94 protein-coding genes, 6 tRNA genes, 4 rRNA genes and 2 pseudogenes (2 of these 106 cut by a window edge) are annotated in these 115343 nt (G+C 36.9%); 68 read left to right on the top strand and 38 right to left on the bottom strand.

The genetic code is table 11. The annotated features are described in order from the left end of the window. Both glmM and ispC read left to right on the top strand, forming a co-directional pair. Positions 1 to 1067, top strand: the 3' portion of a protein-coding gene (glmM, locus tag RHO14_11245; GenBank protein ID WVD70920.1) for a phosphoglucosamine mutase. 268 nt of this gene lie to the left of the window's left edge; 1067 of the gene's 1335 nt are visible here — the last part of the coding sequence; the start codon falls outside the window, past its left edge; the stop codon is at positions 1065 to 1067. 218 nt (positions 1068 to 1285) lie between these two features. Beyond that, entirely contained in the window at positions 1286 to 2473 is a 1188-nt protein-coding gene (gene ispC / locus RHO14_11240; GenBank protein WVD70919.1) for a 1-deoxy-D-xylulose-5-phosphate reductoisomerase, read from the top strand. A gap of 72 nt (positions 2474 to 2545) precedes the next feature. Here ispC and tusB read toward each other — a convergent pair whose 3' ends face one another. Then, positions 2546 to 2815, bottom strand: a complete 270-nt coding sequence (gene tusB, locus RHO14_11235; protein WVD70918.1) for a sulfurtransferase complex subunit TusB — start codon at positions 2813 to 2815, stop codon at positions 2546 to 2548. Positions 2816 to 2901: 86 nt separating this feature from the next. Between tusB and tsaE the strand changes: the two genes are divergently transcribed. The 15 genes from tsaE to rrf (RHO14_11160) all read left to right on the top strand — a co-directional run bounded on the left by tsaE (position 2902) and on the right by rrf (RHO14_11160) (position 18498). Next, the gene (gene tsaE, locus RHO14_11230) at positions 2902 to 3381 is read left to right on the top strand and encodes a tRNA (adenosine(37)-N6)-threonylcarbamoyltransferase complex ATPase subunit type 1 TsaE (GenBank protein WVD70917.1); all 480 of its coding nucleotides are present in this window, start codon (positions 2902 to 2904) and stop codon (positions 3379 to 3381) included. Positions 3382 to 3413: 32 nt separating this feature from the next. After that, complete coding sequence (locus RHO14_11225) at positions 3414 to 4190, top strand: N-acetylmuramoyl-L-alanine amidase (protein ID WVD70916.1); 777 nt, start codon at positions 3414 to 3416, stop codon at positions 4188 to 4190. Further along, positions 4190 to 6118: a DNA mismatch repair endonuclease MutL gene (gene mutL, locus RHO14_11220; GenBank protein WVD70915.1), complete on the top strand. Its 1929-nt coding sequence runs from the start codon at positions 4190 to 4192 to the stop codon at positions 6116 to 6118. Before RHO14_11225 ends, mutL begins: the two co-directional genes overlap by 1 nt. Before the next feature lie 8 nt (positions 6119 to 6126). Next, on the top strand, positions 6127 to 7053 hold the full coding sequence (gene miaA, locus RHO14_11215; GenBank protein WVD70914.1) for a tRNA (adenosine(37)-N6)-dimethylallyltransferase MiaA: 927 nt from the start codon (positions 6127 to 6129) through the stop codon (positions 7051 to 7053). Between the two features lie 259 nt (positions 7054 to 7312). Beyond that, positions 7313 to 7564, top strand: a complete 252-nt coding sequence (gene hfq, locus RHO14_11210; GenBank protein WVD70913.1) for an RNA chaperone Hfq — start codon at positions 7313 to 7315, stop codon at positions 7562 to 7564. 29 nt (positions 7565 to 7593) lie between these two features. Next, positions 7594 to 8889, top strand: coding sequence for a ribosome rescue GTPase HflX (gene hflX / locus RHO14_11205; GenBank protein WVD70912.1), 1296 nt, complete (start codon positions 7594 to 7596; stop codon positions 8887 to 8889). A gap of 31 nt (positions 8890 to 8920) precedes the next feature. Next, entirely contained in the window at positions 8921 to 10108 is a 1188-nt protein-coding gene (gene hflK, locus RHO14_11200; GenBank protein ID WVD70911.1) for an FtsH protease activity modulator HflK, read from the top strand. A gap of 12 nt (positions 10109 to 10120) precedes the next feature. Further along, positions 10121 to 11104 (top strand): protease modulator HflC, encoded by a 984-nt coding sequence (hflC, locus tag RHO14_11195; GenBank protein ID WVD70910.1) that lies wholly within the window; start codon positions 10121 to 10123, stop codon positions 11102 to 11104. A 68-nt stretch (positions 11105 to 11172) separates the two neighbouring features. After that, complete coding sequence (locus RHO14_11190) at positions 11173 to 12471, top strand: adenylosuccinate synthase (protein ID WVD70909.1); 1299 nt, start codon at positions 11173 to 11175, stop codon at positions 12469 to 12471. A gap of 530 nt (positions 12472 to 13001) precedes the next feature. Continuing rightward, positions 13002 to 14540: ribosomal RNA gene (locus tag RHO14_11185) — 16S ribosomal RNA — on the top strand. 58 nt (positions 14541 to 14598) lie between these two features. Further along, positions 14599 to 14675 (top strand) — tRNA-Ile (locus tag RHO14_11180). Between the two features lie 115 nt (positions 14676 to 14790). Beyond that, a tRNA-Ala gene (locus RHO14_11175) sits at positions 14791 to 14866 on the top strand. A 206-nt stretch (positions 14867 to 15072) separates the two neighbouring features. Continuing rightward, positions 15073 to 17975, top strand: a 23S ribosomal RNA gene (locus tag RHO14_11170). 155 nt (positions 17976 to 18130) lie between these two features. Continuing rightward, positions 18131 to 18246, top strand: a 5S ribosomal RNA gene (gene rrf / locus RHO14_11165). Between the two features lie 136 nt (positions 18247 to 18382). Continuing rightward, a 5S ribosomal RNA gene (gene rrf, locus RHO14_11160) occupies positions 18383 to 18498 on the top strand. The 16S, 23S and 5S rRNA genes sit together here with 2 tRNA genes alongside, the layout of an rRNA operon. Positions 18499 to 18821: 323 nt before the next feature. Here the strand turns inward: rrf (RHO14_11160) and ispB are convergent. Beyond that, positions 18822 to 19793: an octaprenyl diphosphate synthase gene (gene ispB / locus RHO14_11155; protein WVD70908.1), complete on the bottom strand. Its 972-nt coding sequence runs from the start codon at positions 19791 to 19793 to the stop codon at positions 18822 to 18824. Positions 19794 to 19988: 195 nt separating this feature from the next. Here ispB and RHO14_11150 point away from each other — a divergent pair, with 195 nt between their 5' ends. Further along, positions 19989 to 20780, top strand: coding sequence for a TonB family protein (locus RHO14_11150; protein WVD70907.1), 792 nt, complete (start codon positions 19989 to 19991; stop codon positions 20778 to 20780). 31 nt (positions 20781 to 20811) lie between these two features. Here the strand turns inward: RHO14_11150 and pepP are convergent, their stop codons facing one another. From pepP to cycA, 5 genes are all read right to left on the bottom strand, one after another. Further along, a complete protein-coding gene (gene pepP / locus RHO14_11145; GenBank protein ID WVD70906.1) occupies positions 20812 to 22116 on the bottom strand; it encodes a Xaa-Pro aminopeptidase in 1305 nt (434 codons plus the stop codon). A gap of 23 nt (positions 22117 to 22139) precedes the next feature. Then, the gene (locus tag RHO14_11140; GenBank protein ID WVD70905.1) at positions 22140 to 22682 is read right to left on the bottom strand and encodes a YecA family protein; all 543 of its coding nucleotides are present in this window, start codon (positions 22680 to 22682) and stop codon (positions 22140 to 22142) included. A gap of 122 nt (positions 22683 to 22804) precedes the next feature. Further along, positions 22805 to 24187 carry a DNA repair protein RadA gene (gene radA, locus RHO14_11135; protein ID WVD70904.1) on the bottom strand — a complete coding sequence of 461 codons (1383 nt, stop codon included), beginning with the start codon at positions 24185 to 24187 and terminating at the stop codon, positions 22805 to 22807. A 29-nt stretch (positions 24188 to 24216) separates the two neighbouring features. Continuing rightward, entirely contained in the window at positions 24217 to 25194 is a 978-nt protein-coding gene (serB, locus tag RHO14_11130; protein WVD70903.1) for a phosphoserine phosphatase, read from the bottom strand. Between the two features lie 129 nt (positions 25195 to 25323). Next, positions 25324 to 26718: a D-serine/D-alanine/glycine transporter gene (cycA, locus tag RHO14_11125; protein WVD70902.1), complete on the bottom strand. Its 1395-nt coding sequence runs from the start codon at positions 26716 to 26718 to the stop codon at positions 25324 to 25326. Between the two features lie 184 nt (positions 26719 to 26902). Here cycA and mltA point away from each other — a divergent pair, with 184 nt between their 5' ends. Beyond that, entirely contained in the window at positions 26903 to 28027 is a 1125-nt protein-coding gene (mltA, locus tag RHO14_11120) for a murein transglycosylase A (protein ID WVD70901.1), read from the top strand. Positions 28028 to 28147: 120 nt separating this feature from the next. Then, positions 28148 to 29872, top strand: a complete 1725-nt coding sequence (locus tag RHO14_11115) for a thiamine pyrophosphate-binding protein (GenBank protein ID WVD70900.1) — start codon at positions 28148 to 28150, stop codon at positions 29870 to 29872. A gap of 94 nt (positions 29873 to 29966) precedes the next feature. On the opposite strand, the gene metG is transcribed toward RHO14_11115, so the two are convergent. Continuing rightward, on the bottom strand, positions 29967 to 31994 hold the full coding sequence (gene metG, locus RHO14_11110) for a methionine--tRNA ligase (GenBank protein ID WVD70899.1): 2028 nt from the start codon (positions 31992 to 31994) through the stop codon (positions 29967 to 29969). 180 nt (positions 31995 to 32174) lie between these two features. Between metG and apbC the strand changes: the two genes are divergently transcribed. Next, on the top strand, positions 32175 to 33260 hold the full coding sequence (gene apbC, locus RHO14_11105; GenBank protein WVD70898.1) for an iron-sulfur cluster carrier protein ApbC: 1086 nt from the start codon (positions 32175 to 32177) through the stop codon (positions 33258 to 33260). A gap of 133 nt (positions 33261 to 33393) precedes the next feature. Here apbC and aroB read toward each other — a convergent pair whose 3' ends face one another. Continuing rightward, entirely contained in the window at positions 33394 to 34473 is a 1080-nt protein-coding gene (gene aroB / locus RHO14_11100; GenBank protein WVD70897.1) for a 3-dehydroquinate synthase, read from the bottom strand. A gap of 131 nt (positions 34474 to 34604) precedes the next feature. On the opposite strand from aroB, the gene RHO14_11095 reads away from it, so the two are divergent. From RHO14_11095 to tadA, 11 genes are all read left to right on the top strand, one after another. Beyond that, positions 34605 to 36209, top strand: coding sequence for an NAD+ synthase (locus tag RHO14_11095; GenBank protein ID WVD70896.1), 1605 nt, complete (start codon positions 34605 to 34607; stop codon positions 36207 to 36209). 31 nt (positions 36210 to 36240) lie between these two features. Next, positions 36241 to 36579: a nitrogen regulatory protein P-II gene (glnB, locus tag RHO14_11090; GenBank protein WVD70895.1), complete on the top strand. Its 339-nt coding sequence runs from the start codon at positions 36241 to 36243 to the stop codon at positions 36577 to 36579. A gap of 381 nt (positions 36580 to 36960) precedes the next feature. Then, positions 36961 to 37581, top strand: a complete 621-nt coding sequence (locus RHO14_11085) for a TfoX/Sxy family DNA transformation protein (GenBank protein ID WVD70894.1) — start codon at positions 36961 to 36963, stop codon at positions 37579 to 37581. Between the two features lie 195 nt (positions 37582 to 37776). Beyond that, positions 37777 to 38178: a 30S ribosomal protein S6 gene (gene rpsF / locus RHO14_11080; protein WVD70893.1), complete on the top strand. Its 402-nt coding sequence runs from the start codon at positions 37777 to 37779 to the stop codon at positions 38176 to 38178. A 3-nt stretch (positions 38179 to 38181) separates the two neighbouring features. Next, a complete protein-coding gene (gene priB, locus RHO14_11075; GenBank protein WVD70892.1) occupies positions 38182 to 38481 on the top strand; it encodes a primosomal replication protein N in 300 nt (99 codons plus the stop codon). Positions 38482 to 38497: 16 nt separating this feature from the next. Then, positions 38498 to 38725, top strand: a complete 228-nt coding sequence (gene rpsR, locus RHO14_11070) for a 30S ribosomal protein S18 (GenBank protein WVD70891.1) — start codon at positions 38498 to 38500, stop codon at positions 38723 to 38725. Between the two features lie 21 nt (positions 38726 to 38746). Continuing rightward, positions 38747 to 39199 carry a 50S ribosomal protein L9 gene (rplI, locus tag RHO14_11065; protein WVD70890.1) on the top strand — a complete coding sequence of 151 codons (453 nt, stop codon included), beginning with the start codon at positions 38747 to 38749 and terminating at the stop codon, positions 39197 to 39199. Positions 39200 to 39391: 192 nt separating this feature from the next. Continuing rightward, complete coding sequence (locus tag RHO14_11060) at positions 39392 to 40003, top strand: FKBP-type peptidyl-prolyl cis-trans isomerase (GenBank protein ID WVD70889.1); 612 nt, start codon at positions 39392 to 39394, stop codon at positions 40001 to 40003. A gap of 409 nt (positions 40004 to 40412) precedes the next feature. Further along, positions 40413 to 41804 (top strand): hypothetical protein, encoded by a 1392-nt coding sequence (locus RHO14_11055; GenBank protein ID WVD70888.1) that lies wholly within the window; start codon positions 40413 to 40415, stop codon positions 41802 to 41804. Positions 41805 to 42023: 219 nt separating this feature from the next. Beyond that, the gene (dapB, locus tag RHO14_11050; protein WVD70887.1) at positions 42024 to 42845 is read left to right on the top strand and encodes a 4-hydroxy-tetrahydrodipicolinate reductase; all 822 of its coding nucleotides are present in this window, start codon (positions 42024 to 42026) and stop codon (positions 42843 to 42845) included. A gap of 7 nt (positions 42846 to 42852) precedes the next feature. Then, positions 42853 to 43350, top strand: a complete 498-nt coding sequence (gene tadA / locus RHO14_11045) for a tRNA adenosine(34) deaminase TadA (GenBank protein ID WVD70886.1) — start codon at positions 42853 to 42855, stop codon at positions 43348 to 43350. A 5-nt stretch (positions 43351 to 43355) separates the two neighbouring features. Here the strand turns inward: tadA and mltF are convergent, their stop codons facing one another. The 3 genes from mltF to RHO14_11030 form a co-directional block, all read right to left on the bottom strand. Continuing rightward, positions 43356 to 44780 (bottom strand): membrane-bound lytic murein transglycosylase MltF, encoded by a 1425-nt coding sequence (gene mltF / locus RHO14_11040; protein WVD70885.1) that lies wholly within the window; start codon positions 44778 to 44780, stop codon positions 43356 to 43358. A 250-nt stretch (positions 44781 to 45030) separates the two neighbouring features. Further along, positions 45031 to 45357 (bottom strand): YnfA family protein, encoded by a 327-nt coding sequence (locus RHO14_11035; GenBank protein ID WVD70884.1) that lies wholly within the window; start codon positions 45355 to 45357, stop codon positions 45031 to 45033. Between the two features lie 58 nt (positions 45358 to 45415). Beyond that, positions 45416 to 46399, bottom strand: a complete 984-nt coding sequence (locus RHO14_11030) for an MDR family oxidoreductase (GenBank protein ID WVD70883.1) — start codon at positions 46397 to 46399, stop codon at positions 45416 to 45418. 326 nt (positions 46400 to 46725) lie between these two features. Here RHO14_11030 and RHO14_11025 point away from each other — a divergent pair, with 326 nt between their 5' ends. After that, complete coding sequence (locus RHO14_11025) at positions 46726 to 47943, top strand: MFS transporter (protein WVD70882.1); 1218 nt, start codon at positions 46726 to 46728, stop codon at positions 47941 to 47943. Between the two features lie 22 nt (positions 47944 to 47965). Next, positions 47966 to 48913, top strand: coding sequence for a LysR family transcriptional regulator (locus RHO14_11020; GenBank protein ID WVD70881.1), 948 nt, complete (start codon positions 47966 to 47968; stop codon positions 48911 to 48913). Positions 48914 to 48994: 81 nt separating this feature from the next. Here RHO14_11020 and RHO14_11015 read toward each other — a convergent pair whose 3' ends face one another. From RHO14_11015 to glyQ, 6 genes are all read right to left on the bottom strand, one after another. Continuing rightward, on the bottom strand, positions 48995 to 50221 hold the full coding sequence (locus tag RHO14_11015) for an MFS transporter (protein ID WVD70880.1): 1227 nt from the start codon (positions 50219 to 50221) through the stop codon (positions 48995 to 48997). Positions 50222 to 50248: 27 nt separating this feature from the next. Then, entirely contained in the window at positions 50249 to 51442 is a 1194-nt protein-coding gene (locus RHO14_11010; protein ID WVD70879.1) for a M20/M25/M40 family metallo-hydrolase, read from the bottom strand. Between the two features lie 305 nt (positions 51443 to 51747). Next, the gene (gene ybaK, locus RHO14_11005) at positions 51748 to 52233 is read right to left on the bottom strand and encodes a Cys-tRNA(Pro) deacylase (protein WVD70878.1); all 486 of its coding nucleotides are present in this window, start codon (positions 52231 to 52233) and stop codon (positions 51748 to 51750) included. 4 nt (positions 52234 to 52237) lie between these two features. After that, positions 52238 to 53047: a YciC family protein gene (locus tag RHO14_11000; protein ID WVD70877.1), complete on the bottom strand. Its 810-nt coding sequence runs from the start codon at positions 53045 to 53047 to the stop codon at positions 52238 to 52240. A gap of 54 nt (positions 53048 to 53101) precedes the next feature. Beyond that, positions 53102 to 55168: a glycine--tRNA ligase subunit beta gene (gene glyS / locus RHO14_10995; protein ID WVD70876.1), complete on the bottom strand. Its 2067-nt coding sequence runs from the start codon at positions 55166 to 55168 to the stop codon at positions 53102 to 53104. Positions 55169 to 55178: 10 nt separating this feature from the next. After that, entirely contained in the window at positions 55179 to 56099 is a 921-nt protein-coding gene (glyQ, locus tag RHO14_10990; GenBank protein ID WVD70875.1) for a glycine--tRNA ligase subunit alpha, read from the bottom strand. Between the two features lie 138 nt (positions 56100 to 56237). On the opposite strand from glyQ, the gene RHO14_10985 reads away from it, so the two are divergent. Continuing rightward, complete coding sequence (locus tag RHO14_10985; GenBank protein ID WVD70874.1) at positions 56238 to 56810, top strand: DNA-3-methyladenine glycosylase I; 573 nt, start codon at positions 56238 to 56240, stop codon at positions 56808 to 56810. After that, positions 56807 to 57229 carry a MerR family transcriptional regulator gene (locus tag RHO14_10980; GenBank protein ID WVD70873.1) on the top strand — a complete coding sequence of 141 codons (423 nt, stop codon included), beginning with the start codon at positions 56807 to 56809 and terminating at the stop codon, positions 57227 to 57229. The genes RHO14_10985 and RHO14_10980 overlap by 4 nt, the downstream gene beginning before the upstream one ends. Before the next feature lie 130 nt (positions 57230 to 57359). On the opposite strand, the gene RHO14_10975 is transcribed toward RHO14_10980, so the two are convergent. After that, positions 57360 to 58715 carry an MFS transporter gene (locus RHO14_10975; GenBank protein WVD70872.1) on the bottom strand — a complete coding sequence of 452 codons (1356 nt, stop codon included), beginning with the start codon at positions 58713 to 58715 and terminating at the stop codon, positions 57360 to 57362. A 490-nt stretch (positions 58716 to 59205) separates the two neighbouring features. On the opposite strand from RHO14_10975, the gene mnmE reads away from it, so the two are divergent. From mnmE to RHO14_10955, 4 genes are all read left to right on the top strand, one after another. Next, on the top strand, positions 59206 to 60567 hold the full coding sequence (gene mnmE / locus RHO14_10970) for a tRNA uridine-5-carboxymethylaminomethyl(34) synthesis GTPase MnmE (protein ID WVD70871.1): 1362 nt from the start codon (positions 59206 to 59208) through the stop codon (positions 60565 to 60567). Positions 60568 to 60710: 143 nt separating this feature from the next. After that, positions 60711 to 61532, top strand: coding sequence for an EcsC family protein (locus tag RHO14_10965; GenBank protein ID WVD70870.1), 822 nt, complete (start codon positions 60711 to 60713; stop codon positions 61530 to 61532). 279 nt (positions 61533 to 61811) lie between these two features. Further along, complete coding sequence (locus RHO14_10960) at positions 61812 to 62747, top strand: ABC transporter ATP-binding protein (protein WVD70869.1); 936 nt, start codon at positions 61812 to 61814, stop codon at positions 62745 to 62747. After that, positions 62740 to 63510: an ABC transporter permease gene (locus tag RHO14_10955; GenBank protein ID WVD70868.1), complete on the top strand. Its 771-nt coding sequence runs from the start codon at positions 62740 to 62742 to the stop codon at positions 63508 to 63510. Before RHO14_10960 ends, RHO14_10955 begins: the two co-directional genes overlap by 8 nt. 59 nt (positions 63511 to 63569) lie before the next feature. On the opposite strand, the gene RHO14_10950 is transcribed toward RHO14_10955, so the two are convergent. After that, a complete protein-coding gene (locus tag RHO14_10950) occupies positions 63570 to 64208 on the bottom strand; it encodes a bifunctional 4-hydroxy-2-oxoglutarate aldolase/2-dehydro-3-deoxy-phosphogluconate aldolase (protein ID WVD70867.1) in 639 nt (212 codons plus the stop codon). Positions 64209 to 64595: 387 nt separating this feature from the next. Beyond that, on the bottom strand, positions 64596 to 65159 hold the full coding sequence (locus RHO14_10945) for a MarR family transcriptional regulator (protein ID WVD70866.1): 564 nt from the start codon (positions 65157 to 65159) through the stop codon (positions 64596 to 64598). A 436-nt stretch (positions 65160 to 65595) separates the two neighbouring features. Between RHO14_10945 and RHO14_10940 the strand changes: the two genes are divergently transcribed. From RHO14_10940 to RHO14_10915, 6 genes are all read left to right on the top strand, one after another. After that, positions 65596 to 67296 (top strand): ShlB/FhaC/HecB family hemolysin secretion/activation protein, encoded by a 1701-nt coding sequence (locus RHO14_10940; GenBank protein WVD70865.1) that lies wholly within the window; start codon positions 65596 to 65598, stop codon positions 67294 to 67296. Positions 67297 to 67461: 165 nt separating this feature from the next. Continuing rightward, positions 67462 to 71607, top strand: coding sequence for a filamentous hemagglutinin N-terminal domain-containing protein (locus tag RHO14_10935; protein ID WVD70864.1), 4146 nt, complete (start codon positions 67462 to 67464; stop codon positions 71605 to 71607). A gap of 271 nt (positions 71608 to 71878) precedes the next feature. Then, a complete protein-coding gene (locus RHO14_10930) occupies positions 71879 to 73579 on the top strand; it encodes a ShlB/FhaC/HecB family hemolysin secretion/activation protein (GenBank protein WVD70863.1) in 1701 nt (566 codons plus the stop codon). A gap of 69 nt (positions 73580 to 73648) precedes the next feature. Next, positions 73649 to 76150 carry a filamentous hemagglutinin N-terminal domain-containing protein gene (locus tag RHO14_10925; GenBank protein WVD70862.1) on the top strand — a complete coding sequence of 834 codons (2502 nt, stop codon included), beginning with the start codon at positions 73649 to 73651 and terminating at the stop codon, positions 76148 to 76150. Between the two features lie 461 nt (positions 76151 to 76611). Further along, positions 76612 to 76782 (top strand): hypothetical protein, encoded by a 171-nt coding sequence (locus RHO14_10920; protein ID WVD70861.1) that lies wholly within the window; start codon positions 76612 to 76614, stop codon positions 76780 to 76782. A gap of 109 nt (positions 76783 to 76891) precedes the next feature. Then, positions 76892 to 79441, top strand: coding sequence for a filamentous hemagglutinin N-terminal domain-containing protein (locus RHO14_10915; GenBank protein WVD70860.1), 2550 nt, complete (start codon positions 76892 to 76894; stop codon positions 79439 to 79441). A gap of 112 nt (positions 79442 to 79553) precedes the next feature. On the opposite strand, the gene pth is transcribed toward RHO14_10915, so the two are convergent. From pth to mnmD, 3 genes are all read right to left on the bottom strand, one after another. Then, a complete protein-coding gene (gene pth / locus RHO14_10910; protein WVD70859.1) occupies positions 79554 to 80138 on the bottom strand; it encodes an aminoacyl-tRNA hydrolase in 585 nt (194 codons plus the stop codon). A 54-nt stretch (positions 80139 to 80192) separates the two neighbouring features. Next, the gene (locus RHO14_10905) at positions 80193 to 81140 is read right to left on the bottom strand and encodes a ribose-phosphate pyrophosphokinase (protein WVD70858.1); all 948 of its coding nucleotides are present in this window, start codon (positions 81138 to 81140) and stop codon (positions 80193 to 80195) included. 269 nt (positions 81141 to 81409) lie between these two features. After that, entirely contained in the window at positions 81410 to 82129 is a 720-nt protein-coding gene (gene mnmD, locus RHO14_10900; protein ID WVD70857.1) for a tRNA (5-methylaminomethyl-2-thiouridine)(34)-methyltransferase MnmD, read from the bottom strand. A gap of 63 nt (positions 82130 to 82192) precedes the next feature. Here mnmD and RHO14_10895 point away from each other — a divergent pair, with 63 nt between their 5' ends. From RHO14_10895 to RHO14_10870, 6 genes are all read left to right on the top strand, one after another. Continuing rightward, the gene (locus tag RHO14_10895; GenBank protein WVD70856.1) at positions 82193 to 82927 is read left to right on the top strand and encodes a 1-acylglycerol-3-phosphate O-acyltransferase; all 735 of its coding nucleotides are present in this window, start codon (positions 82193 to 82195) and stop codon (positions 82925 to 82927) included. Then, positions 82924 to 83697, top strand: a complete 774-nt coding sequence (gene cmoM, locus RHO14_10890) for a tRNA uridine 5-oxyacetic acid(34) methyltransferase CmoM (protein ID WVD70855.1) — start codon at positions 82924 to 82926, stop codon at positions 83695 to 83697. The genes RHO14_10895 and cmoM overlap by 4 nt, the downstream gene beginning before the upstream one ends. A gap of 107 nt (positions 83698 to 83804) precedes the next feature. Then, a complete protein-coding gene (gene rfaD, locus RHO14_10885; GenBank protein WVD70854.1) occupies positions 83805 to 84731 on the top strand; it encodes an ADP-glyceromanno-heptose 6-epimerase in 927 nt (308 codons plus the stop codon). A gap of 28 nt (positions 84732 to 84759) precedes the next feature. After that, complete coding sequence (gene rfaF, locus RHO14_10880) at positions 84760 to 85812, top strand: ADP-heptose--LPS heptosyltransferase RfaF (GenBank protein ID WVD70853.1); 1053 nt, start codon at positions 84760 to 84762, stop codon at positions 85810 to 85812. Continuing rightward, the gene (gene rfaC / locus RHO14_10875) at positions 85809 to 86777 is read left to right on the top strand and encodes a lipopolysaccharide heptosyltransferase RfaC (protein WVD70852.1); all 969 of its coding nucleotides are present in this window, start codon (positions 85809 to 85811) and stop codon (positions 86775 to 86777) included. Before rfaF ends, rfaC begins: the two co-directional genes overlap by 4 nt. Before the next feature lie 39 nt (positions 86778 to 86816). After that, positions 86817 to 87698 (top strand): arginase family protein, encoded by an 882-nt coding sequence (locus tag RHO14_10870; protein ID WVD70851.1) that lies wholly within the window; start codon positions 86817 to 86819, stop codon positions 87696 to 87698. Between the two features lie 314 nt (positions 87699 to 88012). On the opposite strand, the gene RHO14_10865 is transcribed toward RHO14_10870, so the two are convergent. The 7 genes from RHO14_10865 to RHO14_10835 all read right to left on the bottom strand — a co-directional run bounded on the left by RHO14_10865 (position 88013) and on the right by RHO14_10835 (position 92417). Beyond that, positions 88013 to 89368 (bottom strand): amidohydrolase family protein, encoded by a 1356-nt coding sequence (locus tag RHO14_10865; protein WVD70850.1) that lies wholly within the window; start codon positions 89366 to 89368, stop codon positions 88013 to 88015. Between the two features lie 536 nt (positions 89369 to 89904). Continuing rightward, positions 89905 to 89979 (bottom strand) — tRNA-Gln (locus RHO14_10860). Between the two features lie 177 nt (positions 89980 to 90156). Next, a tRNA-Gln gene (locus tag RHO14_10855) sits at positions 90157 to 90230 on the bottom strand. Between the two features lie 26 nt (positions 90231 to 90256). Next, positions 90257 to 90341 (bottom strand) — tRNA-Leu (locus RHO14_10850). A gap of 22 nt (positions 90342 to 90363) precedes the next feature. Next, positions 90364 to 90440 (bottom strand) — tRNA-Met (locus RHO14_10845). A 116-nt stretch (positions 90441 to 90556) separates the two neighbouring features. Beyond that, on the bottom strand, positions 90557 to 91783 hold the full coding sequence (locus RHO14_10840) for a multifunctional CCA addition/repair protein (protein ID WVD70849.1): 1227 nt from the start codon (positions 91781 to 91783) through the stop codon (positions 90557 to 90559). Positions 91784 to 91787: 4 nt separating this feature from the next. Beyond that, positions 91788 to 92417, bottom strand: a complete 630-nt coding sequence (locus RHO14_10835) for a TIGR04211 family SH3 domain-containing protein (GenBank protein WVD70848.1) — start codon at positions 92415 to 92417, stop codon at positions 91788 to 91790. A 157-nt stretch (positions 92418 to 92574) separates the two neighbouring features. On the opposite strand from RHO14_10835, the gene moaC reads away from it, so the two are divergent. From moaC to RHO14_10815, 4 genes are read left to right on the top strand one after another with little or no spacing between them, the layout of a single operon-like run. After that, positions 92575 to 93084, top strand: coding sequence for a cyclic pyranopterin monophosphate synthase MoaC (gene moaC / locus RHO14_10830; protein ID WVD70847.1), 510 nt, complete (start codon positions 92575 to 92577; stop codon positions 93082 to 93084). Continuing rightward, entirely contained in the window at positions 93077 to 93322 is a 246-nt protein-coding gene (gene moaD / locus RHO14_10825) for a molybdopterin synthase sulfur carrier subunit (GenBank protein WVD70846.1), read from the top strand. The genes moaC and moaD overlap by 8 nt, the downstream gene beginning before the upstream one ends. A 4-nt stretch (positions 93323 to 93326) precedes the next feature. Further along, the gene (gene moaE, locus RHO14_10820; protein ID WVD70845.1) at positions 93327 to 93782 is read left to right on the top strand and encodes a molybdopterin synthase catalytic subunit MoaE; all 456 of its coding nucleotides are present in this window, start codon (positions 93327 to 93329) and stop codon (positions 93780 to 93782) included. Between the two features lie 60 nt (positions 93783 to 93842). Then, a complete protein-coding gene (locus tag RHO14_10815) occupies positions 93843 to 94574 on the top strand; it encodes a Bax inhibitor-1/YccA family protein (protein WVD70844.1) in 732 nt (243 codons plus the stop codon). 79 nt (positions 94575 to 94653) lie between these two features. Here the strand turns inward: RHO14_10815 and gloA are convergent, their stop codons facing one another. After that, entirely contained in the window at positions 94654 to 95061 is a 408-nt protein-coding gene (gene gloA, locus RHO14_10810) for a lactoylglutathione lyase (GenBank protein WVD70843.1), read from the bottom strand. Between the two features lie 28 nt (positions 95062 to 95089). Then, positions 95090 to 95566 (bottom strand): glycine zipper 2TM domain-containing protein, encoded by a 477-nt coding sequence (locus RHO14_10805; GenBank protein ID WVD70842.1) that lies wholly within the window; start codon positions 95564 to 95566, stop codon positions 95090 to 95092. 462 nt (positions 95567 to 96028) lie between these two features. On the opposite strand from RHO14_10805, the gene RHO14_10800 reads away from it, so the two are divergent. From RHO14_10800 to RHO14_10790, 3 genes are all read left to right on the top strand, one after another. Further along, positions 96029 to 96529, top strand: coding sequence for a hypothetical protein (locus tag RHO14_10800; protein ID WVD70841.1), 501 nt, complete (start codon positions 96029 to 96031; stop codon positions 96527 to 96529). Positions 96530 to 96557: 28 nt separating this feature from the next. Continuing rightward, complete coding sequence (pgm, locus tag RHO14_10795) at positions 96558 to 98189, top strand: phosphoglucomutase (alpha-D-glucose-1,6-bisphosphate-dependent) (GenBank protein ID WVD70840.1); 1632 nt, start codon at positions 96558 to 96560, stop codon at positions 98187 to 98189. Positions 98190 to 98325: 136 nt separating this feature from the next. Then, entirely contained in the window at positions 98326 to 99150 is an 825-nt protein-coding gene (locus RHO14_10790; protein WVD70839.1) for a hypothetical protein, read from the top strand. A 50-nt stretch (positions 99151 to 99200) separates the two neighbouring features. On the opposite strand, the gene nsrR is transcribed toward RHO14_10790, so the two are convergent. The 4 genes from nsrR to RHO14_10770 form a co-directional block, all read right to left on the bottom strand. Continuing rightward, the gene (gene nsrR, locus RHO14_10785) at positions 99201 to 99617 is read right to left on the bottom strand and encodes a nitric oxide-sensing transcriptional repressor NsrR (protein WVD70838.1); all 417 of its coding nucleotides are present in this window, start codon (positions 99615 to 99617) and stop codon (positions 99201 to 99203) included. 83 nt (positions 99618 to 99700) lie between these two features. Beyond that, positions 99701 to 100726, bottom strand: coding sequence for an iron-sulfur cluster-binding domain-containing protein (locus RHO14_10780; GenBank protein WVD70837.1), 1026 nt, complete (start codon positions 100724 to 100726; stop codon positions 99701 to 99703). Positions 100727 to 100797: 71 nt separating this feature from the next. Beyond that, entirely contained in the window at positions 100798 to 102468 is a 1671-nt protein-coding gene (hcp, locus tag RHO14_10775; protein ID WVD70836.1) for a hydroxylamine reductase, read from the bottom strand. 451 nt (positions 102469 to 102919) lie between these two features. Continuing rightward, positions 102920 to 104098 (bottom strand): PLP-dependent aminotransferase family protein, encoded by a 1179-nt coding sequence (locus tag RHO14_10770; protein ID WVD70835.1) that lies wholly within the window; start codon positions 104096 to 104098, stop codon positions 102920 to 102922. Positions 104099 to 104387: 289 nt separating this feature from the next. Here RHO14_10770 and RHO14_10765 point away from each other — a divergent pair, with 289 nt between their 5' ends. The 6 genes and pseudogenes from RHO14_10765 to RHO14_10740 all read left to right on the top strand — a co-directional run bounded on the left by RHO14_10765 (position 104388) and on the right by RHO14_10740 (position 110793). Beyond that, entirely contained in the window at positions 104388 to 105023 is a 636-nt protein-coding gene (locus tag RHO14_10765; protein ID WVD70834.1) for an inner membrane CreD family protein, read from the top strand. A 94-nt stretch (positions 105024 to 105117) separates the two neighbouring features. Beyond that, the gene (alr, locus tag RHO14_10760; GenBank protein WVD70833.1) at positions 105118 to 106230 is read left to right on the top strand and encodes an alanine racemase; all 1113 of its coding nucleotides are present in this window, start codon (positions 105118 to 105120) and stop codon (positions 106228 to 106230) included. Between the two features lie 5 nt (positions 106231 to 106235). Next, positions 106236 to 107276: an endolytic transglycosylase MltG gene (gene mltG, locus RHO14_10755; GenBank protein ID WVD70832.1), complete on the top strand. Its 1041-nt coding sequence runs from the start codon at positions 106236 to 106238 to the stop codon at positions 107274 to 107276. After that, positions 107266 to 107709: an acetyltransferase gene (locus tag RHO14_10750; GenBank protein ID WVD70831.1), complete on the top strand. Its 444-nt coding sequence runs from the start codon at positions 107266 to 107268 to the stop codon at positions 107707 to 107709. Before mltG ends, RHO14_10750 begins: the two co-directional genes overlap by 11 nt. Positions 107710 to 108039: 330 nt before the next feature. After that, positions 108040 to 108603, top strand: a pseudogene (locus RHO14_10745) (DNA translocase FtsK 4TM domain-containing protein). A 642-nt stretch (positions 108604 to 109245) separates the two neighbouring features. After that, positions 109246 to 110793, top strand: a pseudogene (locus tag RHO14_10740) (DNA translocase FtsK). A 94-nt stretch (positions 110794 to 110887) separates the two neighbouring features. On the opposite strand, the gene RHO14_10735 reads toward RHO14_10740, so the two are convergent. Continuing rightward, positions 110888 to 111418: a DUF1440 domain-containing protein gene (locus tag RHO14_10735; protein ID WVD70830.1), complete on the bottom strand. Its 531-nt coding sequence runs from the start codon at positions 111416 to 111418 to the stop codon at positions 110888 to 110890. A gap of 397 nt (positions 111419 to 111815) precedes the next feature. Between RHO14_10735 and lolA the strand changes: the two genes are divergently transcribed. The 3 genes from lolA to RHO14_10720 form a co-directional block, all read left to right on the top strand. Next, positions 111816 to 112409, top strand: a complete 594-nt coding sequence (gene lolA, locus RHO14_10730; GenBank protein ID WVD70829.1) for an outer membrane lipoprotein chaperone LolA — start codon at positions 111816 to 111818, stop codon at positions 112407 to 112409. A gap of 13 nt (positions 112410 to 112422) precedes the next feature. After that, positions 112423 to 113760 (top strand): replication-associated recombination protein A, encoded by a 1338-nt coding sequence (locus RHO14_10725; protein ID WVD70828.1) that lies wholly within the window; start codon positions 112423 to 112425, stop codon positions 113758 to 113760. Between the two features lie 178 nt (positions 113761 to 113938). Further along, positions 113939 to 115343: the 5' portion of a heavy metal translocating P-type ATPase gene (locus RHO14_10720; protein WVD70827.1), read on the top strand. Its footprint extends 857 nt past the window's final position; 1405 of the gene's 2262 nt are visible here — the first part of the coding sequence; it begins with the start codon at positions 113939 to 113941; its stop codon lies beyond the right edge, outside the window.

Here is a 115343-nt window from a genome sequence, read left to right as displayed (position 1 = left end):
CATTTAGGGCTGATGCTGGCGTTGTTATCTCTGCTTCACATAATCCATTTTATGATAATGGGATTAAGTTTTTTTCAATGGAAGGTAAAAAGCTACCTGATGACGTCGAATTATTAATTGAGCAAGAACTAGAAAAGCCACTTAGCTGCGTTGAATCTGATAAGTTAGGTCGTGCTAGCCGTATTACTGATGCTGCTGGGCGTTATATTGAATTTTGTAAAGGCACATTTGATCATGAACTTAGCTTGTCAGGGTTAAAAATTGTTGTCGACTGTGCTAATGGCGCTACTTATCATATTGCTCCTAATGTGCTAAAGGAATTAGGCGCTAAGGTGATTAAAATAGGCTGTGAGCCTGACGGGATGAATATCAATAAAGATTGTGGCGCAACTGATGTTAACGCGTTAATTAAAAAAGTTATTGATGAAAAAGCAGATGTCGGTTTTGCCTTAGATGGTGATGGTGATCGAATTATTATGGTTGACCACCTTGGTAATGTATTAGATGGTGATCAAATTATTTATATTATTGCTCGCGAGGCACTACGTAAAGGATTATTGCAAGGTGGTGTTGTTGGCACTTTAATGAGTAATATGGGACTTGAAATAGGTTTAAAAGAGCTCGGTATTCCGTTTGTTCGGGCAAAAGTAGGCGACCGCTACGTGTTAGAAAAATTACAAGAAAAAGGCTGGAAATTTGGTGCGGAAAATTCAGGTCATGTTTTATTACTTGATAAAACAACAACTGGCGATGGCATTGTTGCCGGCTTACAAGTACTATCTGCGATGATCCGTAATAAGATGACACTTGCTGATTTAAGTCGTGGTGTTAAGTTACTTCCTCAAATTTTAGTTAATGTCCGTTTTGCTGGTGAAAGTGATCCATTAAATCATCCTGAAGTTATTAACGTGATTAAAGAAGTTGAATCATTGTTAGAACATAAAGGCAGAGTGCTTATCCGTAAATCTGGCACCGAGCCACTAATTCGAGTCATGGTTGAAGGTCAAGATGCACAATTGGTAAGCGAATATGCTCAGAAAATAGCCGATGTAGTTAAAAAATATTAATAACATTATTAGTGCCGTATTTTTAGTTTGAAATACGGCTTTATTGCCTTTCATCGACTATCTTGACGTTTGTTTATTTCTTAATCGCTAAAAAATACGTTCCTTACTACTTATTACTTATTACTATGCCCAACATCGGTACACTTCTTCATGTTAATTGCTTATTTATAGGCTTTGCGCTATTGTAATGCCAATTCAAACTTTCCCTCGTTTTTATCATGCAAAAAAATATCGCAATTTTAGGTTCAACGGGATCAATTGGCTGTAGCACATTATCGGTTATTCGTCATAATCCTACGTTATATAAAGCTTATGTGCTAACAGGTGGCTCAAACGTCGCCAAAATGGTTGAGCAGTGCGTTGAATTCAAACCTAAATATGTCGCAATGGCCGATTTTACTTCGGCAACATTGTTACGGCAGCATTTAAGCAATCTGCATTTAAACATTGAGGTATTTAGCGGCGAACAAGCTATTTGTGATTTAGCCCAATTAGTTGAAGTTGAACAAGTTATGGCGGCTATTGTTGGTGCCGCTGGTTTACGATCGACTTTAGCTGCAATAAAAAAAGGTAAACGGATTTTATTGGCGAACAAAGAATCATTAGTGACATGTGGTCATTTATTTATGCAAGCACTTAGAGAACATCATGCTGAGTTACTACCAGTTGATAGCGAGCATAATGCTATTTTTCAAAGTTTACCAACGCCGGTTCAGCATGATTTAGGCTTCGCATCATTAACCGAGCATGGCATTAATAAGATTATATTAACCGGATCTGGTGGTCCATTTCGTGATACAGATATTTCAAAATTAAAAGACGTCACGCCTGAACAAGCTATTGCTCATCCAAATTGGTCAATGGGTAAAAAAATCTCGGTTGATTCGGCAACAATGATGAATAAAGGACTTGAGTATATTGAAGCGCGTTGGCTATTTAACGCAAGTCAAGATCAGATGGAAATTATTATTCACCCGCAATCAATTATCCATTCGATGGTGAGTTATAGTGATGGCAGTGTGATTGCTCAGCTAGGTAATCCCGATATGTGCACACCAATTGCTTATTCTATGTCTTATCCCGATAGGATCTATTCAGGTGTTGCTCCTCTTGATTTTACTCAATTATCGTCGCTTACCTTTAAACAGCCTGATTTTAATCGTTATCCTTGCTTAAAATTAGCCACAGATGCTTACCAAAGTGGACAAGCGGCAACAACGACATTAAACGCTGCTAATGAAATTGCCGTAGAGGCATTTTTAAATCGTAAGATTGGTTTTATGGATATTGCCAAAACTGTTGAAACGGTCTTAAATAAATTAACCTTAGCTGAGCCCAGCTCAATCGATGAAGTGTTTGATATTGATAGCTGGGCAAGGGAAGTCGCGCAGAAAATGGTTAAATAATGATAATATGCAGCTCGAATAAATGCTTATTTTTACACTATAATGATACCTTGCAACAAAAAAATAACGAAACTACCATTTCATTTGAGGGTAATAACGCTCTGTTAATGCTATCACTTCATCCATATTAATTATGGTGATACGCTCATCAATTAAGGGCGTTAATCCTCTCGCGATAATATCATTATCTAGTACATAACAGTGTGATGTTTTAGCTAAAATCGTGATTAGTTGCTGATTATTTTTGATCGCAAGAATAACGCCAGTTTGCCAAAATAGGACAGCATCATCAGCATTAATTAACTCAATATCAATATTTGAATTTGATACAGTATGTAGCATAATTTCATCTAATTTGTTAAATATTTCCTTAATATCCGTTATTCTTCTATAATAATCATATTGAGTCCAGAAAAGAATTTTTTAAAATGTTAGATAAACGCCAACTTAAATCTGAATCAGCTACTATTGAATTAGGAAAAAAGCTTGCTTTACAATGTTTATGCTATTTAAATAACCATGATGACACCATTATCATTTATCTTGAGGGTGAATTAGGTGCAGGTAAGACAACATTTAGCCGTGGGTTTATACAAGCACTAGGACATAACGGAAATGTAAAAAGTCCAACTTATACTTTAGTTGAGCCTTATGACTTTGATAATTTTTCGGTTTATCATTTTGATTTATACCGATTAGCAGATCCACAAGAGCTAGAATTTATGGGAATACGTGATTATTTATCAAAGCGTTGTATCTGTTTAGTAGAATGGCCACAGCAAGCAGGTAAAATTCTACCTCAAGCTGATATTAAAATTGAGTTACTTTATAACCAATTAGAGAGAGACACCATTATTTATGCTCTATCTGAAAAAGGGGTCAATATAATGTCGTATAGTAATCAATAACACTATAATTGAAACGAGTGATATTAAAGTATATGAAAAAAATGATTAGAATAGTTTCACTGTTTTTAGTGACATTACTCATGTTTAGCCAAGCAGAGGGTAAAGTAGTTATTGCTATCGATGCTGGACATGGTGGTAAAGATTCGGGCGCGGTTGGTCAACAAAAGTTGTATGAAAAAACTGTTACGTTATCTATTGCTAAAAAATTAATGACTTTAATTAATAAAGACCGTGATTTAAAAGCGGTTTTAACTCGTTCAAGTGATAGTTATATTTCTGTTTCTCAGCGCTCTGAAATTGCACGAAAACATAAAGCCGATTTATTAATTTCTATTCACGCCGATGCTGCGCCAAATCGTAATGCAAAAGGTGCCTCTATATGGGTTTTATCAACCAAACGAGCCGATACTGAGCTTGGGAGATGGATTGAAAAGCATGAAAAACAATCTGAATTACTTGGGGGAGCGGGTGATGTTTTATCTGATGGTGATAACCCATTTTTGAGCCAAGCAATACTCGATTTGCAGTTCTCTAATTCTCAGCGCGTGGGCTACGGGCTTGCAACGAATGTTTTAAACGAAATGGCAAAAGTTGCAACGTTACATAAACGAATTCCTGAGCATGCAAGTCTTGGGGTATTGCGTTCTCCTGATATTCCGTCAATTTTAATTGAAGTTGGCTTTATTTCTAATTTAAGTGAAGAAAAATTACTTCGTAGTGAGGCTCATCAAAATAAAATAGCTCAAGCGATTTATAAAGGTTTAAAAAGCTATATCGTAGCTAATCCAATTAACAAGGAAAACCGCTAATGGCCATCTTAATCCTTCCCCCTCAGCTAGCTAATCAAATTGCGGCTGGAGAAGTGGTTGAAAGACCTGCGTCAATAATTAAAGAACTCGTTGAAAATAGTATTGATGCAGGTGCAAGCCGAATTGATATTGAGATCGAGCAAGGTGGTTGCAAGTTAATTCGTATTCGAGACAATGGCTGTGGCATCGCAAAAGATGAACTTGGCCTTGCGCTTGCTCGTCATGCAACAAGTAAAATAAGCAGTTTAGATGACTTAGAGGCGATTGTTAGCCTTGGATTTAGGGGCGAAGCTTTAGCAAGTATTAGCTCAGTATCAAGGTTAACATTGACGTCTAAACCAGAAAATCAAGTTGAGGGGTGGCAAGTCTATGCTGAAGGGCGAGATATGCTACCTACAATAAAACCGGCATCCCACCCGATAGGAACGACGGTTGAAGTTTTAGATATTTTTTATAATACACCCGCTAGGCGGCGGTTTTTAAAAACTGAAAAAACAGAATTTTCACATATTGATGAAATTATTCGTCGTATTGCGTTAGCTTATTTAAATGTTTCATTCAACTTACAACATAACGGCAAACTAATTAAGCAATATCGCGCGGCAGAATCTGAACAACAAATTGAAAAGCGTGTCGCAGCTATTTGTGGTATATCCTTTATACAAAAAAGTATTAAATTATCTTGGCAACATGATGACTTAACCATTAAAGGCTGGATATCACCAAATATTGGCCAAGAGCAATTGCAATACTTTTATGTCAATGGGCGCGTTGTTAAAGATCGATTGCTTAATCATGCGCTAAAACAAGCTTTTTTAGAAGCTTGTAAATCCTCTGTGTATTCAACTGATGAGGGATTAAGTTATGTCATTTATTTAGAGCTCGATCCTCGTCAAGTTGATGTCAACGTTCATCCAGCAAAACATGAAGTTCGTTTCCATGAGGCAAGGCTTGTTCATGATTTTGTTTATCAAGCGATGAGTATGGCGCTAAGCGCAGAAAATGGATATGTATTAGATCCTTCATCAAATGATCAACGAGAACAAAATACTAATGAGTTGACTTTAAAACCTAATCGGGCAGCCGCAGGGGAAAATATTTTTAATCGCCAAACGACTATTGAGCCCATTTTAAAAAGCTCAAATCAATATCATCATGATTATCAACGTCATGAGCCGAAGAAAACAACACATCAGTTAGAAAATAAAATATATAGCCAATTAGTTCAGCCAATTACTGATAATAAACAATGCCAGGAGAACTCTGTATCACAACAACAGGCTGTCATTACGTCTTTATTTCCAAAGCGTAGCGAACCATTAGTGATAAAAGAGAGTGAGCTTGAATTATCATCAGCAGTTAAATTAGGTAAAGTATTAACAATTATTGATAATAGTTATGCTTTACTCGAAAAATATGATTTTCAGCAACAAAATATAAGCCTGTTATCATTAAAAGAAGCGCAATTAGCACTGTTTAAAAGCAAAATGTTTAATCACAATGGTCATTGTGATATAGAGCGGTTGTTGATTCCATTGTCTATTTTATTAAGCAAGCAGGAGCAACAAGTACTTAATCAAACAAAATCAACACTTGAAGAGTTTAGCTTTGAATTTGATATTGATAAGTCTAAACTACAACTAAATGCTGTACCGAAGTTGATGCGAAAAGCTAACTGGCAGAATTTATTACCTAAGCTCCTCTCGTTGTTGTTATTACATATTACTCATGTAGATTTAAAAGTTTTGATTTATCAATGGTTAGCTGAACAATATATTTTGCTAAATCATGAGCAAGAAACAATTTGGAATATACCAAAAACGATTGCGATATTAACCGAGCTAGAACAACTTGATGAACATGCGATTGTTTTCTCAGATATTATTAAACCCATTGACCTATCGGTTATTACCTCATTATTTAAGTAAGATATATTATGAATAATTCATCCATTTATACCCTAATGGGGCCAACTGCATCAGGTAAAACTGCACTTGCAATGGCATTAAGTGATCACTATCCTATTGATATTATTAGTGTCGATTCTGCGTTGATTTATCGCGGTATGGATATTGGTAGTGCAAAACCATCAAAACAAGAGCTTACCAACTATCCCCATAAGCTAATTGATATTAAAGATCCTTGTGATAGTTACTCAGCTGCAGATTTTCGCCAAGATGCAATTTTTGAAATAGAAACATCATTGAGTCATGGGCGAATCCCTTTATTAGTCGGTGGGACAATGCTCTATTTTAAAGCATTACTAGACGGATTATCGCCTTTGCCAGCGGCAGATGAAACTATTCGTAAATCTATTGAAAAAAAGGCTTTACGAGGTGGGTGGCAAGCAGTTCATGCCGAACTAGCTAAAGTCGACCCTGTCTCTGCTGCGAGAATTCATCCTAATGATCCTCAGCGTTTAAATCGCGCGTTAGAAGTCTATTTAGTTTCAGGTAAGTCTTTGACTGATCTAACCCAAGATAAAGGAAGTGCGTTAAATTATAATGTTGTACAGTTTGCTGTTGAATGTGATGATCGCGCATTACTTCATCATCGTATCGAACAACGTTTTACTAGTATGTTAGAACAAGGTTTTGAAAATGAAGTAAAAGGATTGATGCAAAGGGGCGATCTTCATCTAAATTTACCGTCAATGCGCTGCGTTGGTTACCGACAAATGTGGGAGTATTTATCAGGTGATATAAGTTATGATGAGATGGCTTTTAAAGGTATTTGCGCAACAAGGCAACTAGCAAAAAGACAAATCACTTGGCTGCGTGGTTGGAAGCATCCTATAAAGTGGATTAACAGTGATGATCCAAACACTTTTATTGAAATATTTTCTAAGCACCTTACTACTTAAACAAAATATTACATTTTATTGGTGATTTTTTTCATGAACGATATTGACATTAGTCAATATGCATAAAAAATATACTTAATAATTTTTTTTTACTACTTTAAATCAATTAAATTTGAATTATTTTTGTTATAATTGCTTATAACCTGTTTAAGATTATTCAATTTTGTGATAATTTGGAGTTGGTTTAGCTTATTATTGTGAGAATAAGGAGCTTTATTTTATTTATTTTTGGTTTTTCTCGTTATAAAAGGATAATTACATGTCAAAAGGGCAATCACTACAAGATCCTTACTTAAATATATTGCGCCGCGAGCATATCCCGGTTTCAATTTATTTAGTTAATGGAATTAAGTTACAAGGGCAAATAGAATCATTCGATCAATTTGTTATTTTGCTGAAAAATACTGTAAGTCAAATGGTATATAAGCATGCAATTTCGACTGTTGTTCCAGCCAGAGCTATTTCTGGTTCATTTTCACAAACTGATGAAGAAAGTGAAGATTCAAACTAATTTATCTTCTTCTTTTTGGAGAATAGTGATTGTTTGACCGATATAAGGGTGGAGAAAAAGCTTTACTGGTACATGTCTTTTTACCACAAGAAAGCGATGTCGAGGATTTAAACGAGTTTGAAGTATTGGTGTCTTCAGCTCAGATTAAAATTCTCGATATTATTACTACCTCCAGAAAAGTTGTGAGTGCAAAATATTTTATCGGTGAAGGAAAGGCATTAGAGCTCGCAGCATTGGTAAAAGAACTCGATGCCTCTGTTATTCTTGTTAATCATTCGCTTACTCCAACTCAAGAACGGAATCTTGAAAAATTATGTGAATGTCGCGTTGTTGATAGAACTGGCGTCATTCTTGATATATTTGCCCAGCGAGCTCGTACCCATGAAGGGAAATTACAAGTTGAGCTTGCACAATTACAATATATTTCAACCCGATTAGTTAGAGGTTGGACCCATCTAGAACGTCAAAAAGGTGGTATTGGTTTAAGGGGGCCTGGTGAAACTCAGTTAGAGACAGATCGCCGTTTAATTCGCCACCGAATACAGCTTATTTTATCTCGACTTAATAAAGTTGAGAAAAAGCGAGAACAAAATCGTCGCTCAAGGTTAAAAGCTGATTTATCTTCTGTTTCTCTAGTCGGTTATACCAACGCAGGTAAATCAACGCTATTTAATGCTATCACAAATGCTAATGTATATGCTGCCGATCAACTCTTTGCAACCCTTGACCCGACTCTTAGACGAATTTTAGTCAAAGATGTGGGGGACGTTGTGCTAGCAGATACGGTTGGCTTTATTCGCCATTTACCACATGATTTAATTGCTGCTTTTAAAGCGACGCTGCTTGAAACAAAAGAGGCAACGCTATTGTTACATGTCATCGATGCTTCTGACCCGAATTTACTTGATAATATTGAGGCGGTAAATGAGGTATTGTTTGAGATAGAAGCAAGTGATATCCCTATTTTATTAGTCATGAATAAAATTGATTTGTTAGATGATAAAGCCCCAACAATTGATTATGATCAAGATGGTGTCCCATTTCGTGTTTGGCTTTCGGCCGAAAATAAGGTAGGATTAGATCTTTTGTTCATCGCACTAAAAGAGCGATTGAGTCGGCAAATTCAAGCTTGTGAATTGAAAATACCTGCTTATTTGAGCCGGTTGCGTAGTCGTTTTTATGAGCTAAGAGCCGTTGAGCAAGAAATAATTAATGAAGATGGTAGTTTTAGTTTATGTATTAGACTACCATTAGTCGAATGGAATCGGCTATGTAAACAAGAACCTGATTTATTATATTTAATCAGTAATTATTCAACTAGTTAAAATAATAAACCTAAAATGGAGCATATTAAATATGGCGTGGAATCAGCCCGGAAATAACGGTCAAGATAATGATCCATGGGGAAATGGTAAGAACAAAAAGCCCAGTGATTTTTTTAGTAAAGTGAATGGTTTTTTAAAGAAAAATACCTCAACAGGTGGCGGTGGGATCGGGAAAGCTAAATTACCGATTAATCTTCCTATTATTATTGGTGGTATTTTATTTATTATCATCGTAATTTGGGCTATAAGTGGATTTTACACCATTAACCAAAGCCAAAGAGGTGTTATTACCCGTTTTGGGCAAGTCCAACAAGAGATTATTCAACCTGGTTTAAATTGGAACCCACCTTTAATTGATAGTGTTTATACTGTCGATACACAAGGAACTAAAAACTTTAATGTTAAGGGTTCAATGATAACCGCGGGTGAGAATCTAGTTTTTGTTGAAATGAATGTTCAGTATCGAATTAGTAATCCAATTAAATATCTCTTTAATGTAACTAATGTTGAAGACAGTTTACGTCAAGCAGCAGATAGTGCATTAAGAACTGAAATTGGTAGTTCTAATATGGATGCTATTTTAACCGATGGACGCTCATTACTTGAAGCGCATACTAAAGATGAATTAGTTAATATTATATCAAACTATGATATGGGAATTAGTATTGTCGATTTAAACTTCCAATCAGTTAGGCCTCCAGAACAAGTTCAAGATGCTTTCAACGATGCTATTAAGGCTCGAGAAGATCGTGAGCGAGAAATTAATAAAGCTGAAGCGGATAAAGTGCAGTTAGTTCAACAAGCCGAAGGGCGCTCGGCGAGAATTCTTGCTGATGCAAATGCTTATCGTGTTCGCGTTGAATTTGAAGCAGAAGGTGATATATCTCGTTTTGAAAAATTATTACCATTATATAATTCTGCTCCAGAGATAACGAAAGAGCGTTTATATATTGATACAATGGAACGAATACTTGCAAAAACTAACAAAGTAATGGTTAATGAGCAAGGTGGTAATCTATTAGTTCTTCCATTAGAGCAGTTACTAAAAAGTAAAGATATTAGTAATACTCCTCTTACAGAGCAATTTAAATTAAATAGTTCGAATGGTTATCAGATGAATTTTTCTACGCCTGAGGCAAAATCGCCAAGTAATAGTTCATCAACAGATAACTCATCTGGACGCAGTAATAGTTCAAATACAACACGCACTGGACGATAAGGAGACATCAATATGCGTAAATTATTAATCCCTATCGTTGTAATCTTAATTGGTATATTTTTCTCCTCTGTTTATATTATAGAGGAAGGAAATCGTGGTGTTGTTTTACGGTTTAATAAAATTATTGGCTTATCTGAACCTGGACTGCATTTTAAAATCCCAGGTGTTGACAATATTCGCCTAATCGATGCTAAAATTCAGACAACTGATAGTTCTAACAATAGTGGAAGAGAACAAAAGTTCATCACTAGAGAAAAGAAAGATTTAATCGTTGATTATTACGTTCAATGGAAAATTATCGACTTTGATCGTTATTATGAAACTATTGCTGGTGGTAATAGTGTAGAAAATTTACTATTAGCTAGATTAAATGGGCGTTTACGAGCTGAAATTGGTAAATTAGATATTAAAGATATTATTAACGATACTAATGCTGAAACCAAATCAAGAAACTCATTGATGCTTAAAGTAAAAGATGCGTTAAATGGTACAAAGCAAAGTACAGTTAAAGTTAAAGAAATGCCAGTAGAAGACCTTGTTGCGGTTGCTGAAATAGATCCTGAAAATATAACCAGCATGCGCGCATTTGGTGTCGAAGTTATTGATGTGCGAATTAAACAAATAAACTTCCCACCGGAAGTTTCAGAATCAATTTATGATCGAATGAGTGCTGAACGTGAGGTTGTTGCAAGGGATCAGCGTTTCCAAGGTATAAGAGAAGCTGAGGAAACACGTGCAGATGCAACGTTAACGGCGACCAAAATTTTATCTGAAGCTGAAAAACAAGCGAGAACAATTCGCGGCGAAGGGGATGCTTATGTTGCTAAGTTATATGCAGATGCCTTTAGCAAAGACCTAGAATTTTTTAGTTTTGTTCGTAGTTTAAAAGCATATGAACATAGCTTTAATGGAAGCGATGTTATGGTCATCAGTCCTGACAGCGATTTTTTCCGTTATATGAAACTAAACACTAATATAAAATCTAATAAAAAGTAACTATCGTTAATTCGTTTTTAATTTAACGCGTAGTCGGACATTAATTTCAATAAGATGAGTATGTAAAGATGAGTAATAATGTTGTTGTGCTAGGAACCCAGTGGGGTGATGAAGGTAAAGGTAAGGTCGTTGACCTATTAACGGAAAAAGCAAAATATGTTGTTCGTTACCAAGGCGGGCATAATGCTGGGCATACATTGGTGATCAATGGTGAAAAAACCGTATTACATTTAATACCGTCAGGGATTCTAAGAAATAATGTTATTAGTATTATCGCTAATGGAGTGGTACTTAGCCCATCAGCTTTAATGAAAGAAATGCACGAGCTTGAAGGTAAAGGCATTCCAGTAAGAGATCGATTACTTATTTCAGAAGCATGCCCATTAATTCTGCCTTATCATGTTGCTTTAGATCAAGCTAGAGAGAAAGCAAGAGGTAATAAAGCAATCGGTACGACGGGGCGAGGGATCGGCCCTGCTTATGAAGATAAGGTTGCGCGTAGAGGATTACGGGTTGGTGATTTAAGAGATCGAGAAGCATTTGCTGAAAAACTGAAAAATGTAATGGAGTATCATAATTCTCAATTAGTTAATTACTATAAAACAGACGCAATTGACTATCAAACTACATTAGATGAAATTTTTGCTATTGCTGATACATTAATTGCAATGATCGCCGATATTCCTACACTATTAGCATCGGCTCATAAAAAAAGCGAAAAAATCATGTTTGAAGGTGCTCAAGGTACATTACTTGATATTGATCATGGTACTTATCCTTATGTTACATCTTCAAATACAACGGCAGGTGGTGTGGCGCCAGGTACTGGTTTTGGACCAAGATATATTGGTTATGTCCTTGGAATTGTAAAAGCATATTCTACTCGCGTAGGAGCGGGACCTTTCCCAACAGAATTATTCGATGATATTGGCGAATATTTATGTAAGCAAGGTAACGAATTTGGTGCAACAACTGGTCGTCGTCGTCGTACAGGTTGGCTTGATGTCGTTGCAATTCGTAAAGCAGTTCAGCTTAACTCTGTATCTGGATTTTGTTTAACAAAGCTAGATGTCCTTGATGGATTAAAAGAAGTTAAAATTTGTATTGGCTATAAACTACCAAATGGTGATATAACCGATATAGCCCCTTCTTCCGCTGAAGAATGGAGTATTGTAAAGCCTATTTATGAAACGATGCCAGGTTGGAGTGAGATAACATTTGGTGTTAAATCATTTGATGCCTTACCGCAAGCAGCAAAAAATTATATTAAACGCATTGAAGTATTAACAGAAACGCCAATCGATATTATTTCAACGGGGCCAGATCGTTTAGAAACAATGATTTTACGAGATCCTTTTGAAGTTTAATACCGTTTACTTATTTATATAGTAATTAAAGGCGCGATGAAAATCGCGCCTTTTTCATTTTTCGGCTATATAAGTTCCAAATTAATTGGAACGCTCCAAAGATTTAATCTTATTAATTATCAATACATTAAAATTTAGTGTGTTTAAGTATTGTGCACTCGATAAAATAAATGCATTTTTTTGCTTGATCAAATAAAAAAGATGTCTATAATGCGCACCACTGATTCGTTGAAGCAGAAAACAAAACGAATCGGGCAATATGATGAAAAAAATAATAAGTGTTAAGACGAAGTAAAAAAAAGTTAAAATTAGTCTTGACGAATTAAAAAGGAAAGCGTAGTATATGCAACCCTTGAGACAGCAAAAGCAGCACGCTGTCAGCTCTTTAAAAATTAAGAACAGACAATCTGTGTGGGCACTGTCAGGACAAAGAAATTAAAGTCTACGGACTTAAAAAAATCAAGTCTTGATAAGTGACACTGAAGATTCATTTGAATATGTCAGAAACAGTTATTGAGCATCAAACTTTAAAATTGAAGAGTTTGATCATGGCTCAGATTGAACGCTGGCGGCAGGCTTAACACATGCAAGTCGAACGGTAACAGAAGAGCTTGCTCTTGCTGACGAGTGGCGGACGGGTGAGTAATGTATGGGGATCTGCCAAATGGAAGGGGACAACAGTTGGAAACGACTGCTAATACCGTATAATGTCGCGAGACCAAAGTGTGGGACCTTAGGGCCACATGCCATTTGATGAACCCATATGGGATTAGCTAGTAGGTAGGGTAAAGGCCTACCTAGGCGACGATCTCTAGCTGGTCTGAGAGGATGACCAGCCACACTGGAACTGAGACACGGTCCAGACTCCTACGGGAGGCAGCAGTGGGGAATATTGCACAATGGGGGAAACCCTGATGCAGCCATGCCGCGTGTATGAAGAAGGCCTTAGGGTTGTAAAGTACTTTCGGTAATGAGGAAGGTAACTATTCTAACAGGATAGTTAATTGACGTTAATTACAGAAGAAGCACCGGCTAACTCCGTGCCAGCAGCCGCGGTAATACGGAGGGTGCGAGCGTTAATCGGAATGACTGGGCGTAAAGGGCATGTAGGCGGATGATTAAGTTAGGTGTGAAAGCCCCGGGCTCAACCTGGGAATTGCACTTAAAACTGGTTATCTAGAGTATTGTAGAGGAAGGTAGAATTCCACGTGTAGCGGTGAAATGCGTAGAGATGTGGAGGAATACCGGTGGCGAAGGCGGCCTTCTGGACAAATACTGACGCTGAGATGCGAAAGCGTGGGGAGCAAACAGGATTAGATACCCTGGTAGTCCACGCTGTAAACGATGTCGATTTGGAGTTTGGGGGCATGACCCTTGGGCTCCGGAGCTAACGCGTTAAATCGACCGCCTGGGGAGTACGGCCGCAAGGTTAAAACTCAAATGAATTGACGGGGGCCCGCACAAGCGGTGGAGCATGTGGTTTAATTCGATGCAACGCGAAGAACCTTACCTGGTCTTGACATCCATAGAATCTTTCAGAGATGAGAGAGTGCCTTCGGGAGCTATGAGACAGGTGCTGCATGGCTGTCGTCAGCTCGTGTTGTGAAATGTTGGGTTAAGTCCCGCAACGAGCGCAACCCCTATCCTTTGTTGCCAGCACGTAATGGTGGGAACTCAAAGGAGACTGCCGTTGATAAAGCGGAGGAAGGTGGGGACGACGTCAAGTCATCATGGCCCTTACGACCAGGGCTACACACGTGCTACAATGGCGTATACAAAGGGATGCGAAGGTGCGAACTGGAGCGGACCTCACAAAGTACGTCTAAGTCCGGATTGGAGTCTGCAACTCGACTCCATGAAGTCGGAATCGCTAGTAATCGTGAATCAGAATGTCACGGTGAATACGTTCCCGGGCCTTGTACACACCGCCCGTCACACCATGGGAGTGGGTTGCACCAGAAGTAGATAGCTTAACCTTCGGGAGGGCGTTTACCACGGTGTGGTTCATGACTGGGGTGAAGTCGTAACAAGGTAACCGTAGGGGAACCTGCGGTTGGATCACCTCCTTACGAAGTGCCTGACAGTGTTCACATAGATTGTTTGTTTTTAAAGAGATATCACTTTATTGGGTCTGTAGCTCAGGTGGTTAGAGCGCACCCCTGATAAGGGTGAGGTCGGTGGTTCAAGTCCACTCAGACCCACCAATTCAAATTAATTTTGTTAAATTATGACCTTGCGTTATTTGGCTATGATGATGCTAGATTAAGCGAATTGGATAATTTAGCAACATTAGCTAAATAAGATGAAGTGAAAGTACATGGGGCTATAGCTCAGCTGGGAGAGCGCCTGCCTTGCACGCAGGAGGCCAGCGGTTCGATCCCGCTTAGCTCCACCATTACTCGATATCTCAATTTAATATATTGATAAATGCATTTTTAAGTGCATTGATTAATATTGCTCTTTAACAATATGGAACAAGCTGAAAGAAACGAGTTCTCGTTTTATTTGAAGTTTGATGTAGATGAAAGTCTAGATTGATATTTTAGATAAGATAGAGAAAAAAAGCGAAATTGAGAAAACTGAGACAACTGTAAGTTGTAAGGTTAAGAAATTAAGCGTACACGGTGGATGCCTAGGCAATCAGAGGCGAAGAAGGACGTGTTAATCTGCGAAAAGCGACGGTGAGCTGGTAAAAAGCGCTATAGCCGTCGATATCCGAATGGGGAAACCCAGTATAGGTAACTATACTATCCTTAACTGAATAAAATAGGTTAAGGAGGCAAACCGGGAGAACTGAAACATCTCAGTACCCCGAGGAAAAGAAATCAACCGAGATTCCCAAAGTAGCGGCGAGCGAAATGGGAGGAGCCCAAAGCGGGTAGCTTAGTGTGTAAATGGAAGCGTCTGGAAAGTCGCACGACAGAGGGTGATAGTCCCGTACATGAATATGCATTAAGTGGAAGCTTGAAGAGTAGGGCGGGACACGTGGTATCCTGTCTGAATATGGGGGGACCATCCTCCAAGGCTAAATACTCCTGATTGACCGATAGTGAACTAGTACCGTGAGGGAAAGGCGAAAAGAACCCCGGCGAGGGGAGTGAAATAGAACCTGAAACCGTGTACGTACAATCAGTGGGAGCATCTATATGGTGTGACTGCGTACCTTTTGTATAATGGGTCAGCGACTTATATTCTGTAGCGAGGTTAACCGAATAGGGGAGCCGTAGGGAAACCGAGTCTTAACTGGGCGAATGAGTTGCAGGGTATAGACCCGAAACCCGGTGATCTAGCCATGGGCAGGTTGAAGGTTGGTTAACACTAACTGGAGGACCGAACCGACTAATGTTGAAAAATTAGCGGATGACCTGTGGCTGGGGGTGAAAGGCCAATCAAACCGGGAGATAGCTGGTTCTCCCCGAAAGCTATTTAGGTAGCGCCTCATGTATAACTGTTGGGGGTAGAGCACTGTTTCGGCTAGGGGGCCATCCCGGCTTACCAACCCGATGCAAACTCCGAATACCGACAAGTTGAGCATGGGAGACACACGGCGGGTGCTAACGTTCGTCGTGAAGAGGGAAACAACCCAGACCGCCAGCTAAGGTCCCAAAGTCATAGTTAAGTGGGAAACGAAGTGGGAAGGCTTAGACAGCTAGGATGTTGGCTTAGAAGCAGCCATCATTTAAAGAAAGCGTAATAGCTCACTAGTCGAGTCGGCCTGCGCGGAAGATGTAACGGGGCTAAACTATGCACCGAAGCTGCGGCAGTGTGTGAATAACATATTGGGTAGGGGAGCGTTCTGTAAGCCGTCGAAGGTGAACTGTGAGGTTTGCTGGAGGTATCAGAAGTGCGAATGCTGACATAAGTAACGATAATGCGGGTGAAAAGCCCGCACGCCGGAAGACCAAGGGTTCCTGTCCAACGTTAATCGGGGCAGGGTGAGTCGACCCCTAAGGCGAGGCAGAGATGCGTAGCTAATGGGAAACGGGTTAATATTCCCGTACTGAATGTGACTGCGATGGGGTGACGGAGAAGGCTAGGTTTACCGGGATAGGTCCGCAAGGAGCCCGGGTTAAGCATGTAGGGGTGTGATTAGGCAAATCCGGTCACTAAAACTCTGAGATGTGATGACGAGGCACTAAGGTGCTGAAGTAATTGATGCCCTGCTTCCAGGAAAAGCCTCTAAGCTTCAGGTCATATTTAATCGTACCCGAAACCGACACAGGTGGTCAGGTAGAGAATACTCAGGCGCTTGAGAGAACTCGGGTGAAGGAACTAGGCAAAATGGTGCCGTAACTTCGGGAGAAGGCACGCTGATGGTAATTGAAATCCCGCGCGGACGTAGGTGAAATCAGTCGAAGATACCAGCTGGCTGCAACTGTTTAATAAAAACACAGCACTGTGCAAACACGAAAGTGGACGTATACGGTGTGACGCCTGCCCGGTGCTGGAAGGTTAATTGATGGGGTTATCAGTAATGAGAAGCTCTTGATCGAAGCCCCAGTAAACGGCGGCCGTAACTATAACGGTCCTAAGGTAGCGAAATTCCTTGTCGGGTAAGTTCCGACCTGCACGAATGGCGTAATGATGGCCAGGCTGTCTCCACCCGAGACTCAGTGAAATTGAATTTGCCGTGAAGATGCGGTGTACCCGTGGCAAGACGGAAAGACCCCGTGAACCTTTACTATAGCTTGACAGTGAACATTGAGCCTTAATGTGTAGGATAGGTGGGAGACAATGAATTGTGGACGCTAGTCTGCATGGAGTCGACCTTGAAATACCACCCTTTAATGTTTGATGTTCTAACGTAGAGCCCTGAATCGGGCTTGCGGACACTGTCTGGTGGGTAGTTTGACTGGGGCGGTCTCCTCCCAAAGAGTAACGGAGGAGCACGAAGGTTAGCTAATCCTGGTCGGACATCAGGAGGTTAGTGCAATGGCATAAGCTAGCTTGACTGCGAGAGTGACGGCTCGAGCAGGTACGAAAGTAGGTCATAGTGATCCGGTGGTTCTGAATGGAAGGGCCATCGCTCAACGGATAAAAGGTACTCCGGGGATAACAGGCTGATACCGCCCAAGAGTTCATATCGACGGCGGTGTTTGGCACCTCGATGTCGGCTCATCACATCCTGGGGCTGAAGTAGGTCCCAAGGGTACGGCTGTTCGCCGTTTAAAGTGGTACGCGAGCTGGGTTTAGAACGTCGTGAGACAGTTCGGTCCCTATCTGCCATGGGCGTAGGAGGATTGAGGGGGTTTGCTTCTAGTACGAGAGGACCGAAGTGAACGCACCGCTGGTGTTCGGGTTGTAATGCCAATTGCATTGCCCGGTAGCTACGTGCGGAATAGATAAGTGCTGAAAGCATATAAGCACGAAACTAGCCCCGAGATGAGTCCTCCCAGAGTTTACTCTGTAAGGTCCGTTTGAGACTAAGACGTAGATAGGTCAGGTGTGTAAGTGTAGCGATACATTGAGCTAACTGATACTAATGAACCGAGAGTCTTAACCTTACAACTTAGAGTTGTTTCAAATCTCAAAGAGAATTTCGGCTTGAACTGTATTGAGTATATGGTGATGATGTAGAGTGGGTATAAAGATATTTTATTATATAGAAATATTTATATTTATGATTAACTCATCGTTATATAAGAGAAAACGAGTTATGTCTGGCGGCAATGTTGCGGTGGTCCCACCTGATCCATGCCGAACTCAGAAGTGAAACGCCGTGAAGCCGATGGTAGTGTGGGGGTTACCCCATGTGAGAGTAGGTCACCGCCAGACTTTTAATATTAAGAAGCCCCTTGCCTATTGGCAGGGGCTTTTTGTTTTAACAATCCTGCTTAATTGTTGGATATATCAATAAAAAATATTTTGAGTATTGTAGTTTTGTCTATGATACATAAAAACAAGAGTTATGTCTGGCGGCAATGTTGCGGTGGTCCCACCTGATCCATGCCGAACTCAGAAGTGAAACGCTGTAAAGCCGATGGTAGTGTGGGGGTTACCCCATGTAAGAGTAGGTCACCGCCAGACTTTTAAATATAATCAATAACCCTTACCATTTGGTAGGGGTTTTTTGTATATAACCATTCCAAAAATGATCAATTTAAATCTTATTTATGTTTTACATTGTTTGAACAAGCAATAAATTTGGTTCATAACGTGCAGATAGCTAAGCTTTTATTTTTTAATAAAAAGATTGATTACAGGGTAGCGGTATTAGCTAGGCTATTTCAATGGATTAGATTATTTTACTTGATATTTAAAAATGATTAAGCGCTATCTTTAATAGGCTTAATCTTTTAATTGATGATTATAATGATGAATTTAAAACAAATTTCTTAGCGTATCAATAATTAGGATTGTCTTTTAACTGAATCTTTGGCTAACTGATACAATGCTTGTTTATAAGGTGAATCGGGTAAGATATCAATAGCTATCATAGCCTTTTGTGCTTCTTGCTTTGCAATATTATAAGTAAATTCAAGTGAACCACACTTATGCATAATACTTAATACTTTGTCTAGTAAATCTCTTCCATTACCTTTTTCAATGATATCCCTTATTAACTGTGCTTCACATTCATCTTTCGTATGGTGCATTGCATGTAATAACGGTAAAGTTGGTTTACCTTCATTTAAGTCATCACCTAAATTTTTACCTAATGCCATAGAATCTTCTGTACTGTAGTCAAGTAAATCATCAATCAATTGAAAAGCTGTACCTAAATAGCGACCATAATTTTGTAAGGCGTGTTCGTATTCTTTTGGTGCTTCACTAATCAATGCTGCAGTATGTGAGGCGGCTTCGAATAGTCTTGCTGTTTTGCGATAAATAACTTGCAGGTACTGTTCGTCAGTAATATCTGGGTTATTGCAATTCATTAACTGCTGCACTTCACCCTCAGCAATAACATTTGTTGCTTCAGACATCACTTTTAATACCGGTAAAGAACCGATACTAACCATCATTTGAAATGAACGAGTATAGATATAATCGCCCACTAAAACACTTGCAGCATTACCAAATAGTACATTTGCAGTTGAGCGGCCACGTCTTAAATCTGATTCATCAACAACATCATCATGTAGTAGCGTTGCGGTATGAATAAATTCGATAAATGCGGCAGCCATAATATGTTTATCGCCTTGATAATCCAAAGCCTTAGCACTCAACAGCATGATAATTGGACGAATACGCTTACCACCACCACTAATAATATAGTTACCTAATTGATTTATTAGCACAACATCTGAAGAGAGTTGATTTTGTATAACTTCGTTAACTTTGACTAGCTCGTCTTGGACTAGATTAATAATTTGTTGCATTGAGGTATTACCCGTCAGATCTACTTACTGCGTTGATTTAGGATCAAATAATTATGCTCATTATCTGATAAAAGTTCTATTACAACAAGATAAGTCGTATTATTTCTTGATAAAAATTAAAAAAATATTTTAAATGATAATTATTTTCATTTAAAATATAATAGATCACAAATTCGTACCTTATAATGTCACACTATGATAGCAAAACTTAATAAAAGTAAAAAAAATAATCTTAATCCTTATCTCTCTGTCTCTATTTTAGTGCATTTGACTATTGCCGGCGTTTTATTGTCTGGTGCTTATTTTTCTGATCGCATGATATTATTGGACGGGAATGATTCAATAAAAGCGGTGATGATTGATTTATCAGTAATGGCTGCACCAAAACAATCTTTAGTTGAAAATACACCACAACTTGAAAAAGTTGATAATAACGAAATAATTAAAGATCAGACTGTCGAGATTAAGCCTGAAGATTTTAAAAAAGAACCTGAGATAGAGCCAGATCTGATTGTTGAAAAAAAGGAGCTTGAAAAGCTTCCAACCCCCTTAGAACCTAAATTGATTGTAAAAGAAAAATCGGCTAAATCTAAAGATAAAAATAAGCCAAGGGAACGAAAAGCATCTAAACAGCAGACTAGACAAGAAGTCATGCTTGATAAGCTTGCAGAGAATGTGGTCGCCCCTACAATATCGAATAATACGCAATATTCAGCAAAACCAACTCCAATTAGTCGTAAGCATCCCGAATATCCTCGTAAGGCATTAGACTTACGGATCGAAGGTTATGTTGTCGCTATTTATGATGTTGGCACTAATGGTAGAGTTGAGAATATTCGTATTATTGAAGCTAAGCCTAATAATATTTTCAATAAATCAGTTATTCAAGCGCTCAAACAATGGAAATTTCAACCAACTAGTGCTAAAGATCTAAGCGTTAGGATTGTCTTTAATAGTAATAAATCAGTCGATATTGATAACGCTTAGTAATTAAGGATGTATTATTATTTGTACGCGATTATTTTGCCATTAATATTTCTATTTCATGCGGCAACTTAGGTACATCACTTGTCAATACTTCGTTACCATGTTTAGTAATTAGAAGATTATCTTCGATACGAATACCAATGCCACAGTACTGCTTTGGTACATTCGCGTCTTTATTAATGTACAAGCCCGGTTCAACAGTAATCACCATACCTTCTTGTAACTTACGTTCTTGGCCTAATGTCTTATAGTCACCAACATCATGTACATCAATACCTAGCCAGTGACCAAGCCCATGCATATAAAATTGAGTATAGGCTTTTTGTTCAATTAACTCATCAATATTACCTTGCATAATATTTAGCTTAATTAAACCCTCCACCATAATTTTAATGACTTCCTCATTAACAGCTTTAATAGTTATACCTGGTTTAAAAAGCGCAATAGCTTTTAATTGAGAGCAAAGAACAATGTCATAAATTTCTTTTTGTTCTTTGCTAAATTTACCATTTATTGGAAATGTACGTGTAATGTCTCCGGCATAAGATTGATATTCACAGCCAGCATCAATTAATACCAAATCACCACTTTGTAATAGTTCATTATTATTTTCATAATGGAGAATACAACCATTGTTACCACTGCCAACAATAGTATTATAAGACGCACTTCTCGCCCCGTATTTGATGAACTCATGCAATATTTCACCTTCAAGTTGGTATTCGTACATGCCAGGCTTGCATTGTTGCATAGCACGAATATGACCTTGAGCTGTGATTTTACCTGCTTGGCGCATTATTTCAATTTCATGAGGTGATTTAAATAAACGCATATTATGTAATATTGGTCGCCAATCAATAATCGCTTTTGGTGCATAGAAATTTTTTCTTACTCCTTGCCTAAGTGTTACCATTAATCTATTAATGATATCATCGGCGTAAGTGTATAGCTGGCTAGCATGGTACAACGCATCTTTGCCATTAATAATTTCAGGAAGGAGTTCACTTATATCATTAAATGGATAGGCTTTATCTACGTTTATCTGCTTTAGTGCAGCATCTTGTCCTAAACGGTAACCTGTCCATGTTTCGGCAAGAGGATCTTTAGTTCTATTAAATAGAATAGTTTGATGATCACTTGCGGAATTTTTGACTAATAAAAGTGCTGATTCAGCTTCATTAAAAGCGGTTAAATACCAAAAATCGCTATTTTGTCGATAGGGGTAATGGGTATCGTTGCTTCGAATAACTTCTGGCGCCGCAAAAAAAATAGCGGCGCTATTATCTATCATATTTGCGAAAATTTTTTCTCGGCGCGCAATTATATCACTAGTCATTGTTGTACCCATTTGCGTTGATACTAATGTATTGTTGTTGATGGAGTATGTTCGGTAAATTCATCATGACACAAAATAACAGTCATACGAACATATTCTAAAATCTCTTCAAAAGCAAACGCGAGCTCTTCTTGATCATCATCTTCATCATAACCTAGTTGAGTTATTTGCCTAAGATCATAAATAGCCTCTCCAACATCACCTTTTACTTTAGCTAGTTGAGGTTGAGCCAATCCCAAACCAAGTAGAAAATGGTTAATCCAGCCAACCATATCATCGATTTGCATAAACAAATTTTGATCGCTAATGACGAGCTGAAATTCAAAATTATCATCATTTAGCTGTTGTTTTGTTTGCTCATAAAGCTGGGTTGTGAGCTGCGATAGAGAACTGGCTAATGGTTTACCATCATTCATCATATCATCAACTAAAGTGCGCCAACTTTCATCATGATTACCACCCGCTAAAATCCCGGAAATAAATCCATGAAGTTCAGCGGTTGTGACACCAATAGCTTGGGATTTTAGTTCAGAATTTAATGAAGTATATAATGATATTTTTGACATAATTGTAACTCTATAAATTGATACTTAGCGCCATAGTATATACTTAAATAGCCGTAAGTTGCAGCTTTTTAGTGATCGACAAAACTCATATTAGCAAAGACTATATTAAAATAAGACGTAATCTATGCACTTATATCATTTAATATATCTAGCGCATCAGATAGTTTTTTAACTGCATAAATTTGCATATCAGCAGGTTTCTTTTTAGGGACATTTGCAGCCGGAACAATCGCACGTTTAAAACCATGCTTTGCCGCTTCTGATATTCTTTCTTGTCCGCTAGGGACAGGGCGTATTTCACCACCTAAACCTATTTCACCAAAAATAACTAAGTCTTGGGGTAACGCTCGATTACGAAAGCTTGACACTAACGCTGAAATTAGCGCCAGATCTACACTCGTTTCCGTAACTTTCACTCCGCCAACAACATTAACAAAAACGTCCTGATCTGCCATTTGTAAACCACCATGACGATGGAGCACGGCTAACAATAATGCGAGCCGATTTTGTTCAAGGCCAACTGTAACGCGCCTTGGATTTCCGTACATAGAGTGATCAACTAAAGCTTGGATTTCGACAAGCAGTGGCCTTGTGCCCTCCCAAAGTACCATCACTGAGCTACCAGGTAACATTTCATCTCCTCGGCTTAAAAAAATTGCAGAGGGATTACTAACTTCCTTCAAGCCTTGCTCAGTCATCGCAAATACACCTAATTCATTGACGGCTCCAAATCTATTTTTATGGCTGCGAAGGGTTCTAAAACGTGAATCTGAGTCACCATCAAGTAACACCGAGCAATCGATACAGTGCTCAAGTACTTTTGGCCCAGCAAGTGAGCCATCTTTAGTCACATGTCCGACCATGATAATTGCAATACCTTTAGTTTTTGCAAATCGTGTCAAATAGGCGGCAGTTTCTCTTACTTGCGCAACGCTACCTGGCGAAGACTGGATGTCAGCCATATGCATAACTTGAATTGAATCGATAACCATTAATCTTGGCTGCTCTTTATCTGCCAATAAACAGATTTGCTCAATACTCGTTTCAGATAACATATTTATCTGATCAGTTGGTAATCCTAATCGATGCGCTCGCATTGCGACTTGTTGTAAAGACTCCTCACCAGTGACATAAAGTGTCTTCATTTGTGTTGATAGGCGGCACATTGTTTGTAAAAGTAGCGTACTTTTTCCAGCTCCAGGGCTACCCCCAATTAAAATTGCACTACCGGGAACAACGCCTCCACCAAGAACGCGATCGAACTCTGAAAAACTAGTTGAAAAGCGAGGTAATTCTTCAAGGCTAATTTCAGCTAGTTTTTGTATTTTAGATAACCCAGCGTCGCCTGCATAACCGGTAAAGCGCTCACTACGATTATTCGTCGAGGCCAATCTTACTTCAGTTATCGTATTCCATGCATGGCATTCACTGCACTGCCCCTGCCATCGAGGATAATCAGCCCCACATTCATTACAAACATAAGCGCGTTTAGGTGCTTTTGCCAACTATAAGTCTCCCTATCTTTTACTAAAAATTAGCCTTGGCTATCTAGGCTTGCTGATAATATACAGACAAGCCCAGTTAAATCAGCGTGATTAATATTAATTTTTGCTTTCTGTATCACTTTAGGCTTTCCATGATAAGCAACACCAAGCCCAGCAATACGAATCATCATCAAATCATTTGCCCCATCGCCAATTGCTACGGTTTGTTCGATTGGTATATCAAATTGGTTTGCTAAATTTTGTAGGGTTCGTGCTTTAAATTTGGCATCAACAATCTGCCCTTTAATTTTACCTGACAATTTACCCAGCTGATTAATATCTAACTCATTAGCATAAACGGCATCAAGTCTAAACTTACTTTTAAGGTGATTGGCAAAGTAAGTAAATCCACCTGATACGATCGCAATTTTCCAATTTCTTTTATGTAATTCTTTAATTAAAAAAGGTAAACCAGGCATAATAGGTAGCTGGCTTTTTATGGTCTCTAGTATTGATACATCAGCATTTTTTAGCGTGGCAACGCGTTTACGTAAACTGGTCGCAAAATCGATCTCACCACGCATGGCTTGTTCAGTAATTTTTGATACTAATTCTCCTGAGCCATGACGTTTGGCTATTTCATCAATGCATTCAATTACAATTGCGGTAGAATCCATATCCATAACTAACAATCCTTTAGCTTTTAACGTCGCAAGATTATCAATAATAGAAACATCAATACCTAAATCATTCGCGATTTGTTGCGCTTTTTTGGGCATTACGCCTGCAATTCGTATCACCTGATATGTTTTTATTTTCCATGATGAGACAATAACAATTGGAATTGCTAACATATTTTGGAACTTAGATAGCAATGTCTTATTGAGTTTTTTACCATAAATAATCCAGCCAGTTTTACCCGCATTATAATCTAATGGCACAACTTCACTGCCATTCAATGAAAGCGGTAATCCTTGCCAACTGTCGATATTTTCAGATAGATCATTAAATATTAATGTATTGCCCATAGCTAGCTTTCGTTATTTATTAGGTTATTAATAAAGATGAATTTATCATAACATAAGCAAAAAATAGGCGTTATAAAAAAATGAAAACAGCCTAATTCAAATAATTAAACTGTTTTTAGTCATGAGGGATTAATTTGACTTACTAAGCCATTTTCGCATTGTATATCCGATAGCAAGGATAATAAACCAAATCGGCGTTGCAATTAGCGCTTGTCTAGTATCTGTTTCTAACGTGAGTAGGACGACGACAAAAACAAAGAAGGCTAAGCAGATAACACACATTGCAATTCCACCAGGCATTTTAAATACGGATTGCTGGTGTAAATGATGGCGCTTGATACGGTATATAATGTAGGATAACAAAATCATAGACCAGATAAACATAAATAAAATGGCTGAAATAGTTGTGACAATTGTAAATGCAGTAATGACATCTGGAACCATATAAATAAGTACCACCCCGCCAAGTAAACAGATACAAGAAAACATTAAACCGTTAGCCGGTACTGACCTATTTGAAAGTTTGCCAAACATCGATGGCGCATCGTGTTTCTTTGCTAGCCCAAATAGCATTCGACTCGTTGAGTAAATACCACTATTAGCTGATGAGGCAGCGGATGTTAAGACTACAAAATTAATTAAACTCGCAGCAGCAGGCAAACCAATTAAGGTAAACAATTCTACAAATGGGCTTTTATTGGCAGATATAAAAATCCATGGCGTCACACTCATGATAATAATTAAGGCAAATACATAAAAGAAGATAATTCGTACTGGTACAGAATTAATTGCGCGAGGTAAATTTTTGGTCGGATCTTTCGTTTCAGCAGCGGTAGTACCAACTAGCTCAATGCCTACAAAAGCAAAAATTGCGATTTGGAATCCAGCAAAAAAGCCCATCATTCCTTTTGGAAACATGCCACCATATTGCCAAAGATTACTAACTGCGGCTGTTGAATTGGTTTGCTGCGAATAATAGGCGGTCACGATAAGAACAATGCCAATAACAATAAGGGCGAAGATCGCAACGATTTTAATCATCGAAAACCAAAATTCAGTTTCACCAAACATTTTAACGGTAAGTAGATTAAGTGATAATAAAACTAAAATACAAAGTGTCATTGGGATCCAAGCTTCTAGCGCTGGAAACCAATGCTGAGCATAACCCGCAATAGCGACCACATCAGCTATTCCCGTCACAACCCAACAAAACCAATAAGTCCAGCCGGTAAAAAAACCGGCCCAAGGACCAAGCAAATCGGCGGCAAAGTCACTAAATGACTTATAATTAAGATTAGATAATAAAATTTCGCCCATTGCGCGCATAACGAAAAAAAGGACGAAGCCAATGATCATATAAACGAAAATAATGGAAGGGCCTGCTAAACTTATTGTTTTACCCGATCCCATGAATAATCCGGTACCAATAGCCCCACTAATTGCAATTAATTGAATATGTCGATTAGATAAATTGCGTTTAAGTTTATTTTCTTGCGAAGACCCAGTATCATTAACTGAATTCATGGTATCTTTATTCCTTGAGTAATTTTATTAACAACCAATTGATATTAATGGCTCTATATAGTGATATCAATATTTTTATTTAGAATAATGATTAAATTTTTTTATGATATAAAAATCATTATAGTAATGGGCTTATAAGTGGCTGTCTTAGCCTTTTTTGCACCAATTTGATGAGTATAGCAAAATGAGAAATAAATATCTTACAAAATTCACGCCAAGATACGTTGTATTTTTGGTCTTAATTATTGGATGTATGATTACGGGTTGTAGCAATCATCCTACCGATCAAGGCCAACAATATTTAGATGGACAGCTTGCAAATAATTTTAATTTATCACAACCTCACCTAGGTATTCCTATTAATATTGCTGATTATTTAATGCAAGTTAATGCTATTGAGCGAACATCACCCTCATTATATAAAAAAAATCAGGCTATTTATCAAGCAATTAATCAGTGGATAGCATCTGGTTTTACAACGGACAAGTTTAATCGAGTTGGTTTAAGTAATTATCAGCTTATCGGCCAAGATCAGATGGGTAATGTTCACCTAACTGGTTACTATACGCCAGTGTTAAAAGCAAGGCATCAACCCGATAGTGAGTTTCGTTACCCAATTTATGCCAAACCAACTAACTGGCAAGGTGAATTGCCGACGAGAGAAGAGATCTACAATGGCGCCTTTGATGGTCAAAAACTTGAAATTGCTTATACTCAGTCACTAATTGATAACTTTATAATGGAAGTACAAGGCAGTGGCTACATTGATTTTGAAAATAATGAACCACTAGTTTTCTTTGGTTACAGTGGTAAAAATGGCCATCCTTATAAAAGTATTGGTAGATTGCTTATTGAACAAGGCGAAATTGATCGAGATAAGGTCTCGATGCAAGCGATTAAAGCATGGGCAGATAAACAAAATGAACAAAAGGTCATTAATTTATTAAAACAAAATGCATCAGCGGTTTTCTTTCAGCCACAATATAATGGCGCCGTTGTTGGTTCAACAGGGATCCCATTGGTTGCTAAAGCTGCGGTTGCATCAGATCAATCTATTATTCCCGCTGGCTCAGTGATGCTTATTGATGTTCCATTACTTGATGATAAAGGCGTTTATCGTGGGCAAAGAGAATTACGATTAATGATCGCACTCGATGTTGGTGGCGCAATCAAAGGCCAACACCTTGATGTTTATCAAGGGATTGGTGATGAGGCAGGTCATAAGGCCGGTTATTACAATCATTATGGCCGAGTATGGTTACTTAAACCGACTGCCAATAGCCACTTAGCTATACCAATAACTAATTAAATAATATCAATCTTTTTATGAAAAATGGCTAAAGTAAGTGAGGATTTAGGCTTGCTTAAGTTTAGATAATAAGCTTAAATATTATTAACAATATGCTAAACAAGATATAGGGAGTTATAGATGGCTGCGAAGAAAAAAGTTGCACAGATATTAATTGACGTCTTATCTGAGGCTGGTGTTAAACACTGTTATGGCGTAGTTGGTGATACATTAAATTACGTTACCGAGGCGATTTATCATAGCGATATTGAGTGGGTACACGTAAGGCATGAAGAAGTTGGTGCATTTGCTGCCGGGGCCGAAGCTTTTGTTGCTGATAGATTAACTGCTTGCGCTGGATCTTGTGGGCCAGGAAGTCTACATTTCATTAATGGTATTTATGAAGCTCAGCGTAATGGTGCGCCAGTTGTCCTTATTGCTAGTCAGCTTGCAACTGATACGTTAGGCTCTGACTTTCCTCAAGAAGTTGATTTTGAAAGTATTTATAAAAACTGCTCTGTATTTTGTCAGCAAGTTATTAATCCCCACAGTGCTCGTCGCGTTTTCACCGAGGCTGTACAAACAGCTATTAGCCAGCGAGGTGTCTCGGTAATAATTTTACCCGTTGATATCAGTAAAGCCGAAGTTGAAGATATTATTTGCTATTTACCACAGCAATCTAAACCACACTTATCACCGGATATTACTGAACTTAAAAAAGCAGTCGAATTAATAGAGCAGGGTAAAAATATTGGTATTTATGCAGGGATTGGTTGCCGATATGCTCATGATGAGCTAGTTCAGCTTGCAGCATTACTAAAAGCGCCAATTGCACATACTTCAAGAGCTAAAGATTTTATTGAGTATGATAATCCTTATAATGTTGGCATGACCGGCATGTTTGGTACGAAAGGCGGCTTTGACATGATCAAGTCTTGCGATACATTATTAATATTGGGATGTGGCTTTGCTTGGTCTCAATTCTATCCTGATAATGCAACCATAATTCAAGTTGATCACGACGCAACCCGTATTGGCTTACGTCACGCTGTTAATTGTGGCGTTGTTGCCGATGTGAAAACGACGATACAAGCCTTAATGCCATTATTAACATCAAGGCAAGATCACACGTTTTTAGATAAATATGTTGCTCTGTATCGAAAAGCTGTTGCTAAGCTTGATAAAAAAGTCGTCGCATCAAGTGATCAGTTAATTCATCCTCAATATTTAGTTGATTTACTCGATCGTTATGCTAGTGACGATGCTATTTTCACTGCTGATGTTGGCTCGGCAATGGTATGGTTATCAAGGCATATTCATGTTAATGGTCGGCGTAGAACCATGTCTAGCCTAAAACATGGTTCGATGGCTAATGGCATGCCACAAGCGCTAGGATTACAAAAAGCATATCCGCAAAAACAAGTTATTTCTATATCTGGTGATGGTGGGCTTGCCATGTTATTAGGCGATTTATTGACTGCTATTCAAGAAAAATTACCGATTAAAGTTGTCGTATTAAATAATCATTCGCTAAATTTCGTTGAGTTAGAGCAAAAGGGAGAAGGCTTAGTTGAGCGTTACACAGACCTTAACAACCCTAATTTTGCTCAATTAGCCCAAAGTATCGGGTTTTATGGAAAACAAGTGACGAATGCTGAGGAATTAGAGCACGCGGTTAAAGAATTTTTAACTTATGATGGCCCCGCACTTCTAGATGTACATACTAATGCAAATGAACTTATTATGCCGCCAGTTACAACACTTGATGAGGTTAAAGGGATGGCTTTGTATAGTGCTAAGGCAACATTAGAAGGTAAAGGTAGCGATTTTATCAATCTAATCAAAGATAACTTTATTAAGAAGTAATACCATATTTAGTATTAACTATAACCAATTTTCATCGAAAGTTATTTATAGTAAGGTAAATTTAGGGGAATATTATATTCCCCTAGAATAATCATTAGCTAATTTTCATGCCAGGCTGTGCACCACTATCAGGTGATAAAAGGTAGAGTCCATTTTTATCTTCTTTACCACTAGCGCAAAGTACCATTCCTTCTGAAACACCAAAGCGCATTTTTCGAGGCGCTAAGTTGGCAACCATCACTGTAAGTCTTCCAACTAATATACTTGGATCTGAGTAGGCACTGCGGATCCCCGAAAATACATTACGTACTTCATTGCCTAAATCTAATGTCAGTTGTAATAGCTTATCTGAGCCATCGACTAATTTCGCATCTTTAATCAGTGCAACGCGTAAATCAACCTTAGCAAAATCATCAAAATTAATCGTATCGCCAATAGGCTCTACTGTTGAATTTGAAACGGGATCTGCTGGCGCTAAAAGCGTTTTAGTTTCTTCAATCACTTTTTCAATATTTGCCATTTCGATACGGGTGAATAATGCTTTAAATTTATTCACTGTATGATTAGTAAGTGGCGTAGCCATACTATCCCAATCTAAGTTGGTAGCTAAAAACGCCTCACTACGCTGTGCAAGGCTTGGCACTACGGGTTTTAAATAAGTCATTAATACCTTAAATAGATTAATCCCCATTGAACAGATATCTTGTAACAACTGATCTTGGCCTTCTTGTTTAGCAACAACCCATGGCGCTTTTTCATCAATATAACGATTAGCTTCATCAGCAAGTGCCATAACTTCGCGAATTGCTTTGCTGAGTTCTCTTGACTCAAAGTAACTTGCAATAACCTCTGCTTTTTGTACAAATCGATCATATAGCGTTTGATCTGCGATATGAGATGATAATTTGCCATCAAAACGTTTAGTAATAAATCCTGCACAGCGAGAGGCTAAATTAACCACCTTATTAACAATATCACTATTCACACGTTGCACAAAATCTTCAAGGTTTAAATCAATATCATCGATAGTTGATGATGATTTTGCCGCATAATAATAACGTAAACAATCAGGCTCAATATGTTTTAAGTAGGTACTTGCTTGAATAAACGTTCCTCTCGATTTTGACATTTTTGCGCCATCAACCGTTACATAACCATGTACAAAAATATTCGTTGGTTTACGATGAGCGCTACCATCAAGCATTGCTGGCCAAAATAGGCTATGGAAGTAGACAATATCTTTACCAATAAAATGATAGAGTTCTGTTTTCGATTCCTTTTGCCAAAAATCATCGAAACTTAAGTTACCAACTCGGTCACAATAGTTTTTAAACGATCCCATATAGCCAATTGGCGCATCAAGCCAAACATAAAAATATTTACCTGGCGCATCAGGAATTTCAAAACCAAAATAAGGTGCATCGCGGCTAATGTCCCATGGTTGAAGTCCTGCTTCAAACCATTCTTGCATTTTATTTGCAACTTGTTCTTGAAGTGTACCTGAGCGGATCCAAGTTTGTAACATCGCTTTAAATTCGGGTAAGTCAAAGAAATAGTGCTCGGATTCTTTAACAATTGGCGTTGCGCCTGAAACAACTGATTTAGGATTAATTAAGTCAATTGGGCTATATGTTGCACTACACACTTCGCAGTTATCGCCATATTGATCTGGTGCTTTACATTTCGGGCAAGTCCCTTTTACAAAACGATCAGGTAAAAACATCTGCTTTTCTGGATCATAAAGCTGTGAAATTACTTTCGTTTTAATATAACCATTTGCCTTTAAGCGTGAATAGATAAGTTCTGATAATTCACGGTTTTCAGGGCTGTGGGTTGAATGGTAATTATCAAAGCTAATATTAAAACCAGCAAAGTCCTGTTGGTGCTCTTTTTTTACACCCGCAATCAACTCTTCTGGCGTTATTCCCAATTGCTGTGCTTTTAACATAATCGGTGTGCCGTGGGCATCATCAGCACAAATAAAGTAAATTTCTTGACCACGCATTCGCTGGTAACGCACCCAAACGTCTGCTTGAATATGTTCAAGCATGTGGCCTAAATGAATCGAGCCATTAGCGTAAGGAAGGGCGCACGTTACTAGAATTCTACGTTTGTCAGTCATCTTGTTACCTTTTATTGTATTTAATTTTTATATTAATTGAAGCCATCGATATTATTCCTTGCCAAATATGCATGCAAGAAAATTTTATTGAGCGATCTGTAAATACTACATCAAACATAGGATTATCGCCAGATTTGTGCCATAATTTCTACTAAATAATTTCGTTACAAAGGTTAAATAATGTCAGTAAACGACTTATCTCAAGTTAACGCTCTTTTAGCTGCGTTTACTCACGTCACTTTACATAAAAACTTACTTGAACTTAATGCCATTAAGCAGTGTGAAATAATTGGAGATAGATTATCTATCAAATTAGTCATGCCTTTTGCTTGGCAAAGTGCATATGAACAATTAAAGCAAACAGTCACAGTGCAGCTGCTTAAATTGACGAAAACGAAAAGTATCGATTGGTCGATTGAATACAATATTGCAACGTTAAAGCGAGCAAATGAACAGCACGCGGTGAATAATATTAAAAATATTATTGTGGTTAGTTCGGGCAAAGGGGGGGTTGGTAAATCGTCAACTGCCGTTAACCTTGCGCTTGCACTACAGCGTGAAGGGGCAAACGTTGGTTTACTTGATGCTGATATATATGGTCCTTCTATTCCAACCATGCTTGCCACTCAAAATCAGCACCCAATGTCTCCTGACAATCAACATATGACGCCGATTATGGCTTATGGACTGGCAACAAATTCAATTGGTTACTTAGTTGATCCTGATAATGCGATGGTATGGCGTGGGCCAATGGCAAGCAAAGCACTGTTACAAATTTTACAAGATACGCTTTGGCCAGCATTAGACTATTTGGTGATTGATATGCCGCCAGGAACAGGCGATATTCAGCTAACGCTTGCACAAAGTATTCCTGTAACTGGGAGTATTATTGTCACAACGCCACAAGATATTGCCTTAATTGATGCTAAAAAAGGCATTGTGATGTTCAATAAAGTCAATATTCCAACCATCGGAATTGTTGAAAATATGAGCTATCATATTTGTGAAAACTGTGGACATCATGAAGCGATATTTGGCGAGGGAGGTGCTAAGCAATTAGCCGAGCAATATCAAACCAAACTGTTAGGTCAAATCCCTTTACATAAATCATTAAGACAAGACCTTGATAGTGGTAAGCCAACAGTTGTCAACCAAGCTGATAGTGAATTTGCCACTATGTATTGCCAGCTAGCCGATCGCGTTGCTGCAGAATTGTATTTTCAAGGGCAAGTGATTTTACCGGATATCTCGTTTAAAGCGTTATAAATTTAAACTATATTTTTTCACTATAATGATATCTTACAACAAAAAAATAACGAAAATAGTGCCACTACTCATCAAACATAATTGGTCGTTACTATTAGCACTTAGTGACGACCGATATTATTTATCTTATATTTTAACAAAGCTCAATTGATTTTAAGACGATATCTTGGCTCACATCATTAATGACTTCAACATGACCAATTTTTGTTGGCAGCACTAAACGTAATTTACCTGATAATACTTTTTTATCACGTAACATATGAGGAATATAAGATTGAGCACTCATTTGTGGCGGCCTTGCTACCGGTAATTGCGCTTTGATTAATAAATTTTTGATTCGCTCAATATCACTTTCAGTAAAATGACCTAATAGTTTAGCGGCTTGCGCAGCCATTAATATCCCCACGCTAACGGCTTCACCATGTAACCAATTACCATAGCCAAGTTCAGCTTCAATTGCGTGACCATAAGTATGGCCTAAATTTAAAATAGCACGCATATCTTGTTCAGTTTCATCAGATGCAACAACTTGCGCTTTAAGTTTACAGCAGTGATAAATACAATAACTCATCGCACTGGGCTTAAGTTCAAGTAAGGCATCGATATTATTTTCAAGCCAGCTAAAAAACGCTGAATCAAGGATCACACCGTATTTTATCACTTCAGCAAGCCCTGCTGATAGTTCACGCATAGGTAAGGTTTTTAGGCAATTAAGATCAATCACAACTGACTGTGGTTGATAAAAAGCTCCAATCATATTTTTACCAAGCGGATGGTTAATGGCAGTTTTACCGCCGACTGACGAGTCTACTTGTGAGAGTAAGGTTGTAGGAACTTGGATAAATTTAATTCCGCGCTGATAACATGCCGCGGCAAATCCGGCTACATCACCAATAACGCCGCCGCCAAGTGCAATTAAAATAGAGTTACGCGTGTGATTATTTTTTAATAAAGTCGATAACATAATATTCCATGTTTCCATGGTTTTATATTGTTCACCATCAGGCACAATAACGTGATCAGTTTTAATGCCATTTTGCTCAAGCATATTGGTGAGCGATGATAAATAAAGCGGAGCAATGGTTTCATTCGTTGCAATTAAAACACGTTGGCCAGGCTTTAATTTAAAATATTCGAAATTTGTTAAGGTATGTTCACCAATTGTGATTGGATAACTACGATCACTTAGTGAAACCGTTAGCGTTTTTAACATGATCATCCTGCCGTTATTTTTTAGAGTATATGACAACTCGGGCTAGCAATATGTTAAACATAAAAAACTAGCAGCGCAACTTAGAATCATTTAAACTTAGTGCTTATTTTTATCAGCATAATGAGTTTTATATGTGTTTGTCTCTTGTTCTTGCTCAGCAAAATTTTCGAGTGGGCGATATTGAAGGAAATACGGTTCGTATTATTGAACTAATCAATCAACATTTGACCGAAGATTTAATCATTTTTTCTGAGCTAGCGCTTTGTGGCTATCCGCCTGAAGATCTTATTTATCGACAAGATTTTAAAATCCGCTGCGAGTGTGCTTTAGCATCTATCAAACAAGCTAGTCAAAATTGTGGCGTGATTGTTGGTCATCCAACATGGCTAGAAGATAAAATGTATAATTCGGTATCACTCTTTTATCAAGGTAAGCAGCTCGCTATTTATCATAAACAGTGTTTGCCAAACTATGATGTATTTGATGAAAAACGTTATTTTACTGCCGGAAAAGATAGCTGCATTATTGATTTTAAAGGAACGAAATTAGGATTATTAATTTGCGAAGATCTATGGCAAAACGAGCCGATAGATCAATTAAAAAACCAAAAAGTTGATATGGTTATCACCATTAATGCATCCCCATATGATTATGAAAAGCAGCAACAAAGACAAGCATTAGTACAAAATCATGCTAAGCGTAATCAGTTACCAATTGTTTATGTTAACCAAGTTGGTGGTCAAGATGAGCTAGTATTTGATGGCAACTCATTTATTTGTAATGGGCAAGGTCAACTTACTTGCCAATTAAGCGCTTTTGAATCGCAAGTTAAGGCCGTTAGTAACTACCAACAGCATGTTTCAACGCCAGTTCAAAATAAAGACAACCGACTTGCTGATATTTATCAAGCATTGGTATTGGCAACGCATGATTATGTCACTAAAAATGGCTTTAATGGGGTGATTTTAGGTTTATCTGGTGGTATTGATTCGGCATTAACATTAGCAATCGCGGTTGATGCGCTTGGTAAAGATAAAGTGCAAGCGGTTATGATGCCTTTTCGTTATACCGCAGATATCAGTATTGCTGATGCCAAAGAAGAGGCAGAAATTTTAGGGGTTGAATTTAATATCACCTCAATTGAGCCGATGTTTGATGCTTTTATGGCACAATTGACGCCGATGTTTAGCGATACACGAAGCGATACAACAGAAGAAAACTTACAAGCTCGTTGCCGTGGTGTTATTTTAATGGCGCTATCTAACAAACGTCGGCAGTTAGTCTTAACGACCGGCAATAAGAGCGAAATGTCTGTTGGTTATGCAACCTTATACGGTGATATGGCTGGTGGCTTTGATGTATTAAAAGACGTGCCAAAAACACTAGTATTTGAATTATCAAAGTATCGTAATACGCTGTCTTATGTCATACCTGAAAGGGTGATAACGCGGCCTCCATCGGCAGAGCTCGCGCCAGATCAAAAAGATGAGGATAGTTTACCGCCTTATGATATTTTAGATGCTATCTTAAAAGGTTATATTGAACAAGATCTGTCAGTTAGCGATTTAATTGAGTTAGGTTATGATGAACCAACAATACGTCGCGTCATAAAATTAGTCGATATTAATGAATATAAACGCCGTCAATCAGCGGTCGGTCCTAAAATAACATCGCGTAATTTTGGTAAGGGGCGTCGTTATCCGATCACATCTTCATTTGGTTATAAAAACTGGTAATAAAAAGCCTGAAGTAAAAAAGGAACAGATTATGAAAAAAATTGAAGCAATTGTTAAGCCATTCAAATTAGATGATATCCGTGAAGCATTAGCTGATCAAGGTATTACCGGAATGACTGTAACTGAAGTAAAAGGGTTTGGTCGTCAAAAAGGGCACACAGAACTATACCGTGGCGCTGAATATATGGTTGATTTTTTACCGAAAGTTAAAATTGAGATAATTGTGTCAGATGATATTGTTGAAATGTGTATTGATACTATTATAAAAACGGCACAAACGGGTAAGATTGGCGATGGGAAAATTTTTGTCTATGATGTTGAACAAGTTATTCGTATTCGCACCGGTGAAATGGATGAAATGGCAATATAATATGATTAATGGCTTATAGTTCTCTAAATCTCGCTATTTTTGATCGCTTTTCAATAATAAAGCCTTGAACCTAACTTGAATTCGTTAGCTCAAGGTTTTACCCATAGTATTATATTGTTTTTTCTTGTTTTGCCTTCCATCTATCAAATGGTCTAACAACTTTATATTAAAATTATTAAGAAATATATTTGTTATTATTTCTTAAAACAAGACTGTAAATATTTAATTCATTGTTTAATTGTTGGAATATAGATCGCAAAAGAGTCTTTAATTTCCAATAAATGGTTTTTCTTATAAAAAATTTGCGCTAAATTGACAACATCAGCTAACTAACTTAATTCACTAACTCAATTCAATAATCATGATTATGGTAATTAAAGAATGAAAGAATATAAGAAAAGCATTATCAATAAGTTATCTTCTTGTTTCACGCAATATGAAATGAAACAAATATCGATTAAACCTTTATTTGGTGGAGCAGGTGTTTGTCTTAATGAGGTCATGTTTGCATGGATATATGACAATAATCTTTATTTACGTGGCCATGTCGATTATTTAACGAGATTTATTCAATTAAATATGGAACCCTTGATATTTGGTACAGGAGTTACTGTCAAATTATTACAATATTATAAAGTAACAAATTATTTATGGGGAGATGAAAAAGCATTCAAAGATATTGTGCAAATGGTTATCAAGTATGCATGCTTAGATAAGCTATCTAAACGGCGTATAAAAGAATCTAGGATCAAAGACTTACCCAATATGACCTTATCATTAGAACGTTCTCTGTTTCGAGTCGGTATTATTAATTTAGCTGCTTTTCGTCGCCAGGGATCATTTAAAAGTTATTATAAATTAGAACAATGTAATAAAAGCCTATCAAAAAATATATTATATACTTTGCATTCGGCTTTAATGGGTAACCACGTTGCCACTTTAACTGAAGAACAAAAAAATACCCTCAAAAAAGAGTACAACGAATTTACCATTTCTCAATAATACAGTATGAATATAATGGCAGGCCTATCTGCTCTTAAGTAAGTAAATATGGCTTTTTGTACTTTTCACTAGATATTTGATTTAGAGTGCTATACAATGGCGCGTCGATTTCAACCGCTTAATTTTCATGTTCCTTGCTTTCATTGGGTTACGGTTGACCCTGACAGAAAGCTGATTAATCCGTAGGGAGCGATAATGCGTCATTACGAAATTGTTTTTATGGTTCATCCAGACCAAAGCGAACAAGTTCCAGGTATGATTGAACGTTATACTGGTACTTTAACGACTACTGGTGGTACTATCCATCGTTTAGAAGATTGGGGACGCCGTCAATTGGCTTATCCTATTGAAAAACTGCACAAAGCACACTATGTTCTTATGAATGTAGAAGCAACTCAAGAAGCGGTAGACGAGTTAGAAGATAACTTCCGTTTCAACGATGCGGTTATTCGTAGTTTAATTATGCGTACTAAACACGCTGTGACAGAAATATCTCCAATGCTTAAAGCAAAAGACGAACGTAAAAGTTCAAGAGATGACTTTAACGATGCGGATGCTGAAGATACTGATTCAGATGCTGAGGGATCAGAAGATTAATCAATGCAAAATCGTTTGGAGTTGTCAGGTTGCGTTTTAAAGGCACCCATACGAAAAGTAAGTCCTAGCGGGATATCTCATTGCCAGTTTTATTTACAACATGCTTCAGAGCAAATCGAAGCAGGTCTAAAAAGACAAGCATGGTGTGTGATCCCAGTTATTATTAGCGGGACGAACGAATTGATTCACAGTATTAAAAAGGGCAGTAAAATTTTAGTCGTCGGATTTATTAGCACACATACAAAGGCTAATAATATTCAACAAATTGTTTTACATGCTAGCGAAATTAAATTAATAGATTAAATAGGAGAACTGCCAAATGGCTCGCTATTTCCGTCGTCGCAAATTCTGCCGTTTTACAGCAGAAGGCGTTAAAGAGATTGATTATAAAGATATCTCTTTACTAAAAAGTTATATCACTGAAAGTGGTAAAATTGTACCAAGTCGTATTACTGGTACATGTGCAAAATACCAACGTCAACTAGCTCGTGCAATCAAACGTGCTCGCTACTTGGCTTTATTACCTTACACTGATAACCATCAGTAATTAGCAACAGAGGAAAACATAATGCAAATTATTCTACTCGACAAAGTTGCTAACTTAGGCAGCTTAGGTGATCAAGTTAATGTTAAAGCAGGATATGCTCGTAACTTTTTGATCCCACAAGGTAAAGCAGTTCCAGCTACTAAGAAAAATATTGAATTTTTCGAAGCGCGCCGTGCTGAACTAGAAGCGAAACTTGCTGATGTATTAAAAGCTGCAGAACAAAGAGCTGCTGAAATTAATGCGTTAGTAAAAGTAACGATTACATCAAAAGCGGGTGACGAAGGTCGTCTATTTGGTTCAATCGGTACTCGCGATATCGCAGATGCAGTAAAAGCGCGTGGCGTTAACGTATCTAAGAGTGAAGTTCGTTTACCAAATGGTGTACTTCGTACAACTGGTGAACATGAAGTTTCATTCCAAGTTCACGGTGAAGTCTTTGCTAAAGTGATTCTTGATATTGTGCCAGAAGCATAATAATCATTGTCAGTCTAAAAACCCACTTTAATAGTGGGTTTTTTTTTGATAGCATACAGGTTATTAATCACGATATCGTTATTGTCTTAAATAAAAAAGACGGTTTGATATGGTAAAATGCAGTATATAGATAAATTATTAAATTGTATTTCACAACTAAAAGGTGAGATATCTAATCATATAGGAAAAATCATGGTATTTGATACAGTCGAAAAAAAAGCCAGTTATGGTATTGGATTGCAAATTGGCCAGCAATTAAAAGAATCTGGTTTAAAAAACTTGGAACTTGATGCGCTAAAACAGGGATTAGAAGATGTTCTTTCTGATAGAGCACCAGCGATCTCTTTAGAAGTACTACATGATGCTTTACGTCAAGTTCATGAACAAGCCATGAAAGATAAAGAAGATCAAGCCAAAGTGATAGCACAAGCTGGCGTTGATTTCTTAAAAAATAATTTACAGCAAGATGGCGTTAAATCAACTGAGTCGGGTTTACAGTATTTAGTATTAAAGCAAGGTGATGGTGCAATACCAACTGAAACGAATCAGGTAAGAGTACATTATACTGGCCGTTTAATTGATGGCACTGTTTTTGATAGCTCTGAAGAAAGAGGCCAGCCAGCAGAGTTCCCTGTTAATGGCGTGATTAGAGGATGGGTTGAAGCATTACAATTAATGCCTATTGGGTCAAAATGGCAACTTTATATCCCACAAGAACTTGCTTATGGTTCACAAGGCGCAGGCGCGGCAATTCCGCCATATAGTGCGCTTATTTTCGATGTTGAGCTATTAGCGATAGTTTAAGTGCAAAAAGGGCAGTAATGTGCCCTTTTTAACGTTTTCCCATCCAAACAGCATTGACTGCATTTCTATCGTTATCCTCTGATCGTTAACTCAGTGATTTTAATGCAGTTGAAAAGTGCAATGAACAATGCGCACTAAGACTATTAAAGCATCAATAATAGTGAATACTTCTAAAATATTAGCGTTAATCCGATTATCGGAATAGGGTAAAATAAATTATTGAATTAAGTTATCGGTATTGCATAAAATTGTTGTAGGCATTATTAAATTAATATAAACTTCTTCTGCATTTTAATGATGCAATAATTTAATGGTAGCTAATATCACAATAATAATACTGAAGAATATATTAATGATGAAAGATATAATAAAGTTTTACATAATAAATAAATTAAAATTCATAAAAAAAATGGGTTATTTTCTGATTGCTTATCTCATTTTTACAACGCATGTATTTGCTTCTTTATCAGCGACAACAGTGAGTTATATCTTAGGCCATTCGCCTGAAATTAGTGAAAGTGGACTAACTAAATTCGAAAATAGCATTAATTTTAGAGTGACTAACGCATTGGGTTTTACGCACGATTATTACCCTAATGATCAAAACCAAGTCTATCTTTCTTTAGATGAACGGTTTATTGATATCCGCCCAGTTATAAATGATGTGGTTTTACTCGATAGTGATATGTCTGATATTAATGGCGATAAAATTTCAACGTCCGCGCCTTATACCATATCGTCAGTAAGCTACACATGGAAAGATAAACAAGGTAATCTCATTAGCAATAATTCGACAAAAAATTTAGGTAATGATATTTGTGTTAGCAGTTCAACTTATCAAGGGCCCTACACCTTGTCTCTTTTATTTGATGCCACTATAAATACTGAGTACGGTGCACCTAGTTCATCAATTATTACCATCCAAAAAGATTTTAAAATTAATGCTGATGATGGTATTTGTTATATGCAGCCAGGAACTTTAGCAGTCAATGTATCTGGTGGCTGGCCTGACGGTGATAATGCTTGGGGAGCAGGGCGAGAGTGGGTTAATAGGCAGCCATCATACGATCCAGATGTCTTTGTCTTAAGAAAGGGATTTAAAGCTTGGATTGACGAAAAATTCCCAACCACCGCTTTTCCTGAGGCCAGATTTAAAATTGTTCCTTACCAAAATGCCAATAATTATACGATTAGTGTGATAGATAATCCAAATAACGCTTTAATTGATCAGCAATATTATTCTAAAGGTCAGTTTAAATTTGGTAGCACTAAACCCGCTCAAGGTGAGTTATATACGATTGAAGTCAAAAATAACACCTCAAATATTTCATATTTTTATAGTTTTGCCTTAAAGCCATCACGAAGCTGGTTTACTGTCGGTCAAGTAACTGGCGATGGCACTGGTGATAGTGCAACTGCAAGCAAAGTTTATGCACAAGCCGTTGCAAGATGTGGCGTTAATAATTTACCAACGCGAGCTGAACTGACTAATTCTATTTATGCAACGGGTACGCAAGTACCTAACGATGCATATGCTAGAAATAACGGGTTTATGCGAAGTATTGGGCCATTAACGAGTGAATGGGGAGCTATTTATTACTATGCACCTAAAACATTTAATGATAAGCGCGATATGATGAAGACGGTTAGTGAGAATTTGAAACAGCATTTTTCCTACTGGTATTACTGGACTAAAGATCCATCTTCATCGACACAAAATTTTCTAGTCGGTGATGTTGAAGGTAATGTCTTATCTTATGCTACCTCAAACGGTGATGGACGTATTCTTTGTGTTAATTAAGTAATGCAATTAAGCATCATGTTTACATTTAGTAATAACAATTAACGTGTAGGTAAGCCCAAAAGAGTTAAATGGGTTTGCCTATTTTTTTATACTATCTTATTAGAATTTATAATAACTAACGAGTAGTGTATTAAAATCAGTTTTTCTTATTTTGCTAAATTTCCGCTATAATAATTGCAATGTGTTGCGGATAATTAACTAAATAGAGAACATCATATGCAAAACAAACAAATTCGTATCGCGATAGCTGGCGCAGGCGGAAGAATGGGGCGTCAGTTAATCGAGGCAATAACTAAATCCGAAGGTGCACGATTAACGGCTGCTTTCGAGCATCAAGGCTCTTCATTATTGGGCGTTGATGTTGGTGAGCTAGCTGGCTTAGGTAAAATGGGGATTTATACTTCGGATAATCTTGAGCAAGCCAAGGATCAATTTGATGTGTTAATTGATTTTACGCGCCCAGCAGGAACGTTAAATCACTTAGCATTTTGTTATGCCAATAAAAAAATGATGGTTATTGGTACGACAGGTTTTGATGAACAGGGTAAACAAGCAATTTCAGATGCCGCCAAAGAGATAGGTATTGTCTTTGCCGCCAATTTTAGTGTTGGGGTGAATCTTCTCTTAAAGCTACTTGAAAAAGCAGCTAAAGTTATGGGTGATTATACTGATATTGAGATCGTTGAAGCTCACCATCGTCATAAAATTGATGCGCCATCTGGTACGGCTTTAGCTATGGGCGAAGCAATTGCTGATGCGCTCGATATTGATTTAGGAAAGCACGCGGTATATTGCCGTGAAGGTAATACCGGTGAAAGACCAAAAGGGGCGATTGGCTTTGCAACTATTCGCGCTGGCGATATCATTGGTGAACATACGGCAATTTTTGCTGATATTGGTGAGCGGGTCGAAATTACACATAAGGCATCAAGTCGAATGACATTTGCTAATGGCGCTGTTCGTGCGGCAATATGGCTTGCTAATAAACCAACTGGTTTATATGACATGCGAGATGTACTAGAGCTAAATACCTTATAATTTATCTATGACAACGCTTTTTTCTGATGAATATTGGATGCGATATGCGCTAGAATTAGCGCATAAAGCGGAACAACAAGGTGAAATACCTGTTGGCGCAGTGATTGTTGCTGATAATCAAGTTATTGGTGAGGGCTGGAATCAGTCCATTTCTAACCCAGATCCTACTGCGCATGCTGAGATCGTTGCTATTCGTCAAGCTGCAAAAAAATTAAACAATTACCGTTTAGTTGACACCACACTATATGTCACTTTAGAGCCATGTATTATGTGCGCAGGTGCAATTATCCATAGCCGTATTAAACGCATTGTTTTTGGTGCTTTTGACCGAAAAACGGGTGCTGCTGGCTCCTTTATTGATGTATTATCGTACCCTGGCGTCAACCATCTTTCTATTATTGAATCAGGGATCTGTGCAGATGATGCTGCACAGTTACTAAGTGAATTTTTTAAGCGTCGACGAGCTGAAATAAAGCTAAATAAAAAATTGAAGAGTCATCAATAAATTTACTATAAACCTGCTTGATCTATTTTTTCATCCATATATTTTTGTCGATACTCTTTTTCTATCAAATAACCAACTAGGCTCATATAGTATTTTTGGATACTATCAACAAAATGGACGGCTTGATAGCCTCTAGCAAAGCCATATTTAAGATCTAAATAGTATTCTTCTTCACTTAACAGCGGCAATATTTGACGTACATCTTGCCAACTATCAGGGCTTTTATTTAGCTGAGTTGCCAGTGCTCTTGCATCCCATAAATGACCCATACCCATATTATAAGCCGCTAAGGCAAACCATACGCGCTCTTCCTTAGGAATACTTTTAGGCATTCGGTTGATGATCTTTTTTAAATAACTACTGCCACCATTAATGCTCTGCTCTGCATCGAGGCGGTTAGTAATGCCAAGAGATTCCGCAGTTGATTTCGTTAGCATCATAATGCCTCGTACGCCAGTTGACGAGAGTGCTTTGGGATTCCAATGAGATTCTTGATAAGCCATTGATGCAAGTAATTTCCAGTCTAGATCGTTGGCTTTAGCATATTTTTCGAAAAAAGTTTGATACTTAGGTAATGTTTTTTCAATTGCGCGAAGAAAGGCTCTTGTATCAACATAATCAAATTTATTCATATAGCTAAAATAATGGTATTCCAATTTTTTTATGGTGCCATCTGCTAATGATGTCTGGATAAATTGATTTAGCTTATTTAGTAGTGAATTATCTTGCGATTTTGGTAGATACCATGTTTTAGGTTGATTATTTACCACTTCAAACGCGACGGCTAATGAGGGATAAATTCGCTGCATGATAGAGGTTGTTCGGTTGCTTGCAATAGTATAATTAATATCTTTATCTTCAACGAGTCTTAGTAACTCTTCTTGATTAAGGATCGCTGACTCATTCCACGTTAATTGTGGAAAATTATTTTTAATATGCGCTAACGTATAACTTTGTAAGGAATTTTTGGCAACAGTCAAATCACCTTTTATATCATTAAATGAGTAAGGTTTTATTGAGCCTTTTCGATAGACAAGTTGAAGCGTTATATGATGAAACGGGCTACTGGCATAGAAGTTATCAACATCAGAGACGTAACCTTTTAATTCTGTAGCAATTAAATCGATCTTGCCTTGTTTGCTTTTCTCAACTAGCTCAGTTAAATTATTAGCGAAGGTAACTTTTAACTTTACATTAAGTGAATCTGCAAATTTTTTCAACAACTCATATTCAAATCCACCAGCTTGATTTGGATTTCGATAATCAATATAAAGAGTCGTAAGTGAACGCAGCATACCGACACGTAATTCTTTACGATCAATAATTTGATTCAATGTGGTCGCGTATTCTTTATTGAAACTTGCGCCAATACTTTCTTTATAGTAAAGAGCACTTGCAACAGCTAAAATGATAAAGATTATGATAGCCAAGCTACCACGCTTTAAAGCGATTTTTTTAAGCAAATCGTTGTTACCCGAGAATGAAAAAGTACGCGATTATAGCATAACTGCCTATATGTTCAAAAAAATTAATTTATTAATAATCAAGCAAGTAAATTCTTATTTGTTGATATTAGTACCGTTACCAACAAGTTGATACTAATTTTTATCATTATTTTTTCGTTTTAATAACTAATTATAAAGTAAAACCTAACGATAGAAGCGATTAATAATTCTGCCTCTAGCCATTGCGCCAACCTGCGATGATAATAGCGGTACCAACTAAAATAATCGCAGCGCCCAGTAAATCAAATGTTGATAATTTAACATGGTCGACCACTCTTAACCAAATAAGTGAAACAACAATATAAATCCCACCATAGGTTGCATAAATGCGTCCACTCGCTTCAGGGTGCAATGTTAATAACCAAGCAAATAGCATTAAACTAACGGCTGCTAAAGCTAAAAACCAAACTGAAGCTGATTTTTTAAACCAAATATAGACAAAATAACAACCGCCTATTTCAGCTAAAGCGGTAAGGGTAAAAAGGCTAATAATTTTTAACATATCGTGATCTCTAACTTTATCGGCAGCTTACTTATCATGCTTTATGGTGTTAATAATATTAGCGATTAACATCAACAACAATGCGACCGCGAATTTTTCCTGTCATTAATTGCTCAATAGTTGGAATAACCTGGTCAAGTGTAATTTCATGACTAATTTTTGCTAATAACGATTGATCAATGATGTCTGCAAGGCGCTTCCACGCAGCGATCCTATCGGCATATGGGCGCATTACACTATCAATACCAGCTAAGGTTATACCCCGCAAAATAAAAGGCGCGACACTACTTGGAAAGTCCATTCCTTGAGCTAGGCCACAAGCTGCAACGGTTCCACCATACAGGGTGCTGGCACATACATTTGCAAGTGTTTGGCTACCAACACTATCAATAGCGGCGGCCCAGCGCTCTTTTTGTAGCGGTTTTCCTAGCTGTGAAAGTTCATTGCGATCAATTATTTCGTTAGCACCAAGTGCTTTTAAGTAGTGACTTTCTTCCAATCTGCCCGTTGATGCAACGACGTCATAGCCAAGTTTAGCTAAAATCGCAATACTAAAGCTACCAACGCCGCCATTAGCGCCAGTGACTAAAATTTTTCCTTTATCTTTTGTTACGCCATTTTTTTCGAGCGCAATAACGGCAAGCATTGCTGTATATCCTGCTGTGCCAATCGCCATGCTATCTTTGGGGGATAATTTAACCGGTAAAGGAATTAACCACTGGCTATTAAGCCGAGCTATTTGAGCAAGCCCGCCCCAGTGTTTTTCACCAACACCCCAACCGTTGAGTAATACCTGATCGCCCGATTTATATTGTTTTGATTGACTATCGATAACGGTGCCAACAAGGTCAATACCCGGAACCATTGGAAATTGTCTTACAACCGGCCCTTTGCCACTAATTGCAAGTCCATCTTTGTAGTTTAACGAAGAGTAACTTACTTTAATTGTAACATCACCAACGGGTAACTGTAACTTATCAAGTTGAGTTAGATTTGCATGGTAGCCTGTCTCATCTTTATTAATTAATATCGCTTTAAACATAGCTGATCCTTTTGTTTATTTAGACAGACTGATATATCGCTAGTATCGTTACAAATAATATAGGGGTTATTGATAAAAATAAAGTCGTAGATATTATTTTTATCGGTAATAAGGATGAATCAATAAAACCTAATTAATGGCTAATATTACTTATTTTTAAACAATTATCAAAGATAATGGTGAACGTATTGTTTGATTGATATAAAAAAGCATATTTGGGTAACATGTTAACGTTAAATATTTGTTAAGCTTCTTAGCTCGTTTCTCATTACAAATTTAATGATAAAAAATATAAAATATTACCAACGAGGCTAGGAATAACAACAATGAAATTTAAAGATTTCGCCACTTTAATTGTGCTAGGGATGGCGGGTGGAACAATTTTCCTACTTCCCTATATGAAATACTATTTTTACAATCAAATGATCGATAATACCGGTGTATCGGGAGAGTCTTTAGGATTATTCGTTACAATGTTTGGTATCGCAAGTGCATTGGTATTACTACCCGGCGGAATGATAGCCGATAGGTTATCTAGTCGAAAATGTATAATTACCTCATTAATTGCAACCTCATTATTAACTATTTTGTATAGCTTTTTATATACTTCATATCTTGCATCTTTAATTATTTGGTTTTTACTGGCATTTACGACACTATTTTTAGCTTGGCCGGCTATTTTTAAGTCTGTTAGGGTCATTGGTGGCGGCAATGCCTGCACTGCGTATAGCATATACTATGCGGCCGTCGGCTTAACTGGTGCATTAGTCGGTTATATTACGATTAAGGTATACAGTTTCTTATCAGTAATTGCTTTGGCAAATAGTTATTTCGGTGCAATATGGGTATCGGCTATTGCTAATGTTGGCGTCGCTATCGCGTTATACTATTTATTACGCGATATAAAAACAGATACTGAGAATGATAGTAGATTACCCTCTATTCGAGAGTCATTATCTGTATTAAAAATGCCGTCAATTTGGATTATTTCTATCACTCTTTTTTGTACTTATACCCTTTATATGGGGATGTCATTTTTTACCCCTTATTTAACTAAAACTTTCCATATGAGTGATGAAACATCAGGTACACTCTCTTTAGTGCGTTCTTATGTCTTTATGTCATTAACACCAATTACAGGTATTATTGCCGATCGTTTTTTTAAATCGACCTTAAAATGGTTTCTTTTGGTGTGTCCAATTATTATTATTAGCTTACTATTGGTAATGGCTATTGGTGAAAATAGCCATTTTCACGTAACTATTATGGTATTAACCTTGTTGATTGGTTTTTTTGTTTGTACGGTTTATGCCTCAATGTTTTCTATATTATCTGAATGTAAGATCCCGCTAGCCGTTGCCGGTACCGCAATTGGTTTCGCCTCTATTTTTGCTTATACCCCTGATATGATTATGCAGCCACTATTTGGCTACTTTGTCGATACTAATCAATATTATTTGATATTTCTAATCTTAATCATCATGGCAATATTATCTGCTATATCTTGCATAGCGCTACTTTATCTCAATAAAAAGCAGTTATAAAAATTTAAAATATAGGTATTTTATGAAAACGAATCAAATTTTATATTTTTTAGCTATCATTGATCATGGTGGAATACGATCTGCATCAAGAGCACTTAATATTTCGCAAAGTTCAATTGGCAAGGCATTGAGTGATCTTGAGCAAGAGTGTGGCAGCAAATTATTAGAGAGGAAAACGAACGGTGGGATTGCATTAACTGAGACCGGGCTAATGATTGAGCCCTATTTTCGCGCTATTTCATTAAACATGTCATGGGCTAAATCACTATTTAATAAAACAAAAATTGGTGATCTTGGGGTTTTAAGAGTCGGTTTAACGCCAATTGTTGCATCCACTGTATTACCCGAAGTGTACAACTGGTTTCGTTCTAGATTTAAAAACGTACAACTACAGTTTTTAGATGGGTTACTCACTAATGTTACACCACTATTAAAATCGGCAAAAATGGACTATGCAATAGCTTTACTCTTAGATGGTTGGGAGTGGGATAAAGATCAAATCATTGTAAAAGAGTTATTTAAAATTTCACACAATTTTGTTGCAAGGCCAGATCATCCGATTTTCAATGATCCAAATCCCCTTAACTCAATTAGTCACTACGAATGGTTACTTACCGTTGATACGTTTGATGGCGCTGATGACTTTGTACATAAATGTATCAACTCTCAAGGAATATTATCGCCAGATTCTATTATGCTTGTTGATACCTTTAATTGCTATACGATGTTAAATAATACTAATAGCATTGCTATCGTTCCAAGTAATCTATTTCAATCGGCACCAGGTTTTGAAAAAATGCGAGTTATCCCATTACAAAAATATAAGCCCGACTTCCAACTTCCTCATTTTAAATTAGTTATTTTAAAATCGCCATCAAGTCCAAATAGTAGTGCTGGGGAGTTTCTTATGCATTGTTTTAGTACCTCAATTAAAAAACATTTAATGAGTGATACATTATCGGATGAATAATCGTTAGTGACAAATAGATAGACGTTAATAGGTGGTAAGAACGGGGCATATTGATAAAACTTATATACCCCATTTATTAAATTAGTCAGTTATTGCTTTTCTCTTATTCATTTTTAATAGAATAAAACACGAAATTCCTGCTAATAATGATGCTAAAATTAAACCACAAAATATAAATTGATATTGATTTTTATCAGCAAAGTAGCCAAATAGAGGCTGGATAAACATATCAGGTGTATAGGCAAAAATTGAGACTAAACTAATTGCCGTTCCTGCCACTGCAATAGGAATTTTACATTCTGATAAAATAGAAAACATTGACGAATAGATAGTACAAATAAAGAATGCAATTAACATGGTTAATGATGACACTAGCATCACAACATTAACATTCTCACCAACAACAATAACACCTAATAAAACAATAATTAAAATAGGGCAAACCAACATAAACCATTTTAATGTTGATTTCAGTAAACGGTCAGCAATTAAACCTGTTAACGGTGTCAACGACATAAAGACATAAGAACGCACTAAAGAGAGCGTGCCTGATGTTTCATTACTCATGTGGAAAGCATCGGTTAAGTAAGGGGTGAAAAATGACATCCCGACATATAACGTATAGGTACAAAATAGAGCAAGTGTTATAACCCAAATTATAGGCAGTTTTAAAACAGTTAGAGAATCCTTAACTGTTGGCATTTTGCTAGCGCCACTAGCGCTTTCTTTCATATCGCGCAATAAATAAAATAATACTAATGCAATTATAATATTTACCAATGCTGAGGTTATCATACCGTAGGTGTATGCACTTGAACCACTTGTTGCAATACATGCGGAATAGACTTTAATAATTAAGTATCCACCAAGTGCACCAGTTAAGCCATTTGATGCATAATAGATACTATATGCAGTGCCTGAGTTTTCACCACCAATTGCTCTTACTGATTTTAAAATAGCAGGCCAAGCTAAGAATAATGTTGTAAATGCCAGTAAAAACCAAATGACTAATGATGCAATATACGACGTATAAACATACCCGTATATAATTGTTAATACTCCTGTTGCAATTAGTGATAAACAAATGCATGTTCTACTTGAAATTCTATCAGCAATTATTCCGCCCGGTAGTAACACAAACATTTGAGCAATACCATACATCGTTACAAGAAAACCAAGATCCTGCCCTGATAAGCCCGTACTATCTACCATCTGATTATAAAAATAGTACTTCATATAGGGGAGCAGATAGATGGCCCCTCCGGCCATCCCTAACGCAATTAATAGAATAATATCCTTTAATTTCATACAATATACCTTATATTTATTAACTGATTAATGGTTTTCTTTTATTGCTTTATTGAAATCATTTCTAATTGATTCAAAGTTTGATTTATCAGCGATAAATTTAATGAATGTATGTCCGAATACTTTTGCGCCATTATTAATGGTTTTATTGATAGTTGGTTTTTGCATTTCTGCTGCCATTTCTACCGTGTGTAATGGATAATATTCATCACATACAGCTAGGATTGGATGCATGCTTGGACAAGCATAACCGACATTACCCATATCTGTTGAAATAGTAATTGGCATGGTTGGTTCATTTTTTAAGCCTAGCTCATTAAAAACATCACAAACAATATCGGTACCTGTTTTGAAAAATGGCATATCAGAATATTCATAGCCAATATAATTCATTTCATATTCAGTACCGGTTGCTAAGGCAGCGCCAGCAATACAATTTGTTAATTTAGTCTTCATCTCTTGCAAATAGGCAATTTTGTCATGACGAATACAAAATTCAAGCTCAGTATAATCCGGAATTGAGTTACTTACTACACCACCATTAACCACATAGTATGACATTATAGCACCGGGTTTTAGTTGTTGACGTAATAAACCACACGATGTCATGAGTATTGTCGCTGCATCTAAAGCATTTTTACCATTAAATGGCGCCGCTGCTGCGTGAGAACTAACTCCTTTAAATTTAACGCGAAATGCACTAAGTGAAACAATTTTATAGTTAGCTGTTGATGTGCCGCTTCCCATATGAATCATCATTGCAAAATCATATTTTTCAAAAGCGCCTTTTTGTATCATTGGGATTTTATAACCGTCAAATTCCTCATCGGGCGTACCAATAATATCGATGTCTACATCAATTTGGTCGGCAATTTCTTTAAAGGTTGCCGCAGTAAGTAGCGATATAGCGCCACTTGCACAGTGACCACAAGCATGTCCAATTTCAGGTAATGCATCATATTCAGCAATAATTACCATTTTATATTTTGCATTATCTTTCTTTACTACATTTGCGAAATACGAGTAAGGAACATCGCAAAAATTTCGAGTTACGTTTAAACCAAGATCAGTTAAAAATTTAATATGTTGCTCAGATGAGTTTTTTTCATTCCCTGAGGTTTCTGGATGTTGAGCAAGATATAAGCTCAAATTTTGTGCAGCCACTGCATTTTTATTTATAGCGCTATCGAATATAGCGGTTAATTCATCATAGTTTTTCATAATTGCTCCAATTTTATTGTGATTTACTGTTTATCAATATATACCTAAAATGAGTTGCTGAATGCTGTCATTTATAGGTAGCGTACGGATATAGAGAACATCTAAAACTCAATATTTAGCACAAATTAATTAGAAATATTTACCTGAATTTTAAATAAATTTATATTAAATGGTAATGAGATTATGAAATAAATAACAGGTTTAATTATCATTATCGATAATCAACTTTTTATCTATTTTAAATTAGTTTTAATTGCGTTGAAGGGAAAAATAGATATCAGGATCGAACATTGGATTTAAGCTTGTTAAACGGCAATTTCGACGACTTGTGCATGAAGTATCGTTGCTAGATCATCTGGCGACATTTCAATTTCAAGGCCGCGTCGTCCGCCAGATATAAACATTGTTTTAAACTGTTTTGCACTAAGATCAATAAGTGTTGGGAGCTGTTTTTTTTGAGCAAGTGGGCTTATGCCGCCCACTAAATAACCGGTAATTTTTTGTGCTAGATTGGGATCCGCTAAATCAATTTTTTTACAATTAAGTGCTTTAGCCGCTCTTTTTAAATCTAAATGGCGATCAACGGGCACGATGCATACTGCTAAATCTTTTATATTACTATTTAGACTAACTACCAACGTTTTAAAGACTTGCTCTGCAACAATGTTTAAACTCGGATCGAGTTTTTCAACCGCCTCTTTACCAAATTCCTTTTCGTTTGGGTCATGTTGATATTGATGAACATGAAAACAAATCTTCAATTTTGTTAGTAAATTAATTGCGGGTGTCATAAACTTATTCTTTATTAGAAAGTGAATAAAGTCGATAAAGGTAACAAAGTGTCATTACAGTTAATAACAATTTTAGCGCATCAAAAATAACCAATACCACCATATTTGCAATCAATAAACCAGCTAAGCTATCTAATAACAATGTTGCTAAAAACCAGATCGCAATTATTGGCAGAATTAACCTGATTTTTTGTTTCAAAAACGTTAATCCAATTTTCAGTTTTTTGATAAAACCATATTGGGGGACAGGTTCAATAATGACCGCTAAAAATGCAACATAAGCAGTAACATAAAACAGTATAGCAATTATGATTAGCGGTATGGCAAGAGGCGGTATTATCGAAACGATCAATGATAAACCAATAAATCCAGGGATCGCAAGTAGCATAAAAAGAATGATTTTGGTAGCTATTCGACTTATGTTTTTTAGCATATTACTCAGCGATAATTGTTGGTAAGATATCGTATAAATTAATGAGAGAATAACGCTCATTGAAAGTAAATTAATCACTAAAAATATGATACCAACTCTAATCAAATAATCCATTACCGCGGGAATAAGGCGTAATTGTTCTTGCTCTGATAATGCCAAAATTGTTTGCGATAGCGCCTCTGGTGATAATTGGTCACCATATTTTTGTGCCGCTTGCTCTATTAACTGCCTGATCGGTTCAATTGTTTCGACACTTGGATAGAAAAAAAAAGTAATTAATCTTTCAATAATTGCGATACTTAATACCGTAATAATAATGGGTAATAAGTTATTACTAATAAAGTTTTTGGTATCAGATAATAACGAAGAAAATGATAACAAAATCCAACTCCTTTCATTAAGCAGGCTTGGCGATTTGCACCAAGCCTATTTAGATTATTGTAACAGTGAAATATCAGCCACTTTTAAAAATAAACTTTGTAATTTATTTAGTAAAGCTAAGCGATTTCGTTTTATTTGTTCATCATCAGCCATAACCATAACATCTTTAAAGAAGGCATCAACCGGCTCTTTTAATTCAGCAAGTTGTGCTAATGCTTCTTGGTAGCGACCTTGATTAAAGTAAGGTTCAAGTTTATCGGTTAAGATGGCAATATTTTTAGCAAGTATGCCTTCCGCGCCATCTTCCAACAGTGCTGCATTTACTTTATCTGCAATCGCAATATTTGCTTTAGATAAAATATTTGATACGCGTTTATTTGCTTCAGCAAGCGACGCTGCTGCAGGTAACGTTCTAAAATGGGTAACTGCTTTTACCCTTGCATCAAAATCAGCTGGCTTAGTTGGGTTACGCGCAAGTACCGATTGAATAGTATCAATTGCAAATCCTTGTTCTTGATACCAAGCGCGGAATCTACCTTGCATAAAGCTAACAATATCTTCAACCACGTTTTTATTACTTAGCTTGTCACCATAAAGTGAGGCTGCGTGAGTTGCAAGCTCAACTAAATCAACAGGAAGCGATTTTTCAACAATAATACGTAGTATACCAATCGCTGCTCGGCGTAGGGCAAAGGGATCTTTATCGCCTTTTGGATGTTGACCAATTCCAAAAATGCCAGCTAAAGTATCCATTTTTTCAGCAATAGAAACGCTGCTTGCAACGAGAGTGCTTGGTAGTTCATCGCCAGCAAAGCGAGGCTTATATTGTTCTTCTATTGCTGTTGCAACTTCGCTATTTTCGCCATCTTTAATCGCTAGGTAACGCCCCATAATTCCTTGGGTTTCAGGAAACTCAAATACCGTATTTGTAACCAAATCACATTTAGCCAGTTTACCCGCGCGCTTTGCAAAGTTAACGTCAGCATCAATTTGATTTGCAATAAAACCAGAAAGCGCTTCAAGGCGTAATGCTTTATCTTTAACTGTGCCAAGTTGCTGTTGGAATAGCACCATTTCAAGCCTTGGCAGGCGATCTTCTAAGCGCTGTTTTAAATCAGTTTTGTAAAAAAACTCAGCATCAGCAAGGCGTGGGCGAACGACTTTTTCATTACCAGATATGACTACTTGTGGATCTTTTGATTCAATATTGGCAACGAAAATAAAATTAGGCAGTAACTTAGCCTGTTTATCATAAACAGGGAAGTATTTTTGATCGCCTTTCATGGTATAGACAAGCGCTTCAGCCGGAACATCAAGAAATTTCTCTTCAAATTTTGCCGTTAACACAACGGGCCATTCAACTAATGATGTCACTTCTTCAAGTAGGCTATCAGTTAAATCTGCTTTACCATTTAGCTTCTCGGCAGCAAGCTCAGCTTGTTGTTTGATGATTGCTTTACGTTTATCATGATCGGCAATCACTTTACCGCGTTGCTCGAGTATTTCTGGATATTGATCAGCATTATCAATGGTAAATTCTTGCTCACCCATAAAGCGGTGGCCACGAATAATACGGTTTGATTCGATATCCAAAATTGTGCCAGGTACGATATCTGCGCCATAAAGCATGGTTATCGTATGACTTGGGCGAATAAATTCAACTTGCTTAGCCGCCCAGCGCATTGGTTTTGGGATTGGTAATTTAATTAATGCCGCTTTTACCATATCGCATAGTAGATTAACAACAGGCTGTCCTTTTTGGTTAAGCGTATAAGAAAGCCATTCGCCTTTATCTGTTTGTACTCGCTCAGCTTGGTCAACGGTTATCCCACAGCCACGCGCCCAGCCTTCAGCCGCTTTAGTTGCTTTACCTTCGGCATCAAATGCGGCACTAACTGCTGGGCCGCGTTTTACGATTTGAATATCGGGCTGAGTATCACTTAAATTTAGTACTTTTAGTGCGAGGCGACGTGGTGATGCGTACCAAAGTACTTCACCATGGTCTAGATTTGCATTATCAAGTTGTTCAATAAAGTTAGCTGCAAAACTTTCCGCAAACATGCGTAGCGACTTTGGTGGTAATTCTTCTGTTCCAATTTCAACGAGAAATGTTTTTTGCATTTTTGTCTCCTTACTTTGATGCCGTTGAGTTTTTGCACATAGGAAATCCTAAGGCTTCACGCGATGCATAATATGCTTCTGCAACCATTTTTGTTAGCGTTCTAATTCTTAAAATATAACGCTGACGTTCGGTAACAGAAATGGCTTTACGTGCATCAAGTAAGTTAAAGCAGTGAGCCGCTTTTAAAATTCTCTCATAAGCAGGCAGGGGTAATGGTTTCTCAAGCTCAAGCAGATAACGTGCTTCTTGTTCATGTTGATCAAAACAGTAAAATAAGAAATCGGTATTGGCATATTCAAAATTATAGGTCGATTGCTCTACTTCATTTTGATGAAAGACGTCACCATAAGTCGTTTTACCAAATATACCATCACTCCAAATAAGATCATAAACACTATCCACGCCTTGAATATACATCGCTAGGCGCTCCAGTCCGTAAGTTATTTCGCCAGTAACCGGCTTACACTCAAGGCCACCAACTTGCTGGAAATAGGTAAATTGCGTCACTTCCATGCCATTTAACCAAACTTCCCAACCCAGTCCCCAAGCACCAAGTGTTGGATTTTCCCAGTTATCTTCAACAAAGCGGATATCATTAATGGTTGGATCAAGTCCAAGCTCTTTTAAAGATCCTAAATAAAGCTCTTGAATATTATCAGGTGATGGTTTTAAGATAACTTGAAACTGGTAATAATGTTGTAAACGATTAGGGTTTTCACCGTAGCGGCCATCGGTTGGTCTACGTGAAGGTTGAACGTAGGCGGCATTAATTGGCTCAGGCCCAAGCGCTCTTAAGCAAGTCATCGGATGAGAAGTACCGGCACCAACTTCCATATCAAGAGGTTGAATAATAGTACATCCTTGATTAGCCCAATAATCTTGTAGTGTAAGAATTAGGCCCTGAAAGGTTTTTACATTAAACTTTTGCATGATGTTATCTTTCTTATTGAGTGATATAAGATTATTAAAATAATCTCGTATTCTATACTGTTTATTAATCATAGTGGAAGTGTTAATCTTAGCAGAATCTAATTAAAATTGAAAAAATAATCAAAAGGTAATGATGTAATGCCCAATAATATAATCCGTTGTGCTTGGGTCTCAACTGATCCGCTTTATATTGATTATCATGATAAAGAGTGGGGCAAGCCTGAGCATAATAGCCTAAAGCTATTTGAAAAGATCTGCCTTGAGGGTCAACAAGCGGGATTATCTTGGATAACGGTACTTAAAAAACGCGCTGAGTATCGGCGCTGCTTTTACCATTTTGAACCGCAAAAAATTATTAAAATGACCGATAGCGACATTGAGTTATTAATGCAAAATACAGGCTTAATTCGTAATCGCCTAAAACTTAATGCGATTATTAAAAATGCTCATGCCTATTTAGCCATGCAACAAAATGGCGAGGATTTTGCAAAGTTTATCTGGTCTTTTGTTGATGATAAAACGATTATTAATCACTTTGCCAATTTAACCGAAGTGCCGACAAGTACGGATATTTCAGAAAGAATGTCAAAAGCGCTAAAGAAAAAAGGCTTTACGTTTGTTGGCTCGACAATTTGTTACGCATTTATGCAATCAATGGGGTTAGTTGATGACCATTTTATTGACTGCTTTTGCCGCGGGAAAACGAAATGAAAATAGGTGAACTTGCCAGTATTGCCGGCTGCACATCGGAAACGATCCGTTTTTATGAAAAAATCGGGCTTTTACCTCAGGCAGAAAGAACCCAGAGTAATTACCGAATCTATGGTAAAAAACATCTTGAGCGACTGATTTTCATCCGCAATTGCCGAGCGTTAGAGATGAGCCATGAAGAAATTAGAATGCTAATTGCGATAATAGATAGCCCAAATCAACTTGAGCACCAAAGCGCACATCTTTTGCTCGCAAGCCATCTGCATCATATTGATGAACGAATTGATGAGTTAACCTCATTACGAAAACAATTAGTTAGGTTGCAAAATCATTGTCACCCTAACAATGAATCATGTGGAATATTGCAAGAGCTAGCTGAAATGGAAGTACAGGCAAAAGTTGCTAAAAGTCACCTTTAATTTTCACTATAATGATATGTTACAACAAAAAAAATAACGAAAATAAGTCGATTATACCAAAACCTTACTAATTGTATCAAGTCTAGTGCATTAATTGCTATCGAGCATTAATGCACTAGCATGACAATATTTAACGCTTCGTAACTTTTGGTTCTTGCCAGCCCGATCTGGCGAGTGGCCAAAAACCTGTCAAGGCAGCTAAAATAGCCACAAAAGCAATATAGAGGCCCGCACCCATATAAAAATACTCACCTAAAATATGTGAAGGATTTAGTAAATACAAGGTTAACGTAGGGGTTATCGCACTAAATAGCGCATAAGCTAAATTATAAGAAAACGACAATCCTGAATAGCGAATGGCTGGTGGAAACGCCCTAGTACCAACAATTGGTGTTGTCGAAATTGCGCCAGTAAATAAACCAAATAAGCCATAGTTAAAGTAAAGCGTTGAAAGATCAATATTAATACTTAATGACGCATAAAAATATAAACTGGTGATGGCAAGGCCGCCCCATGCAATCATCATATTTTTCTTAGTACCAATTTTATCTTCTAGCCAGCCAAATAAAATACAACCAATTGTCAGCATTAATGCGACAATACAACCGGCAATTCGGCAATCAATTGCTGCAATTTTATACATGCCACCAAGGATTTTACCGGGCGTGATCAACACTCCAACCATAATTGTGGTTGATAATGACCAAGTAACTAACGCAACTAATAAGCAGGCGATTTTATGGCGTTTAATAACTGACATGACGGGAATATTTTTTTCTAGAGCTTTTCGTGCCGACAGTTCTTTAAAAATCGGGGTTTCCGATAAGAAACGACGCAGATAAACCGAAATCAAGCCGAAAACGCCACCAATAATAAACGGAATACGCCAAGCATAATCAAGCACTTCGGTTTTATTAAAAATCATATCGATGATGATAGTGATTAAAAAACCAAGCATGATCCCACCAGTAATACCTGATGTTAAGGTGCCAACGCCAAAGCCATAACGCTGTTTTGGCGTGTGCTCGGCAATAAATACCCATGCCCCAGGCATTTCACCGCCAATTGCCGCACCTTGTAGCATTCGCATTAATAACAGTAAAATTGGGGCAAGCATACCAATTGATTCATAAGTCGGTAAAATACCAATAATAAATGTGGGTAACGCCATTAATGCCACACTTAGCGTAAACATTTTCTTACGACCAATTTTATCACCAAAATGCGCCATAATTATGCCGCCAACAGGGCGAACTAAGTAGCCTGCAGCAAAAATTCCCCATGCAAACAGCTCTTTAGTAAATTCGCTTAATGAATCAGGGAAGAAAAGGGGCGCTACAATCAAATCAACATATAACGCGTAAATAACAAAGTCATAGAACTCAAGTGTGCCGCCTAACGAAGAAAGTGCTAATGTCTTAAAATCTTTCTTATTTAATCGACGAGCATTTGGCTGACATTCTGTAATTATTTCAGATTTACTCATCAAAATACCTTATTTAACTTATCTTTTATATGATCACTGCTTATCCAATTTAAAAGATAGCCAGCAATGAATCACTATTTTTGTTAAAATTTTTTATAAAAAAATTCCCAAAACATGGGGAAGTGGATAATTATGTCATAAAATAAGCACTTACCACATAGATAAAACAAAATTCTAATATTATAAAATTAAATATAACGGATTTTTATATAGTATTATCATGATTTATATATGGTTTGTGTTTATATAATCAAATGGGGTAGCTTAAACTCACCGTTTTATAGAACTAGATTTGTACTTAGATGTTGAATATGAGGCCAAAATTTATATTAAAAATATAGGGTACGATAGATTTTGAACGAAAATTTAATCAATTGTAATAAGGTCATTTGATGTTCTGTTTAGTGTAATTGTATAACTTCATTAGTAATAAGTGTCACATTAATGGTATGATTAGCCCATTTTATAAGCTTTAAAATAGTTATCATTCATGAATTTAGACACCATTATTGCTCAAGCAACGCCACCTGGAAGAGGCGGTGTTGGTATTTTACGCGTTTCGGGTAGCCAAGCAAAAACCGTTGCGCTGGCTTTACTTGGCAAGCTACCAGCGCCACGTCACGCACAATATTTACCTTTTTTAGATGAAACGGGTCAAGTTATTGATCAGGGGATCGCGCTATTTTTTCCTAATCCTCACTCATTTACTGGTGAAGATGTATTGGAATTACAAGGGCACGGTGGTCCGGTTATTTTAGATCTACTGCTAAAACGTATTTTAAAGATCCCACATATTCGTATAGCCCGCCCGGGTGAATTTTCGGAGCGCGCATTTTTAAATGATAAACTTGATTTAGCCCAAGCAGAAGCGATTGCTGATCTTATTGATGCAAGTTCTGAGCAAGCGGCAAAGTCGGCAATATCATCACTGCAAGGTGTCTTTTCAAGCAAAGTAAATAGCTTAGTTGAATTACTCATTCATTTAAGAATTTTTGTTGAGGCGGCAATTGATTTTCCTGAAGAAGAAATTGATTTTTTATCAGATGGTAAAATCGAAGGTCAGCTCGTTTCAGTTATTACGCAATTAGATGAAGTGCGTAAAGAAGCGAAGCAAGGATCGTTACTACGCGAAGGAATGAAAGTCGTTATTGCTGGCCGGCCTAATGCGGGTAAATCAAGTTTACTTAACGCGCTAGCGGGCCGTGATGCAGCGATCGTGACAGATATCGCTGGTACCACGCGAGATGTGCTACGAGAGCATATCCATATTGATGGCATGCCGCTACATATTATTGATACAGCAGGGCTACGCGAAGCAAGTGATGAGGTGGAACGAATAGGTATTGAAAGAGCTTGGTCAGAAATTGCACAAGCGGATCGCGTACTATTCATGGTTGATGGCACCACAACTAGCGAAATAGATCCCGATAAACTCTGGCCCGAATTTATGCAGCGTTTACCGCGCAATGTGCCCGTTACCGTTATTCGTAATAAAGCGGATTTGACCGGGGAGCCACTCGGTTATAGTGAAGTGAATGATTACTCACTTATTCGTTTATCAGCAAGCACCGGCAATGGCGTTGATATACTTCGCCAACATTTAAAAGATAGTATGGGATTTACTGCAACGGCAGAAGGTGGATTTTTGGCTCGTCGCCGCCACTTACATGCGCTTGATAACGCGGCAGAACATCTAACTAATGGCTTTACACAATTAACAGTTTTTCATGCTGGCGAACTTCTTGCTGAAGAATTGCGTTTAGCGCAAGAATCATTAAGTGAAATTACCGGTACATTCACCTCAGATGATTTACTGGGTAAAATTTTTGGTTCATTTTGTATTGGTAAATAAACAAATATTGATGATAACCTTAGCTAACATCGTTTAGATGGGAGCTAAGGTTTATAAAGTAACAAGATACCATGATTAAATGTCGCCACTGTTACTAATACGGCGCAAATTGTTAGGCATCGATAAAGGATAAGGATACGAAAGTGAGTATTTCAGACAATATAAATGACTACAATTCGCTAAAAACTGCGGTGAAATTATTAGAGTCGCCATCAATTACGGCCAAGATCTCGAACATAATTAGCTTTCCTATTGAGGGTGCGGTAAAAAAGCTGCCTAAATCAGTCACCAAGAAAATCAATGGTGCTGTTCAAGTTGCGCTTTATAAAGCTGCTGATGTTGCATTATTGAGCATTGATAATCAGCCCAATAAATCTGCTTCAACCAAGCTTCATAAGCTTTATGCCGCAACGTCAGGCGCATTGGGTGGCGCTTTTGGTTTTACATCATTATTTATTGAACTGCCCATATCAACGACAATTATGATGCGCGCTGTCGCCGACGTTGCGCGTAGCGAGGGATTTGATTTAAATGATTTATCTACAAAAGTTGCTTGTATTGAAGTTTTTGCGATAGGGGGAAATAATAGCAAAGATGATACAACTGAAACGGGTTATTACCTATCTCGTAGCTTTATGACTGAATCGATTCGTCAGCTTTCAAAAGAGTTAGCTGAGATGGCGGCAAAACAAGGTGCGAATAAATTCAGCCCAATGCAAACCGGTAAGTGGCTAGCTAAAATTATAGAAAAGGTTGCCTCAAGATTTGGGGTGGTGATAACCAATAAATTTGCTGCGCAAGTTGTGCCGGTAATTGGCGCACTTTCAGGCGCCACGCTCAACACTCTTTTTACTCACTTCTATCAAGATATCGCTCGTGGGCACTTTATTATCAAAAGATTAGAAAATCAATATGGCTACGAACAAGTCAAAGAAGAATACCAGAAAATACTTAATAAAAGCTAAAATTTGTTGGTTGTATTTTCAAACTTAGCTATCGATAGGATCATCAGTTCATCAAGGCGCACAATTATTTATATTACCAATTTATCTTTAACGCAGAACTTAACCATTTGATCTTATAGTTACTATAATGATAGCTTACAACAATAATTTAACGAAAATTCTAAATTGATCGTAAATAAAAGCGAATGTTGAAAATTTTAATCAATAGAATTGGTTGAAATTACAAAATATGAGCTTATATTAATTCCATAATGTTTTTTACACATCTAGGATTTTTCCATGTCATCAGTTCCAGCACTGGAGTTAGTCGATCTCAAAAAAACCTACAAAAATGGCGTTGAGGCACTAAAGGGCATTAATTTATCAGTACAATCTGGTGATTTTTATGCATTATTAGGCCCTAATGGCGCAGGTAAATCGACCACAATTGGTATTATTAGTTCACTGGTTACCAAAACATCGGGTCAGGTTAAAATTTTTGGTTATGACTTAGCTACCGATGTTGTTAATGCTAAGCGCCAACTTGGCTTAGTTCCTCAAGAGTTTAATTTCAATCCGTTTGAAACAGTTTTTCAAATTGTGGCAAACCAAGGTGGTTATTATGGTCTACCTCGAAGGCTTGCCATGGAAAGAGCCGAAAAATATTTGCGGATTTTAGACTTATGGGAAAAACGTGATAGCCGTGCTCGAATGCTTTCAGGTGGCATGAAACGTCGCCTTATGATTGCAAGGGCACTAGTTCATGAACCCAAGTTATTAATTTTAGATGAGCCAACAGCTGGCGTTGATATTGAATTACGTCGATCAATGTGGGACTTTTTGCGTAAGATTAATCAGCAAGGGATCACAATTATTCTAACAACTCATTATTTAGAAGAAGCCGAAATGCTTTGTCGTAACATTGGTATTATTCAACATGGTGAGTTAATTGCCAATACCTCGATGAAAGCGCTGCTTGCTAATTCTAAATCAGAAACGATGGTGTTTGACTATTTACCTATCGATAAAAAACCGGATTTAGCCGGTTACCAATTTAGAATGTGTGATAAGGGATCATTTGAGGTGGAAATAAATAAAGGACAAGGACTTAATTCTTTATTTGTCTTATTTGAGCAGCAGGGCATTAATATTGTCAGTATGCATAATAAAACCAATCGCTTAGAGGAACTTTTTATTGATCTAGTTAGCCATTCGCAAGGAGCTAAGCATGAATAGTTTATATTGGATCGCGTTAAAAAGTATTTGGCGCAAAGAGATCACCCGCTTTTTACGTATTTGGGTTCAAACCTTAATTCCCCCAGTTGTAACTATGTCGCTCTATTTTATCATTTTTGGTAATTTAATTGGTTCGCGAGTGGGTGAAATGGGCGGCTTTAGTTACATGCAGTTCATTGTACCTGGCTTAATTATGATGTCGGTTATTACCAACTCTTATACCAATGTGTGCTCGTCTTTTTTTAGTGCCAAATTTCAGCATAATATTGAAGAGTTACTTGTTGCGCCTGTACCAACTCATATTATTATTTGGGGATATGTTGGTGGCGGCGTTGCAAGAGGCGTGTTTACCGGTATTTTAGTCACGATTATTTCAATGCTATTTGTTAGCTATGATGTACATTCATGGTTAATTATTATTGTTACTTTACTACTTACCGCGATCCTTTTTTCTTTAGCGGGACTATTAAATGCCGTTTATGCCAAATCATTTGATGATATTAGCATTGTGCCGACTTTTGTATTAACGCCATTAACTTATTTAGGTGGTGTATTTTATTCATTAACGTTATTACCGGTATTTTGGCAATGGGTCTCTAAACTTAATCCAATTGTCTATATGATTAATGGTTTTCGTTATGGTTTTTTAGGTATTTCTGATGTGTCATTAACGGTCACATTTACCATGTTAGTGTTATTTGTTGTTGTTATGTATGCAATTGCTTGGAAGATTATAGAAAGCGGTAAAGGGCTACGCAGCTAAATTTTGTCTTATTAATCGCTCCTACGGCCATATTGGTTTGACAGTAGGAGCTTATTTAACTATTTTGCGCCAGCAACGGCTTCTTTAGCAAGTTCAGTGATTTTCGCAAAATCGCCTTTAGCGATCGCATCAGTTGGAATAAACCACGTTCCGCCCACACATAACACATTACTTAATGCAAGATAATCACGATAATTTTTCGGATTTACCCCGCCAGTTGGGCAAAATTTCATATATCCACATGGGCCTGCAAACGCTTTTAGCGCAGCAACGCCGCCATTAATTTCAGCCGGGAAGAATTTTAATGCCGTTAAGCCATATTCTTGCGCTGTCAATAATTCAGAAATGGTTGCGATCCCAGGAATAACGGGCACCGTACCTTGAACGGCCGCTTTTAAAATTGAATCAGTAATACCTGGTGTAATAACAAATTCGACGCCAGCTTCGGTCACTTGTTTTAGCTGTTCAACCGAGGTAACGGTGCCTGCACCAACAACCGCTTCAGGTACTTCTTTGATAATTTTCTTAATGGCATCAAGGGCGCACGCTGTTCTCAATGTGACTTCTAACACTTTTACGCCACCTGCTATTAAGGCTTTAGCTAATGGCACAGCATCTTCTATTCGCTCGATAACAATGACAGGGACAACCGGGCCCATCGTTAAAATTTCTTCAGCACTTCTTTTCCAGTTTTTCATAATGAACTCATGTTATAAATGTGAATAAAATTAAAACCAATATTATATATAAATATAAAGCCTCAGATAAGCTTTTATTTATAAATTACTCAGCAATGAGACGAGTGTCATAATTAACTGAATTTAATTTGTTTTATTAAAAAAATAATACATGAGATCGATTATTACGAGGTAAAAAATGTAAAGCTTAGTAATGGTTGATATACTAATCATTACTAATTCACGGCTCATAATGATATTGATAAAACTAGATTACGTGAAAATGGCACTTATTTTTTAACGCGATAGAACTTACCACTCAATAGTAATGTAAAAATAAGGCGGTATTGTTTGAGTTACCATTTTTTAAATTAAAAAATTGCTAGCCTATCGGCTGGCAATTTTTAATTACACATGCTCTCTATCATGTTTATCGGCGTTTCGCTCACGCTTATGGCCATGTTTATCACCGCGTTTATGAGAACGCTCATGATGATGCCTGTCGTGACGACGTCCCTCTTTATGATGCTCATCAGTTATTTCATGTTCAGTAAAATCATTTAGTGATAAGGTTAATTTTTCAAGTAGGCTTGAGAGTGTTTCAATTTCATTTTCAGTAAAATTGTTAAAAATACCATCGATAAAACGGGTCTTTTCGGCTTTAATTTCGGCAATTTTATCGTTACCTTCTGCGCTTAGAAAAACCTTAAACGATCGTTTATCGTTTTCATCTTGTTTTTTGGTTATAAAACCATGATGTGCTAATTTTTGAATTAACTCGCTCATTGATGAGGGCTGAACTCTCAATTTTTCTGCTAACTCGCCTTGCGTAATGCCGTTTTGCTCATTCTCTTTTAATAAAGAAAATAATCGGCCTTTTCCTCGCATAACATCTTTGTTTTGATGTTTATTACGGCGAAGTAGATTAAAACTATAATGTAAGTTTTCCATAATTTTCATTTTATTTTGCATAATATTCCTTAATTTAAATTTAATTAGGTGCCGAACTAATAATGATTATAATCGCAATATCCAAAATTGCAATATATTTAGGTACCTAAATATATTTACTAAGAAAAAATCCTATCAAATAAAGTTTCACGCATTAAAATGATGACCTGTATTGAAAAGGAGATTAAATAGATTAGATGATTTTTTATTATTAAATGATTACTCGTTTAGCCTCGCTTAGACATATTACTTAATATATTTATTATTCGTTTTTTTATATCATCTGTTTAACTTTGAAAATTACATCATTAATCAAAAGATTATATTAATTTTTAGTGCGTGAGTTGTAAGTAAAGTGATCAAATAGGTTAATATTTATTATAAAATTGTTATTTTTATAGACTGTCATTAATTGCAATCCTATAATCCGCACTTTTGTAAGTAAGTGTTCGTTTTAGTGAAAAATAAATTAATAAAAACATCGTGTTACTTTTGTATCATTGCCGCCTTATCGACTTATACTCAGGCAGCGACATTACCAACATCTGCTGAAAAAGCGATCAGTGATCAGCAGCTAATTTATCAGCAGGAACAGCAAAAGGCATTACAAGGTCGTTTATCTTCAAATGCTCCCGATATTCGCTTACAGCCTTCTGTTGCTAAAATATATCAAATCAATTTCCCAACTGAATCGCCATGCTTTGTCATTAATCATGTTGAACTGCGTGGGCGTGATGCACTGCCTTTTATCATTCCGTTATCGGCGTTATCAAATCAAGCACAAGGTAAATGCATTGGTGGTAAGGGGATTTACTTACTATTAACCGCGTTACAAAACCGCATTATCAGCTACGGCTATATTACTACTCGAGTAACAGTGCCGCAGCAAGATTTAACTAGTGGCATATTAGCATTATCAGTGGTTAAAGGCTCTATCGGCAATATTTATTATACCGATGGTAGTGATAAACGCGCGAGCTTACAAAGTGCCTTTCCTACTAAAAAAGGGCAGCTACTTAATTTACGTGATATCGAACAAGGATTGGAAAACTTAGAGCGTATACCGACGGTCAATACCAATATACAGTTAACACCAGGTAAAGAGCTTGGTGAGAGCGATATTATCATTAACCGCAGTCAGTCAAAATATTGGCGTATTGGCGCCTCACTCGATGATTCAGGCTCTAAAGATACGGGGCGCTATCAAGGTGGCTTAACACTTTACTTAGATAATCCATTGGGTATAAGTGATGCGTTTTATGTCTCTGGCGGTCATGATTTAGAGGGAAAAGGTAAATACGGCTCAAAAAATTACCTATTTGCTTATTCCGTGCCGATGGGCTATTGGGCGCTAAGTTCATACTTAAGCAGTAATACCTACCATCAAAATATCGCAGGCTTAACTGATTATCAATATAGCGGTCGAAGTCGTAATGTTAATTTACAACTTAGCCGGGTGCTCCATCGTAATGCTTCACAAAAAACAACATTAAGTTATGGGCTCAATTTTAGGGAGTCACATAACTATATTGAAGATACTGAAATAGCGGTACAACGCCGTAAAACCACCAGCTGGATCCTCGGTATTAATCACCGCCATTACTTTAATAACACCACGCTTTATTTGGGGGCGAGCTATAAAAAAGGCGTGCGTTGGTTTGGTGCGAATGCGGCGCCAGAAGAGTTAAGTGGCTATGGAACAGCGTTATCGGATATTTTTAATCTTAACCTATTTTTAAATGTGCCATTTAGTCTCGAATCACAGCGATTTCGCTACAGCCTTGATTACCAAAGTCAATTTACCCGTGGTGGAAAATTAACACCGCCTGAGCGCTTTTCAATTGGCAGCCGTTGGTCGGTTAGAGGCTTTGATGGTGAGATGAGTTTAACGGCTGATAGTGGTTGGTATGTGCGCAATGACCTTGCATGGGTAACGCCGTTAAATAATGAACTCTATTTGGGCTTGGATTATGGCGAAGTGTCAGGCGCTAATTCAGGTTATTTACTCGGCAAAAAGCTTGCTGGTACCGTGCTTGGCCTGCGTGGCAGCGTATATGGGATCTCGTATGATACCTTTGCCGGAACACCTATTTATAAACCACAGGGCTTTAAAACGGATGATATTACCCTCGGTTTTAGTCTCAGTTGGAATTATTAATACAATCACAGCGAATAATAAGGAGTAAACAATTAAGTAATAAACAATAAGTAACAAATAATAAATAATAAGTAACAAATAATAAGTAATAAGTAATAAGTAATAAGTAATAAGTAACAAATAATAAGTAATAAGTAATAAACAAACAAAAACAAGGAATAGAATATGAATAAGCATTTTTACCGTCTTATTTTCAATAAAGCACGTGGCATGGTTATGGTGGTCGCGGAAATTGTTAAACGTCATCAAGGTGAAGGCCGAAGTAGTCAAAAAGCTAAGGCAAGCCTAAGTCTAGATAAAAAAATGACTGCGGCATTAAAACCGCTTAGCTTCTTAACATTTGTTGCGCTCGGCATGGTGAGCGTTGTTGCACAAAGTAACGCAAATACTATTATTGCCGATAAGAGTGCTAATAAATCACAGCAAGCGAGCATTATCGATAGAGCGAATGGCCCAACGGTTGTCAATATCCAAGAGGCTAATCAAGCGGGTGTTTCACATAATAAATATACGCAGTTTGATGTATCAAAAGAGGGTGTTATTTTAAATAATAACGCGCAGTCATCAAATACAACGCTTGGCGGTAATATTGCAGGTAATAGTAACTTAGCAAGCTCTGGCGGTGCTAAGGTGATTTTAAATGAAATTAACTCGCAAAACGCCAGCCAGCTAAATGGCCGCATTGAAGTTGCTGGGCAAAAGGCGCAGGTGGTGATCGCCAATGCCGCCGGTATTACCTGTAATGGTTGCGGCTTTATTAATGCCGATCGCGCAACACTAACCACTGGTAAATTGATAATCGGAGAGGATGGCAAGCTAAATGGTTACCAAGTTGAACAAGGTAATATTACTATTAATGGCGCATTTGATAGTAGTCAACAAGATTATACTGACTTAATCGCACGCGCCGTAAATATTAATGACAAAATACAAGCCAAAAACCTAACGGTTATCGCGGGTAAAAATAAGGTTAGTCATGATTTACAAACCATAGATAAACTTGCTAGCAATGACACTAAACCCGAATTAGCGATTGATGTTGCGGCATTAGGTGGAATGTACGCGGGTAAAATTAAGCTCGTTAGTACTGAGGGCGGCGTTGGCGTGCGTAATGCAGGGACGATTGGTAGTGAATCTACCACTGAGAGTATCAATATTACCGCAGACGGTAAAGTTATTAATTTGGGCACTATTGGTAGTACGACAGGAAGTTCTACTGACTATTCAAATCAAGATATCAATATTAACAGCACAGAAGATATTATTCATGATGGTAGTATTAACGGTAAAAATGTTAATTTAGCCAGTAAGCAGTCAATAAATAGCTCAAATAATATCTTTGCGAAAAATGATGTTATTATACAAGCAGATAAGGACGTGAATACTGGGCATTATATAGATGCAGAGAACAATTTAGATATTACGGCTGGTGGTAAAATTACTATTGGTAATTGGCTGTGGGCAACCAATAATACGAATTTAAATGGTAAGCAAGGTATTGATTTTAATTCGACTTTTTTTTATGGTTCCAATATTAGTCTAGTTAGTGAGCAAACAATTAATTTTTATGATGCAGAACTTGGAGCGCTGAATAAACTTAGTATACTAGCTAATTATGTACATAATGCAGGGCACTTAGCTGCAGCGCAGGAGTTCACGATTACTACTGATGGTCAATTTTTCAATTCTGGTAAATTAGGTGATGGTGCTTATTATGACGAATTGGGCGAACATTATTTAAATTCTGATGTTAATATTACTAGCTTACAAGGCATTGATAATCAAGGTTCGATTAGTGGTAAAACAATCAATCTAGTTAGTCAGCAAACAATTAATAACGATGGTAGTATCTCAGCGGAACATATTAGTCTAGAGAGCAAGCATACTGGTACTGAAAATTACGTTGGTATGCGTAATGCGGGAACGATTGGTAGTGAATCTACCACCGAAAGTATCAATATTACGTCAGACGGTAAAGTTATTAATTTGAAACAGATTGGCAGCGGCGGATATGCTGATAAGGCATCCAATCAAGTAATTAATATTACTAGCTCACAAGATATTGCTAATAATGGCTGGATTACTGGTCTAGATGTTAATCTGGTTAGCAAGCAATCCATTGATGGTATGGATGGTTATATTGGTGCGAAAAATGACATCATTCTACAAGCTGATAAAGATGTGAATACTGGATATTTCATAGAGGCTGAACATAACCTAAATGTTACTGCGGATAGTAAAATTACTACAGGTAGATGGATGAACGGTAACAGTAAGGGCAATACCTATTTAAATGGTAAACAAGGTATTGATTTTAATTCTATGATAATCACTTCAAATGCTAATTTGATTAGTGAGCAGACAATTAATTTTTCCGACGGTTTCATTCAAGCTATAAATAATCTTAATGTGCAAGCCCATAATGTATACAACACAATGGAATTAGCCGCAGGGCAGGAATTCACGATTATTACTGATGGTCAATTTGTTAATTCTGGTAAGTTAGGTGGTATATTTTATGAAGATGAATTATATGATAAATCAGGTAAAGCATATTTAAATTCCGATGTTAATATTACTAGCTTGCAAGGCATTGATAATCAAGGTTCGATTAGTGGTAAAACAATCAATCTAGTTAGTCAGCAAACAATTAATAACGATGGTAGTATCTCAGCGGAACATATTAATCTAGAGAGCAAGCATACTGGTACTGAAAATTACGTTGGTGTGCGTAATGCGGGAACGATTGGTAGTGAATCTACCACCGAGAGTATCAATATTACGTCAGACGGTAAAGTTATTAATTTGAAACAGATTGGCGGTAGAGCATTTGATAGTGATGGCGTAAATCAAAATATTTATATTAATAGCCTGCAGGATATTGTTAATGATGACACAATTGTTGGTCAAAATATTAATTTAGTTAGTGGGCAGTCAATCAATAATGGTGACTTCTATATACTTGCGGGTAATAATATGACGATGCAAGCTGGTAAAGATGTGAATACCGGATATTATTCAGGTGCTACTAACGAACTTAATATTACAGCTGATGGTAAAATTACTGCGGGTAGATGGCTTGCTGGTGGCGTTAATACGTATTTAAATGGTAAGCAAGGTATTGATTTTAATTCTATGTTAGTTAATTCGAATACTACCTTAATTAGTGAACAGACAATCAATTTTTTAGATGGTTTTATTAATACTGATAATAAGCTTAATATACAAGCCCATGATGTTAATATAAATAATGATATAATATTGACTGCTGGGAAGGAATTATCGATTAATGCTGATGGTCAATTTGTTAATTTTGGCGCATTAGGTAGTGAGTTTGATTATGATGAATTAGGTAACCCTTATGTGAATCCTGATCTTGAGGTTAATACTAATATTAATATTAATAGCTTGCAAGGTATTGACAATCAAGGCTTGATTCATGGTAAGAATATTAATCTAGCCAGCAAGCAAACAATAAATAATGATGGTGTTATCAGTGCAGATGGTAGTCTTAATTTGCTAGCCAGTGATGTGATTAATACAAATAGCTTACAAGCAATAGGTGATTTAGCCATTTTTGCCGCTGGTAAAATTGATAATAAAGGTTCGATTAATGCGGATCAAAATGTCAGTCTTGCAGTAAATACCCTTAATAATGATAATCGAGGAACCATACATAGTTATGGTAATCTTAATGTTGGTGCTGAGATTGATGATAATGGGCAAGTTATCGGTAAAGCTTCTGCTATCAATAATATCTCTTCAACGATGTCGGCAGGCGGTGATTTGACCATTAATGCAGATAAAATCAATAATACGATTAAGACTATTGATGTGATTGCTGAAGATATAGATATCAAAGAATGGTCATTTAAAAGTGCCGATGATAAACGCTATAACGCTGATAAAATCACGGTTGATAATGATGATATTGACTCTGATGTTTCACATTTAAAAATTATCGGTACAGACAAAGATAGTACAGAATATAATTATTATGATTATAATCAAAAGACTTATATAGTTGATGTGCTTGATGCTCAGTCAGCTCAAATGATAAGTGGTGGAAATATGACACTGTCAGCTAATACAATAATTAACGATCACAGTGAAATTAATGCAGGTAAAACGTTATCAACGAGTGTTGGGATCTCGAACTATATATTTGATTATAATACAGTACGCAAAGTGATAAAAAAGGGAACTAAAGAGTATACCCATGATGTTTATGACAGTAATGGCCATCACTTTAGTCAAACTGATTCATCTGATTATAATGTGAATTTCTATAAATGGAAATTTAAATGGTAATAAGCATTTAAATGTGCTTTATCTTAAAATACATTGCTCCATTTAAAACCAAAACCCAATACTTTGTATTGGGTTTTTTAACGACAATTAATCGCTCGTTAACCCATCATTTTATATTCGTAGTCTTGTCGCTACATTAATTACCACTATTTTGATTGTTTAGTAAATGATCAAACAGAACAACGGTCATTACAAAAGTACGATTTCCCATAGATTTGTTGTGGCTATTATTCTAATATTAATTACTTATTGTAAATAAATATTAAATTTAATGAAAAATAAATTAAAAGAACTATTTTGTTACATATTTTATCTCACTATTTTATCATCTTATGCGCAAGCTGAATTGTTACCAACCCCCACTGAAAAAGCGATCAGTGATCAGCAGCTAATTTATCAGCAGGAACAGCAAAAGGCATTACAAGGTCGTTTATCTTCAAATGCACCCGATATTCGCTTACAGCCTTCTGTTGCTAAAATGTATCAAATCAATTTCCCAACTGAAACGCCATGCTTTGTCATTAATCATGTTGAACTGCGTGGGCGTGATGCACTGCCTTTTATCATTCCGTTATCGGCGTTATCAAATCAAGCACAAGGTAAATGTATTGGTGGTAAGGGGATTTACTTACTATTAACCGCGTTACAAAACCGCATTATCAGCTACGGCTATATTACTACTCGAGTAACAGTGCCGCAGCAAGATTTAACCAGTGGCATATTAGCATTATCAGTGGTTAAAGGCTCTATCGGCAATATTTATTATACCGATGGTAGTGATAAACGCGCGAGCTTACAAAGTGCCTTTCCTACTAAAAAAGGGCAGCTACTTAATTTACGTGATATCGAACAAGGATTGGAAAACTTAGAGCGTATACCGACGGTCAATACCAATATACAGTTAACACCAGGTAAAGAGCTTGGTGAGAGCGATATTATCATTAACCGCAGTCAGTCAAAATATTGGCGTATTGGCGCCTCACTCGATGATTCAGGCTCTAAAGATACGGGGCGCTATCAAGGTGGCTTAACACTTTACTTAGATAATCCATTGGGTATAAGTGATGCGTTTTATGTCTCTGGCGGTCATGATTTAGAGGGAAAAGGTAAATACGGCTCAAAAAATTACCTATTTGCTTATTCCGTGCCGATGGGCTATTGGGCGCTAAGTTCATACTTAAGCAGTAATACCTACCATCAAAATATCGCAGGCTTAACTGATTATCAATATAGCGGTCGAAGTCGTAATGTTAATTTACAACTTAGCCGGGTGCTCCATCGTAATGCTTCACAAAAAACAACATTAAGTTATGGGCTCAATTTTAGGGAGTCACATAACTATATTGAAGATACTGAAATAGCGGTACAACGCCGTAAAACCACCAGCTGGATCCTCGGTATTAATCACCGCCATTACTTTAATAACACCACGCTTTATTTGGGGGCGAGCTATAAAAAAGGCGTGCGTTGGTTTGGTGCGAATGCGGCGCCAGAAGAGTTAAGTGGCTATGGAACAGCGTTATCGGATATTTTTAATCTTAACCTATTTTTAAATGTGCCATTTAGTCTCGAATCACAGCGATTTCGCTACAGCCTTGATTACCAAAGTCAATTTACCCGTGGTGGAAAATTAACACCGCCTGAGCGCTTTTCAATTGGCAGCCGTTGGTCGGTTAGAGGCTTTGATGGTGAGATGAGTTTAACGGCTGATAGTGGTTGGTATGTGCGCAATGACCTTGCATGGGTAACGCCGTTAAATAATGAACTCTATTTGGGCTTGGATTATGGCGAAGTGTCAGGCGCTAATTCAGGTTATTTACTCGGCAAAAAGCTTGCTGGTACCGTGCTTGGCCTGCGCGGCAGCGTATATGGGATCTCGTATGATACCTTTGCCGGAACACCTATTTATAAACCACAGGGCTTTAAAACGGATGATATTACTCTCGGTTTTAGTCTCAGTTGGAATTATTAATACAATCACAGCAAACAACAAGCAACAAGCAACAAGCAACAAACAACAAACAAAAATAAGGAATAGAATATGAATAAACATTTTTACCGTCTTATTTTCAATAAAGCACGTGGCATGGTTATGGTGGTCGCGGAAATTGTTAAACGTCATCAAGGTGAAGGCCGAAGTAGTCAAAAAGCTAAGGCAAGCCTAAGTCTAGATAAAAAAATGACTGCGGCATTAAAACCGCTCAGCTTCTTAACGTTTGTTGCGCTCGGCATGGTGAGTGTTGTTGCACAAAGTAACGCAAATACTATTATTGCCGATAGTAATGCTAATCAGTCCCAGCAAGCGAGTATTATCGATAGAGCGAATGGCCCAACGGTTGTCAATATCCAAGAGGCTAATCAAGCGGGTGTTTCACATAATAAATATACCCAGTTTGATGTATCAAAAGAGGGCGTTATTTTAAATAATAACGCGCAGTCATCAAATACAACGCTTGGCGGTAATATTGCCGGTAATAGTAACTTAGCAAGCTCTGGCGGTGCTAAGGTGATTTTAAATGAAATTAACTCGCAAAACGCCAGCCAGCTAAATGGCCGCATTGAAGTTGCCGGGCAAAAGGCGCAGGTGGTGATCGCCAATGCCGCCGGTATTACCTGTAATGGTTGCGGCTTTATTAATGCCGATCGCGCAACACTAACCACCGGTAAGTTGATAATCGGTGAGGACGGTAAGCTAAATGGTTACCAAGTTGAACAAGGTAATATTACTATTAATGGCGCATTTGATAGCAGTCAACAAGATTATACTGACTTAATCGCCCGCGCCGTAAATATTAATGACAAAATACAAGCCAAAAACCTAACGGTTATCGCGGGTAAAAATAAAGTTAATGTCAACCCAGAATATTATGACGTAGAGGAGAATAATATAGGCAGGATAGAAAAAATTGATAGTGATGATAAAAAAACACAGCTATCGATTGATGTGGCAGCTTTGGGGGGGATGTATGCAAATAAAATCAGAATGGTGAGCTCAGAGACGGGCGTTGGCGTAAATAATGCCGGTCATATCCGTACGAATAGTGACACTGATGGTAGCAATATTAGTATAATCTCCTCTGGCAACATTACCAATACAGGTCTAATTGAAACCGCAAAAGGGCAAGTTGTTGTGGGGAGTCAACACCAAAGTGTTTCAACTCAATCAATAAAATCACAAACTAACTTAGAAACTAACTTACAAACTAATTTACAAACTAACTTAGAAACCATTAGTAATGATACGAATACCACACAAAAACCTACTCTTGAAGGTTTTACTGAAGATGAGCTTATTAATTATGAATTCAAAAATAGTATCACTCTAAAATCTTTTGGTGAAATTGTTAACGAAGGTCAGATTAAAGTTTCAGTTGATATACATAGTTATTATATTAATTTTGCTTCAAAACAAGACTTTACTAATAATGGGAATATTGAACTATCGAGAAATGATTACCCAGAAAGCAGTAAACTTTTTTTGCTTACTAGTGATGACGGAAACGTTTATAATAATGGTAATATTATTGCAGGAGATACTTCATTTTATATTATATCAAAAAATATATACAATACATCAAAAATAAATGCGGCAACTCAGGATTTTAGTGCTCGTGAACAATTTTTAAATACCGGTGATATTGTCGCTGAAGTGGCTGCAACTGCTTTTGCAATTGATTTTTATAATAAAGGAAATATAATATTTGGAGGGGATGACATTTACGGATTTATCGCACGTTCATTTAATAATGATGGTACTATAATTTCAAAAAATAATTTATATATTGAAGCTAACGAGCTAAATAACACCGGTAAACTAGAGGCTAAAAAGAAATTAGATATTGATACAGTTGCACTTAATAATTATAACCATGGGGAAATAATTAGCGATGAAACTCTTAATATAGGTAGAAAGCCTTATTATTATTTTGACGAGATTTCTTATGATTGGCGTTATAACAGTATTGGTGGTGCTAACGTTATCAATAATATATCATCAACGATTTCTGCTGGGGGGGATTTAACCATCAATGCAGATAGAATTAATAATACGATTAAGACTGTTGATGTGATTGCTGAGGATATAGATATCAAAGAATGGTCATTTAAAAGTGCCGATGATAAGCGCTATAACGCTGATAAAATCACGGTTGATTATGATGATATTGACTCTGATGTTTCGCATTTAAAAATTATTGGTACAGAAAAAGATGCCACAGAATATAATTATTATGATTATAATCAAAAAACTTATATAGTTGATGTACTTGATGCTCAGTCAGCTCAAATGATAAGTGGTGGAAATATGACACTGTCAGCCAATACAATAATTAACGATCATAGTGAAATTAATGCGAGTAATACATTATCAACGAGTGTTGGGATCTCGAACTATATATTTGATTATAATACAGTACGCAAAGTGATAAAAAAGGGAACTAAAGAGTATACCCATGATGTTTATGACAGTAATGGCCATCACTTTAGTCAAACTGATTCATCTGATTATAATGTGAGTTTCCATCACTGGAAATTTAAATGGTAATAAGCATTTAAATGTGCTTTATCTTAAAATACATTGCTCCATTTAAAACCAAAACCCAATACTTTGTATTGGGTTTTTTAACGACACTTAATCGCTCGTTAACTTATTCTTTTAATTCGTCGCCTTGTCGCTACATTAATTACCACTATTTTGATTGTTTAGTAAATGATCAAACAGAACAATAATCATTACAAAAGTAATGTTTTCCATGGATTTAGTGTGGTTATTATTCTAATATTAATTACTTATTGTAAATAAATATTAAATTTAATGAAAATCAAATTAAAGAAATTATTTTGTTGCATATTTATCTCACTATTTTATCGTTTTGTGCGTAAGCCGATCTGTTACCAATCCCCACTGAAAAAACGATCAACGGTCAGCAAGAATAGCAAAAGGCATTACAAGGTAGTTTATTCCTTAATGCTCCAGATTTTCACTTACAGTCTTCTATTACCAAAATGCATCAAATCAATTTCCCAACTGAAACGCCATGCTTTGTCATTAATCATGTTGAGCAGCCTTGGCATGATGCGCTACCTTTTATCATCTTGTTATCGGCGTTATTAAACCAAGCACAGGGCAAATGCATTGCTGGTAAGGGGATTTATTTATTATTAATAGCATTATAAAACCATAAATTTTTAAACCGATGATTTTACCTTCGGTTTTAATCTCAGCTGGAATTATTAACCTAATCACAGCAAACAACAAACAACAAACAAAAATAAGGAATAGAATATGAATAAACATTTTTACCGTCTTATTTTCAATAAAGCACGTGGCATGGTTATGGTGGTCGCGGAAATTGTTAAACGTCATCAAGGTGAAGGCCGAAGTAGTCAAAAAGCTAAGGCAAGCCTAAGTCTAGATAAAAAAATGACTGCGGCATTAAAACCGCTCAGCTTCTTAACGTTTGTTGCGCTCGGCATGGTGAGTGTTGTTGCACAAAGTAACGCAAATACTATTATTGCCGATAGTAATGCTAATCAGTCCCAGCAAGCGAGTATTATCGATAGAGCGAATGGCCCAACGGTTGTCAATATCCAAGAGGCTAATCAAGCGGGTGTTTCACATAATAAATATACCCAGTTTGATGTATCAAAAGAGGGCGTTATTTTAAATAATAACGCGCAGTCATCAAATACAACGCTTGGCGGTAATATTGCCGGTAATAGTAACTTAGCAAGCTCTGGCGGTGCTAAGGTGATTTTAAATGAAATTAACTCGCAAAACGCCAGCCAGCTAAATGGCCGCATTGAAGTTGCCGGGCAAAAGGCGCAGGTGGTGATCGCCAATGCCGCCGGTATTACCTGTAATGGTTGCGGCTTTATTAATGCCGATCGCGCAACACTAACCACCGGTAAGTTGATAATCGGTGAGGACGGTAAGCTAAATGGTTACCAAGTTGAACAAGGTAATATTACTATTAATGGCGCATTTGATAGCAGTCAACAAGATTATACTGACTTAATCGCCCGCGCCGTAAATATTAATGACAAAATACAAGCCAAAAACCTAACGGTTATCGCAGGTAAAAATAAGGTTAGTCATGATTTACAAACCATAGATAAACTTGCTAGCAATGACACTAAACCCGAATTAGCGATTGATGTTGCGGCATTAGGTGGAATGTACGCGGGTAAAATTAAGCTCGTTAGTACTGAGGGCGGCGTTGGCGTGCGTAATGCGGGGTATTTAGAGCAAGATACTATCGACATCAGTGCTGATGGTCAAATAAGCAATAGCGGTACAATCTCAGGCACTAACGTTAATATTCACGCCTCTCAGAATATTAATAATGCAGGAGTAGGGTCTATTTATGGAAAAAATATTGTTCTAGTGAGCGCGCAAGAAATTAACAATCAAGCAACTTACATGCCACAATATCAGGATTATGCTAGGGGGGTTATTATGGCTGATAACAGCGTTAATCTATCTGCTGATAACATTACTAATCAAGGTACTATCCAAGGGGATAATAGCATAGCTATAAGCGTGAAAGATATCGAGAATGACTACAATATTAAAACTCGCTACAATGGTAATGGCAATATCTTAATTATAGCGAGTGGAAGAATTCTTAATCCTTATTACGGCAATATAACGAGTGAAAATGTTAGCTTAAATGGTGTGCAAGCAATTATTAATTCAGGTGGAACAATCAGTGCTAATAATCTAATTCTCAATAGTGATCAAACAATTACTAATTATGGGGGAGGCCGTATTTATAGCAATAACTTTGATATTAAAGCAATAGAGTTCGTTAATAGGGCTAATATCGGGTCAAATAGTGGTTACGATCAAACGATGAGTATGTATATCGATGGTAAATTGACTAATGAACAATCGATTAGTTTAGGTAGTGAAGTCGCAAATAATATCACCGTTACGCAGGATATTAACAATAAGGGTGCAAACTCAAGGATTAGCGGTACTAATCTTAATCTTGTTAGTCTAAAAAACATCAATAATAACGGTTCGATCTCTGCAAACAAGAATCTTACCGTGCAAGCGAATGATGTTTTTAATACAAATATAATAAAAACGTATTATAATGATTTAACGATAATTGCTGATGGTAAAATTGATAATTCAGGAACAATTGACGTAGCACAAAATATTAAGTTTGCGGTAAATACCCTTGATAATAAGAGCCGCGGAACAATACAAAGTAAATACGGCAATATTGATATCGGCGGTAAACTTGATGATAATGGGCAAGTTACTGGTCGGGCTGCAGCTATTAATAATATCTCTTCAACAATTTCTGCTGGCGGTAGTTTGACCATTAATGCAGATAAAATTAATAATACAATTAAAACTGTTGATGTGTTAATTGAGGATAAAAATATCAAAGAATGGTCATTTGCTGATGATGCGAATAAGCGTTATAGCGCTGATGAGGTTATCGTTGATAACGACGATATTGACTCTGATGTTCTACACTTAAAAGTTACTGGGACAGAAGATGATACGACAAAATATAATTATTATGATTACAATCAAAAAACCTATAAAGTCAATGTTCTTGATTCCCAGTCAGCTAAAATCAAAAGTACTGGAAAGATGACACTGTCGGCTAGTGAAATTATTAACGAGCGTAGCACGATTTCGGGGCGCGCGTTATCTACTAGCGTTGGGATAACAAAGATTTCTAATAATTATAATATTTTACGGAAAGTCGTACAAGAAGGGACTCAAAAATACACCTATGATATTTACGACAGTGATGGTAATCATATAAGTAAAAATGATTTATCTGCTTATAATGCAAATTTTTATAAATAGCAATTAAATGGTAATAGGCATTTAAATAGTGCCTAATCCTACACTATATTGCTCCATTTGAAATAAAAGCCCAATAAACCAATTGGGCTTTTTATCTACTAATAGCGCGATATTAGGCTTTAAAACTATGTAGTCGGTTCATGGCAGCTTCTGTGCTTTGCTTAACTAATATTTCCGTGCAACGCACTGATTCATCAATTGCCTTATCAATAAGCTCTTGCTCTGGCTGTGATGGCTTATTTAAGACAAAATCAACAACTTTATTTTTATCGCCAGGATGGCCAATACCAATACGTAAACGATAAAAGTTAGGGTTATTGCCTAGCTTATTAATAATATCTTTTAAACCGTTATGTCCGCCATGACCACCGCCTAATTTTAGTTTAGCAATACCTGGATTAAGATCTAATTCATCATGTGCGACGAGTATTTCTTCAGGCTTGATTTGATAAAATGTAGCAACCGCTTGAACTGCTTTGCCACTTAGGTTCATGAAGGTTGTTGGCACGAGTAAACGAATATCTTGACCGTCGATATTAATGCGCGCGGTATAACCAAAAAATTTAGCTTCATTTTTTAGTGATTGATTAAAACGCTGGGCAAGTGTATCAACATACCATGCTCCGGCATTATGACGAGTTTGTGCATATTCACTGCCAGGATTTGCAAGTCCTACGATAAGTTTAATTGTTGTCATATTGATATAATATTATGACCAATAATGATTTATTGGCCGTAATAAGCATACTATTTAGTAGTGAAACATTGCTGAAATAGATTCTTCATTACTGATTCGTCTAATCGCTTCAGCGAGCATGCCAGATAAGGTTAATTGGCGAACATTTTTTAGCGCTTTAACTGCTGGCGCTAAAGGAATTGTATCGCAAACGACAATTTCATCAATTTTTGAATTTTTGATGTTTTCAATCGCTTTACCCGAGAAAATAGGATGAGTTGCATAAGCAAATACACGTTTTGCGCCGCGGGCTTTTAATGCATCGGCTGCTTTACAAAGTGTTCCAGCGGTATCAATCATATCATCAACTAAGATGCAGTCTCTACCTGCAACATCACCGATAATATTCATCACTTCAGCTTCATTAGCGCGCTGACGACGTTTATCGATAATAGCCATATCGGTATCATTAAGTAGCTTTGCAATTGCACGGGCACGTACTACGCCGCCAATATCAGGTGAAACTACAATAGGATGCTCAAAGTTTTGTTGTAACATGTCTTCTAAAATAATTGGGCTACCAAAAACATTATCAACAGGTACATCAAAGAAGCCTTGGATTTGCTCTGCATGTAGATCAACAGTTAAAACTCTATCAACCCCAACGGTTGATAAAAAATCTGCAACAACTTTTGCGGTAATGGGTACACGAGCTGAACGTACGCGGCGATCTTGTCTTGCATAACCAAAATAAGGGATAACTGCTGTAATACGACCTGCAGAAGCACGACGCATAGCATCAATCATAACAAGTAGTTCCATCAAATTATCATTAGTCGGAGCACAAGTAGACTGGATTATGAAAACATCTTCACCACGAACATTTTCATTAATTTGGACATTTACTTCACCATCACTAAAACGGCTAACGACGATATCGCCGAGTGATGTATAAAGGCGATTTGCTATATGTTTTGCCAGCTCTGGTGTTGCATTGCCGGTAAAAAGCTTCATGTCAGGCACGAGTAAACCTCAAAGGTGTATAATGACTACTTAATTAGTAATCTGTTAAATCAGATTTATAATTATATAATTAATTATGGATAATCCTCAACTATAATGTAGGAATTTGTTGTAAAAATTGATATTTATTATGATATTTTTATTTTATAGCGGATAAACGCTTAAATTCGACGTGATTTATGGGGGCTATTAAGCCGATAAAATAGGTCTTTGCGCTATAATTAGGTTTTACAACAATATTTTAACGAAAACTGATAATAATAAGAGCGTTATTTAGGCGAGCTATTTTTATAACCGACTAACATTTCGCGTTTTTTTCCATAACCTTTATATTTTTGTACATTAAAGCCTGCATTGATTAAATTTCGTCTTACTTGACCTGCTGCGGTAAAGGTCGAAAACGTTCCTTTACTCGCGGTTCGTTGATATAATTTAGTAAACAGATCCGTTGACCACATATCAGGATTTTTGTCTGGAGAAAAACCATCAAAAAACCAAGCGTTAACCAATAAATTAAAGCATATTAAATGATCCGCAAATTGGCTAATATCGCCGAATACAACATTTAATATTACATCGCCAAATTGATAATATTGACAAGGCCATTGTTTTTCTAGTTGTTTGGCTAGATTAATTAGCTGTTGATCATCAAAAATAGCTTGATGGATCAACACTAATTCCGTTTTTTGCAATGGGTATTTTTCAATACTAATAAATTTTAGTTGTTTTAACGGATGATCTGGATTTTGTTGTCGAAAGAGGGCAAATTGTTGCCAAGCAATTATAAAGTTAAGTCCAGATCCAAAGCCTGTTTCGCCGATTGTAAAGATTGATTGAGTATGCGCTAAAAAGCGTTCATTTAATTTATTGGCTTCAATAAATACATAGCGCGTTTCAGCAATTGCCCCTTCACTATTAAAGTAAACATCATTAAAGTGGGTAGACATTGGCGTTGTGCTATCGAACCAAACAATATTATTTGTCTTCATTTATCTGTTTCTCTAATTGGTATAGTTGCATATAATAGCTTACAATAATTTGAGAGGTAAATTATGATTTTTGTTTTTAGATTAATTATGGGTGTGATTTTAGGGATTTTGATTTGTCTTGTTGGGGTTATTTTTTGCCTATTTAATCCTCGTAATCCTAAAAATGTCGCGAAATTTGCGCATATATTTAGTGTCACGTTTAGGGCTTTATTTGGTGTGAAAGTGATAACTCGTGAATACAAAGATATTAAAAGCCTTGGTAGCTGTGTATTTATTGCTAATCACCAAAATAATTATGATATTTTAGTTGCCGGGCAAATTGTTCAGTCAGGAACGGTAACTGTTGGTAAAAAAAGTTTAGTATGGATCCCTTTTTTTGGGCCTCTTTACTGGTTAACGGGTAATATTTTACTTGATCGTGATAATAAATCTAAAGCGCGTGATACATTAACGTTCGTCGTTAATGAAATAAAAAAGAAAAGCCTTTCTATTTGGATGTTTCCTGAAGGTACGCGCAGTCATGGCCGTGGCTTATTACCCTTTAAAACTGGTGCATTTCGCACCGCAATTGCCGCTAACGTGCCGATCGTCCCGATTTGTATTTCTAATACCAATAAAATTAATCTAAATCGTTGGAATAACGGCTATATGATAACCGAGATGCTTGAGCCTATTGATACATCAAATATGAAAAAAGAAGATGCGAAAGCGCTAATGGAGCGCTGTTATCAAATGATGTCAGATAAAATAAAGCAGCTAGATCAAGAAGCCGCTGAACGAAATAATCACAAATCATGAGTATCAATACTGACCGTAATTTTGATGATATTACAAGTAAGTTTGCCAAAAATATTTATGGTACAACCAAAGGTAAGATCCGAGAAGTTATTATTTGGCAAGATATCGAAACGATTTTGCATGACTTTCCATCATCACAAAAATTAAAAATATTAGATGCTGGTGGCGGGCAAGGGCAAATAGCGTGTAAACTGGCAAAATTAGGCCATGATGTCACGATTTGTGATATTTCACAGCAGATGTTAGAGGTCGCAAAAATAGAGGCGCAGGCAAATGGTGTTGATTTAAATTATCGTCATTGCGCCGTTCAAGACTTAAGCCATGATTTATCAGCGAGTTTTGATATTGTGATTTGTCATGCGGTATTAGAGTGGGTTGTTGATGGCCCTGACTTTTTATCATCACTAAAAACACTACTTAAGCCAAATGGCGTTTTATCACTGATGTTTTATAACTACCATGGGTTACTATTTAGAACCGTCACATTAGCTAATTTTGGTTATGTGCAAGCTGGCTTAAATAAACGCAAAAAGAAAACATTATCACCTAATTATCCTAGAAACCCCGATGATGTTTATCATTGGCTTGGTGAACTCAATTTTAATATAATTAATAAAACAGGGATCCGAGTTTTCCACGATTATTTAGTTGATAAACAAAAGCAGCAAACTCGATTTGATGAATTACTTGAACTTGAAAAGCAGTTTTGTAGGCAAGAGCCTTATATTAATTTAGCTCGGTATATTCATGTAGTGGCTAAATGCCATTAATATCGTGTTGGTTTATCTTCTGGTCTATCTTTCGTTAAAGGCTATGAAAGTAACCAACAAATCGATATGATATTAACAAATTATTTTTAGTATAAAAGGTAAATATTATGATAGTTGTAACAGGCGGAGCAGGTTTTATTGGCAGTAATATCGTTAAGGGGCTAAATGCTCTAGGTCGCAGTGATATTTTAGTCGTTGATGATTTGACTAATGGTACTCAATTTACCAATCTTGTCGATCTCGATATTGCTGATTATATGGATAAAGATGAATTTATTTCGACACTGATTTCTGGCGAAGATTTAGACATTGAAGTTATTTTCCATGAAGGGGCATGCTCTTCAACTACCGAATGGAACGGTAAGTATATGATGGAAAATAATTATGATTATTCTAAAGACCTACTCCATTACTGTTTAGATTATAACATTCCCTTTATTTATGCTTCATCGGCAGCAACGTATGGCGGGCGTTCAGATAATTTCATTGAAGATAGGCAATTTGAAAAACCATTAAATGTCTATGGTTACTCGAAGTTTTTATTCGACCAATATGTTCGCCAGATTTTACCAAGCGCAAAATCACAAGTTTGTGGATTTCGTTACTTTAATGTGTATGGGCCAAGAGAGCAGCATAAAGGCAGCATGGCAAGCGTCGCGTTTCATCTTAATACACAAATTAGTCAAGGCGAGAAACCTAAACTTTTTGAAGGTAGTGATAACTTTAAGCGCGATTTTATCTATGTTGATGACGTGGTTGCAGTTAATTTATGGTTTTGGCAAAATAAAAAATCAGGTATTTATAACTGTGGTACCGGCCGCGCTGAATCATTCCAAGCGGTTGCTGATGCGGTGCTTGCCTATCATCAACATGGCGAAATAGAATATATCCCATTTCCTGACAATCTAAAAGGGCGCTACCAAGCATTTACCCAAGCCGATTTAACCAAATTTAGACAAACGGGTTGCCCAATTGAATTTAAAACCGTTGCGCAAGGTACGGCTGAATATATGCACTGCCTAAATGCTAAATAAGTTTGTCAGATAATTGTTGAGAACCTGTATGAAAACGTTAATTATTGGGCCGTCTTGGGTGGGTGATATGATGATGTCACAAAGCCTTTATCGGACAATGAAAACACTAAACCCAGAAATCGAAATTGACGTGATGGCGCCGGCATGGTGCAGGGCGCTACTCAATAAGATGCCTGAAGTGAGTAAAGCTATTTCGATGCCAATAGGTCATGGAAAACTTGCATTACGTGAGCGCTACCAACTCGGTAAATCGTTACGTAACGATAATTATGATCAGGCGATAGTTTTACCTAACTCATTAAAATCGGCATTAATTCCATTTTTTGCTGGCATTCCTAAACGAACAGGTTGGAAAGGTGAACAGCGTTATGGTTTATTAAATGACATTCGCACCCTTGATAAACAAGCTTTTCCATTAATGGTTGAGCGCTATATTGCTTTAGCTTATCCAAAAAATAGCGTCGCGTCAGCGGCTGATTTACAAAAACCGTTACTGTATCCAAAGCTAATAGTTGAAACGCAAGATGCAATTAAAACTAAAAGTGAGTTTAATTTACAAGATCAAACCTCGTTAATTGGTTTTTGCCCAGGCGCTGAATTTGGGCCAGCTAAACGTTGGCCTGATTATCATTATGCAAAACTCGCTGATATGTTAGTCAAACAAGGGGCTAAAATTGTTATTTTTGGTTCAAATAACGATAAGCAAGTTGGTGATGCGATAATAAATCAGATGGCATTTCCTGATAAATGTATTAACTTAGCGGGAGCGACATCTTTGCAGCAAGCAGTTAATTTAATTGCTGGCTGTAAAGCGGTTATATCTAATGATTCTGGCCTTATGCATATTGCAGCAGCGCTAGGTCGCCCACTCGTTGCGCTTTATGGGCCAAGTAGCCCTGATTTTACGCCGCCGTTATCTGACCAAGCCGTTATTATTCGCTTAATTAGTGGTTATCACAAAGTGCGCAGGGGAGATAGTCAAGAAGGCTATCATCAAAGTTTAATTGATATAAAACCTGAGTGTGTTTTTGAAAAATTGATGACTTTGCTTCATCAGCCGCAGGCGGACTTACAATCATGACTAAGCGCGTTTTAATCGTCAAAACCTCATCAATGGGTGATGTTTTACATACATTACCGGCATTAACTGATGCAAGTAATGCAGTAAAAGATATTCGTTTTGATTGGGTCGTTGAAGAAAACTTTGCCCAGATCCCAAGTTGGCATTTTGCCGTCGACCAAGTGATCCCAGTCGCGATAAGGCGCTGGCGTAAAAGCTGGTTTTCAAGCGATACTCGAGCCGAGCGAAAACGATTTATTGACCAGTTGCAGTTACAACAATATGACGCCGTGATTGATGCGCAAGGCTTAATTAAAAGTGCTTTTCTTATTACACGTAAAGCGCGAGGCATTAAACATGGTTTAGATAAAAAAAGTGCAAGAGAACCGATTGCCAGTTGGTTTTATGATGTGAAACATTTTGTGGCTAAAGATTGCCATGCCGTTGAACGCGTGCGCAAGCTTTTTGCCGAAAGCTTAAATTATTCTTTACCTAAAGAAATAGGTGATTATGCGATAGCAAACCATTTTTTATCGGTTCTACCAAAAGATAATCAGCAATATTTAGTTTTTTTGCATTCAACAACTCGCGATGATAAACATTGGACTGAAGATGAGTGGCGTGCATTAATTAAGCTTATTGAGCCTATCGGGTATAAAATCAAGTTACCTTGGGGCAGTGCCCATGAATATGAGCGCTCTCTTCGATTAGCAAAAGCATTTTCTCATGTAGAAGTCTTGCCTAAATCATCATTAGCCGAGATCGCAACAATTTTAGCTGGTGCTAAAGCAGTTGTATCGGTCGATACGGGTTTAAGCCACTTAACTGCGGCATTAGATAGACCTAATATTACACTTTATGGGCCAACTGATCCTAAATTAATCGGCGGTTATGGACTAAATCAAAATAGCCTTATTTCACCCCAAAAAAGTATGCAAACTATTTTAGCCACCGAGGTATATGAAAAATTAGCCTTGATTATTTGATAATTGAATTTTATAACTATTCTATTGGTGAATAAACAGATGAATTTAGACAAAAGCAGGCTTAAGACATTAAGAGTTAAATACCCTGATTGGCAAGGTGGCAATAATCCCGTTTATTATTTTGGCGCTGAGCTGCTTTCATTGTTATTACCAAAAAATACCAATCAAAAAGAAATAACGATCAATATTCAAAAACCAGATAATGGTGAGCTTCAAATTGAAGATGGTATAACGGGTCGGCATATCATAAAAAATAATATTGAATTAGCCAAACAAGCAATTGAAAAAGAAAACCCAGATAAAATTATAACAATAGGCGGTGATTGCTTAGTATCACAAGCGCCATTCGATTATTTACATGGAAAATATCAAGAACAGCTAGGGATCATTTGGATTGATTCTCATCCCGATATTTCAAATCCTGATATTTTTTATAATTCGCACGCCATGGTGCTAGCTAACTTATTGCATCAGGGCGATAAAGCATTATCAGGCTTAGTTAATAATCCATTTAAATCAAATCAGATTTTATACTTAGGGCTACAAGAGCCCACGCAAGATGAAAAAACAATTTTAGAAAAATTAAACATTAATTATCAAGATAGCCGGCAAGAAAACATCACGCATACTCAAATTAGCGATTGGATAGCCGTTAATAACTTTAAAAAAATAGCGATCCATTTAGATTTAGATGTTTTAGATCCGAAAGCATTTCATTCATTATATTTTAATGATCCTAATTTAACATCGATTCCAGACAATGCTGCAGTGGGTAAAATGGGCCTTGAGCAATTGATAAATTACCTTGTGGCTATTTTTAATACAACCGATGTAGTTGGTTTTAGTATTGCTGAATATCTACCTTGGGATGCTTATTATCTTAAAAATCTTTTCCGAAAATTAGCTATATTTAATGAATAATGGCTACCTTTAAAACTAACCGCTTAATTTTTAACGCTATCATCGATAAGATAATAATTTGAATTGATGATCGATTTTTTGATTGAAAAGGCATGTTAACAGGGCGAAAGTTAACAAAATTTAGTGATTTTTAAGGCCGACAAAGAATGACTATTTTTAGTAATATCAAATGTATTATGGTCGGTTTCTTTTAAGTTACAACACTCAAGATAGTCGATTCTTAGGCAGTTATCGGCACCGCAGAATCGTTTTTGCCATGCCGATTATAACAAGCCTAAATAGCTTGTTGTTCTAATGTTATGCTTATGGTTCAGTTAAGGTGTAAATACATCGAGTTCTTTCACCTTATTTTTGATTGTCCGTGACTTAAAGCGATCTACGGTCATTTTGTTTTTAGCGATAAGCTCATCTAACGATTCATTGGTATAAATTATCTTGCCATCTTCTTTGAGAATTTTCCCTTGAACCATAACCAGTTCGATGTTTGCTGGTGTTGCATTCATTGGGATCTGCGCTACTTCATCAAAATTTACCGCCATATTCGTTGATCTAGGATCAATAATAATGAGATCTGCCGCCTTACCTTTTTCTAACGTACCAGTAAGCTGGTTTAAACCTAGTACCTTTGCTCCTTCACTTGTTGCCAATAATACAACTTCATTGTAATTTGGGTATATAAGTGCAGATTCATGCAGAGCGCGTTGTAGTCCAACTGTTGTTTTCATCAGGCTAAAAAAGTCCGCACTATCATTTGTGCCGCCATCTAAGCCTAGGCCAATTACTAAACCAGCATTAGACAGTTTTTCAAGAGGCATGATCCCGGTTGCAAGTCGCATGTTGCTTAACGGATTATGGCTAATACGTGCTTTATAATCGACCATATTTTTTATTTCATCATCATCAACGTGTATCACATGGTTTAAGATCAGTGGGCGGGAAAATACTTCAGTTTCGAGCATTGTCTTTGTCTGCTCATGTTTTTTATCCAGAGCACTTTCAGCATAGTGGAAATTTAAGGGAACATCCATTTTTCGAGAAAGCTGCACTAAATCAGCCATTGAGTTTTTGAGAAGGTTGGCTGGATGGCCACATATCATAAATGAACCTAACGGATCTTCATCTACCATCCCTTTGATTTTATAAGCATTAGTTTCAAGATCTGTATTATTGTTGGGATAAAAACCAAAAACATAGCGAAGCCCTGATTGCTGAAGCGCCTCAAGCCCTCCGTATGCCTGCCCCTCAGAAAAAGAATGATTCCAGTCCATGACGGTTGTGATACCCGTATTAATTAAATCGTAAGTCGCCAAGCGAACTGCTGCAAATCCTTCTTCATGGGTTATGTCTTGCTGAACAATATCGCAGTCAGACAGCCAATCGAAAAGTTCTTGATTGTTTCCGCATCCCCGAATGGTGACTTGCCAAAGATGGTCATGTGTATCGACAAAGCCAGGTTGCACGATTTTTCCGGTCGCATCGATAACTTTGTCAGCGGCGCCGCTATTTAGGTTGCTACCTATTGCTTTTATTTTACCATCTTCAATAAAAATATCTTGATTGTGTAGTACTTCTGCTTTTCGATCAGCCGTAGGCTGCCCGGTAATAAGTGTCTGAATATTTTTGATAAGTACAGACTGGGAAAATGCGGTATTTGACAGCAATAATCCCAAAGTCAGCGCAGTCAACTTGCCATATGTTTTTTTCATAGCTTAACTCCCTTTTTGATATTTTTCGAATTGATGATTATTTTATATAAACCAATAGAGTTTCTTGTGTGGCTCGAATAGCGATTAACTAAATTAGTTTTTAGGCCTGATTATATGGCCTACTAAATTTGGCAAACAAAGGGCCAGTCAATCAAGCTCCAAAAACTTATTCATTGGGGATACGAGAAAAAACTGACGATACTAATACTCGGTACAGCAGGGCTGTTGTAATCAAAATTTAACTTTAGATATAATTAAGTTCTGGTTAACGTGTGAATTTTGATTCTATACCCGCAAGGGGTGAATGTCTATGATGAATAATATGGTAAATATTTATTTTGAGGTGATTATGATAGATAAATTCTAGGCCGAACTTTCATTAAAAATGGGAGGATTGCCCTAAGAAGTGTCATTATAGAATATAAGTTTTTTTTGTATAATAAGATTTAATATTAAATGGCACACCAGATGACATACTGGAATTTAATTGTTTATGATAATGGCTGGGGTATGAGGATTCGAACCTCAGAATGGCGGAATCAGAATCCGCTGCCTTACCGCTTGGCTATACCCCAAAATAAAGGCAAGTAATTTTTAGTAAAGTAGGTGGTGATTGTTAAGTATATATAATTTAGATTATACAATATGAATTTTTTGCATCGACTAATTAAGTCATAATCTTTAGTGAAGTTTCATTTACAATTTGATAATGACGTTATATTCGTTTTGCTAACTGCTAATAATTAGCAAGATGGCTGGGGTACCAGGATTCGAACCTGGGATGACGGGATCAAAACCCGCTGCCTTACCGCTTGGCTATACCCCAATGGTATAAGATTATTAAGATTAAAATGGTGCGGGTGGAGAGACTTGAACTCACACGCCTCGCGGCGCCAGAACCTAAATCTGGTGCGTCTACCAATTTCGCCACACCCGCACTGATACTTCTTTAATCTTAATGGTGGCTACGACGGGATTCGAACCTGTGACCCCATCATTATGAGTGATGTGCTCTAACCAACTGAGCTACGTAGCCATTCATTCGCAACGTCGTAACTAACACTGCGAGGCGCATTATGCTTGTCTTAAGTTAAATCGTCAACTACTTTTTTATGATATTTTAAATTTTTTTATCGATTGTTTATGATGTAATCAAATATTAGTTATTTTCCATTCATTGATCGCATTTGTTCGCCTACGCGCTAATTCATCTTGAATTTCTCTACCTTTAAATCCTGCCTCAATGATATCGTTTATCACAACTGATTTCGCTATTAAATATCCTTTTTGTAAATATTTTGCTTGAGGATAGGGCCTATTTTCAAAGCCTTGCCTGCCTCTTAAGTCAGCTGTACTAGTTAAAATTAATTTTTCAAGGTTTTCAGGACTGCGCCATACATCAATGCCATTAAGGAGTGAAACCAGGGCTGTAGCGGATAATTCAGTAATATGATGAACTTCATCATGATAACGGCACATTAAACTGGCAATTTTTTGATAGTGATTGGGAATTTTTAATCTTGTGCATAATTGATGGACTAGCGGGATCCCTTTTTCACCATGACCTTGATGATGTGGCCATTGTTCTTTAGGTGTCAATGCTTTGCCAAAATCGTGGCATAATACGGCAAATCGCACCGTTAAATCATCAGTCAGTAGCGCTGCTTGTTTTAATGCGAGAAGGGTATGGACACCTGAGTCAATTTCGGGATGCCATTTTGGCGGCTGTGGAATGCCAAACAGGTCATTTAATTCAGGAAAGAGGATCGCTAAAGCGCGACACGATCTTAAAACCTCAAAAAACACTTGTGGGTTTTGCGTGCTTAGCGCCTTTTCAGTCTCTTTCCAAACTCTTTCAGCTGTTAGGTGATTAATTTCGCCCGCTTTGACAATATCCGTCATCAGCTCCAGTGTTTTTGGTGCGATGGTAAAGCCTAAATGATGATAACGAGCGGCAAACCTTGCAACTCGAAGTACACGAAGTGGATCTTCTTTAAAAGCAGGCGAAACATGCCTTAATATACGATTATGCAGATCATTAATGCCGCCATAGGGATCAATTAAGTTACGATCTTCATCCATGGCAATGGCGTTAATGGTTAAATCTCGGCGCTGTAAATCTTGTTCCAAGGTAATATCTTCATTAAAATCGCAGATAAATCCGGTATAGCCTTGTCCTGATTTTCGCTCAGTGCGCGCTAAAGCGTACTCTTCTTTGGTTTTTGGATGAAGAAAAACAGGAAAATCTTTTCCTACTTGCGCATATCCAAGATCTAAAAGCTCTTGTGGCTTTGCTCCAACGATAACCCAGTCAGAATCAATAATAGCAATATTGAGTAGGGTATCTCTAACTGCGCCACCAACAAGATACTTTTTCATCGAGTTAATTCATCCAACGATCTTTCTTACGGCTACGGGGAATAATAAAAGGTAATAACAAACCAATAATTAAGCCAATACCTGCAACTAAGCCACCACGTAAAAACCAGCTAAGAATTAAACTTTGTCTTTTCTCATCTAATTGATTATTCATTGACTCAATTTGTGATAATTGTTCATTAGACTGCGTTTTTAACTCGCTGTTAGTTTTATCTAAATCGGCAATTTTTTGATTCGCAAGTGTTAATTGATTCGTGTAATTATCGATTAGTGCTTGTTTATCTTGAGTCGCATTATCTGCTTTATCTTTTAAAATTGTTAATTCTTGTTCAAGTGCTGGAACTCTTTCTTTTAGACTTGGCAGATTTGATAAAAATTCTGATTCAATCCAAGAAACACGATTTTTATCGTCCTTAATACGCGTATATTTACCGTCACTGCTGGTTTCTAAAACAGACACTTGCTCGCCGGCTTTTAATGTTCCTGTTATTCCATACTGAGGTCCTGGTCCACGCCTTAAATATACAGAAAGATCATCTGTAATATATTTATCAGCTGCAAACGCAGAAGATGTCATTAGTGTTGGTAAAATAAAGGAAAGCATTAATGCTATTAATAAATTCTTTTTATACATAAGGTTATTTCTTTCTATTTGATCGTTGAAGGTTCATGCCATTATACCATAAAAATATTCTATGATAGAGTTTGTTGTAAGATAGTATAAGAATCTATTCTCAATAATCGATAAATTTGCTATCTTAAAGCAAATTTTGACTTAAAGATTGTTATTTATGCCAACGTTAGACAAACACCAAAATAGCCCTAGTTTCAGTCATATAAATGCGCAAGGTCAAGCTCATATGGTTGATGTAACCGCTAAGGCAGAAACTGCGCGTGAAGCGGTCGCTGAAGCCTTTGTGCAGATGCACCCAGACACATTAGCGATGATTGTTGCCGGTAAACATCATAAAGGTGATGTATTTGCAACAGCAAGAATTGCCGGGATCCAAGCGGCTAAACGTACTTGGGAGTTAATTCCGCTTTGTCATCCGCTATTATTAACTAAGATCGAAATTAGTATTGAACCTGATGTTAAAAATTCACAAGTTAGAATAGAATCGCTTTGCAAATTGAAAGGTCAAACTGGCGTTGAGATGGAAGCACTCGTTGCAGCATCAACGGCTGCCTTAACTATTTATGATATGTGTAAAGCAGTACAAAAAGATATGGTTATCTCGCAAGTTCGGCTGTTAGCTAAAAAAGGCGGTAAATCAGGTGATTTTAAGGCTGACAATGATTAAGATATTATTTTTTGCCCAAACTAGAGAATTAGTCGGCACGGCCTGTTTAGAATTAGAGGCAAGTGCGATTACCATTGCTGATTTAATTAATCATTTAAGCTTAAAAGGTGATAACTGGCATTATGCATTAAAAGAAAAGACGCCACTTTGCGCCGTAAATAAGCAATTGGTTGATGATTCTCACGTTATTGGTGCTAATGATGAAATCGCGTTTTTCCCTCCAGTTACCGGTGGTTAGTAAAATGAATAACAGTAAAAGTATTGTGATTGTTAGTGAAAATGACATTAAGATTGATAAATATTATCAGTGGTTATCGCAATCACCTGAAGATGGCGCCATTGTCACTTTTACTGGAAAAGTCAGATCATTATCAAACGAGGTCTCTTCATTATATTTAGAGCACTATCAAGGTATGACTGAAAAAGTATTAGACAAAATTATCGATAAAGCGAGAACTCGCTGGCAGCTTAACCGCATTGTTGTTATTCACCGCATTGGTGAGATGGTTGCGAATGAAAATATTGTCTATGTTGGTGTTAGTAGTGCGCATCGTAAGGATTCATTTGCTGCAGCGGAATTTATTATGGACGTTTTAAAAAATGACGCGCCATTTTGGAAAAAAGAACTGACAGCGACCGGTAATAATTGGGTCGAAGCGAAAAAATCTGATAAAGATGCCTTGAAAAAATGGTATTAAGATACTATTTAGATATAATAAACAAATGTTGTACATCATTTTATAAAAAGAGGATATTAAATGAATAATTATTCCCCTAATAGCTCGATTATTGAGCAGTCAGGTAGCCGAGTTCAAACTTATATGAGTCATGTTTATGGATGGATGACCGTTGGCCTTGCTTTAACTGGGCTAGTTGCGTGGTTTGCATCAAATAATGAGTCAGTTTTTAGATTGCTGTTTAGCCAAGATGCTCGTGGTTATTGGACCTTAAGTGTTTTTTCATGGATTTTAATTGCCGCGCAATTAGGATTAGTTTTTGTCTTATCAGGCATGATAAATCGCTTATCTGGTAGCGCTGCGACAACGATATTTATGCTCTATTCAGCACTAAGTGGCTTAACATTAAGTTCGATTTTTCTTGCATATACTGCTTCATCAATCGTTAGTGTATTTTTTATCACGGCTGGAATGTTTGCCGCATTAGCATTTTATGGTTATACCACAAAACGTGATTTATCTGGATTAGGTCGCTTCCTATTCATGGGTTTAATCGGTATTGTGATTGCATCGCTTGTTAATATCTTCATGCAAAGTGCGCCATTAATGTGGGCAATTACTTACATTGGTGTATTTGTTTTTGCTGGCTTAACTGCTTATGACACACAAAAATTAAAAGCCTTTGGTGAACAATTATCAACTGATGATCCAAATGCATTTAGACGTTATGCGATTTTTGGTGCATTAACGCTTTATCTTGATTTTATTAACTTATTCTTAATGTTACTAAGAATTTTAGGTGATCGTCGATAATTATCGATAGCTGAAAAATAAAAAGGGCCGTAAGGCCCTTTTTAGTATTTGTTATAAAATAACGAGAGTAACCACTAAATTAATTGCCTAACGCTTTATCTGCTTGGCTATTTTCAATCAACTCAATTTTATAACCATCAGGATCTTCGACAAATGCAATAATAGTTGAGCCACCTTTGACTGGGCCAGCTTCTCGAGTCACTTTCCCGCCCGCTTGTTTGATTATTTGGCAGGTATTTGCAACATCATCAACACCAATTGCAATATGACCAAAGGCATTGCCATGATCATAGCTATCTGTTCCCCAGTTGTAAGTTAGCTCTATCACTGATGCTTTACTTTCATCATCATAGCCAACAAAAGCCAATGAATATTTATATTCAGTGTTCTCACTGGTTCTAAGCAATTTCATTCCCATTGTTTTAGTATAAAAATCGATTGATTGCTGTAAATTTCCAACCCGGATCATGGTATGTAATATTCGCATTTTTTATCCTTTTGCTATTTAACGTGACTTAACGTGGTGATGCGTTAACTTGTTTTCCATTGGTAACGAGGCGAACTTGTTGGCCTACTTGAAATTCACCTTGTTCAGCTTTTTGTACGATGACAATTGATGAGCCATTTGCTTGACGAATTTCAAGCTCTACGGCGTTGGTTTGACTAACTGCATTTTCGATTTCACTGCCCACTATCGCGCCACCAATTGCGCCGCCAGCGGTAGCTAATTTATTACCCGCGCCACCACCAATTGTATTACCTAAAAAGCCACCTAAGATAGCGCCGCCAATCGTGCCAATAATACTATTTGATGAATCATTTGAAGCATTGGTCTGTATTTTTACTGCACGCACTGATAAAACCGTACCATAACTAACATTTTGAACTTGCTTAGCTTGATTTGCGGTATATACGTTACCAGAATAGATATCACTATTTTGACATCCCACAAGTAATATCGTTAAACATGCTAATACCGTAATCTTTTTCATAAATTTCATCCCCTATGATGGCTAATTCTGTTATTTTCAAGAACTCAATAACATATTAATTAAGCTGATTGTTGGATATTTTATCAAATCTTAGCTAATAATATCGTTTTTTTATCGTAAAAATTAATGAATAGGCATTTATAGATAAAAAATGTTTATTTATTAATAAGTTACCGCTATCAAATTGATATAAGAGGCCTATGGCTAAGCTGAACAGGTTTTTATTATTTTCATAATTAGTGATACAATTCGTGTAACGAAAAAAGTGTATCAAACAATAGCAACAGTTATAAATATTGGTCTATTTTAAAGGGTAAATATTTTTTAACGGATCTATTTTAGTTATGTGTAATAATTTTCTGATTACTTCCACTTTCAATATAGGGGAGTGTGATATAAGAAGTTCAGTAAATTAAATTATGTAGTTGTTTTATTTATTTTTAGTTAGGACAGGAATATAGCATGAAGACAATCGAAATTGATGACGAATTATATCAGTATATAGCAGGGCAAACTCAGCATATTGGTGAAAGTGCGTCGAGCATATTACGCCGTTTACTTGCTATTGAAACTAAAGAATTAGTGATTAAGCCGTCAAATCAATTAGCGGATATTTCAACGTTAGTTAAGTTGGTTTATAGCGATAATTTTCTTGCAGAAAAAAAACTTGTTAATCGTTTTATCTCTATTCTTTCGACGTTATACCTTTGTAATAAAAGCTTATTCTCTGTTGCCGCGGCGTCTTTACATGGCAGTAAACGACGCTATTTAGCAAAAAATGAAGAGACATTATTGCGTTCAGGTAATAATACTAAACCTAAGCTAATTCCTGATACACCTTATATGGTTATCACTAACAGTAATACCGCTCGAAAAATTTATATTATTGAGTCATTGATGCAAAATATGGCAATATCGACTCACATCATTGAGCAAGTTACTAAGCAGTTTGTTACAAAATAACCTTATTAATGCAAAGGATATCACGCGGATGATAAATTCAAGAGCAGGGCAATTAGCCCAGCCAAAAGATCTTATTAATATTGATGCTTTATTAAATAACTATTATGCCATCGAACCTGACAATGAAGATCCTAGCCAACTTGTAATATTTGGTACATCAGGACATCGCGGTAGTGCAAATAAAGGAACATTTAATCAGTTGCATATTCTTGCAATTGCGCAGGCTGTTGCTGATTATCGTAAATCACAAAATATTACAGGCCCTTGTTTTATCGGTAAAGACACACATGCATTGTCAGAGCCAGCACTAAAAACCGTGCTTGAAGTTTTTGCTGCAAATCAAATTACGAGCATTATTGCTACCGATTGGGGATATACTCCAACACCGGCTATTTCTCATGCAATTATTAATTATAATCAAAAACATAAAAATTTGGCTGATGGTATAGTCATCACACCTTCGCATAACCCACCGGAAGATGGCGGGATAAAATATAATATTATAAATGGTGGGCCTGCTGATACGGCGGCAACAACGGCGATTGAAAATAGAGCCAATGAGTTATTAAAAAACAATTTAGTCGGCGTTAAACGAATAACGTTATCACAGGCAATGAATTCTGGCTTTATTCATACTAAAGAATATGAAATTGATTATATTGAAGATTTAACTCATATTATTGATTTTGATGTGATCGCAAGTGAAGGACTTAATATTGGCGTCGATCCACTTGGTGGCGCGGGGATCGCTTATTGGCCAAGAATAGCTGAAAAATATAAATTAAATCTGAATATTGTTAATGACAAAATTGATCCAACCTTTAGTTTTATGCATTTAGATCACGATAGCATCATTAGAATGGACTGTTCAAGTGCAGATGCGATGGCTGGTTTATTACAATTAAAAGATAAATTTGATTTAGCATTTGGTAATGATACTGATTTTGATAGGCATGGCATTGTTACGCCCGCAGGGCTTATGAAACCTAATGCTTACTTAGCAACTTGTGTTAACTACTTATTCAAGCATCGCCCTAATTGGAATAGTCACTGCTTGATTGGTAAAACATTAGTTACTAGCTCAATTGTTGATAGGATTTCGGCTAATTTACAGCGAACATTATTAGAATTCCCCGTCGGCTTTAAGTGGTATGGCGAAGGGCTATTTAACGGTTCAATTGGATTTGCTGGCGAAGAAAGTGCGGGCGCTTCTTTTTTAAGGAAAAATGGTCAAGTTTGGTCTACCGATAAAGATGGCATAATTCTCTGTTTACTTGCTGCTGAAATGACGGCGAAAATTGGTAAAAATCCTCAACAGCAATACGATTTTCTTGAACATGAATTTGGTCAATCTTATTACGGCCGAATTCAAGCTCCAGCCAGTTTTATTGAAAAGCAAAAATTAGCTAAACTTGATGCTAATCAATTGACTACTGATTCCCTCGCGGGCGAAAAAATCGAACAATGCCTAACTAAAGCGCCGGCAAATGATGCGGCAATTGGTGGCTTAAAAGTGGTGACTAAAAATGGTTGGTTTGCCGCTCGGCCATCAGGAACTGAAGATGCTTATAAAATCTATGCTGAGAGCTTTATTAGCAACGAGCATTTAGATCAGATCCAACAAGAAGCACAGCAATTAGTTACTAAAGCAATTAATTAGCTTAAGCTTTACATAAGCGAGTATATTTTACTCGCTTCTTGTCTTTAACTCGACAATGTTATTTGTTAATGATATAACTGTATTGATCTTTTAAGTATGTGTTTATAATGAAAAAATACAAGTGGTTATCTCGAAAATGAAAAAAAGAGTTATTGTTTATATTTTAATTGTGATCAGTGCAATCTATTTTAGTAATGTTAGCTTGGCTAAATTAACTAATCAGCAGATAAATTTATTACTAGAAAATGATGATATTCAAATTATTACGCCGTCCTCCACCGCAGTAAAAAAATCTACGCTTACCATAGACAAAAGCACTGATAATAGTCAGGGCAAAACGATTGCTGAGTACGATAAACAAGGGCTATTAATCAACTACTACTCCGCCTTCGCGACCGGCCACACGCTGGCAGAAAAAAGAACCATGATTATGACTTTAATGCGAACTGAAAACAATACATGGCGACGCAAACAGACCATGGGGAACTATCAAATAGACAACAGCATTTATGTTTTGAAAGATGATCATTTTCAAGTCACGTTACTTCCCTCACATAGTTTTGATGAAACACGTATGATGTTGCAAAAAAATGAAATGTTAGATAATGGTAAAAAATTGGCAGCTATTTTTAGCTATGACAAAGCATTATCAAAAGAAAAAATCAATATTGAATATCAATTTAACCAAGCTGGATTACTTAGTTCATTTGATTATTCAAATATTGACGGCAATGAAAATGGCTATACCTCAATTATTCAAGCTAATTTTGAATACGATGATCAGTTAAGATTAATTGGCAGCCGTGAAAATTCCCATTATCAATTTGTTAATGAAGCATCAGAAGATACACATAGTCAAGTTACTTATAGTAATTTTGATTTACATGGCAATTGGTTAACGAAAACAGAAAAATTTGACGGTGAAGAAGTGAGTTATAAACGCACTATTGAATATTGGTGATCCTATCTATTATTTTATTCATCTTCTAATCTAAACTAGCCACTTATCTTTTATAGTAAGTTGATAAGTTTGGGATTGTCATTGATTAAATCATCGATAGTATATTTCTCTAACTCAGTTAAAAAGGCGTCTTTAGCATCAATTAGATAATTCTTTAAGCGGCAAGCTGGGCTGATATGACAAAATGATGTCCCACAATTAAGCAGTGCTAAGGGCTCAAGCTGGCGAATTATTTGCCCTATGTTCAGCTGTTTAGGTGATTTTTTTAGCTTAATTCCGCCATTTTTGCCTTGGACTGTTTCAATATAACCAAGTTGCCCAAGTTTATGAACAACTTTTACCAAATGATTTCTTGAAATATTATAGTGTTCACTCACGGTAACAATTTTGGTTAATTCTCCATTGTCTAATGCAGATAAATAAATTAGCACACGGATACTATAGTCTGTAAAACTTGATAGTTGCACCTATTTCCCCTAATTCCTTATCTGCATTTAATGACAAATTTTTGAGTACCTTAACGAAAAGTCATCAATAAATCAACTCTAGTCTAACTTAATGAAACGTCGACATCACTTTTTACGATAGTTGAACACGCTAAATGATAGCCTTGCTCAATTTCTTGTTGGCTTAATGTTGCGTAGCTAGTTGATATCACCTCACCATGTTCAATTTTACATTTACAAGCACCACACACGCCAGATCGGCATGCACCAATAATAGGTAATTGACCCGACTCTAAAATCGTTAACAAATTATCATCAATTGCTGCTGTTTGCTCAAAGTTAAAATCGGCAACAGTAACTTTAATTCCTTGTTTATCAGATAGTTTATCATCAAGGCAACTTTCTAACGTAAAGCTTTCATAGTGGAACTGATCCATATCAAAGTTTAATGATTTTAAGTTATTTGCTATATCAGTCATAAAACGATGTGAACCACATAGAAAAATAGTATATTCGTCAAGATTTGAATAGTGCTCAATTAAAAAGTCATCAGTAATTCGCCCGATTGAACTATGCATTAGTGCAGGCTCAGTACTACTATTTTTTAGTCTAAGATGATAATTAAAATGACGATATTGCTTAGCCATTTGCTGTAGCTTAAGGTAGTAAATAATATTAAATTCATCTTTAGCGCAATGTAAAAAATCGATATCGACAGCAATTTTTTGATCTAACAAGTATTGCGCCATTGATGTAACGGGAGTAATGCCGCAACCAGCGCTTATAAATAATATTTTCTTTTTATACTTAACATCAATAATATTAAATTCCCCGCCAATGCTGCGCAAAGTGATTTGATTATTTAGCGCCAGATTATCAATCAACCAATTTGATACCAAACCATCTTTAACTCGCTTAATGGTCAGTTTTAGGCTAGGGCTATTTGGCTGAGAACTAATTGAATAGGCCCTTACTTGCGAGTTACCGTTAATATTCGCCTCTAATAAGATAAATTGCCCAGGCTTAAAATTAAACAATAACGGCTTTTTAGATTGAAAATAAAAACTTTCTGTATCATCCGTTTCCTTTTTACGTAAAATTAAAACTAAAGGAATATTTTGATATGTCATGCAATAACCTTAACTCATTATTTGATAGGTAGCCCTTATCTTTATAAGGGCTATATTGAAACTAAATATTATTATGCTGCGCTGGTTGTTAAAATTTTAGCTAAGTCATCTTTAGCATCAGTCGTTGCTTTAATATCAAATTTTTCTTGTAAAATACTAACTAGATTATCGGTTAAGAAAGCGGGCATTGACGGGCCGGTATAAATACCTTTCACTCCTAAAGATAACAAGGTCAGCAGTATAACAATCGCTTTTTGTTCAAACCAAGATAACACTAACGTTAAAGGTAATTCATTTACGCCACATTCAAAGGTATTTGCAAGTGCTAGCGCAAGTTGGATCGCTGAATAAGCATCGTTACATTGGCCAATATCAATTAAACGAGGGATCCCATTGATATCACCAAAATTTTGTTTATTAAATCGGTACTTACCACAGCCTAATGTTAAAATAACGCTATCTTGTGGAACTTGATTTGCCATATCGGTGTAGTAATGACGTTCATCTTTACCCCCATCGCAGCCGCCAATTAAAAAGAAATGTTTTATATTTCCTGCTTTGATTTGCTCAATAACAGTTGGTGCAACGTTCATTAACGTATTACGTGCAAAACCAATGGTAATATAATGCTCTAATTCGGTATGTTTAAAACCCGATTGATTTAAGGCACATTCAATGACCGCGCTAAGATCATCGCCATCTAAATGAGTAACTCCAGGCCAACCGACAATACTACGGGTAAAAATACGCTCGGCATATTTTCCAATAAAAGGGTTAATAATACAATTTGATGTCATCACTATTGCACCAGGAAAGTTGGCAAATTCATTTTGTTGATTTTGCCAAGCACTACCAAAGTTACCAACTAAATGAGGATACTTTTTCAGTTCAGGATAAGCGTGCGCAGGTAACATTTCACCGTGCGTATAGACATTAATCCCTTTGCCTTGGGTTTGCTCTAAAATTAAGCGCAGGTCGTGAAAATCATGGCCAGAGACTAAAATACATTTACCTGAAATCGGTTTAGTATTGACTTGCGTAGGTACAGGGTGACCAAAGGTTGTTGTTTCACCCGCATCAAGCATTTCCATAACGTTATAATTTAATGCACCAATTGCCATTGATAAATTAAGTAATTCATTAAGGTCGGTTGGATTATCACCTAACATATTCATTATTCGGTGATACTCAATGCAGATCTCATCGTTAAATTGATCTAATACAGCGGCATGTTCCATATATGCCGCTAAGCCTTTTAAGCCATAAAGGGCTAGCAAACGTAAACCAATAACATCATCATCTACCTCACCTTTACCTCTATTTAGCATAACGTGCGGGGCGAGTTTTAGTAGCTCTTCTTTCGTTTTTGGATAATTAATTTGTGCAGCGTAAGAAAGCGGTGGTAAAGATTGATTAGCTTGCATTGCGGCAGCTTTTGCCAATTCTGCTAATTTTTGACTATGCATGTCAGCTTGGTTGATATAGGCGAGCATTCGCTCTGGATCAAAGTTAACATTAGTTAGCGTTGCAAAAAATGTTTGAAATGACCAGCGATCGATCGTGTGATCAGCGATATCATATTGATGACAAGTTGATGCCCAGAAAGACACTCGTTGTAGCGCTGCGACTAAAATATCTTGTAAGTCTGATACCTCGGACGTTTTTCCACACATACCTTGTGAATAGCTACAACCTTTTGTGGTTGGTGTTATTATTGTTTGCTCACATTGAATACAAAACATAATTGTTCCTTTGTTTATTGTTATTGCGGGGATTTTTTAGATTTAAACATGTATATAAAATACATCTTTAAATCTAAAAAAGCAAAATGATTTTAGATAATAAGCCAGAGTCTTGGTAAATTTGATAAAAAACGCTTGTTAAATCAGGCTAAAAATATTTATAGTTAACCTTTAATATCAATCGCATTATGTTACAAAACGGTAATATGCCTTGGTGGTCGAAGTGGGATTTTATTTTTTAAAAGGTTATTAAAAAAGTCGAATTTTTAAATTAAATCAATTTCTTAGTAAGTTATTAACGGGTGGGTGGAAAGATGAACCTTATCAAAATGATTATGGGCATTATAATAATTGCAAAAGATAACAGGCATTTATCTCTCTTAACGCAACGATAAATTTAATCTCATAAAGCGAGCACAAGGCTCGCATTTTTATACTTAATCAATTTTTATTACTTAATTAATTGGGCTAAGGTTTTAATCCCTTGCTCGATTCGATCTTCTGGTACCGTAACAAAGGCTAAGCGTAAACAGTTCTTTCTTGGATTCGTTGCAAAGAACGTTTCACCAGGCACAAAAGCAACATTGTTTTGAACGGCTATTGCAAGTAATGCGGTACTGTCAATGTGCTCTGGTAGCTCAACCCAAATAAACATTCCCCCTTCAGGTTTGGTCCAACGCACGGTTTTTGGCATATATTTCGCTAATTGCTCAAGCATAAATTCACAGCGTTTTTTATACAGTTCACGAATTTTAGGAATATGATCACCTAAATAGCCATCTTTAACCACTTGATAAGCAATATGCTGGGTATAACTTGGTGTATGCAAGTCAGCGGCTTGTTTTAACTGGACTAATTTACGAATAAAATCCGCAGGTCCAACCACATAGCCTAAGCGCATACCGGGTGCTAAAATTTTTGAAAATGAACCTAAATAGACGGTATTTGTTGGTGCATAACTAATTAAGCTTGGTAAGCGATGGCCTTGGTAATCGAGTTCACCATACGGATCATCTTCAATCATTAGTAAGTTATTTGCGATCGCTTTATCGGCTAACTTCTTGCGTCGCTCTGCTGATAAACGCCTTCCTGTTGGGTTTTGGAAGTTAGGGATAGTATATAAAAAATTAGCAGATATAGCATCTTCATCGCTTAGTAAATCAGGGTTAAGTCCTTGATCATCACTCGCAATTGAAACATATTCAGGTTCATATTGAGTAAATGTCTGTAATCCGCCTAAATAAGTAGGGGTTTCAACGAGAATTTTAGTACCTTCATCTATCAATGCTTTACCAATGAGATCTAAAGCTTGTTGGGAGCCAGTAACAATCAGCACGTTATCAACTGTGAGTTTAGTCTTTTCACGTTGATTAATTAAATTAATAACCCATTCTCTTAGTGGTTTGTAACCTTCAGTTGGCCCATATTGTAAAGCACTAAACGCTTCATCACTGTCCATAATCGTATCAACCGCCTGCTTAATTTTTTCAACAGGGAAGGTATTTGGTGATGGCAGTCCACCAGCAAATGAAATGACATGTGGAAGCTCTGTTATTTTAAGAATTTCTCTAATTGCTGAACTTTGTAGTGCAGCCGCTCGTTTGGAAAATTGCCATATAGATGAAGACATCATAAATACCTTATAAATACCTTATACTTTTTATTAAGGTGATAAATATAATACTTGCAAATTTATTTGTCATTATTAAAAACAAAAATTAGAATAGATAAACCAAAGTTGTTATTAAGTGTTAATTCTAATTTATTAATTAATATAAATTTTATTTTAATTATTTCATTATGTTATGTTTATTGCGATAATAAGAAACACTGAGTGATAATCCGAATTTTTTTGACTAAAAAGAAAAGTCACAAATTTATTTATAACAAATAAAACTATAAGCTAAATTGAGAACACAATGCAAAGAAGAGTAAATGTTGTTGGCAAAGTTATTTTTATCGTATTTTTAATTCTATTGTCATTAATTCCGTTTTATTTAATGCAGCAATATGTACAATCGATATTAGAAGGGCAAAATACGCTCACAAATTTAACGTCAAAATCGCTCGATTATATTTCTGGTTTAGCTAAATCATTACAAAGCCAATCACTAGGTCAAGAGCCACTTAATATTAACAAAAATTATTTACTTTGTAGCAACAGCATTAAAAGTGCGCCCATCACCTTAGCATTAGGATTATTGCTTTTACTGCTCCTTGATACTATCAAATCGACTCAATTAAGCTTAACAAATTATATTGTTGTAACAATTGGATTAATTTTATTTTATTTAGTCGAAATTGTACTTGCAAACTATGTCCGTTTTGAATTTGCCTACCTTTTCCCCGCAATTGTATTAAGCTTATTACTGCTGATATATCTATCCGGCAGTATGAAATCAATTATCACAAGCATTTTATATAGTATTGGATTGCTAGCGATTTATGCGCTGTCATTTTATCTAATTGGTTATGTTGATAACATTTTAATGTACGGTGTGATTGGTTTAGTGGTGATATTTATTGCTATTATTGGTATGACGCGAAAAAATTGATTAGCCTCAAGCAGCAGAAAGCATTAACGGGCGTGATAAAAAACTTAATTAACGATTTGAACTATTAAATTTATAAAAATAAGCAGGAAAATTAATGTCAATTGCAACAATTGAAGTCAGTATCAGCGCATTATTGCATAATATCGCCTTTTTCAGGCGCCTTAGCCCTAGTTGTAAAATTATGGCTATCGTAAAAGCTAATGCTTATTCCCATGGCAAGGAGGATGTTGCGACTTTATTAGATAACGACGTTGATTACTTTGGCGTTGCTAGATTAGAAGAGGGGATTGCACTTAGACAAAATGATATTCAATCCCCGATTGTTGTTTTAGAAGGGCTATTTTTAGATGATGAGATCGAACTTCTACTCGACTATGATTTACAAACTGTCGTGCACTGCCCTGAGCAAATTACCAAACTAGCTAATGTTATTCAACCTTCAGTATTTAATGTGTGGTTTAAGCTCGATTCAGGCATGCATCGCCTTGGTTTTAGCAAGGATAAAGCGGCAGAATATTTTATGCAATTAGCCAATTGCCAATCAGTTAAAAAGCCGATCAATATTATCAGTCATTTTAGCTGCGCTGATATTTTGACATCAAATGAAACATTAAAGCAGATCGCAATATTTGATCAGTTTATTGATTCAATTGACGATTGCTCATTGCTTGGTAAACAATCACTAGCGGCATCGGGCGGCATTCTAGCATGGCCTTCATCGCACCGTGATGTAATAAGGCCCGGTATTGCGTTATATGGTGTTTCACCATTTGGTTATGATGAACTAAATAAAGCAACAGGTAGCCAATTAGGTTTAAAGCCAGTTATGAAATTAAAATCTGAAATCATTACGGTTAGAGAGCATAAAAAAGGTGAGTCTGTTGGCTACGGACTTATTTGGCAAAGTAGCCGAGATACTAAGTTAGGCGTCGTTGCGATGGGATATGGTGATGGATATCCAAGAGATATTATACCTGCAACCCAAGTTTGGTTAAATGATCGCTTAGTGCCGATTGTTGGGCGCGTTGCGATGGATATGATCCTTATTGATCTAGGGCCTGATAGTAAAGAACACGCAGGTACAGAAGTAATATTTTGGGGTAATGATGAATTACCCGTTGAAAAAATTGCCGCTCACTCTAGTATGAGTGCTTATGAACTCCTTACGCGCTTAACGGAACGTGCGAAATTACGCTATGTAGATTAATGCTTATGAAAAAGAAAGTGATCATATATTTTATTATTACCTGTATTGCGGTTTTAGCTGCGATAAGCGTTGGCGCTTACTATTATTTGCAAGGTTTCTCGCAAAAGTCGCTCCATGTTAATGATAGCAATACGATATTTGTTCTAAAACGAGGAACATCAATTGCGGGATTTATTAAGCAAATAGAGCAAGAATCGCTGGTTGATGATGCTTACCTTATACCTTATCTAATGAAATTAGATCCCTCATTGAAAGGCATAAAATCAGGCACATATCAATTATCACCGTCAATGACCGTTAAGCAGTTTTTACAACTATTAGTGAGTGGTAAAGAAGTACAATTTCAAGTGAAATTTGTTGAGGGAAAACGCGCTAAAGATTGGCTCGCAACGCTTGAAACAAAAGACTCGCTAGAATATAAACTAACGGGACTAACTTTAGCGCAAATTGCTGAAAAACTAGGTATTGAGGGATCAATTGAGGGATGGCTATATCCTGATACCTATTCCTATACAACCGGTGACAGCGATCTAGCAATATTAAAACGTGCCCATCAAAAAATGCAAAACGCCTTACAAACCGTTTGGGATAATCGGGAACAAGGATTACCTTACAAAACGCCTTACGAACTCCTGATAATGGCATCCATCATTGAAAAAGAGACCGGCGTTGACACCGAAAGGGCCAAAGTGGCTTCGGTTTTTATCAATCGCCTAAATTTTAAAATGTTATTACAAACCGATCCCACCGTCATTTATGGCATGGGCGATGATTATACGGGGCGTTTACTAACCAAGCATTTAAGAGATAAAAATAACCGCTTCAACACTTATGTTATATCAGGCTTGCCACCTACGCCAATTGCGATGCCAAGCCTTGCTTCACTTGAAGCCGCAGCTCACCCAGAGCAGACAAATTACCTTTACTTTGTTGCCGATGGGTATGGCGGACACATATTTACAACAAATTATAATAATCATAAAAAAGCGGTAAATGAATATTGGCAACTGATGCGTGAAAAAAATAGCACTAATGATGCAAAATAAACTGAGAAAAGCAGTGCCTAGTGATAAACCAATGCTACTTGCCTTATGGCAACGTAGTGTTCAAGCAACGCACCACTTTTTAACTAAGCAAGACATTGAAAAACTTCACCAATCACTAAGTGATGAATGGTTAGATCAAGTCGAACTTTGGCTTTTAACTAACAATAACCAAATTGTTGGTTTTATTGGACTTGATGATAACCATGTTGAAATGCTATTTATTGATGATAAGCAGCAAGGTAATGGTTATGGTCAGCAATTAATTAATTTTGTTAAACAGAAATATCAGCAAATATACCTTGATGTTAATGAACAAAATCCAAATGCACTGGCGTTTTACCAAAAGCAAGGATTCAAAATTACAGGTCGTAGCGACGTCGATGGGCAAGGTAATCCTTTCCCATTACTGCATTTAGCTTATCAAGCAACATAATAATATCATTAATTTGACGCGCCATTTTTTACGCTATAATGATACCTTACAACAAAAAAATAACGAAAATTATCATGATAAATAATTGCTGGCGCTAACTTGCAAGCTTAGCCTTATTAGGCAACGCTAGCTGCATCTTCTAAGCTATCTTATCGCTCAAGCTTACCATCTGGTGAATAATGACATTAACTCGACGATATTTAATGTAAACCAACTATAAAACAATTGATTAACTAACATGTTCATTTTTAACTTGCTTTTAAATATGGTAAAATCAGCATAATTTTGCCTAGCTAGGCATAGATGATAACAACATAATTAGGTGTATTTTTGAAAAAGTCAGACAAAGTATTAGGCGAACAACCAAAAATAAAATTTACTAACTCGCAAATTTTATGCGAAGTATTTTTATTTTTAGTTTTGGCCGGCGCAATTTATTTTCTATTTTCACTCGTTTCATTTGATCCGGCCGATCCTGGTTGGTCACAAACCGCTTGGCATGAGCCTATTCGTAACTGGGGTGGAATTGTCGGTGCATACTTATCAGACATTTTTCTACAATTTATCGGCTTTGTTGCCTATAGTCTGCCTATTTTAATTATCATTTTTTGTGTGCAAGGTATGCTTTATTTTTATCACCATACAGATAAAGCAGTTAACTATTTTAGCTTATCGTTGCGAGTTATTGGCTTTTTAGCCTTTATTTTTAGTGCGACAGGATTTTTTGCATTAAATATTCAAGATGTTGAGCAATTTCAAGCTGGCGGAATTTTAGGGAACATCGTTGCAGACGAAGTCTTACCGTTTCTCAACCATATTGGTGCTTCGATTATTTTATTTGCATTTTGTATTGCGTGTATCACCTTATTAACAGGATTGTCATGGTTTTTTATCGCCGAAATGACCGGAAGATTAGTGTTTATCATTGCTGGATTCGTTGTTAATATTACGCGAAAAATATTCACGCTTCTGACTAAAAAATCGCCAAAAGCTGATTTAGGCCAAGAGCCTGAGTTGGATTCTAAATTAGATATTAATACTGAAGATGAAAAGCCCGCCCCGATAATTGATAACGTCCAACTAGATAATGATACGCACCTTGTTGCCGAAGATGCTTTAGTAATAGGCGCTGTTGATGATAACCAATTAGAGCCTTACCAAACACTAAATCAACCTCAAATAGTGCGCGATGACGAGCAAAAAGTTGACTATCATGAGCCGTCAGCGATAACGATTGATGAAAACAATCCACCGCCTAAAATAGCTGGTGATATGGAAGGCGAATTATCACATGAATTCACCATCAACCCTGATTATTATTCACCCATTGCCTTACCCAAGGTAGATGATGAACCTATAGAACAAATTACTCCAGAAGATGACGTAATTAAATTAGTTCAACTTGATGAAAATGATTCAATTGCGCCAGTAGGCTCTTATACGCCACTAGTTGAAGAGCCTGCGCAGGTTATGCCGGTAATTAGCATAGCGAATGAGCCGACGGTAAATACCGCAATTACCAAAGATAATATTCACGATAGCTTGATTCACCCCTTATTACAAAAGGATACAAGGCCAGTTAAAAAACCGACAACGCCATTACCTTCGCTTGATTTATTAACGGCCCCACCAATTAAACAAGTTGAAGTGGATCATAATGCGTTAAAAGCAACGGCTGAGTTAATTGAAAAGAGCTTATCTGATTTTAGAGTCAATGCACGCGTAGTTGGGTATTTACCGGGCCCGGTTATTACGCGCTTTGAAATTGAACTCGCACCGGGCATTAAAGCTTCGCGCATCTCAACACTTGATCGCGATTTAGCGCGCTCATTATCAATGTCATCCGTGCGCGTTGTTGAAGTTATTCCGGGTAAACCGTATGTTGGACTTGAATTACCCAATCAACATCGGCAAACCGTTTATTTTAGAGAAGTGCTTGATAGCCCACAATTTAAAGATGCTCAGTCGCCTTTAACCATTGTTTTAGGTAAAGATATTGCCGGGCAATCGGTGGTTGCCGATCTGGCTAAAATGCCTCATTTACTTGTCGCTGGTACAACGGGTTCGGGTAAATCCGTTGGGGTAAATGCAATGATTTTAAGCATATTATATAAATCACAGCCTGAAGATGTTCGTTTTATTATGATCGATCCCAAAATGTTGGAATTATCTGTTTACGAAGGTATTCCTCATTTACTAACAGACGTTGTTACTGATATGAAAGACGCCGCTAATGCGCTTAACTGGTGCGTTAATGAAATGGAAAAACGTTACCGTTTAATGTCAAGTTTAGGGGTTAGAAATATCGCGGGTTATAACGAAAAAATTAAAATGGCTGAAGATATGGGGCGCCCAATTCCTGATCCATTATGGCGGCCAGGTGATAGCATGGATATTGATATGCCAATGCTTGAAAAACTCCCTTATATTGTGGTTATGGTTGATGAGTTCGCTGATTTAATTATGGCGGTTGGTAAAAAAGTCGAAGAGCTCATTGCGCGTTTAGCACAAAAAGCACGCGCCGCAGGGATCCATTTAGTACTTGCAACCCAAAGGCCATCGGTTGATGTTATCACCGGCTTAATTAAAGCAAATATTCCAACGCGCATAGCATTTACGGTTTCAAGCAAAATTGATTCTCGAACTATTTTAGATCAAATGGGCGCAGAATCACTACTCGGTATGGGGGATATGCTTTATCTCGCGCCAAACAGCTCAATTCCTATCCGCGTTCATGGTGCATTTGTTCGTGATGAAGAAGTGCATAGTGTGGTGCAAGATTGGAAAGCGCGTGGCATTCCAACCAAATATATTGAAAATATTACCACAAGTTCAGATGATGGCGATGGTGATGGCTTTGATAATGCTGATGAAGAACTCGACCCATTATTTGATCAAGTGGTGGCTTTTGTTATTGATAAGCGCCGTGCCTCAATATCAAGCGTGCAGCGCCAATTTCGTATTGGTTATAACCGAGCGGCAAGAATTGTCGAGCAAATGGAATCACAAGGAATTGTTAGTACGCCAAGCCACAATGGTAATCGCGAGGTACTCGCGCCGCCATCTGGACATGATTTTTCATAATTTTTAGATAAAAAAATAGGGTTAATACATTAAAATATCAACCCTATTTGAATTATAAACTAATCAAATTTAAAAATTAGTTTTATAACACGATTTATTGAAACTCTGGATCAGGTTTTTTAGTGAAACGGTTTCTTAAATCACGACGAACAATTTCAATTACCCAAACCCATAAAGCCGTTCCTAATACTTCAGAAATGATCTCGTCTAGACGTAAATCCCAAGCCGGCGTTGATAGCCCAAGAATAGGCATTAAAATACCGTGGAATGCGATAGCAACAATTAGACCAAAAATGATCCCTTGCCATAACTTAACTTTAGGGAAAACTTCAGCAACAACACAGTAAATAATTGCCGAAACAATTGAGAATACGATGTGAACTAAGTTACCACCGAAATAAACAACCTGCTCTGAATAGGTATACGCCCAATGGGTAACATCAACACCTAAATTTTTTAATAAAGTGACAGGAGGTGCTCCTTCAGTTAGTAATCGAGGGGGTAGTATTCCTTCTGTACCAGATTTAACTAATGCTGAAATGAACCCTGAAATAACACCTAGCCAAACTGCTAACGAATAGCATCTCGTGCTAGGTTTTGTTTTTTGAAATAAACCTGTACTCATTTTAAATATTCTCCTGACTGTAATTCATAATTAAATATGATAGTCGCGAAAGTTAGACTTAATTATATTTTCGATACTTCAAATTAAAAAGTAACTGCCCAGTATCTCATAAATAATAGCGCTATTCAATATAGCTGTACCGTGTAAGTTATTGACGGTAAATGATAAATTTGCATAATAATGCTATTTTAACCAAAATAATGACGGGGAAAATTACGTCGCGATTATCAATTAATACCCCATTTTCGATATGATTCATCATGTTGAGTAAAATCTTAATGGTGATTACAATTGTTTACTGTTTTTTTACACAGTTATTAAGCACATAATAAGCTGATAATTTATTTATTTTGATTTATTATAGACAGCATCAATGTGTAATTTTAGCGGGTAACGAGTGAAAAAAATTCTCTTAGTATTATGTTTATTAGTCTCTTGTTCGGTTTGGGCTGATGCTAAAGATGTACTTAAACAGCGTTTAGATAAAGTAAAAGGTTTTTATGCCGAGTTTTCACAAGAGGTTAAAACTGCTGATGATCAATTAATACAAGAAGGCAAGGGCAAGCTTTGGGTAAGCCGGCCTAATTATTTCAACTGGACACTTAGTGAGCCTGATGAAACGCTAATATTATCAGATGGTAACGCACTATGGATTTATACCCCAATGGTTGAACAAGTCACTGTCATGGCGCTAAACCAAGCTGTCGATAATCGATTATTACTACTAATCACCAATAGTGATAATGCGGTATGGAATGATTATCAAGTATCAAGAAAACAAAATACCTTTACGTTAATTCCGACAGATAACTCAGCGCAGCATTTTACCATTAGTGTACTACCAACAGGAATGATTGCTGATTTTACCATTATTGAAAGTGATGGACAGCGCAGTTTTTATCAACTTTCTCATCAATCGCTTGGTAAAGTTGATATGAAACATTTCAAATTCACTATCCCCAAAAATGTCACGGTGGATGATCAACGTTAGTTGGAAGGACGATATGTCAACATTCTCATTTGATTTCTCTAATGAACAATTTAAACCCCTCGCAGCTAGAATGCGCCCGCGCACATTATCTGAATATATTGGGCAAGCGCAATTATTAGGCACAGATAAGCCTTTGCCAAAAGCGATAGAAGCAGGTCACCTGCATTCAATGATTTTATGGGGGCCGCCTGGCACAGGTAAAACCACATTAGCCGAAATCATCGCCCATCATGGTAATGCGAAAGTTGAGCGGCTTTCAGCTGTTACATCAGGCATTAAAGATATCCGTGAAGCGGTTGATCGCGCTAAAAACAATCAACAAATGGGCTTTAGAACCATTTTATTTGTTGATGAGGTGCATCGCTTTAACAAAAGTCAACAAGACGCTTTCTTACCCTTTGTTGAAGATGGGACGGTGACATTTATTGGCGCAACAACTGAAAATCCCTCATTTGAATTAAACTCGGCACTATTATCTAGAGCGAGAGTCTATTTACTCAAGTCTTTAACCGAACAAGATATCGAGCAGATCCTACAACAGGCGATGGCAGATAAAGAGCGCGGTTATGGCAATAATTCAGTAACATTGCTTGATGAAACGAAAGCGCAAATTGCCCAATTTGTTGGTGGTGATGCAAGGCGCGCATTAAATACGCTAGAACTATTAGTTGATATGGCGGGTGATAGCCCAACATTAACGCCCGAATTATTAAAAGAGGTTGTTGGTGAGCGCAGTGCACGCTTTGATAATCAGGGTGATCGTTATTATGATCTAATTTCAGCAGTACATAAATCCATTCGAGGCTCAGCACCTGATGCCGCGCTTTATTGGTATGCAAGGATTATTAGTGCAGGCGGTGATCCGCTTTATGTTGCGCGTCGTTTATTGGCAATTGCCTCGGAAGATGTTGGAAATGCAGATCCTAGAGCAATGCAAGTTGCCTTATCTGCGTGGGACTGTTTTACGCGAGTTGGCCCCGCTGAGGGTGAGCGAGCGATTGCTCAAGCAATCGTTTATTTGGCTTGTGCACCAAAAAGTAATGCCGTCTATTTAGCGTTTAATCAAGCGCTGAAAGATGCGCAAAGTTTACCTGATTACGATGTGCCTGAACATTTACGCAATGCACCAACTAAACTTATGCAAAAACTAGGATATGGTGAAGAGTACCGTTACGCGCATAATGAAGCTAACGCCTATGCGGCTGGTGAAAATTACTTCCCCGCTGAAATGGCCGACAGTCAATATTATCAACCAACTGATCGCGGCGCAGAGCGTCAATATAAAGAAAAACTCGCATGGCTAGCTGATTTAGATAGCAAAAGTGCGATAAAACGCTACAGAAAATCTTGATTTTATACCAAAATAAGTTATTACAACAATATTTTAACTAAACTTAAGCTAAGCAAGCAAAAGCGATAAACTAACCTATTGACCTTGTAGTGACTTTAGGGTTTAAAGTGCTTACTATTAATAAAAAGTTCTCTATTATTTAAGCAGAACTCGCGCATTAATCCTAATGAGGTTACTTATGAATCAGCATAATTCATCTTGCTGTAGCAAGCAAAAATCTACCCCACATCATCATACGTCTAACGAGCATGATGACCATCACCATCAAAAAGAGCAGAAACATTGTGCTTGTAGCCACGATCAGCCTATTTTGTCATCAGATAATGCGCCTATTCCAGTAAGTAACGATACACAAGCTGTTTACCGTATTGGCAATATGGATTGCCCAACGGAAGAGGCATTGATCCGCAAAAAATTAGCTAATATGGCCGGGATTATTAAGCTCGAGTTCAATTTAATGCAGCGTATTTTAACCGTGCATCATAAGCAGGCTTCTTTAAAAGATATTGAAGCGGCATTAACTGCAATCGATATGGCACCTGAGCCAATCCTCAATTTTGATACCGAAAAAACAGCTGATTTTACGCCGAAAATAAAGTGGAAACAGCTCGCTTTTGCTGGCGTTTTAGCCTTAGCGGCTGAAATTACTCATTTTATGGCTGGCCCTGATTATCGAGTATTAATACTTGCCATTGTCGCTATCTTGCTAGGCGGCCTTGGTACTTATAAAAAAGGCTGGATTGCGCTTAAAAACTTCAATCTCAATATGAATGCTTTAATGTCATTTGCGGTAACGGGGGCATTACTTATTGGCCAGTGGCCAGAAGCAGCAATGGTTATGGTACTATTTACGTTAGCTGAAGCAATTGAAGCAAAATCAATGGATCGTGCCCGTAATGCCATAAAAAATTTGCTGAGTTTAACGCCAGAGCAAGCAACGGTATTACAAAGCGATGGTTTATGGTTAGAAATGGAAGTAAAAAACGTTGCTATAGATAGTGTTGTTAGGGTTAAACCCGGTGAGCGCATTGCCTTAGATGGCGAAATTGTTTCAGGTCAATCAACGATCAATCAAGCGCCAATTACTGGCGAAAGTTTGCCTATTGAAAAAGGAATTGGCGACCCTGTTTTTGCTGGCACGATTAACGAGTCTGGATCATTTGAATATAAAGTGACAGCGCTTGCAACGCAATCAACCTTATCACGCATTATTAAAGCAGTAGAATCAGCTCAAGGCACTAAAGCACAAGCGCAGCGATTTGTTGACCGCTTTGCTAAAGTATATACGCCGCTGGTATTTATCATTGCGCTATGCGTTGGCTTAATTCCGCCGTTATTTATGCATGGCATTTGGTTTGATTGGATCTATAAAGCGCTAGTGCTACTTGTGATTGCTTGTCCATGTGCACTGGTTATCTCAACGCCAGTAACTATTGTTAGTGGTTTAGCTGTTGCAACCCGTTATGGGATCTTAATTAAAGGCGGCATGTATTTAGAGCAAGGTCGTAAGTTAAAAACCCTCGCGTTAGATAAAACCGGCACTATCACTTACGGTAAACCTAAACAAACTGATTTTATTGTGT

The sequence above is a fragment of the Orbaceae bacterium lpD04 genome, assembly GCA_036251935.1.
Lineage (GTDB): Bacteria > Pseudomonadota > Gammaproteobacteria > Enterobacterales > Orbaceae > Orbus > Orbus wheelerorum.
The sequence above is the reverse complement of the archived record's forward strand: the minus strand, read 5'-3'. Positions and strand labels throughout refer to the sequence as shown.

Bases quoted from the DNA above. Each gene is read 5' to 3' on its own strand.
- RHO14_10920 (WVD70861.1), top strand. From the start codon at position 76,612: ATGCATCAAATCAATTTCCCAACTGAAACGCCATGCTTTGTCATTAAT.
- moaD (WVD70846.1), top strand. From the start codon at position 93,077: ATGATTAAGATATTATTTTTTGCCCAAACTAGAGAATTAGTCGGCACG.
- RHO14_10780 (WVD70837.1), bottom strand. From the start codon at position 100,726: ATGACATATCAAAATATTCCTTTAGTTTTAATTTTACGTAAAAAGGAA.
- RHO14_11085 (WVD70894.1), top strand. From the start codon at position 36,961: ATGAAAGAATATAAGAAAAGCATTATCAATAAGTTATCTTCTTGTTTC.
- RHO14_11055 (WVD70888.1), top strand. From the start codon at position 40,413: ATGGGTTATTTTCTGATTGCTTATCTCATTTTTACAACGCATGTATTT.
- RHO14_10945 (WVD70866.1), bottom strand. From the start codon at position 65,159: ATGCAAAATAAAATGAAAATTATGGAAAACTTACATTATAGTTTTAAT.
- RHO14_10750 (WVD70831.1), top strand. From the start codon at position 107,266: ATGCAAAATAAACTGAGAAAAGCAGTGCCTAGTGATAAACCAATGCTA.
- mltG (WVD70832.1), top strand. From the start codon at position 106,236: ATGAAAAAGAAAGTGATCATATATTTTATTATTACCTGTATTGCGGTT.
- glyS (WVD70876.1), bottom strand. From the start codon at position 55,168: ATGCAAAAAACATTTCTCGTTGAAATTGGAACAGAAGAATTACCACCA.
- RHO14_11095 (WVD70896.1), top strand. From the start codon at position 34,605: ATGTGTTTGTCTCTTGTTCTTGCTCAGCAAAATTTTCGAGTGGGCGAT.
- miaA (WVD70914.1), top strand. From the start codon at position 6,127: ATGAATAATTCATCCATTTATACCCTAATGGGGCCAACTGCATCAGGT.
- glnB (WVD70895.1), top strand. From the start codon at position 36,241: ATGAAAAAAATTGAAGCAATTGTTAAGCCATTCAAATTAGATGATATC.
- priB (WVD70892.1), top strand. From the start codon at position 38,182: ATGCAAAATCGTTTGGAGTTGTCAGGTTGCGTTTTAAAGGCACCCATA.
- pgm (WVD70840.1), top strand. From the start codon at position 96,558: ATGATAAATTCAAGAGCAGGGCAATTAGCCCAGCCAAAAGATCTTATT.
- RHO14_10925 (WVD70862.1), top strand. From the start codon at position 73,649: ATGAATAAACATTTTTACCGTCTTATTTTCAATAAAGCACGTGGCATG.
- RHO14_10805 (WVD70842.1), bottom strand. From the start codon at position 95,566: ATGAAAAAGATTACGGTATTAGCATGTTTAACGATATTACTTGTGGGA.
- dapB (WVD70887.1), top strand. From the start codon at position 42,024: ATGCAAAACAAACAAATTCGTATCGCGATAGCTGGCGCAGGCGGAAGA.
- RHO14_11010 (WVD70879.1), bottom strand. From the start codon at position 51,442: ATGAAAAACTATGATGAATTAACCGCTATATTCGATAGCGCTATAAAT.
- cycA (WVD70902.1), bottom strand. From the start codon at position 26,718: ATGAATTCAGTTAATGATACTGGGTCTTCGCAAGAAAATAAACTTAAA.
- RHO14_11025 (WVD70882.1), top strand. From the start codon at position 46,726: ATGAAATTTAAAGATTTCGCCACTTTAATTGTGCTAGGGATGGCGGGT.
- RHO14_10725 (WVD70828.1), top strand. From the start codon at position 112,423: ATGTCAACATTCTCATTTGATTTCTCTAATGAACAATTTAAACCCCTC.
- rpsF (WVD70893.1), top strand. From the start codon at position 37,777: ATGCGTCATTACGAAATTGTTTTTATGGTTCATCCAGACCAAAGCGAA.
- ispC (WVD70919.1), top strand. From the start codon at position 1,286: ATGCAAAAAAATATCGCAATTTTAGGTTCAACGGGATCAATTGGCTGT.
- rfaC (WVD70852.1), top strand. From the start codon at position 85,809: ATGACTAAGCGCGTTTTAATCGTCAAAACCTCATCAATGGGTGATGTT.
- RHO14_10840 (WVD70849.1), bottom strand. From the start codon at position 91,783: ATGAAAAAGTATCTTGTTGGTGGCGCAGTTAGAGATACCCTACTCAAT.
- rplI (WVD70890.1), top strand. From the start codon at position 38,747: ATGCAAATTATTCTACTCGACAAAGTTGCTAACTTAGGCAGCTTAGGT.
- RHO14_10835 (WVD70848.1), bottom strand. From the start codon at position 92,417: ATGTATAAAAAGAATTTATTAATAGCATTAATGCTTTCCTTTATTTTA.
- RHO14_11150 (WVD70907.1), top strand. From the start codon at position 19,989: ATGATAGCAAAACTTAATAAAAGTAAAAAAAATAATCTTAATCCTTAT.
- moaC (WVD70847.1), top strand. From the start codon at position 92,575: ATGCCAACGTTAGACAAACACCAAAATAGCCCTAGTTTCAGTCATATA.
- RHO14_11225 (WVD70916.1), top strand. From the start codon at position 3,414: ATGAAAAAAATGATTAGAATAGTTTCACTGTTTTTAGTGACATTACTC.
- moaE (WVD70845.1), top strand. From the start codon at position 93,327: ATGAATAACAGTAAAAGTATTGTGATTGTTAGTGAAAATGACATTAAG.
- cmoM (WVD70855.1), top strand. From the start codon at position 82,924: ATGAGTATCAATACTGACCGTAATTTTGATGATATTACAAGTAAGTTT.
- hcp (WVD70836.1), bottom strand. From the start codon at position 102,468: ATGTTTTGTATTCAATGTGAGCAAACAATAATAACACCAACCACAAAA.
- rfaD (WVD70854.1), top strand. From the start codon at position 83,805: ATGATAGTTGTAACAGGCGGAGCAGGTTTTATTGGCAGTAATATCGTT.
- glyQ (WVD70875.1), bottom strand. From the start codon at position 56,099: ATGCAAAAGTTTAATGTAAAAACCTTTCAGGGCCTAATTCTTACACTA.
- RHO14_10960 (WVD70869.1), top strand. From the start codon at position 61,812: ATGTCATCAGTTCCAGCACTGGAGTTAGTCGATCTCAAAAAAACCTAC.
- RHO14_10770 (WVD70835.1), bottom strand. From the start codon at position 104,098: ATGTCTTCATCTATATGGCAATTTTCCAAACGAGCGGCTGCACTACAA.
- RHO14_10950 (WVD70867.1), bottom strand. From the start codon at position 64,208: ATGAAAAACTGGAAAAGAAGTGCTGAAGAAATTTTAACGATGGGCCCG.
- RHO14_11190 (WVD70909.1), top strand. From the start codon at position 11,173: ATGAGTAATAATGTTGTTGTGCTAGGAACCCAGTGGGGTGATGAAGGT.
- RHO14_11060 (WVD70889.1), top strand. From the start codon at position 39,392: ATGGTATTTGATACAGTCGAAAAAAAAGCCAGTTATGGTATTGGATTG.
- gloA (WVD70843.1), bottom strand. From the start codon at position 95,061: ATGCGAATATTACATACCATGATCCGGGTTGGAAATTTACAGCAATCA.
- RHO14_10765 (WVD70834.1), top strand. From the start codon at position 104,388: ATGCAAAGAAGAGTAAATGTTGTTGGCAAAGTTATTTTTATCGTATTT.
- hflC (WVD70910.1), top strand. From the start codon at position 10,121: ATGCGTAAATTATTAATCCCTATCGTTGTAATCTTAATTGGTATATTT.
- rpsR (WVD70891.1), top strand. From the start codon at position 38,498: ATGGCTCGCTATTTCCGTCGTCGCAAATTCTGCCGTTTTACAGCAGAA.
- metG (WVD70899.1), bottom strand. From the start codon at position 31,994: ATGACTGACAAACGTAGAATTCTAGTAACGTGCGCCCTTCCTTACGCT.
- serB (WVD70903.1), bottom strand. From the start codon at position 25,194: ATGGGCAATACATTAATATTTAATGATCTATCTGAAAATATCGACAGT.
- aroB (WVD70897.1), bottom strand. From the start codon at position 34,473: ATGTTAAAAACGCTAACGGTTTCACTAAGTGATCGTAGTTATCCAATC.
- RHO14_10930 (WVD70863.1), top strand. From the start codon at position 71,879: ATGAAAAATAAATTAAAAGAACTATTTTGTTACATATTTTATCTCACT.
- apbC (WVD70898.1), top strand. From the start codon at position 32,175: ATGTCAGTAAACGACTTATCTCAAGTTAACGCTCTTTTAGCTGCGTTT.
- tsaE (WVD70917.1), top strand. From the start codon at position 2,902: ATGTTAGATAAACGCCAACTTAAATCTGAATCAGCTACTATTGAATTA.
- RHO14_10790 (WVD70839.1), top strand. From the start codon at position 98,326: ATGAAAAAAAGAGTTATTGTTTATATTTTAATTGTGATCAGTGCAATC.
- RHO14_10895 (WVD70856.1), top strand. From the start codon at position 82,193: ATGATTTTTGTTTTTAGATTAATTATGGGTGTGATTTTAGGGATTTTG.
- RHO14_10975 (WVD70872.1), bottom strand. From the start codon at position 58,715: ATGAGTAAATCTGAAATAATTACAGAATGTCAGCCAAATGCTCGTCGA.
- tadA (WVD70886.1), top strand. From the start codon at position 42,853: ATGACAACGCTTTTTTCTGATGAATATTGGATGCGATATGCGCTAGAA.
- RHO14_11015 (WVD70880.1), bottom strand. From the start codon at position 50,221: ATGAAATTAAAGGATATTATTCTATTAATTGCGTTAGGGATGGCCGGA.
- RHO14_10980 (WVD70873.1), top strand. From the start codon at position 56,807: ATGAAAATAGGTGAACTTGCCAGTATTGCCGGCTGCACATCGGAAACG.
- mltA (WVD70901.1), top strand. From the start codon at position 26,903: ATGAGAAATAAATATCTTACAAAATTCACGCCAAGATACGTTGTATTT.
- RHO14_10735 (WVD70830.1), bottom strand. From the start codon at position 111,418: ATGAGTACAGGTTTATTTCAAAAAACAAAACCTAGCACGAGATGCTAT.
- RHO14_11035 (WVD70884.1), bottom strand. From the start codon at position 45,357: ATGTTAAAAATTATTAGCCTTTTTACCCTTACCGCTTTAGCTGAAATA.
- mnmD (WVD70857.1), bottom strand. From the start codon at position 82,129: ATGAAGACAAATAATATTGTTTGGTTCGATAGCACAACGCCAATGTCT.
- ispB (WVD70908.1), bottom strand. From the start codon at position 19,793: ATGCAACAAATTATTAATCTAGTCCAAGACGAGCTAGTCAAAGTTAAC.
- RHO14_10870 (WVD70851.1), top strand. From the start codon at position 86,817: ATGAATTTAGACAAAAGCAGGCTTAAGACATTAAGAGTTAAATACCCT.
- RHO14_10915 (WVD70860.1), top strand. From the start codon at position 76,892: ATGAATAAACATTTTTACCGTCTTATTTTCAATAAAGCACGTGGCATG.
- ybaK (WVD70878.1), bottom strand. From the start codon at position 52,233: ATGACACCCGCAATTAATTTACTAACAAAATTGAAGATTTGTTTTCAT.
- pth (WVD70859.1), bottom strand. From the start codon at position 80,138: ATGACAACAATTAAACTTATCGTAGGACTTGCAAATCCTGGCAGTGAA.
- tusB (WVD70918.1), bottom strand. From the start codon at position 2,815: ATGCTACATACTGTATCAAATTCAAATATTGATATTGAGTTAATTAAT.
- alr (WVD70833.1), top strand. From the start codon at position 105,118: ATGTCAATTGCAACAATTGAAGTCAGTATCAGCGCATTATTGCATAAT.
- pepP (WVD70906.1), bottom strand. From the start codon at position 22,116: ATGACTAGTGATATAATTGCGCGCCGAGAAAAAATTTTCGCAAATATG.
- RHO14_10985 (WVD70874.1), top strand. From the start codon at position 56,238: ATGCCCAATAATATAATCCGTTGTGCTTGGGTCTCAACTGATCCGCTT.
- RHO14_10955 (WVD70868.1), top strand. From the start codon at position 62,740: ATGAATAGTTTATATTGGATCGCGTTAAAAAGTATTTGGCGCAAAGAG.
- hflK (WVD70911.1), top strand. From the start codon at position 8,921: ATGGCGTGGAATCAGCCCGGAAATAACGGTCAAGATAATGATCCATGG.
- RHO14_10815 (WVD70844.1), top strand. From the start codon at position 93,843: ATGAATAATTATTCCCCTAATAGCTCGATTATTGAGCAGTCAGGTAGC.
- RHO14_11115 (WVD70900.1), top strand. From the start codon at position 28,148: ATGGCTGCGAAGAAAAAAGTTGCACAGATATTAATTGACGTCTTATCT.
- hfq (WVD70913.1), top strand. From the start codon at position 7,313: ATGTCAAAAGGGCAATCACTACAAGATCCTTACTTAAATATATTGCGC.
- RHO14_11140 (WVD70905.1), bottom strand. From the start codon at position 22,682: ATGTCAAAAATATCATTATATACTTCATTAAATTCTGAACTAAAATCC.
- rfaF (WVD70853.1), top strand. From the start codon at position 84,760: ATGAAAACGTTAATTATTGGGCCGTCTTGGGTGGGTGATATGATGATG.
- RHO14_11030 (WVD70883.1), bottom strand. From the start codon at position 46,399: ATGTTTAAAGCGATATTAATTAATAAAGATGAGACAGGCTACCATGCA.
- RHO14_10800 (WVD70841.1), top strand. From the start codon at position 96,029: ATGAAGACAATCGAAATTGATGACGAATTATATCAGTATATAGCAGGG.
- mutL (WVD70915.1), top strand. From the start codon at position 4,190: ATGGCCATCTTAATCCTTCCCCCTCAGCTAGCTAATCAAATTGCGGCT.
- RHO14_11020 (WVD70881.1), top strand. From the start codon at position 47,966: ATGAAAACGAATCAAATTTTATATTTTTTAGCTATCATTGATCATGGT.
- mnmE (WVD70871.1), top strand. From the start codon at position 59,206: ATGAATTTAGACACCATTATTGCTCAAGCAACGCCACCTGGAAGAGGC.
- RHO14_10935 (WVD70864.1), top strand. From the start codon at position 67,462: ATGAATAAGCATTTTTACCGTCTTATTTTCAATAAAGCACGTGGCATG.